Here is a 97,322-nt window from a genome sequence, read left to right as displayed (position 1 = left end):
ATGGACTTGAACCCGTATTTCCAAGGCACAACGAGCCGTAGGGGCGCGCCGTTCTGGTTGGGGATCGGTTTGCCGTAAATTCCCGTCGCCATAATAGTGAGCGGGTGCATGGCCTCGTCCAAACGCAGACCTTCGCGGTAGGGCCACGGGATAAAGCGGCGCTTCTGGCCCCACATCTCTTCAGGGCGAAGCAGCGTTTCAAACGACACGTATTTTGCGCCATCCTGAACACCTGCCATATTCAACAAGTCGGCCAGTTCGAAACCATTCCACGGGATGACCATCGACCACGCTTCGACACAGCGGAATCTGTAAATCCGTTCTTCGACGGTCATCGCGGCCATGATGTCTTTGAAGGAGTACTTGCCCGGCTTTTCAACCAGGCCGTCAATTTCAACCTCCCACGGATCAGTCGTCAGTGCCCCTGCATATTCGGCAGGGTCGGACTTGTCGGTGCCGAACTCGTAGAAGTTATTATACTGTGTAATCTCTTCCCACGCGTTGGGATCTTCGTTTGTCGAATACTGGGACGCCAGTGATGGGCCCGCGATACCCATTGCCGCCAACGCGGAGGCGCCGGTCATAAAAGAGCGCCGGTTCAGGAATACGTTTTCAGGAGTGACGTCATTCCAAGTCAGATCTGATTTGAACCGGTTTGCCATAGTAGGAGTGTCCTCGCCTTTGCATGTGCTCCTTATGACCTAGCTCATCCCTCCTTCAAAACCAAATGAGGCTTCCTCACGAAACTGTTGGAATGATTTCAATGCACGCGCCCTGCTGCGCTCACCCAAACAGTTCTGCGTATACCGACATCGGCGTCGGCCAAGGCGGGTCCAGCGTCGCCTCGACTTCTCCAATGTCAAAGTCCAGAACAGCGTCGTGCTTCTTGGCCAAACTTTGCATACGCATGTTCTCCCGCAGGCATTGCATGTGCACTTTCTTAATTCCCCGGTTCTGCGCAGCCGAGATGAGGCGATTGAGCAAGGCGTCACCGATGCCTTCATCTTGCCAGGACGGCTCGACCAATAGGGCGACTTCAGCGCTCCAAGGCCACACCTTAAGAAGGAAGCGAAGTTCGGCAACACCACGCAATTTGCCATCAGGGAAAGCCCCAAAGGCAACGGCATCGAGTGACAAGACGTGTTCGGCATAATCTTTTACGAACGCGTCGCTCACCAAACCTCCGAAGCGAAGGCGCCTTGAGGCCGTATCAAGCCTCTGGAAGTGATCGACCAGACTGGGCTGGTCAGCTTGCCACAAGCGTCGAATGTGCGGCTGCAGTGTAAAAGTGCCGGAATTCACAGGACCGAGCCTTTTTTGGTGCCCCAGTTAAAACTGGGCGCTGTGATCCCCTCTTGACCTAAACCTAATGCTGCATCGCAGCGTTTTCCAGTACTGTGGCTCAGGGTTCGCAGAAAATTGATCTCAGACGGCCACGGAGCCACACCCTTTACGGCCCGCGATATGCGCCTAAACGCGATCCTTTAGGGGATAAAGCACATCCATACCGACTGACTTGCCCGTGTCCTGTACGATACGAACATGCTCGCGCCGCATTTGGCGCGGCTCTGATACACCGACGGAGTGGGCAATCAGTTCCACCTCTTTCACGATGCCTTTGGCGTAGTGCGCGACCTTCTTATATTTGTCCTCTGGCACAAGCCCCTTCTGGAACCTCGGGTCGTGGGTTGTGATGCCGGTCGGGCAAGTGTTCTTGTTGCACTTCAGTGCTTGAATGCAGCCAAGGCTGAACATGAAGCCCCTCGCGGAGGTTACGAAATCCGCCCCCGCTGCCAGCGCCCAAGCCACATCACCCGGCACCATCAGCTTGCCGGATGCGATCAGACGGATACGATCTTTCAAACCATATTCTCGCAGCAGGTTCGCCACTTCCGGCAAAGCCTCTTTAATAGGAACGCCGACAAGATCCATAAGTGGCAGAGGTGCAGCACCAGTTCCGCCCTCCCCGCCGCCCAATGTGATGAAGTCAGGAGCCTCGTCTCGTTGCAACACAAGATCAAACAGCTCGCGGAATGGCTGGTCCGAGCCGAATACTGTTTTAATACCGGTCGGCTTGCCGGTGATTTCGCGCACATGGGCGATCATGTCCAACAGCTCGGCGAAATTCGACACTTCGACATGACGATTGGGCGAGATGCTGTCTTGGCCCTCGTCGATCCCTCGAATTGCCGCGATCTCGGCGGTTACTTTGGCGCCGGGCAGGATGCCGCCTTTGCCGGGCTTGGCGCCTTGGGCCAGTTTGATCTCGAACATCTTAACTTCTGGATGTGACGCGACCTCGCGCAGCTTTTCGTCATTTAAGGACCCATCCTTATGCCGAACCCCGTATTTGGCGGTCCCGATCTGAAACACGATGTCTGCGCCACCTTCTAAGTGATAGGGGCTTAGCCCGCCTTCGCCCGTGTTCATCCAGATGCCCGCTTCTTTCGCGCCGCGCGAGAGCGCGGTGACCGCGGGCCTAGAGATGGCACCGTAGGACATACCTGACAGGTTGAAGAAGGATTTCGCCTCGTAGGGGTGGCGCGCAGCGGGTCCAATTACCAACGGTTCCGATGACGAGAACTGGTTATCCAAAGGCGGGAACGCCGCGTTTACAAATAGCGGCGTTCCGACCACCGACAAATTGCGTGTGGAGCCGAACGCAACTGTGTTCCCCTCACCCGTTGTCGCACGGTTCACCCAGTCGCGCTGCGCCCTATTAAAGGGAAGTTCTTCGCGATCCATCGCAAAGAAGTACTGGCGAAAGAACTCGCCTAGCTCTGTAAAGATGTGGCGGAAGCGCCCGATGACGGGGTAATTGCGCCGGATGGCATCGCTGGTTTGGGCGCGGTCGATAACGAACATGATCAGGGCCAAAAGAACCAACAGCCCAATCACCCCCACGAAGGCCAGTGCCATCACTTCGATCACCCAGCCAGCCCAGTCAAACATCCACATTTCTGCCCCTCTCAAATCTGTCCCGCTACTGTCGGATGCGTTTGGAATACAAGCAAGTGAAAGGTCGGCGCAGCCCTTGGCGATCACAGTCGATAACAAGAATGTCACTGGAAACCGGAATTCCGCGCGGCTTAGTCCGCCAGCCCTTCTGATCAAGCCAAAATAACCTCCAACCGGCGGCATCCTGCCAAGGGTTTCGTGCGTATCGGTTCCGATGCTCAATCACGGGCGTCTTTTGTAATACTACGGGAGACTACGAAATGATCCGCAGAACTTTTATCGCTTTGACCGCCGCCGCTGCCCTGACCGCGCCAGCTTTCGCTGACGGCCACTCCAAAGATATCGTCGACACTGCAGTAGGCGCTGGCAGCTTCGGCACACTGGTGGCCGCTGTTCAAGCCGCAGGTCTGGTTGACACACTGAAAGGCGAAGGCCCGTTCACGGTATTTGCACCAACGGACGAAGCATTCGCGGCCCTGCCAGATGGTACGGTCGAGAGCCTGCTGCTGCCAGAGAACAAGGACCAACTCACCGCGATCCTGACTTACCATGTGGTAGCCGGCAAAGTCATGTCGGGCGATCTGTCTGACGGCATGACCGCTCCGACTGTGCAAGGTGGCGAGATCACTATCAAGACCGAAGGCGGCGTTATGGTGAATGATGCCAATGTTACCGCGGCTGATATCGAAGCCTCGAACGGCGTGATCCATGTCATCGACAAAGTCATCATGCCGGCAAGCTAAAATGCTTGGGCTGAATTAAGAAAGGGCGCCGAAACCGGCGCCCTTTTTCGTTTAGTGAACCACTGCGTCTTCCGGCTTGGGCCTGTTGGACGCACTCACGCGACCCCCAACTAGAAGACCTTCGGGACCGACGCTTACCTCGACCGTAGAGCCATCGAGAACTTCGCCAGCCAAGATCATCTCGGCCAATGGATCCTGCAACGAACGCTGGATTGCGCGCTTCAAAGGACGTGCACCGAAGACGGGATCGTAGCCTTCGTCGGCCAGCCATTGCTTGGCGTCTTCGTCCAGTGCCAGCACGATCTTTCGGCCAGCAAGCCGTTTTTCCAAACGGGCCATCTGGATGTCCACGATCGCGTTCATGTCCTCGCGGGCAAGGCGATCGAAGATGATCGTCTCATCCAGTCGGTTCAGAAACTCGGGGCGGAAGTGGGCCCGCACCGCATCCATGACGTCGCGTTTGGCCCCGGCCGCATCCGCACCATCAGGCAGTTGGCTCAGTGCCTGCGCCCCGAGGTTGGAGGTCAGGATGATCAGTGTTTGCTTGAAGTCCACAGTCCGGCCTTGGCCGTCCGTCAGAACACCGTCATCGAGCACTTGCAACAACACGTTGAACACATCGGGGTGGGCTTTCTCGACCTCGTCGAATAGCACAACCTGATAGGGTCTGCGCCGCACGGCCTCGGTCAGAACACCGCCCTCGTCATACCCGACATAGCCCGGAGGGGCACCGATCAGACGAGACACGGCATGCTTCTCCATGAACTCGGACATGTCGATCCGCACCATTGCGCTATCATCGTCGAACAGGTATTCGGCGACCGCTTTGGTCAGCTCTGTTTTACCGACGCCGGTTGGTCCAAGGAACAGGAACGAGCCCAGAGGCCGGTTCTCGTCATTCAGCCCAGCCCGCGCACGGCGCACCGCGTTCGAGACCGCCTGCACAGCACTGCGTTGCCCGATCACACGACGACCAAGCTCTTCTTCCATACGAAGCAGTTTGTCGCGTTCGCCCTCCAGCATTTTGGAGGTCGGGATACCGGTCCACCGCTCCACCACACTGGCAATCTGTTCGGGCCGCACGGCCTCTTCGACCATCTGAGTTTCTTCGCGGCTCTCCGCTTCTACTAGCGCTTTTTCCAGCTCTGGAATCACACCATAGGAAAGCTCACCCGCTTTGGCGAGATTGCCTTCGCGTTTGGCGATGTCGAGCTCAGCCCGCGCCCTGTCCAGCTTTTCCTTCAGATCACGTGCGCCCTCCAGCTTGTCGCGTTCTGCCTGCCAAGCCGCCGTCATCTCGGACGAGCGCTCTTGCAGCTCCGCCAGCTCTTTTTGAAGCGTCTCGAGACGATCCATGGAAGCCGCATCATCCTCTTTTTCCAAGGCAGCGGCTTCGATTTGCAATTGAAGGATCTGGCGATCCAGTGCGTCCAGTTCTTCCGGTTTGGAATCGACTTCCATCCGCAACCGTGATGCAGCCTCGTCAACAAGGTCGATGGCCTTATCTGGCAAAAAGCGGTCGGTGATATAGCGGTGCGACAGTTCTGCCGCAGCGACCAACGCACTGTCCGAAATCCGGACGCCGTGGTGCAGTTCGTACTTTTCTTTGATACCGCGCAGGATCGAGACAGTGTCTTCAACAGTTGGCTCTTCCACCATCACAGGCTGGAAGCGCCGCGCCAAAGCCGCGTCTTTCTCAACATGTTTGCGATACTCGTCCAAAGTCGTCGCGCCGACGCAGTGCAATTCGCCTCGTGCCAAGGCGGGTTTCAGTAGGTTGGAGGCGTCCATGGACCCTTCGCTTGCGCCAGCACCGACCAGCGTGTGCATCTCGTCGATGAACAAGATGATCTCGCCGGCAGCGGCAGTCACTTCGGACAGGATCGCTTTCAAGCGTTCTTCGAACTCGCCGCGATACTTCGCGCCTGCAATCAACGCGCCCATATCCAAGGACATCAGTCGCTTGTTGCGCAGGGATTCAGGCACGTCGCCATTCACGATTCGCAGTGCAAGACCCTCGGCAATCGCAGTTTTACCCACGCCCGGCTCCCCGATCAAAACAGGGTTGTTCTTGGTGCGGCGCGACAGAACCTGCATCGTCCGGCGAATTTCTTCGTCCCGGCCGATGATCGGGTCAATCTTGCCTTCACGCGCAGCTTCGGTCAGGTCGCGTGCATATTTCTTCAGGGCGTCATAGCCTTCTTCGGCATTGGCGCTATCCGCGGTGCGGCCCTTACGAACATCATTGATGGCAGAGTTCAACTTTTGCGCCGTCACGGCACCCGCGTCCAACGCGTCCTTTGCAGGGCTTTTGACCATCGCCAAGGCGCAAAGCATGCGTTCAACGGGCACAAAGCTGTCGCCAGCCTTCTTCGCCAGTTTCTCCGCCTCGTCCAGCACTTTGCCGGTTTGGCTGTCCATATAGACCTGCCCGCCAGAGCCAGTGACCTTCGGGATTTTACCCATAGCCAGTTCAACGGCTTCTTTCACGCGCGCAGGCGCTCCGCCAGCAGCGGAAATCAGGTTGGAGGCGAGTCCTTGCTCGTCGTCCATGATCGCTTTGAGTAGGTGTTCAGGTGCAAGACGCTGGTGATCCTCACGCATTGCGATTGTTTGCGCGGCCTGGATGAATCCTCGGGCACGCTCGGTGAATTTTTCCAAATCCATTGGGTACGTTCCTTTCATTAAGCCTTTGTCGAATTGTAGCCCGCTAAGCGGCACTGTGCTTTGACAAACCTCAAATCGTAGATGGGGTGCGACTTCCGCACGCTCAAGGGGTGTGATCACAAAATCCCGACATTACAGCGATTCACTGCCTTGTGACCGAGCCTGAGTGGCGACGGAACCTTTCCGTTCCTACGTTGTTATTAAGGAAAAGGAGGTAACTATGAGCAGTTATCAAACAGAAGTGCAAAACCTGAATTACAACGCCGCAACGCGTTGCTTCGAAGCTTTGGTCGTATTCCACGAGGGGCACGAAACCCGCAAGGTTCCAATCTCGGCACCTTTGCCGATAGACACCGATTTCAGTGCAGTCGCTACTGTCTTGGTCAAAAGGGCAAAAGCACACCGTGCGAAGGGGCGGGCGAAATTCATGTCTCGGTCGCCGATCAAGCAAACTGGGCGGTTGGTTCATCTGAACGATATGATCCGCCAGTTTAAAGACACTATGGGCCTGTCGGAAATTTCCACCGCAGCTTGACGGAAAGGCCTCAGACATGCAGCTAAGGGAAAACCCCTAGCTGCAAAGGCCCTCCCCCATGTCTGATGACCGCCTGATCGTCGCGATCGACCTTCCAAACGCCCTTGCTGGGCTTGAATTGACTCAGCGCTTGGGAGACAGCGTTAGTTTCTATAAAATCGGCCTCGGAATGCTGACTGGCGGTGGCCTCGCGCTCGCCAATGAGCTCAAAGACGAGCATGGTAAGCGTATCTTCCTCGACATGAAGCTTTTCGACATCGGCGCTACAGTCGAAGCTGCAGTGCGCGGCCTTGCGCAATTCGACCACGACTTCCTGACTGTACATGGTGATCCGCAAGTGGTTCGTGCAGCAAAAGAGGGAGCGTCGGGCACCAACTTGAAGATCTTGGGCGTTACTATCCTCACCTCCTTGGACCGGTCGGATTTAGACGACGGGTGCATCAAGGCGGGTGACCTTCGCGAAATCACATTGGAACGCGCGGCCAAGGCTTTTGAGGCAGGTGCGGACGGTGTGATTGCATCCCCACAAGAGGCGGCGATGATCCGTGCCCTGCCAGAAGCCGCGGGACGGTTGATTGTGACCCCTGGCGTGCGCCCGTCGGGATCGGCCCTTGGCGATCAAAAGCGTGTTTCGACCCCTGCCAGCGCGATTGGCGACGGCGCGGATCATATCGTCGTCGGCCGACCGGTCTGGCAGGCGTCGAATCCTCGCGATGCGGCGCAGGCCATTTTGGCGGAGCTTCCATAAAAAACGGGCCCCTCGGTTAAGAGGAGCCCGTTTGAGGTCTTGGGAGGAGGAAGACCTTTGGATTAGTTCAGAATGCGCTCGGCGGCGGAGTCGTTGCCCAGTGCGAAGAACGCTTGAACGTTGCGGCTGACGTCGGTGCCAGCAATTTTTGCGTTCATTTCAGCGGCAGACTCGTTTGCGGAGATGCCAACTTTCAGGGCCTGGTTCAGGTTACCGGTCGACGTATCCCCGATGGTCAATTCAGCGGCGGAATCGTTGCCCATTGCGAAGAACGCTTGTGGATTGCTCACTTCTGCAAAAGCAGGTGCGGTTGCGGTCAGGGCGATAACAGTTGCGATGATGGTTTTCATTTTGTGTACTCCAGTTTCGTTTTTCAGGTTCAGCGTTGTTGCTGTTGATGAACCTAATTTGGAGCTTGGAGCGATCACTCTCAATGAACAGTTTGTTGAGAATTGCGCACGACTGGTGCGCGCATGAACAGAGTTTGTGCAAGAAAGAGCAGCGCCTCACAAGACCGTCAGAAATGGACACAATGAATAATTTTATGAAACTATTTTGGTGTTAGAAGCGTGTATCCCCGCGCCAAGACGACACGGGGATACACATTTTCTGAATTGTCAGAAAAAGGAATCAGTTTTCGTTGATGTCTTTGTCCCAGACTTTGACTTGACCGTCGCGCCGTCCAAAATACTGGCGCAAGGCCAACCAGGTCACCAACGACATCCCGCCATAGATTGACAGGGTGACAGGGAGTGAGTCCATCATCGCCTGCGCGGGGCCTATGCCGGACGCGAACACAATTCCCATTGCGGCCGCCGCCAAAGCGAAGCCCAACAAAATGTATCCCGGCAGCAGAATCTCACACACGCCCAGCGCCAAAGCCAAAGCGAACCAGACCCAGTATTGGTTCCAGAGAATGTATTGTTCCATCAGGTCCTCCCTTTCAGAAGTTTGAAGGCATCGCCGAACGCATCCAGCACGCTTGTCGGCATCAGAACGGTTTGCTTGCCTGCACCCTTGCCGACTTCAGTCAGCGCCTCGACTTGCTTCAGCGCCACTTGGTATTGCGCAGCCTCAATTCCGTTCTCTTGAATCGCAGCTGCAACCACGCCGGTCGCATAGGCTTCAGCATCCGCTTGGATGCGGCGCGCTTTGGCAAGTTGCTCAGCCGCATAAAGCTGCGCGTCGGCATTCAGTTCGACCGACCGCTTGGAGCCTTCTGCTTCGGTCACCTGCGCACGACGCGCGCGCTCCGCGTTGAGCTGCTGCAACATGGCTGCGCGAGTGGCCTCATCAAGATTCACATCAAGTATTTCAGCGCGGGTAACTTCAATACCCCAGTCATCCACGATGCGCTCCAGGGCGCCCTGAATGCGTTGGATCAACTGTGCGCGGTTCGACTGAACCTCATCAAGTTCCAGCGTACCAATCTCGGACCGCACGATACCAGCAACAGTCGTCGCAATCGCAGCGTCGATATCGCGGATACGATAAACTGTCTTTTCCGGCTCAATGATGCGGTAGAAGACACTGCTTTCGACTTGGACCAGCACGTTGTCCGAGGTGATGGCATCCTGTCGGTTGGTTGGCAACTGACGCTCAAGAATGGAAATCTTGTGCGCAACGCGGTCGAGAAATGGCACAATAAAGTTGATGCCAGGCCCAAGGACCGAACGGAGACGGCCAAACCGCTCTACTACGTGTTTTTCGCTTTGCGGGACGATCCTAACGCCTGCGAGGACGACAACGACCAGAAAAACGAACAAGAGCAAGAACACAGCATTATTGCCCAGAAATCCCAAAATAATGTCTTCCATCATCAAAGTCCCTTCACTGTTATAATGGATATATGGGGTCCCAAAGGCGCGTTTAGAAGAAAGAAACGGTCTGTTTCGTCCGATATCGGAGGCTAGAGTCTTTCCAGATACAGTCGCAGGCGGGTTTGCAGATGTGGAATCGCATCATCGCGGGCCAGATAGTCAGTAATGGCCATGAGAGCCCAGCGTTGCCCCTCATCCCCGAAGACCACGTTCGATTCAGACCCTTCGGGCAGATGGGCCACGAAGAAATATGCAGTCCCCGCCGGAGCGTTCGTTTGATAAGCCGTTTTCCCGACCAATTGGTTCCGAGTCAATTCAAGCCCAAATTCCTCTTTCAACTCGCGTACGGCACAATCCTCAGGAGTCTCACCCTTTTCGCACCCTCCTCCCGCGAAGTCCCAGCAAGCAGGAAACGGGATATCTTTAAAATCGTCGCGTAGGGAAACCAGCAGGCGATTCCCGATAAATACCGCAACTTTCGAGCCGTGAAATTCCATCTCTCTTATGTAGCATAAGATTGCCGCGCTAATCGCGCTGGCGTATCACGATTATATGCCAGCGCTTTGCCGAACATGTTTCCATCAATACGATCAGGGTGCGCGGTGTCCGGCCTGCGGATCCCCAAGGGTCATGTCTCATCCAGAGCTGTTCGAGCTGTCTATCGCCCATATGGATTGTGACGCCTTCTACGCTTCGGTCGAAAAGCGGGACAATCCAGCGCTGCGCGACAAACCTGTCATAATTGGCGGGGGCAGGCGCGGCGTCGTTTCGACGGCCTGCTACATCGCCCGCATTAAAGGTGTGCGCTCTGCCATGCCGATGTTTCAGGCGCTCAAACTGTGCCCAGAGGCCGAAGTCGTGCGGGGGCGCATGGACGTGTATGTATCGGTTTCCCGTCAGATCCGAGCATTGATGGAGGAATTGACCCCTGCCATTGAACCTCTTTCCTTAGACGAAGCGTTTCTTGACCTTACGGGAACAGAGAAACTTCACCACGCTCCACCCGCGGTGATGCTGGCGCGCCTTGTGAACCGGATGGAAAGCGAAATAGGCATAAGCGGATCAATTGGCCTAAGCCACAACAAGTTCCTCGCCAAGGTCGCATCCGACTTGGACAAGCCACGCGGTTTCTCGGTCATAGGCAAGGCGGAGACTGACGACTTCCTGCGCGATCGTCCGGTTTCGCTGATATGGGGTGTTGGCGCCGTCACGCGCGAAAGCCTAGAGAAAGCGGGCATTCGCACGTTTGCCGACTTGCTTCGGTGGGATCGGCAAGACCTGCATGCGAGGTTTGGGTCGATGGGTGATCGGCTTTGGCACTTGGCACGCGGGCAAGACCGTCGTCGTGTTTCCTCCCAAGAGCCCGTAAAGGGCATCTCGAACGAAACGACGTTCCATGACGACACGGCAGATGCAGATTTGCTGGACGGCCATCTTTGGCGCATGGCCGAAAAGGTGTCGGACCGTGCTAAGGCCAAACAGATTGCGGGTCGCGTCGTCACGTTGAAATTGAAGACTGCAAAGTTCAAAATCGTCACGCGACGGCAGTCTTTACGTGATCCCACGCAATTGGCAGATCGCATCTACCGCATTGCGCGAGACCTCATGTCCAGTGTGAATGAGGGTCCATACCGCCTTTTGGGCGTCGGAATTTCAGATCTGATACCGCAGGACGACGCGGACCGTACACCGGACTTGCTTGATCCAGATGCAGCAAAACGCACCGAGGCCGAGCGTGCGACAGACAAGATTCGAGAAAAGTTCGGGCACGATGCCATCAAAAAAGGCCGATCCTTACGCTGATCTCTATTCCGCCGCGAGAGGTATTTCGTTACGCCCCACGTCAGCGATTTCCGCCACAACGCGCTCCATCAGCTTGCGAAAGCTATCGAAGTTTCCATTCGGGCGGACATATTGCTCGTTCATATAGAGTGCGCGGTCAATTTCGATCTGAATGGCGTGATGCCCGCGCGACGGCCGTCCGTAGGCCTGAGTGATATAAGCCCCCGCGAATGGCGAGTTCCGGCTAACCCGGAGGCCGGACTCCAGAAAAATGGTCTCGATCCGGTCGACAATCGTCCCGTCCGCAGCAGCGCCAAATCGATCCCCCAGGACAACCTCTGGTCGCGCGAAACCGGGCTGAGCAGCGGATTGGACAGCTTCGTGAGGCATAGAGTGGAAATCGACGAGCACCGCACGCCCAAACGTCTTGTTGGTATCATCCATCAATTGGCTGAGCCGGGCGTGATAGGGCCGCCAGTAAGTTTCAATCCGCGCATTTGCTTCCGCCAACGAGATCTTGCCAGAATAAATCGCGCGCCCGTTTGCAACGACCCGAGGGATCACGCCAAGCCCTGACGCAATGCGCGGATTGTGCCCCGGACGTTTGACACCTTCAACTACGGCCGGATCCAGTTCATCGCAGGCACGGTTGAGGTCCAGAAAAGCACGCGGCATCCTTGCTGACAGAAGTGGTGCACCATGGGCCGCCGCGGGCGCGACGAGCCTGTCCATAAACGCGTCTTCTGAGGAGCGGATTTGCAACTCATCCAAAATAGTGCGTCGCAAGAAGTCATGGCTGTAGTCCCGCCCGCTATGGGGGCTGGCGAAGACCATGCAGCTGGTCTGGACCTGTGGTAGGGTCAGTGTATAGGCGTCGTGAGTCATGCCCGCTCCTGTTGCAAAGAGTATAGGGCGAAAAAATGCGCTTTCAAAAGCCCTTGAACAGCTTTCCGACTCCTTCTATAGAGCGCGGACCAACGTGCTTCGGCTGCGTCCCCATACCTGTGGGATCGGTTCGGAAAGTGAAGGTCAGATGGGCGCTTAGCTCAGCGGTAGAGCACTTCGTTGACATCGAAGTGGTCACTGGTTCGATCCCAGTAGTGCCCACCATCTGAACGGATTTTAATTGAAGGCGCCCCACCGCGCTGGACGAATAGGAGAAGAGACATGAAGGTTAAGAACTCACTTCGCTCCCTGAAGTCGCGCCACCGGGATTGCCGGGTCGTGCGCCGCAAGGGCCGCGTATATGTGATCAACAAAACCCAGCCTCGCTTTAAAGCCCGCCAGGGTTAAGCCCTCAGGACAGGCTTGAGCGCGAATGCGTTTTGCTTAGAAATCAAAAGGCCGCTCCTTCTGGGGCGGCCTTTTTCGTTGGATCGAAATCAGGGATTATTTGGCCTGGAAAAGCGGAATCGTCGAAATTGCCATCTTCGCGGAGCCTTCGGTCAACTCGTTGGCATGCGCCAGATAGATCAGGACCTGATTTTCCTCGTCAAAGATGCGCGTCAGGCGCAACGACTTGAACACGATTGACCGGCCTTCCCTAAAGACCGTTTCGCCATCATCGGACCGATCAATATCTCCAATCACGATCGGGCCCGTTTGGCGGCAATCGATCGAAGCGTTGGACGGGTCTTCAAACCAATTCCCATTAGACAAACGGTCGATCAAGCTACGATCAAAATACGCGATATGGCAGGTCACACCCTCAACATCAGGGTCGGGGATCGCTTCGATAATGATGTCGTTTCCAACCCAGTCGACACCCACACGCCCGACCTCTTCGGCTGCAAGGGCAAATGGCAGGCAGGCAAGTAGCGTAGCCAGCAACAACTTCATGAGATTACTCCTGAGAATGAGAAAGGCGTCTCCAGCATAGATAGGGGTTTGGGCCTACGTTCTCCAGTCAAAGAAGTTTTTAGGTGCGCGGGCAGTCAGGCGGTCCGCAACCGCCCGACCCATCTCGGCAGCATCCTCGATAGTCGAAGTCTCTGCGTCACTCAGCGCCTCGGATCCGTCTGGCCGCAGAATTTCGGCGCGGAACTGCACGGTGCCGCCATCCAGCTCGGCCAGCCCCGCAATGGGTGTTTCGCAAGACCCGTCAAGCTGCGCCAGATAGGCCCGCTCACACGCCAAGCGTTGTCCCGTCGGGATGTCATGGATCGCCTCAAGCATCTTTGCGACACGCGCATCGTCGCCGCGACGTTCGATCCCGATAGCCCCCTGCGCCACGGCTGGAAGCATGTCGTCTGTGGAAATTCCGTTCGCAGGCACTGCGTCCAAGCCGAGGCGGTTCAAACCTGCCATCGCAAGGAAAGTGCAAGTGGCGACACCAGCATTCAATTTCTTCAAGCGTGTTTGCACGTTGCCGCGAAACTCCACCACGTTCAGGTCTGGCCGCCGGTTCAACAACTGCGCGCGGCGGCGCAACGAGGATGTCCCCACGGTTTCACCTTCGGATAGCTCGGCAATGCTCTTCGCGGTCAGCGACACGAATGCGTCCCGAACGTCTTCTCTGGGCAAATAGGTGTCGAGCAACAAGCCGACAGGCTGTTCAACCGGCATGTCTTTCATCGAATGGACCGCGATATCAATCGCACCCGACAGCAGGTCGTCTTCGATCTCTCGGGTAAACAGCCCCTTGCCGCCAATCTCTTTCAACGGGCGGTCAAGGATGGCGTCACCTGTGGTTTTGATCACGACAATCTCGAACGCCAACTCAGGCAAATCAAACGCCGCCATAAGGCGCGCACGGGTCTCGTAAGCCTGCGCCAAAGCTAGGGGTGATCCGCGGGTGCCAATCCGCAGGGGTGAGGTCGGGGTTGGTAGGTTCAATGCCATGAGAGACTGCTTAAATGGGTCACTTTAGGCTGACAAGCTGTCGCCTTGACATTCGGACCTCTCAGCGCGGACAAGAGGTCGCAACAAAAGGGAGTCTGGCAATGGCCGAGCAGAAAAAGATCATGCGTGCTTTGGCAGGCGAAACACTGGATACGCCGCCGATCTGGATGATGCGACAAGCGGGCCGCTACTTGCCGGAATACAAGGCCACGCGCGCGCAGGCCGGTGATTTCTTGTCCCTTTGCTACAACCCTGAACTGGCGACGGAAGTGACCCTTCAACCAATTCGCCGCTACGGGTTCGATGCCGCCATCTTGTTTGCTGATATTTTGCTCCTGCCGCAAGCCTTAGGTGCAGACCTTTGGTTCGTCACAGGCGAAGGGCCGCGCTTGTCCACAGTGACCCAGCAAAGCGACTTCGCAAAGCTCAAAGGCCCGACAGATGTGCACGAGCATCTGGCACCCGTTTACCAAACAGTGCGTAATCTAGCAGCCGCCTTGCCCAATGAGACCACATTGATCGGCTTCGCAGGCGCACCATGGACCGTGGCCACATACATGATCGCGGGCCAAGGCACGCCGGATCAGGCACCCGCTCACAAACTACGCGTAGAAAACCCCGCGACATTTGACGCGTTGATGGACCTGATAACCGCTTCGACCATCGAATATCTGGCGATGCAAATCGAGGCTGGCGCAGAAGTCGTAAAGCTGTTCGACAGTTGGGCCGGATCGCTGAAGGGTGACGCGTTCCAGAAATATTCGCTTGAGCCTGCGAAGAAGATCATCACCGCTCTCAAGGCGCGTCATCCGAACACTCCGATCATCGCGTTCCCGCGAGAAGCGGGCGACAACTATATCGGATTCGCCAAGGCGACTGGTGCTGACTGCGTCGCAATAGATAACTCGGTTTCTGCTGAATGGGCCGCCGCCAACGTGCAGGTCGACGGCTGCGTTCAGGGCAACCTCGCCTCTCGCCATATGGTCACCGGTGGACAAGACCTGATCGACGAGACTCGCACAATCGTCAAAGCGTTTTCTAAGGGTCCACACATCTTCAACCTTGGTCACGGCATCACGCCTGACGCAGATCCCAAAAATGTGCAGTTGATGATCGACACGGTGCGCAAAACAACCACCGATTGATTTCACCCACTTTTCACTGGAACGCAGGCCGCGCGCCCCGCTAGAGTTGCGGCCATGATGAACCGTATTCTTTTCGCGCTTTGCGCAGTGTTCGCCCTTTCCCTTCCTGCGATGGCCCAAGACGCCACCGGAACACAGGAGGATGTGACTGCGCCTGCGCAAGCGGTTTCGGTAGAGCCTGTGGCTCGTGATGACGCCATCGCCAAACGTGTTGTAGAGATCATGCGCTCTACCGGATGGTACAAGTTTTCTCGGGTCGAGGTGAAAGACGGCATTGTCTTCTTGGATGGCCGAACCGATAGCCTCGATCACAAGGTCTGGGCACGTGAGCTTGCATCGAAGACGCAAGACGTAGTGGCAGTCGTCAACCGCATTCAAGTCGTGCAAGAGGCGAACTGGTCTTTCGCCCCAGCGCTTTCCGAGATCAAAGGCGTCGGCAATCGCATCATCACGTCACTACCGTTGATTCTGCTAACCCTGATTATTCTACCCCTCACCTGGTGGTTATCCTCACTGGCTGCCAAGGGTTTGCGCCGTTGGTTGCTTGGCGGAATTGCGTCCCCATTTTTGCGCGATATCGTGGCGCGGTTTATCGCCTTGCCGATTTTCCTGCTGGGTCTGTTCGTGGTCTTGCAGGTGGCCGGGTTGACCCAAATCGCGGTGTCAGTGGTCGGTGGTGCGGGCGTTCTGGGGATCGTGGTCGGCTTTGCATTCCGCGACATTGCAGAGAACTTTCTTGCCTCGTTGCTTCTGTCAATCCGGCGCCCGTTCCGCGCAGGGGAGTATATCGAGGTCACTGGTATGGGCGGCACGGTTTTGTCGATGAACACACGCTCCACCGTTTTGCTCAGCCCTGAAGGCAATCACATTCAGATTCCCAACGCAGCCATCTTCAAGAACACGATCGTCAACTATTCTGCGTCTGCCAATCGTCGTGATACGTTGGAGGTGGGCGTGGGATATGACGTCTCTGTCGCGCGTGCGCAGGATATCATTCTTGGGGTCATCGCTGGTCACGAGGCTGTGCTATCAGAACCGTCCCCAATGATTCTGGTGGATAGCCTCGGCAGCTCCACGGTGAACATCAAAGCATATTTTTGGGTCGATGCGCATGCCTACTCCATGCTCAAGGTGAAATCTGCCTTGCTCCGGTTGGTCAAGAAGGCACTCACCGAAGAAGGTATCTCCATGCCTGACGATGCACGCGAAGTTATCTTCCCGCAGGGTGTTCCCGTGCTTCAACTCGGCGGCAAGGCAGAAGCACGCGCACAGGCGATCGCAAATCAAGAACTTGCCGACAGCGCAAAGCAGGCTGCGAAAGTTGGCGAGCCGGACGCAGCCTCCTCCGCAGCTGAGGGTGACTTAGGCAACGAGCAGGAAGAGCTGGCAGAAATTGCCGCCGATTCTGTGGTCGAAGAAGCCGAAACGGATCTGCTGTCCGAGAAAGGCTAGGCCACTAGATCCACTTGGCCAAGGGCGGCAGGCTCATCAGAACAGCATTCGCGTCATGCCCGGTCTCTAGGCCGAACTTGGTGCCGCGATCATAGACCAGATTGTACTCGGCATAGAGCCCGCGATGCACCAATTGCGCTTCTTTGTCGGCATCGGTCCAAGGGGCAGCGCGCCACTTTTCGGTAACCCCCATGAAGGCGGGTAGGAAAGCGCGGCCCACGTCTTGCGTAAACGCAAAGTCACGATCCCAATCGCCGGTGTTCAGATCATCGTAGAAGATGCCACCGACCCCACGCGCACGGTTCCGGTGAGGGACATAGAAGTACTCATCCGCCCACTTCTTGAAGCGTGGGTAATACTCGCCGTCATGCTTGTCGCAGTAATTCTTCAGAACACCGTGAAAGAACGCGGTGTCCTCATCGCGCTCAATACAGGGGTTCAGGTCTGACCCGCCGCCAAACCACCACGCACCCGGCGTCCAGAACATCCGGGTGTTCATATGAACCGCTGGCGTTTGCGGGTTCTGCATATGCGCCACGAGGCTGATGCCCGACGCCCAAAACCGCGGGTCTTGATCCATGCCCGGGACTCCACGCGCCGCCATAGCTTTTTGCGCGCGCTCTCCCAATGTGCCGTAAACCGTTGAGACGTTGACGCCCACTTTCTCAAACACACGCCCGCCGCGCATTACGCTCATCAAGCCGCCGCCCGCATCCGACCCGTCGTCAGAGCTGCGCTTCGTTTCCGTGACTTCGAATTTACCGGCTGGTTCGGCGGCAAAAGGCCCTGCGGCTTGGGTTTGCTCCAAACCTTCAAATGCAGCAACAATATCGTCGCGCAGGCTGCGGAACCAAGCAGAGGCTTGGGCTTTTTTGGTGTCGAAATCGGCTGTCACGGGCTTGTCCTATTTGGTTCACGTTGTGCTAACATTTGCAGGGGACAAGTGTCACGTTCCCTTGCCGTCGCAGCTGGAGTAATGTTGGCGCATGAAAAAAGTTCTGATCCTCCCGCTCCTTTTGCTGACAGGTTGCGCCAGCCCCCTTGAGACCTGCAAACAGGATGCGGTCAAGGATTTGCGCATCGTTCAAGCCTTGATTGCCGACACGCAGGCCACCATCGACCGAGGCTACGCCATACAAACAGAAACGCGCACAGTGATTTACACCAACTTCTGCGTCGGCTCAGGTGTAGGGAATGACGGCAGATTCAGTTTCTGTAATTATCCGCAACCCGTGACCACCAAGAAGCCCGTCGCGGTGGATCTGGAAGTCGAAAAGCGCAAATTGCGGTCGCTCAAGGCTAAGGAAACCGAGCTGAAACGCGAAAGTTTATTGAAGCAACAACGTTGCGAATTAGAGCTTACAGCATCCACGTAGCCCTGTTTTTCGGACATTTAGTGGCAGAAACTACTCTCCCCACTAGATGTGGCTGAGGCACTTCAACGACACCCCCAAACCGCCTGAAACTAAACTGTTTTCTGAACCCGAAGTTTGTGCTAGGCCTTTTCCAAAGGTCGGTGATCGGCTGAAAAATATAAATGGGAATGCAACGACATTCCCGAGGCAAAATGGGCAGACGTCGTGGTTTTACGTCTTTTAAGCGCAGTCCGCTTCGGACTGGTTATTCTAGTGGTATCGGCATGGTCTGGGGCGACGAACGCAGCCCCCTACGCGGCCCTTGTGATTGACGCGCGCACCGGTGAGGTGCTTCATGCGCGCAACGCGGACACACGCCTTCATCCGGCTTCGCTGACCAAGATGATGACCCTTTACGTCACCTTTGACGCGATCCGTCGCGGCGAACTGACCTTGGACACCAAGGTCAAGATCTCGCGCAAGGCCGCCGCTGAACAGCCTTCAAAACTAGGCCTCAAAGCGGGCCAGCGCATTGCGATCCGTTACCTGATCCGCGCTGCCGCTGTTAAATCTGCCAACGACGCCGCGACAGCCCTCGGCGAAGCCGTTGCCGGATCCGAGGCCGCCTTTGCGCGCCGGATGACCGCAATGGCCAAAGCGCTGGGCATGACCAACACCACTTTTAAGAACGCGCACGGGCTCACTGAAAACGGTCACCTATCGACAGCGCGAGACATGACAACGCTGGGTCGCCATCTGATTTATGACTACCCACAGTACTATAACCTGTTCTCGCGCCAGACGACTCACGCTGGCGTACGTCAGGTGTCCAACACCAACCGTCGTCTGCTGCAAAACTACAAAGGCGCGGACGGCATCAAGACTGGATACACCCGCGCCGCCGGTTTCAACTTGGTGGCGTCAGCAGAGCGCGGCAATGAGCGTGTGATCGCAACAGTGTTTGGCGGCACTTCCACTGCCGCGCGCAACGCACGCGTCGCAGAGCTTCTGGACATGGGCTTCAAACGCGCGCCATCCCGCGCCAAGCTCAGCAAACCAGAGCGTCCGAACCTTGTCACAACTCCGGTCGAACCCAAGGTTATCAAGGTCGCACCGACGATCACCGCCCGCCGTTCTAGCCCCCGTCCGACACAACGTCCTGACCGCGCACCGTCGGAAGATATGCTGCTGGCCATCGTGGAAAGTGTCGACAACAACGTCAGTCAAGCTCGCGAAGAGGTTGCGACACGCGCTGCGCAAAGCACGCAGCTTGCCAGCGCCGGAGCAACAGTGACACCAGTACGCAGGCCGCGAAATTTGGTGCAAGCCGCTATTGAGACGACCGAGCCACTCCGCAAGCCGGAACCCCGTCGCATTATTACCCGCGCCTCGACATCTGGCGGGCGGCACTGGTCTATCTCGCTGGGCAATTACACCACTCGCAATACCGCCGAGCGCCTCTTGCTGAAAACGGCTTTGCAAGAGATCGGAACGCTGGATGAAGCGCTGCGCAAAGTCGTGAACCGTCCACGCGGCTGGGAAGCGAACTTCGTTGGCTTGTCGCAAGACAAGGCAACACTCGCCTGCCAGCGCCTGAGCGCCCGTGGTCATGACTGTGAAGTGCGCGGCCCCGGGGCGTAAACGCCTCTGACGGGTTACCCTGCCTTCAGGTCTAACGCCGCTGCAAGCAATTGCTGTGTGTAGGGGACCTTCGGGTTCGCAAACAGCTCCTCGCTGTCGCCGGTCTCAACCACGTCGCCTTGCTTCATCACGAGCACTTTGTGCGACATTGCGCGCACGACTTTCAGGTCGTGACTGATAAACAGATATGCCAGCCCGTATTTCTGCTGAAGATCGCGCAGGAGTTCGACGATTTGCACCTGAACTGTCATGTCCAGCGCGCTTGTCGGCTCATCTAGAACCACCAGCTTCGGCCTTAAGATCATCGCGCGGGCAATCGCGATACGCTGCCGCTGCCCGCCTGAAAACTCGTGCGGGTAACGGTGCATCATTTCGGGCTTTAGTCCCACTTCAGTCATGATGTCGGCAACCATTTCGCGGCGATCCCGCCCAGGGTCGGTGCCGTGCACCCCCAGCCCTTCGGCAATGATCTGCTCCACGGTCATGCGTGGCGAAAGGGAGCCATAGGGGTCTTGAAACACGATCTGCATATCGGCGCGCAACGGCCGCAATTCTTTAGATGACAACCCTTGTACGTCACGACCCTCGAACCGGATCGGACCTTGGCTTGATATCAGCCGCATGATCGCCAATGCCAGCGTAGTCTTGCCCGAGCCGGATTCGCCCACGATTCCCAACGTCTCGCCTGCGCGTACGGATACCGTGGCGGCGTTCACCGCTTTGACGTAGCCAGTCGTGCGTTTCAGCAGACCAGTCTGAATGGGGAACCAAATGCGGAGATCCTCCGTCGAAACCATTTCCTTGGCATCGGACGGCACTGGACCAGGAACACCTGTCGATTCCGCTTCGAGCAGTAGCTTGGTGTAGGGGTGTTGGGGGTTATCAAAAATCTGGGCTGTTGGGCCGGTTTCAACGATTTCACCGTGCTGCATGACGCAGACCCTGTCGGCAATCTTTCGAACCACGCCAAGGTCGTGGGTGATAAACAACAACGACATCTTCTCGCGCTCTTTCAACTCGGCCAGAAGGTCTAGAATCTGCGCCTGAATGGTCACATCCAACGCCGTCGTTGGCTCGTCTGCGATGAGAAGTTCTGGCCCGTTAGCCAGCGCCATGGCAATCATCACACGTTGACGTTGTCCACCTGATAGCTGGTGCGGGTAGCTCGACAAGCGGCTCTCTGCGTTCCGAATGCCAACCTTTTCCAACAATTCGATCACTCGCGCCCGCGCCGCGTCACCACGCAATCCTTGGTGCAAGCTCAGGCTTTCGGTGATTTGCTTTTCCAGCGTGTGCAGCGGGTTCAGCGATGTCATAGGCTCCTGAAAAATGAAGCTGATGTCGTTGCCGCGCACCCGACGAAGTTCGCGTTCAGATGCAGCCGTCAGATCGTGCCCATCATAGCTGATTTGTCCCGTCACGGTGGCACTATCGGGCAACAGCTGTACCGTGGATAAGGCCGACACAGATTTGCCAGAACCGCTTTCACCCACCAAGGCCACAGTCTCGCCGCGGTCGACGTGGAAAGAGACACCCTTGACAGCTTCGGTCACTTCACCGTCTTGGCGGAAGCTCACAGTCAGATTTTTGACTTCCAGAAGAAGGCTCATTGGAAGGTCTTTCTGGGGTCGAATGCGTCGCGCACGCCCTCAAATATGAACACCAGCAGCGACAGCATCACTGCGAAAGTGGTGAAGGCGGTAAAGGCCAGCCAAGGGGCTTGCAAGTTCTGCTTGGCTTGCAGTGTCAGCTCACCCAGAGACGGGGCGGAAGATGGCAACCCGAAGCCAAGAAAGTCGAGCGAAGCCAACATCCCAATTGTCCCTGTCACGATGAACGGCAGGAAAGTCAGCGTTGCGACCATCGCGTTAGGCAGCATATGGCGGAACATTATAGTTGTGTTAGAAACGCCCAACGCCCGCGCCGCGCGGACGTATTCGAAGTTGCGCGCCCGCAGGAATTCCGCCCGAACAACGCCCACCAAAGCGGGCCAGCCAAACAGGATCGACAAGAACACCAGCAACCAGAAGCTGCGGCCCAGAATGGCGAACATAATGATGATCACGTAAAGGCTCGGCGTTGCGCCCCAAATCTCCAACACCCGCTGAAAGATCAGGTCCGTGCGCCCACCAAAAAAGCCCTGCACAGCGCCGGCAGCAATCCCGATGATGGACGACACCAGAGTCACCACCAGCGTGAACACGATCGACAGGCGAAACCCATAGATTACCCGAGCGGTCACGTCGCGGGAGGTGTTGTCGGTGCCCAACCAGTTCATCGCGTCAGGGGCCGCTGGAGCTGTCCCGGGACGGTCTACAATTGTGTTATAGCTAAACGGGATGATCGGCTTGATGATCCAGCCCTGCTCCACCGGCTCACCGTTGAAGGTACCAGTTGAGGCTTCCTCCATCACGGCTTCCGGATCATCCCAGCAATCCTCGATGCCGCCCGTTTTGATCAGACATTGAATTTCGATATCGCGGTAAACCGCCTCTGTGCGCAGATCGCCACCAAAAGCGGTCTCGGGGTAAAAGGTCGTGATTGGGGTGAAGTACTCGCCACGATACTTCATCAGGATCGGCTTATCGTTGGCGATCAGCTCTGCGAACAGAGACAGGCCAAACAGGATTGCGAAGATCCACAGCGACCATAGCGCGCGGCGGTTACGCTTGAAGTTGGTCCAACGGCGTTGATTGAGAGGGGATAGCTTCATGTCTCGCGGCTCTCAAAATCGATGCGCGGGTCGACGAAGACATACATCAGGTCAGATAGAATGCCGACGATCAGGCCAATCAAGCCGAAGAAATAGAGCGTGCCGAATACCACAGGATAATCGCGGGCCACTGTCGCCTCGAAGGCTAGCCGACCCAGTCCATCCAGCGAGAATATGGTTTCAATGATCAGCGATCCCGACAGGAAGATACCCAGAAAAAGGCTGGGAAAGCCCGCGATCACGATCAACATCGCGTTGCGGAAGACATGGCCGTATAGGACGCGGCTTTCGGAAAGCCCCTTTGCCTTGGCAGTGACGACATATTGCTTCTTAATTTCGTCCAGAAACGAGTTCTTGGTGAGCAGTGTGAGTGTCGCAAAGGCCGCGATGGTTGAGGCGGTGACTGGCAATGCGATGTGCCAGAAGTAGTCCAGAACTTTCCCCATGGCGCTGAGGTCTTCGAAGTTGTCCGACGTCAGCCCTCTGAGCGGGAACCATTGATAGTAGGACCCGCCCGCGAACAAGACGAGCAACAGAATCGCGAACAGGAATCCCGGAATCGCATAGGCAACGATGATCACTGCGGAGGTCCACGTATCAAAACCGGACCCGTCCCGAATGGCTTTGCGAATTCCCAATGGGATCGAGATCACATAGGCGATCACGGTGGACCAAAGCCCTAACGTGATCGAGACGGGCATCTTTTCCCAAACCAACTCCAACACGCCGACCGAACGGAAGTAGCTCTCTCCAAAATCAAAGCGCAGGTAGTTCCACATCATGTTCAGGAACCGCTCTAGTGGCGGTTTATCGAAGCCGAACTCCTTTTCCAGCTTGGCGATGAACTCCGGTGGCAGCCCTCGCGCACCTTCATATTTGCTGTCGGTGCTCAGGCTTTCCAACTGGCTGTCGTTGCTTCCGCCAGAGAAGCCTTCGAAGACGTCGCCCTGCCCTTCAAGGTTGGCGATGATCTGCTCGATCGGGCCACCCGGTACGAATTGCGTCAGGGCAAAGTTCACTATCATGATCCCGATCAGCGTCGGGATCACCAGCAAAAGCCGTCTGAGGATATATGCGCCCATGTTCGGGTCTTACCGCCTGTTTTTCCGAGCGCCTCTAGAGGGCGCCTTTTGCCTTCAAGGCCGCAGCCTTGTCGGCGTTATACCACCAAAAATCCAGATGTCCCAAGGCCAGTGGCGGCAATTCATCCGGATGCTCGAACATGTCGTAATAAGAAACCCAGAAAGTGTCGTTATACCATGCCGGAATCATGATCCGCGCAGCCCGAAGAATTCGGTCAGTCGCACGCACTGCCGCCTGCATTTCTTCCAGCGTCTCAGCATCCAGCATCTTCTTGATAAGCGCATCCACAGCCGGAGAGCTGTATCCCGATGGGTTGAACAACGAATATTCCGCATCCTCCGACCCGAAGCGCTGCGAGATTCCGTTGCCCTCTTCAAAGCCGTTGATGTAACCGTCGTAAATCATGTCCCAATCAAACGCGCGCTCTCGGTTGGTGTACTGGGCAGGGTCGACACGATTGTAGACTGCCTGAATGCCAAGGCGCTTCAAATTCTCGATATAGGGCTGGATCAAACGGTCGTAAGCAGGGTTGGACGAGAGGAACTCAATCTCCAAAGGCTTGCCGTCTTTCGACAGAACGCCACTGGCGTCAGATTCCCATCCCGCGTCGGATAGAAGTTGCGTCGCTTTGCGCAGGTTTTTGCGATCCAACTGGCGGGCACTGCTTTCGTGCGCCACAACGACAGGCTCGGTCAGAACGGATTTGTCTTCGAGCAGATCTTCAACTGATTTGAGATATTCAAGCTCCAGACCTTCCGCCACGCCTTTGGCTTCCAGATCTGTATTCTCCCAGAAGGAGTTACGCTGAGCAAACAGCCCGAATTGCAGCGTCTCATTGGTCCACGTGAAATTATACATCAGTTGCAACGCTTCGCGCACGCGCGGGTCGTCGAACTTGTCGCGGCGCAGGTTGAACACCATGCCGTAGGACGGGGGCAGGTCGCCATTTGGCAGCTCTGCCTTGACTATGTTGCCCTCCTTGATACCGGGGAAGTCATACGCCGTCGCCCATTTCAAAGAGCTGTTTTCGCGGCGGAAGTTGTAGACCCCGCTTTTGAAGGCCTCCATCGACGCGGTATCATCTGCGAAATATTCGATGCGGATGCGGTCGAAATTCCAGCGCCCTTTGTTGACGGGTAAATCTGCGCCCCAATAGTCGGGGTTGCGCTGATAAACGATCCGGCGAGGTGGATCGACCTCAACCGGCACGTAAGGGCCGGAGCCAATCGCAGCCTCCAGTCGGGGCTCTTTGATGTTGGCGTTGTTGTCGTCGAACCATTTTTTTGAGAACGCAATCGAAGCACCTGCTTGGCTGATCAGTCCCTTGCGTGGAATTCCTTCGTTGAAGGTGAACTTGATTCGATGGTCGTCTAGCGCCTCGTAGCTTTTGTAGAACTTCGACACAGCTTGCGCGAAAGACGGCAACCCGTCGGTCAAAAAGGTTTTAACTGTGAAGACAACGTCTTGCGCAGTAACAGGGCTGCCGTCCGAAAACTTCGCCTCAGGACGCAGGTTGAAGATCACCCAGTCTTGGCTCTCGGGGTATTCAAGGCTTTCGCACAACAGGCAGTAGGCCCCGTATGGGTCGTCATCCACGTTGGTCATCAGGCGCTCATAAGGGGTGCTCGACAAGGCACCGCCGCGCCCTTTCCGGCTGAACGGGTTCATGCTGTCGAATGTGCCTTGCGCGGCCACGGAAATCTCGCCCCCTTTGGGCGCTTCGGGGTTCACATAGTTGAGGCGAGGGAAGCCTTCGGGGTATTTCAGCTCCCCAAAGTCGGAAAACCCGTGCGCCCTGATGATCGTTTCGGACCGCGCTGCTGTAACAGACGCCACCGTTGCTGCGATCAGCATCAAGCCCGCACCCAACCACTTCATCCGGCTTGTTTGCGCTGATCGGTTAAGCACAAGGGCTTGTGGATGGTGGTTTTTCATTTTGATCCTCCTGAGACCTGTCATGAGCGTGACACTAACCAGATAAAACAAAAGAAGTTGGATTTGTTCAACAATCAAGGCCGATTGCGCGATTGTGAGCGAAGCGGATCGACTTGAAACGAAAAAGGCCGCCCAATCGGACGGCCTTTCGGAAATCAAGTCTACGCCGGACTTAGCCGCCAATTGTCTCGAGATATGCAATCAGGTTCGCGCGGTCGTCGATTTTCTTCAGGCCGGCGAAGCTCATCTTCGTGCCCGGGGCATATGCTTTAGGGTTTTCAAGGAACGCTTGCAGCTCTTCTGGGGTCCATGCCCCGCCCTTGCCGGACAGCACGTCGGAATATCCAAAGTCTCCAACAGCAGCGATGTCACGTCCGACGACACCATACAGGTGCGGGCCGGTGCCGTTCGCTCCGTCTTCCAGCTTGTGGCAGGCTTTGCACTTTGAAAAGACTTTGGAGCCTTTCTCGGCATCGGCGTCTGCCATGACAGCCGCGAAATCTACCTCTTCGACCACTTCTTCGGCTTCGGCTTCGCCGCCTTCAACTTCGATAACGTAGGCTTGCTGATGTTCATCACCGTGGCCTCCGCCGCCGTGATAGATCAAGTCGGCTGCCCAGCCACCCAGAAGGAAAACCAGAAGCGATCCGCAGGCCGCGCCCAGAATTTTGGTCATTGTCATCGTGTCAAACATGTCTGTCTCTCACCCGTTTGGCGTTTCGGCGGTATGTATCGTCTTCCCATACTGTTCCGCAAGGGCTAGACACCGCGACTAAACGCCTTTTTGCGGGAAAATACACTATGGCCCAGAAAATTGCATTCCAAGGGGAGCTTGGCGCGTATTCCCATGAAGCCTGCGTGCATGCGCGACCAGACATGGACCCGCTGCCTTGCACCACCTTTGAAGAGGTGATTGAGGCCGTCCGCAACGGCGATGCTGCGCTTGCTATGCTGCCTGTAGAGAATACCACCTATGGACGAGTGGCCGACATTCACCGCTTGCTACCAGAATCAGGTCTACACATTGTTGATGAGGCTTTTGTGAGGGTTCGTATCGCGCTGATGGCGCCCAAAGGCACCTCGCTCGACAGCATTGAGACGGTGCGTGCGCATCTGGTGTTGATCCCGCAATGCCGAGCCTACCTCGCCGCGCATGGCATTCGCGGCGAAGCCGCCGCCGACAGCGCCGGTGCCGCAGCGGAGCTTGCCGCGCATCCAGAGCCAGGCATTGGTGTGTTGGCTTCCGAGATGGCGGCTGAGACACACGGTCTCGAAGTTCTCGCCCGTGACATCGAAGACCACGACACCAACACAACGCGATTCCTGATTATGTCACCCAAGGCCGACATGTCGCGGCGTGGGGATACGCATATGATCACATCCTTCGTGTTCAACGTCCGGAACATCCCTGCCGCGCTCTATAAGGCGATGGGGGGCTTCGCGACGAATGGAGTCAACATGACCAAGCTAGAAAGCTACATGGTCGACGGAGAATTCACTGCAACGCAATTTTATGCCGACATCTCGGGCCACCCAGACGATATCGGCGTTCAGCATGCGATGGAGGAACTGGACTTTTTCACCTCCGATATCAAAGTGCTCGGCACCTATCCCGCCGCGTTCGCGCGCGACTAGCGATGACGCGGCGCCCTACCCTCGGGGCCATTGCAGTGGTCGTGCATGAAGGGCGTACGCTGCTCGTCCAACGTCGCAACCCGCCCAATGCCGGCCTTTGGGGTTTCCCCGGTGGGCACGTTGAATTGGGAGAAACGGCGCTGGATGCAGCGGCAAGGGAATTGTTGGAAGAAACCGGCGTGACCGCAAGGCCGCTAAGTTACCTTACAAATATCGATGTGATCGGGCAGGACGACGACGGCGATATAACGCATCACTATTTGCTGGCAGCGGTGCACTGCGCCTATGTCGCTGGACTGCCCGCTGCCGACGACGACGCTCTGGATGCTGCGTGGGTTCCTGTGGAGGCGGCCTTAGCAGGCGACCGCCCCCTTTCCGAAAACGTAGGATCTGTTCTTCGGATGGTCTTGGACTAAGGACCGTCAGCCCGCTGGTGGCATTTTTTCGAACTTCGGCAAGTCGTCATTGATCAACCAGCTTCGGGGAGGCATATGAAATAGTCGTGTTGCCACTGTAGAGAGATTCCCCGCAGTTGACGCATTTCAGCGTTTGCCGTTCCCGCACTGGAACCTTTTGATACTCGACTAAGTGGAGTGAGCCGCAAGCAGAGCACTTCATCTCTTCGTTTTTGATTTCCCATGTCATATCTCTAAGATAGTCACTCCATCGCGCGAGCGCAAATTATCTAATTTCAAAGTGACCCACTACCCAAGATCTGTCAGGAGAGATGTCCAGAACGAGAAAATTATTGAATGGCGTTGAAGCTCGCCCCTAGGCGCCAGTCGCGCGTAGGCTTTTCTTGTGACGCTCTTCCAGATCGCTGGCGAAATGTGCGATGCGTGTCTTGTAGCGGCGATTCAGCGTGTTGCGAGCAAGTTTCGCGGACTGCATCAGCAACCGTGCTGAAAGCGTCTGGGGTCGCACATCCAACTCGACGCGCATACGAGTACGGGCGCGGGACAGTGCCACCAACTCGACAAGAAAAGTCGCGGCCATGTTCTTGGTTTTTACGTCAAAAAGCATCTGGTTCGGGCGATCGTATTCGATTAGGGACACGTCAAATTCGCGCTTCTTTCCGCGCACGGTCGCGCGGGCTTTCCAGCTCAAGCCGACGCCGATTGTCGACATTTTATCTGTGCGGGAAACGTCAGCGCCACGTCGCAAAATCGCACGTTCAAACCCGTCGAAATCCGACAGCATCTGAAACACTTCGTCGATAGGAATCTCTAGGTCTTCCTTGGTAGAGAACTTCATAACAGTCTGCTCATTCTATTCTTGTCTTCAGTCTAACGTATCCTGAAGCCAGTTAAGCAACAGGAAATGCGCGATGGCGCCTTTGCGCGCGGGTTTCATTTTCGGATTGTTGCCCGCAAACGTCTCCATCATCTCTTCGCGCGTGACCCAAATCGCATCTTCGATTTCGTCGGGGTCGATTGTAATCTTGGTCGTTATAGCATGGCCGCGGCATCCAAACATCAAAGACGCCGGAAACGGCCACGGCTGGCTTGAAAGATACTCGACCTCACCGACCTCGATGCCCGATTCTTCGAACGTCTCGCGACGCACGGCGGCCTCGATGGTCTCTCCTGGCTCTACGAACCCGGCAAGGCAGGAATACATCCCTTCGGGCCAGCCTGGGGAACGGCCCATCAGCACCGAATTCCCATGCGTCACCAGCATGATGACGACGGGATCGGTGCGCGGGAAGTGGTGCCCGCCACATGTATCACAATCGCGCTGCCATCCTGCCATCGAAATCCGGCTCTTCGCACCACATCTTGCACAAAACCCATGGGTCTCGTGCCAGCTTCCGATGGCTTTCGCCGTCGCGATCAATTCAGCATCCCGCACATTCAGATTGGTCATAATCGCCCGAAGCTCGGAGAATCGTTCCGTCTCCGGCAGGCCCGGGAAGCGCTGCTCGGATGGGTCAAGAAACTGGTTCAGTGTCTCAAGATTTTCGTCCGGCTCCCAGTTGGAGATGTCGCGCGCGAACCGCGCTTCGCCATCGTCTAACCCCAAAAAAATAGGGGCTTCGTCAGCAAGGGCAAAAATCGCGTGATCTGCCGTTTGCCATGCGGGTCGATCACGATCTTCTCCCGCAATCAACGGCTTACCGCGCCAAAGCGGTAAAACCCCAGTGCCTGACTTGGCCAAAAGCGTCTCTAAAGCCGCCGCATCACCACGCAAATGTGCAGCGCGGTCCAGTCCAGAGCCACCAAATGTAACTGTTTCCGCAAGTTTCAACGCCGCGCCCCTACTGCATTCGCACTGCTTCTGGCATGCGGGCGCGAAGTTGGCAAACCTTGCGTTAAGAAGAATCTGTGCCTATATCGGCGTTGAGGGGTTGGCGCGGGCAAGTGCCTCGCCAACCTGGTCAGATCCGGAAGGAAGCAGCCACAACGAGCCCCACTTGGGTCGATGTCCAACCTCTCACCTTAGTCGCACATGCCTCGGGCGATCCTGCGCGACGTTGCCGGATCAATGATCGCGGCGTCACCCCCAACTCAGCTATCGGGCAATATGTCCGCTTTTGGGCTCTGATGACAATGGCTGTACCTCGGCTTAACGCACCTGAGCTTGCGCGGGAGTGTCAACGCTACGAATGCCGCCCTGCTAAGCGGCTTTAATTCAGCCCCCAAAAAGCTCATAAGCTCAGGAATATATATCTATCAGCAGCTAGGGGGACTGGGTCAGGCCAATATCGCAGCGCGCATTCGCTGGACCTCGCGCCGTTGGACAACTAACTTCCGAAATGTGTCGAATCCAAGGATCTCAAATGACTGAAACCACCAGCGGCGGCTATCAGGTTCTGGCGCGGAAATACCGCCCAGCCACATTCGCCGATCTGATCGGTCAGGACGCCATGGTGCGCACGCTCAAGAACGCTTTTGACGCGGGCCGTATTGCACAAGCGTTCATCATGACGGGCATTCGAGGCACTGGCAAAACCACCACAGCGCGGATTATCGCTAAAGGAATGAACTGCGTCGGTGCTGATGGTCAAGGTGGCCCGACGACTGACCCCTGTGGGGTTTGCGACAACTGTGTGGCGATCGCAGAAGGCCGCCATGTCGACGTTATGGAAATGGACGCGGCGTCTCGGACCGGTGTGGGTGACATTCGCGAAATTATCGACTCTGTTCACTACCGCGCCGCTTCCGCCCGCTACAAAATTTACATCATCGATGAGGTGCACATGCTGTCCACCTCCGCCTTCAACGCCCTGTTGAAGACGCTGGAGGAGCCGCCCGAACACGTCAAATTCATCTTCGCCACCACGGAAATCCGTAAAGTTCCGGTCACCGTCCTGTCCCGCTGCCAACGTTTCGATCTGCGCCGGATCGAGCCGGAGGTGATGATCGCCCACCTGCAATCCATCGCTGCAAAAGAAACAGCTGAAATCGCCGAGGACGCGCTAGCGCTGATCACCCGCGCCGCAGAAGGCTCTGTGCGTGATGCGATGAGCCTCATGGATCAGGCCATTTCCCACGGCGCAGGCGAAACAACGGCACCCCAAGTCCGTGCCATGCTCGGCCTTGCTGATCGCGGCCGCGTGCTGGACCTGTTCGACCTTGTCATGAAGGGCGACGCCGCAGGCGCATTGCAAGAACTGTCCTCGCAATATGCCGACGGGGCCGATCCTATGGCCGTCCTGCGTGACTTGGCCGAAATCACCCACTGGGTTAGCGTTATCAAAATTACGCCTGAGGCAGCCGATGATCCGACTGTCGGGCCGGACGAGCGCACACGCGGTGCGCAAATGGCCGAAGCGCTTCCGATGCGCGCGATGTCCCGCATGTGGCAACTCCTGCTGAAATCCCTAGAAGAGGTCGCAAGCGCGCCCAACGCCATGATGGCGGCTGAAATGGCGATCATCCGGTTGACCCATATGGCCGACTTGCCTTCGCCAGAAGAGTTGGTGCGCAAGTTGCAAGAAACGCCGCCCCCATCCGCGCCATCCGGCGGATCAACGCCACCACAAGGCGGCGGAATGACGACTGCCCGCGCGCAAACTGAAACAGTCACAATGGGCGGTGGTACGTCTGCTGCTCTGGACGTTTCGCCAGAACATGCGCTCGCCCGCTACGCGACATTCAATCAGGTCGTGGAGCTCATCCGCACCAACAGAGACATGAAGCTGCTGGTCGAGGTCGAAGGCTACATCCAGTTGGCCCACTACGCCCCTGGGCGTATTGAGTTTGTTCCCACAAACGACGCGCCACGCGATCTCGCAGCGCGTCTTGGCGCTCGCCTGCAGCAGTGGACGGGTCAGCGGTGGGCAGTCACTCTTGTTAACGAAGGTGGCGCACCGACCCTAGCCGCTGAACGTGACAGAGAGGCGAACGCGCTGAAGGCCGAAGCCACTGGACACCCGCTGATGCAAGCCACTCTTCAGGCCTTCCCCGGTGCGAAAATCATCGAGATCCGCACCGCCGCGGATTTGGTCCAGGAGGCCGCTGTCGAGGCGCTTCCTGAAGTCGAAGATGAATGGGACCCGTTCGAGGACGACTGACCCATTTCGCAACGCCATTTCAGCTTAGAACTATGAAATTCGCGCCATCTTCCTGCCCTACAAGGCGGTGTGCGCTTGTGCCTGTCCTGTTGGCTCTGCCATAAACACCTTCAACACGAATTCTCAATGGAGACCTCCAGATGCTCAAAGGACTAGGCAGCCTCGGCGACATGGCCGGAATGATGAAAAAAGCCAAAGAGATGCAGGATAAGATGACCCAGATGCAGGAAGACCTGCAGAACATCGAAGTCCAAGGCGAAAGCGGTGCAGGTTTGGTGAAGGCCACCGCAACTGCTAAAGGTATCCTGACCGGCCTGGATATCGACCCTTCGATCTTTCATCCAGAGGAGAAAGAAGTCGTCGAAGATCTGATCCTTGCTGCCATCAAAGACGCCCAGTCGAAAGCTGCGGACAAGGCCGCCTCCGAGATGAGCAAGCTCACCGAGGAAATGGGAATTCCGGCAGGCATGAAACTGCCCTTCTGAGGGCGGTTGGTTCAAGGGCGTGTCAAACTCAACCAAAGATTTGGATCATCTCATCGAGATGATGGCAAAGCTGCCGGGACTTGGCCCCCGTTCGGCGCGGCGTGCAGTGTTGCACATGATCAAGAAGCGCGCGCTCCTTATGGTACCACTCGCCGACAGTTTGCAGCACGTCGCCGCCACCGCGCGGGAGTGCCTGAACTGCGGGAACATCGGCACCTCAGACGTTTGCGACATCTGCACCACTGAAAAGCGCGCAAACGGAGAAATCTGTGTCGTCGAAGACGTCGCCGACTTGTGGGCGATGGAGCGTTCCGGCGTCTTCAAGGGCCGTTACCATGTATTGGGTGGCACCTTGTCCGCGCTGGACGCCATTGGGCCAGAAGAGCTACGCATCCCAAAGCTGATGGACCGTGTGGTCGGCGAGCAGATTAGCGAAGTCATTTTGGCGCTTAACGCCACAATCGACGGTCAAACAACCGCGCACTATATCGCAGGCGAACTAGACAGGCGTGGCGTTACCGTAACGTCGTTGGCGCAAGGCGTCCCAATCGGTGGGGAGTTGGACTACCTCGACGACGGGACCATTTCTGCGGCGTTGAAAGCGCGCAAAGCAATCTAGCGCAGCACCGAATCCGCGAGCAAGCGAACCAGTGTCTGCTGGCTCAGGAAACCGGTGCGCGGCAAATTTCGCGCCTCTTGATAGCGTCGGATCGCGCGGCGTGTGTCATCGTCAAATGTCCCGTCCACTGCGCCGGGCTTTAGGCCTAGCGACCGCAGCCGATCTTCGACCAAACGCTTGGTGCCACCATTCAGACCCAAACGTTCCTCATTGCGTTCGGCCGCACGCAAGGCGTCTGCGTTCTTTGCCTCAAACTCCAATTCAGCAATCTGCGCGCGCGCCTGCTCAACAAATGCGCCCTCGGGATTTGCCTGAATGTAACCTTGGTATGCAGCCAGCGACCCTACCGATACCGCGGCATCCCAGTCCGCGCGATCCTGCTCGGCAGCGGCTGCGCGGCGGGCGTCTTCAAAAGGTTCAAGACGCGCTGTCGCGAGTTCGGCAAACACCCCGTCGGGGTAGCGCTCCAGATAGGCGCGTAACCCTGTTTCGTCGCCACCTTGGCCCGTAGCTCGCCAATATGCGCGGTCCTTGCGTTCCAGCTCGACCTTACGAATTCGCGCCTCTTCTTCCAGTTCCTGCGATCGGCGATCGGCTTGCGCCTTGATCCGCTCGATCTGGGCAAGCGTCAGGAACCCCGTCGCGTCCTCCCCGTTCACATTCTGCCATTTCTGGATGGCAGCTCGCGACCCGCGACCAAAAATACCGTCAATTCCGTTCGGATCGTAATCTAACAAAGACAAGGAGCGTTGAATCTCGCGGCGTCTGTCTCGGCTCAAATTGAGTGCCGCTTCACTTTGTTCCGCTAAAAGTTGCGGCTGCGCTATGATCTTTTCAATTTCAGCGCGCGCTTGATCGGTGAACAGCCCTTTCGGGTGGCGCTTCAAATAGGCCTCGTAGGCGTCTAGCGTCCCGATATCCTGCGTTACTTTCCACAGCGCCTTCTGATCGGCATCCGGATCGACTTTCACCACGGCAGGTGGGGCTTCTCCGTCGCTTGGAAGGAACGGAACAAGCGGGGCCATAAAGCCCATGCCTTGCAAACTCGGCCAGGCGTTCAGCGCGTTTGCGATGGATTGCCCTTTCACGGGAAGCGCGTCTTTGGCGAAATCAGCAACATCGCCTGACGGACCGATAATGACGCTTACCCCTTGCGGGATGTCGAAGCTTCCTAAGCCGGTGCGCATTCCGCTGCCGAACTTAAACTCTGCCTCCTCCACACCCAACGCCACGACAGCACCGCCAGGGGAGCGGCCAGCGATTTCCAGAAGTGTCGAGATTGAAACGGCCTGGGCGTTGACCGACACCAAATCAGGCCCGTCCGCATCAGATCCAATGAACCAGTTCCCGCTAGTGCTCTGGCCGAAATGCCCTGACAAAGCGACGACCACGCGCCCCGATCCGTCGGTTTTGGAGTTCAAGTTCGACACCAAGTCCAAGAGCGCAGCGGCGCTCAGGTCCGCGCCGCTCAGAACTTCGAACCCAGCGTCCTGCAACGGCGTAACCGCGTCCAACATCTCGTCCGCGGATCCCAGATCTCGCCCGTTGGCATAGTCTTCGTTGCCGACAACTAGGGCCATGTCCCCCGCCCAGGCAGGCACCGACATTAACAACAGGGCGGCTAGGCTGGCGTGGGGTTTCATGGCAAAATCCTCTCTAATCGTAGCTACGTTGATCCTCGATCACGAGCCCATCATTGGGCAGGCTACCTACGGGGACAACGTCTACAGCGCCTTTTAGTTTCAACACATCAACAATAGAGCTGGCGAAAACCTCCGCGCTTCCACCGTCAGCCTCAATCAAAACACGCATTGTGTCCATTTCTCCATCGCGGGAGGCCACGACCCTCGCCCGTACGATCTCGGCATGCTTCGCAACGAGATCAGCCACCTGTTCGGGACGTACGAACATGCCTTTGATCTTGGTTGTCTGGTCCGCCCGTCCCATCCAGCCTTTGATGCGCATGTTGGTTCGCCCGCATGGCGATGTTCCTGTCATAATGGCGCTCATGTCGCCCGTACCAAAGCGGATCAGCGGGTAATCGGGGTTCAACGATGTGACAACAATCTCGCCAACTTGGCCCTCGGCCACGGGCGTCCCGGTCCCGGGCGTCACAATCTCGACGATAACGCCTTCGTCGATGATCATACCTTCCATTGCGTCAGACTCGTAGGCAATATGCCCAAGATCGGCCGTTGCATAGCATTGGAGACACGAGATACCACGATCCGCATAGCTCTGCCGCAACGACGGGAATAACGCACCGCCCGACACCGCCGCCTTAGTGAAGCCCAAGGCCTCCCCCATTTCATCGGCCTTCTCCAATATAACATTCAAATAGTCTGGCGTGCCTGCATAGGCCGTCGCGCCGACGTCTTTGGCTGCGCGAACCTGTAATTCGGTTTGGCCCGTGCCCGCTGGCAGGACCCGCGCGCCCACGGCGCGTGCGCCATTTTCAAACATCATCCCTGCGGGGGTCAGATGATAGCCGAAACAGTTTTGCACGACATCGTTGCGGCCGATCCCGCAGGCGTTCAAAAACCGACCGAAGCGCCACCAGTCGTGGGACACGCCACCAGGCTCGTAAATCGGCCCCGGCGATTGAAAAACATGCGCGACGTTGTCGACATGCATGCCTCCAAATGGCGGCTTTTCTTTCTGCTTCGCCGAAAGGTCTGACTTTCGCAGCACAGGCCTGCCTGACAGCTCCGCCAAACTCTTTAGTTCGACGCCAAGCTTTCGCAATGCTGCCACTTGAGCGGCTTCGCGTGCGTCCGCACTGCGGGTCTCCAAGTCATCATAGAATCCCACGCTACGTCTCCATTTGGTTAAAAGTACTAAAAAACTACGACAGCCAACGTTTGCGACGCCGATAACTGCGTACATCGCGGAACGACTTTCGTCCCTCATCCGACATACCAAGGTAAAACTCTTTCACGTCGGGGTTCTCGCGCAGTTCTGCGGCAGGTCCGTCCATTACAACGCGACCGCTTTCAAGGATATACCCGTAATGTGCAAATCGTAGTGCCACGTTGGTGTTCTGTTCCGCCAGCAGAAAGGACACGCCCTCCTGTTCATTCAAAGACTTCACAATTCCGAAAATCTCTTCCACCAGCTGCGGCGCAAGTCCCATCGACGGCTCGTCCAACAAGATCGTTTCGGGCTTGGCCATCATCGCGCGGCCAATCGCAACCATCTGCTGCTCTCCGCCAGAGGTGTAGCCCGCCTGTGACGTGCGCCGTTCTCGCAAGCGCGGGAAATAGGCGTAGACCTTTTCCAGATCAGCCGCCACAGCGCCGCGCCCATCGGATCGGGTATACGCGCCGGTCATCAGATTTTCTTCGACTGTCAGGTGTTCAAAGCAATGGCGCCCCTCCATCACCTGAATAACCCCACGCTTCACCATATCCGCAGGATCCAGCCCGGCAATATGGTCGCCGCGATAGATGATCGACCCCTTGGTCACCTCACCCCGCTCCGAATGCAGCAAGTTCGACACCGCTTTCAGAGTCGTCGACTTGCCCGCCCCGTTGCCGCCCAGAAGCGCCGTAATCCCGCCTTGCGCCACCTTCAGGGACACGCCCTTCAGCACCAGAATGACGTGATTATAAATCACCTCAATGTTGTTGACCTCCAAGAGGGTCTCAGTTTTGGAACCATCCAGCATTTCAACATCCTGCTAAAGTTGGTGGAGTCCCGGCCAGCATACGCCAGCCGGGAACATTAGTCTTACTTGCAGCCCGCTTCGATGCCGGCTTCGGCTGCGAATGCTGCGCTGTCTTCGTCGATCAACGGCTGGATCACGTCTTGATCAGAGCCTTCATAGCCCGTGATCAGCGACCATTTTTTCGCCGCTGCATCCCACTGCGCTACAGCTCCAAGGCCGTTGCCGCCGTGGTTCTGGCAAGACACTTTGAACTCAGGACCAAAGCCTGGCAGTCCGATCTCGGCCATTTTGGCTTCGGTCATTTCCAGTGCTTCCATGCCGTCGCGCATCATGGCAGGTGTCAGGTTCTTCTCGCCCGACAGCTCTTGCGCTGTTTTGGCAGCTTCGGAGGCCAACATTGCAGCATACATGCCACGGTTATACAGCGCCGTGCCAAGTTGGTCGCCAGCACCTGCAGCTTTGCCCGCATCGACCACGTATTTGCGCAAGTCGTCATAGAGCGGGTAGTCGTCGCCGAGGTTATGGAACGTCAGAGCCTTGTAGCCATTCGCACGGTCGCCTGCTGGCAGCACGTCATTTTCCGAGCCGGACCACCAGATACCAATGAAGTTTTCCATCGGATAACGGATGTTGGCCGCTTCCTGAATGGCGACTTGGTTCATAACGCCCCAGCCGTACATGATGACGTTGTCAGGGCGCTGTTGGCGGATTTGCAGCCATTGCGATTTTTGCTCTTGGCCGGGGTGGTCGACTGGAACCAACATCAACTCAAAACCGTGCTTCTTGGAAAGCTCCTCCAAGGTGCGGATCGGCTCCTTGCCATAAGCAGAGTTGTGATAGACCAGCGCGATTTTCTTACCAGAGATGTCGCCAAGCGACATGATGTGGTTGATCGCGTGCGATGCCCCATCCCAATAGTTGGCCGGATAGTTGAACACGTTGGAGAACGTCTCGCCGTTCTTCGCAGATGTCCGGCCATAGCCCATGGTGTGCATCGGGATGCCGTCAGCGGTCACTTTCGGGATCAGCTGGTAGGTGATGCCGGTCGACAGCGGCTGGTACACCAACGCGCCTTCCCCCTTGGTGGCCTCGTAGCATTCCACACCCTTCTCGGTGTTGTAGCCGGTTTCGCATTCGATCACTTTGATCGGCACGCCGCCAATGCCGCCGTCGCGCTCGTTCAGCAGGGTGAAATAATCTTCGTATCCATCCGCGAATGGAATACCGTTGGCGGCATATGGGCCAGTGCGATAGGACAGCGACGGGAACACAAGGTCTGCCATCACTGGGCTGGCTGCCATCATGGCCGCCACTGCTAAGGTCGTCAGTTTCATCTAGTTTTTCCTCCCTAGAATGTTTTGAAGCGTAGGGCGGGGTTCACCCCGCCTCGATTTTGATTAATGCGGGAACGGCCACAGCCGAAGTTTCTCTTTCGCCAAGCGCCAGAGTTGCGCCAGGCCGTGCGGCTCCAGAATCAAGAACACGATGATCAGGCCACCAGACACGATGAATTGCAAATGCGCCGCCAGATCCGTGGGCCAGCCCAGCATTCCGACAAAGACGTTCTTCAGGAACACAGGCAGCAGCACCATAAAGGCAGCACCGGCAAAGGATCCGAAGATCGATCCCAAACCACCGATAATCACCATGAACAGCACCAAGAACGACTTGTCGATCCCGAAGCTTTCCCCCACCTCAGCCGCACCAAGGTAGACGCTAAAGAACAGCGCGCCTGCGACCCCGATAAAGAAGCCCGACACCGCAAAGGCCGTCAGCTTCGCCATCATCGGGTTTACGCCGATGATCTCGGCGGCGATGTCCATGTCGCGGATAGCCATCCATTTACGTCCTACTGAACCGCGTGTCAGGTTCCGCGCGATGATCGCAGCCAGAGTCACGAAGATCAGGCAGATCATGTATTTCGCCCAAGCTTCGGTGTTGGGACCGGTTACAATGATGCCCAGCACGTCACGCTCTGGCGACGAAATCTGGCCGGACGCAGAGTAGTTGTAAAACCATGGCACCTTGTTAAACAACCAGACCAAAAAGAACTGCGCGGCCAGCGTCGCCACCGCCAGATAGAACCCTTTGATCCGCAGCGACGGCAGCCCGAAAACCGTCACAACCCCTGCCGTAATCAAACCTGCCAGCGGTACATGCACCAGCATCGAGATTTCGGGGAAAGCTGTCATCAGCTTGTAGACGGCGTATGCCCCTACAGCCATGAAGGCGCCGGTACCCAGAGAAACCTGCCCACAATAGCCGGTCAGAATATTCAACCCGATCGCTGCAATGGCGTAGATCAGGAACGGCACTGCCACAGCGTTGGCCCAATAGTCGTTGATGATGAACGGGATAACCAGAAAAGCGACCGCCAAAACCACATAGTAGCGGTAGCGGTCGAATTTGATCGGGAAGGTTTGGCTATCCTCGGCATAGGTGGTGCTAAAGTCGCCTGATTCACGATAGAACATTAAGCGGCTCCCCCGTCGGTCTCGCGAACGCTGTCGGGCACGCGGTTGCGTGGCTTGGCATAGCCCGTTGCCTCTGAGTGGCGCACCAGCTGCATGTAGGTGAACAGCCCGACCGCAGCGCCAACTACCGCCAGCAGGCCAGCGATCATGATCTGGGACGTGTTACCGACATCAGCGCTTAGCGCCAGATACCCAAAGGCCCAAAAGCCCGACCACGCAATGACGTTCAAAACGGCAATCAGTTTGCTCATGGTCACACCCTTTCAATAATTTTTTCGCCGAACAGCCCCTGCGGGCGGAAGACGAGGAATAGCAGCGCCAGAACGTAGGCGAACCAGTTTTCAGTCGCGCCACCGACCATTGGGCCAATCAGGAACTCGAACAGCTTCTCACCGACACCGATGATCAATCCACCGACAATGGCACCGGGGATTGAGGTGAAGCCGCCCAGCATCAGCACCGGCAGCGCCTTCAAGGCAATCAGGGACAGCGAGAACTGCACGCCCGATTTGGCGCCCCACATAATTCCCGCGACCAACGCCACGAATCCTGCGATCGACCAGACCAACACCCAGATGAAATTCAACGAAATGCCCACAGACAGAGCAGCTTGGTGGTCATCGGCAACCGCCCTCAAAGCGCGACCCTGCTTGGTGTATTGCGAGAACATAATCAGTACTGCAACTAGGATCGCAGCCACGATGCTGGCGGAAATGTCGAGATTGTCGATAAAGAACCCGTATCCAAACGCCTCGAATGTCGTGACATCAATCCATTCATTGATGCCCTGCGGCAAACCCACATCCAATTTCTTGATGTCGGAACCCCACATCAGATCGCCGACGCCTTCTAGGAAATACGCAAGGCCTATGGTCGCCATGAAAAGGATGATCGGCTCCTGATTGACCAGATGCCGGAAGATGAACTTCTGCACCAGCCAAGCGAAGGCCACCATGACCCCAGCTGTCAGGATGATCGCCAGCAATGCTGGCACATGCCAGCCGAAATGGTGCAAATCCGTCCCGAAGGTCGCGTTGATCAGGTGGCTGAACGGCACCTGTCCGTCCATAATCCCCACCAAGGTCAGCGCCGCAAACAGGGCCATGACGCCTTGCGCATAGTTGAAAATGCCCGACGCTTTGAAGATTAGCACAAACCCCAAGGCCACCAGCGCATACAGCACGCCAGCCATCAACCCGTTCAGGATGACTTCCATCGCAAAGAGAAACTGCTCAGGCATCGGAGCCTCCATTCATTGGTTCACGATTCAAGATCTGTTTCCTCCACGCGCATTATGAGGTTGCTGCCTTTGCCCCGCATCGACAGGGTCACATCAAGCTTTGGCTCGCGCCAAGAAGTGCTTCGTAACAGAAAGCCGGGGGCACGCTTGTCGATCAGCTCATATCGCACATCAGCTTGAGCTGACTCGCTCCAGCTTGAAGATGACTCGGAAAATCTAGTGGCGGCTCTAGGCCCAACATCAATCCAGCACCATTTCGACGCTCCTGCGCGCCCATCCGAGATCGCCAGCTTTGCGCCATCGATTTTGTACGTTGTGTAGGTATCACCATCATTCTTGAAACTCTGATACGGCTCAAGTGTCGTGGGTTGGGCCAACGAGATATTTTCCATGGGAAGCAAACACAGAGATTCGAACTCTTCCCACGCCCCCGCCAGCGCAGCAGATGTGGTCAAAGCCATCGCACACAGAGAACGAGCAAACGGCCCGACACAACGCCGGCGCAATTTTCCAAAGTCTCCGACGAGCGGCCTAATCATGCGCCACCCCCAGATACGCATCAATCACCTCTTGGTTGTTGCGCACCTCATCCGGTGTTCCGTCGCCAATCTTTTTGCCGTAATCCATCACGACAACACGGTCCGACAGGTCCATAACCACACCCATGTCGTGCTCGATCAACGCGATGGTCGTTCCAAATTCATCATTAACATCAAGGATAAAGCGGCTCATGTCCTCTTTTTCTTCGACATTCATCCCCGCCATCGGCTCGTCCAAAAGCAGCAGCTTAGGTTCTGCAGCCAGGGCGCGCGCCAGCTCCACGCGCTTTTTCAAACCGTAAGGCAGACGACCTACGGGTGTCTTCCGGATCGCCTGGATCTCCAGAAAGTCGATTATCTTCTCAACGACCTCGCGGTTTTCAGTCTCTTCTTTCTCGGCTTTCCCTTTCCAGATCATCTGGCTCAGCATTCCGGATTTCATATGGGTCAAGCGACCCGTCATGACGTTGTCCAAAACGCTCATGCCTTCAAACAAGGCGATGTTTTGGAAGGTCCGCGCGATCCCTTGTCGGGCCACCTGATAGGGGCGCATCGGTGCACGTTTCTTGCCATGAAACCACACTTCGCCTTCTTGCGGGTTATAGAAGCCTGAAATGACATTCAGCATCGATGACTTGCCGGCGCCATTCGGTCCGATGATGGCGCGAATTTCGCCTTCGTTGATATCGAAAGAGATGTCCTTGATAGCCACCACACCGCCAAAGCGAAGAGTGATGTTTTTCATTTCCATCATGGTGCCACCGATCTTGCGGCCATCCGCAGTCGTGTAGTTTCCACCTGTCAAAGCGTTCATAGTGCTACCTCACGGGATGGCGGGCGGGGCGAAGATGAAATCGAGCGTCGCACCGTCATTCCGCCGCAACTTTCCGGATATCGAAGACACGTGCATCACGCACCTCCAAAGTCGCCTTGATCGACCCTTTGCGGCCGTCTTCATAGGTGACTTCGGTGGTGGTCGAAATGTGCGCCGACCCATCATACAGGGCCTCGATAATGTCAGCGAATTTCTCTTCGATGATCCGACGCCGCACCTTCAATGTTCGCGTCAACTCACCATCATCCGCATCAAGTTGCTTATGCAATACCACGAACCTGTGCACCTGACAGCCTGACAGCATCGGATCCTCGGCGACGCTCGCGTTCACCTCTTCCACATGTGCCTGCAACGTCTCAAGGACCTGCGGATGGCCCGCGAGCTCCTGATAGCTGGAGTAGGCAATATTATTGCGCTCCGCCCAGTTGCCGACAGCGGTCAGATCGATGTTCAGGAACGCGGTGCAATATTCTTTGCCGCTGCCGAAAACGACGGCCTCCAGAACATTCGGGAAAAACTTGAGTTTGTTCTCGACATACTTGGGCGCGAACAACGACCCATCCGCCATTTTGCCGACATCCTTAGCGCGGTCGATGATCCGCAAATGACCGCTGCCCTCTTCGATGAAGCCAGCATCGCCCGTCGCGACCCACCCTTCTGCGTCTTTGGTCGAGGCGGTGCTTTCGTCATTCTTGAAATAGCGAACGAACACGCCGGGGGAACGATAGAACACCTCACCATTGTCCGCGATCTTGATCTCAACCCCCGGGCTAGGGACGCCAACCGTATCGGATCGTACTTCGCCGTCTGGTTGTTGGGTGATGAACACAGACGCTTCGGTCTGGCCGTAAAGCTGCTTCAGGTTGATCCCAAGTGAGCGGTAAAAGTCAAAAATCTCCGGCCCGATCGCTTCGCCTGCCGTGTAACCCACGCGCACCCGCGAAAACCCAAGCGTGTTTTTCAGCGGGCCGTAAACCATCAACTCGCCCAGCTGATATTTCAGCTTGTCTCCGAAGCTTGCAGATTTTCCGTCAAGCAGATCGGGACCAACTTTCTTGGCATGGTCCATAAAATAGCGGAACAGCCACTTCTTGAAGCGCCCTGCGTCTTCCATACGGATCATCACGTCGGTCAGTTGCGTTTCGAAAACACGCGGTGGCGCGAAATAATAGGTCGGACCAATTTCTCGCAGATCGCTGTGCATGGTTGCAGGGCTTTCGGGGCAATTTACGCAGAAACCCGTCCAGTAGGCCTGCCCAATCGAGAAGATAAAATCGCCGACCCAAGCCATCGGGAGGTAGGCCAAAATCTCGTCTCCAGGACGTAGGCTGTCAAACTCGGATGATGCCTTAGAAGTCTCGATGATATTTCGGTTCGACAGCACGACGCCCTTGGGCTTGCCGGTGGTGCCCGAAGTATAAAGCATCACGCAAGTGTCGTCGTAGGTCTGCTGGTCTTTGCGGCGCTCCAGCTCGACACGATCGCCATCAGCGCGACCCTTTTCCTGCAAGACCTGGTATTTCGTCAGCGCGGTATGGTCGTATTTACGCAAACCGCGAGGATCGAGATAGATCATATGCTCAATGCCGGGCAGGCGGTCATGCACTTCGAAGACCTTGTCAATTTGTTCCTGATCCTGAGCGATCACAAATCGTGCACCGCAATGATCAAGAACGTAGGCAATCTCGTCGGCAACCGAATCTTGATAAAGTGGCACAGGAACTGCACCCACCATCTCTGCTGCCACCATGCTCCAGTAGAGGTAGGGTCGGTTTCGACCAATGATCGCAATATGGTCGCCTTGGTTCACGCCGAGGGTCAACAACCCCAACGCAAGCGCTTCGATCTCTTCGGCGGCTTCGGACCAAGTCCAGCTTTGCCAAATACCGAATTCCTTTTCGCGATAGGCTGGCTTGTCTCCGAACTCAGCGGCGTTGCGCGCCAGAATTCGGGGTAACGTGTCCAGACCAGCCGAAGCAGTTGTTGCGTGAACCAAAATTTCCTCCCAGAGCCGGAATGACCGACAGAGGGGCTTTTCACCCCTTCTTGGAGGAATACTGAGCGGCGAGCGGGGCGAGGTCAAATGTTTTTTTTGAACAGTTGTTCAGATAGCGCTATCACCCGCCGCTGCGCGCGCCAAAACTCTTAGTCCAGCGATCAAATCCGCCTCGGCGGTGTCCTCTGTGAAGTCATGGCTGATGCCGCCGATCGACGGCACAAACAGCATCGCCACGGGCAGCGTTCTCGCGACATTGGTGGCATCATGCAAAGCGCCTGACGGCATGTCGCGCCACTGATCCGGCGTCTCGATTGAAGCAGCAGCCGCCAACCTGCCACGCAGAATCGAATCCATTGCTACAGGGTCAAGCCCCAACATGGGTCCGAACTCCACCGTCAAACCGAGATCACTGGCAGTGGTTTCAATCGCTTGCCGGATCACCCGCTCCATCCGATCCAATCGCGGTAAATCTCCATCGCGCCATTGCATGGAGAACGTGACCCGCCCCGGAACAATCGACGCCGCGTTCGGATGTACGGACACATGACCGATTGTCCAAACCGAAAGCGGGGTGACCACGTTACGCAGATCTTCTGCGACCCGATGGCTGATCCGCATCAATCCCTGAACCGCGTCCTTGCGCATATGCATGGGCGTCGTACCGGCATGATTCTGCTGACCTTTCAGGATCACGCGCATGTCCCGAATGCCAACGATACCACTGACGACCCCGATGCTTTCGCCGGACTGGTCCAACACCGGACCCTGCTCGATATGCGCCTCGATAAAGCCGGTGAACTTTGAAGCAGGAACCATCGGGCCGGTTACAAGATGCGCCATTTCAGATCGTGCCTTGGCAAAGGTAATCCGGTCATTGTCCATGAGCTTGTCGGCGTCGGCTAATGATAGCCCGCCAGACCAGACCGAGCTGCCAGTGGTCACACCAAAGCGGCCCTCTTCATCCTGAAATGAGACGACCGAAATAGCTGGCCCGCCTTGCTCAATACTGGTGCGTGCAACCTCCAAAGCAGAAATCACACCATAAGCGCCGTCGAGCCAGCCACCTTCAGGCTGACTATCGGAATGGGACCCTAACAACAGGCTCGGTTCCTCGGCCAAGCCGAACAAATTGCCGACCTCATCAAAGTGAGGAGTCAATCCCGCTGCGGCCATCTTGCCTGCCAACCATTCCCGCGCAGCAATGTCTGCGTCAGAATACGCGGGGCGCACGACGCCTTTGCCTGTCGCCCCGAAACGTCTTAGTTCGTGAAGATCAGTTAGGAAGCGGTCGGCGTTGGGTTTCATTGCTACGAATTACTCCGCCGCAACGGGTCGCTTCACCGCCTCGACCCTCACGGCGGCAAACTTGAACTCCGGAATTTTTCCGAAAGGGTCTACCGCAGGATTGGTCAGAATGTTGGCTGCCGCCTCCACATAAGCGAACGGTAGAAACACCATGTCGGGGGCCACCGCGCGGTCGGACCGCGCCATGACATCAATCGTGCCGCGCCGCGTCGTCAGGCGTAGCATCCCACCGGGCTCGACCCCAAGCTTGCGCAAGGTGGACGGGTGAAGTGAGCAGTTCGCTTCCGGCTCCATCGCATCCAGAACCGAGGCGCGACGCGTCATCGAACCCGTATGCCAATGCTCCAGCTGGCGGCCTGTGGTCAGGATCATCGGATACTCGGCGTCAGGGCTTTCATCCGGCGCAATTACATTGGCGGGGGTAAACTTTGCCCGCCCGTCCGCTCGGGGGAAACCGTCGCCGAAGACGATGGATTGGCCGGGATCGGTTGGGGAAAGCGACGGGTAGGTCACAACGTTTTCACCCATCAAGCGATCCCACGTGATGTTGTTCAGCGAACCCATATTTAGCTTCATCTCGGCAAAGACATCCGCCGGGCTCTCATAGTCCCAACCCAAGCCCAGGCGCTTGGCCAGCTCGACTTCGATCCACCAATCCTCTTTCGCATCGCCCGGAGGTGAGACAGCGGGACGGCCCATTTGCACTTGGCGGTTGGTGTTGGTGACCGTGCCGGATTTTTCGGCGAACGCAGATGCTGGAAGGACCACGTCGGCGAAATTCGCGGTTTCAGTAAGGAAGATGTCTTGCACAACCAAGTGGTCTAACTTCGCCAACGCGTCGCGGGCGTGCTCTACATCCGGGTCAGACATGGCTGGGTTTTCACCGAGGATATACATTGATTTGATATCGCCTGCGTGAACCGCGTCCAAGATTTCGGTCACGGTTAGGCCCTTCTCGTTCGAGAAGTCGCCCGATCCCCATACATCAGTAAAGGCAGAGCGCACGCCGTCGTCCATGACGCTTTGGTAATCCGGCAAGAACATTGGAACCAGACCAGCGTCCGACGCGCCCTGAACGTTGTTTTGCCCACGCAACGGGTGCAAGCCTGCCCCCGGACGACCGACCTGTCCGGTCATCAGGGCGAGGCTAATCAGGCATCGGGAGTTATCTGTGCCGTGGATATGCTGGGAGACACCCATACCCCAAAAAATCATTGCAGACTTGGCACCCGCAAACGTCCGCGCCACATCGCGCAGCATCTCCGGCGCGATGCCGCAGATTTCGCTCATTTTCTCAGGAGAGAACCCCGCAAGGTGGGCTTTCTCCGCCTCCCAGTTTTCGGTGTAGGCGTCGATATATTGTTGGTCGTACAGGCCTTCTTCAACGATCGTATGCATGATCGCGTTCAGCATCGACACATCCGCCCCAGGACGAAATTGCAGCATGTGCGAAGAGTATCGCTTCAACGCCTGACCGCGTGGGTCCATGACAATCAGCTTGCCGCCGCGTTTGGCGAATTGCTTGAAATAGGTCGCCGCAACGGGGTGGTTCTCGGTCGGGTTGGCGCCGATGACGATAGCCACGTCCGCGTTCTCGATTTCATTGAATGTCGCTGTGACCGCGCCGGAGCCGACATTCTCAATCAATGCCGCAACAGAGGATGCATGGCAAAGCCGCGTACAGTGGTCGACATTATTGTGCCCAAACCCTTGGCGAATGATCTTTTGGAACAGATAGGCTTCCTCATTGGTACACTTCGCGGATCCGAAACCCGCGACTTCGCGCCCCCGTCCCTTCATGCCGTCCGCCGCCGCATCTAGCGCTTCTTCCCAAGTGGCTTCGCGGAAGACGTCTTGCCAGTTGCCAGGATCGACATTCATCCCCTTCGCAGGTGCGTCGTTGCGGCGGATAAGCGGCTTGGTCAGGCGGTGGTCGTGGTGGATATAGTCAAACCCGAACCGGCCTTTGACACATAGACGACCTTCATTCGCGGGGCCGTTGATGCCATCGACATATTTGACCTTGCCGTCCTTTACCTTCAGCGAAATCTGGCATCCCACGCCGCAGAACGGGCAGATGCTCTCCACCTCTGAATCGAAGTCCTTGCTGTCACCGACTTGGTTCTCATCGGTCACAGTAGCAGGCATCAACGCGCCCGTGGGGCAAGCCTGAACGCATTCGCCACACGCCACACAGGTGCTGTCACCCATCGGATCCGCGAAGTCGAACGTGGGGTATGAATCGTGCCCGCGACCAGACATACCGATCACGTCGTTCACCTGAACTTCGCGGCAAGCGCGTACGCAAAGGCCGCACTGAATACATGCGTCCAGGTTCACAGACATTGCGACATGGCTATCGTCCAGCAACGGAATGCGACCCTCTTCCAGCTTGGGGAATCGACTTCTCGACACGCCTTGCATCGCCGCCATATCCCAGAGGTGGGAAGATTTGTCGTGGGCGACCTCGGGCTCCGGCTGATCAGCGACCAGCATTTCAACGACCATCTTGCGTGCCGTTTCTGCGCGGTTGGAGTTGGTTGTAACGACCATGCCGTCGCTTGGCTCACGAATGCAGGAGGCAGCAAGAACCCGTTCGCCCTCAATCTCGACCATACACGCGCGGCAGTTGCCATCAGGGCGATAACCGGGCGCGGGCTTATGGCACAGATGCGGGATCACAAGGCCGCGGCCATTGGCCACTTCCCAGATCGTCTCACCTGCTTGGGCCTCAACCTGCGCACCATCGAGTATGAATTTGATCGTATCGGTCATTGGGCTGTCTCCTTGCCTGCGCCAAGTTAAACCATCGGGCAGACAATTTCAGAGTTTCATGCGCGACCTCCGACACCGTATTTGCGTCAGCTTGTTTCCCATCAGCGCGGGGGTGGCGCGTATTGGCGGCGTCGCGTAAGCCTTGATGTAACATGCGAAAGGAAGCTGCCATGACACATCTTTGGGTCCGCTCGGAAAGCCGCAACCACGAGCAAAGGGTGGGTGTCACCCCCGATGGCGTCAAAGCATTGATCGATGCGGGCATTGAAGTGACGGTCGAGGAAAGCTCTACACGGGCGATTCCAATCGATGGGTATGTCGCTGCAGGGTGTAACATAGCAGCCGAAGGCAGCTGGCCCGACGCCCCGAAAGACGCGATTATCTTTGGCCTGAAGGAGCTGCCGGACGACGGAACGTCGCTGCCGCATCGCCATATCATGTTCGGCCACGCCTTTAAGGGGCAGCCATCTGGCCGAGTGCTGCTCGACCGCTTCAAAGCAGGCGGCGGAACACTTTACGATCTCGAATACCTCGTCGGAGAGGACGGGCGTCGCGTCGCGGCATTCGGGTATTGGGCCGGGTACGCCGGTGCTGCGGTCAGCCTTCTGTGTTGGATCGCACAACAGAAAGGCGAGATTTCTGAACCTGTCGGGGTCTACGCGTCATCTGAGGCGATGCAAAGTGACCTGCGCGCGCGCCTTGCACCGCTTGGCGATGCGCGACCCTCCGCTCTGATCATCGGTGCGTTGGGGCGTGTGGGCACAGGCGCTGCCGACCTTTGCACGTCGATGGGGGTTCCAGCGACCAAATGGGATATGTCCGAAACTGCTGGCGGCGGCCCATTTCCCGAGGTGATGAGCCACGAGATTTTTCTGAATTGCATCCTAGCGCGACCCGGAACACCTGTGTTTGTCCCCGCGTCCGCCAAAACGGACCCACGAAAACTGTCGGTAATTGGGGATATCGCTTGCGATCCCGACAGCGATTTCTCGCCAATCAAGGTCTACGATCGTGTGACGACTTGGGATGTACCGGCTCTGAGAGTCCATGGCGACCCGGTGTTGGATGTCACCGCGATCGACAACTTGCCGTCGATGCTTCCCGTGGAATCTTCAGAGGATTTCGCCGCCCAGCTTTTGCCAAGCCTTCTCACATTAGACAGGCTCAGTTCAGGGGTTTGGTCCCGCGCAAAAGCGACGTTTGACGCGCATCTCTAAAGAATATCGTCCTCGGCCTCTGACAGATCGAAGCCCATCATCTCGGCACCGTTTTCAAGGTGATCGGCCAAGTGCGGAATCCCCAAAAGGTAGTCCTCTGTGGGCGTCACTTTTTCTTGGCGAGCGGTTGTCAGCGCTTCATCCCATTCAGCTGCGTCAAAGCTGCCTCGGCCGATCCAAGTCAGCGCAACCAACTCGGCCTGCTCATCCTCGTTCAGCCCGTCGATGAACGCACGCAGCTCTGCTTCGGCTCGGTCAATTTCGTGGGCGAACAGGACGACCTGCGCAACCTTGTGCAAGGAAATGTCCATCTGCAGTGCTCCTCATTTGTGTTGATCCACCGTAGGAGGCCCGTGACGGGCGTCCCATGATTTGGATCAAATCCAAGCTTAGGAGAAGATGCGGTAGTAAATCCAATCTGGCAAGAACTGGCTACCTCTGAAGACAAGACTAAACAGCCGCGGGAAACTGCGTTTGAACCCGCCGCTCGACATATGATCGAACACGATCTGGGCCGCGTCCTCCGGCTCCATGATAAACGGCATATTGAAGTCGTTTTTGTCTGTCAGCTGGGTCTTGATGAAGCCCGGGTTGACCACTTGAACATCAACTCCAGTTTTGCGCAGATCCGCATACATACATTCAGCCAAACTCATTGTCGCAGCCTTGCTTGCCGTGTAGCCGATCGACCCCGGAAGCCCGCGAAATCCAGTCAGGCTAGAGGTAATGACAATATGCCCATGGTCGCGCTTCACCATGTTCGGCACGACTTGCCCCAAAACGCGCGCCGTGCCGGTGAAATTGATGTCACACATAGCGTTCACTTGGTCGGCGTCCCATTCCTTGGCCCCGAGCGGCCAATACACACCTGCCAAATGAACATAGCCGTCGATCTCGCCGACCTCTTCTGCCGCGCGGATCACATCGTCATTGTCGGCCACATCGAGCGTCACATAACTCGCCTTCGGCCCAATCTCCGCCACTGCTTGCTTCAGCTCGTCTTCACCACGCGCTGACAAGACAACGTCCGCACCAGCTGCCACCAGCTTGTCTGCCAAGGCACGCCCCAAACCTGCCGACGCACCAACCAGCCAGTATCGCTTTCCATCAAAAGATCTCACGCCGCTTCCTTCTTGCGCATCGTAGCCACGAGTTCAGCGACCTTGATTCCATATTTGCGGAACTGGCTTCGGTTCATGATCGTGCCGTTCTCGACAAGATACATCCAGTCGACCGTGTCCAATTCATGACCGCCGGAGCTCTCCGGCAGCTTGATCCTGTAGTTAAGTTGCACCGCAGGGCCCTTTTGCATTCCAGTCCCGACACCGATCACATCAGGTGCCTCAGCCTTGATGGAGCCGTCATTGCCAACGGTAAGCGTCCATTCACGCTGCTGGCGGTCGCCGCTGTCATACACGAATTCCTCCCGCATGACGCCGACATTACCTGTCCACTGAACATCCATATCCGCGACGAACCGAGATGTTACCTTCCCAGTCGGGCCATAAATCATCCCTTCGCAAAGAATCGGGCCACTCAAATGGGTGCGCAAATCGAAAGCTGGACCCTTCCCCTCGAAATCTTCGGGACGTTGCCCAAGAAATGAAAACTTCCTCGACCAGACACCAAACAATGTCGTCGCCAATAGCATACCAAAAATCGTGAACCCAAGCATTTCCATGGATGTCATTCCTTTAAGGGGGTTGTTAGCAAGATCCCAATTGCGACCAATTTCAGCGCACAAGGCACCAAGGCATAGAGGAGCGTTAGAGTGATCAAGGCTGCCTCGGGGTTGTTGCCTGTCCCCGTAACGAATCCTTGTGCCTCCAATGCCGGAAGCAAGATTGCCGCGGCAAAGGCCAGTGTAAATTTGTTGACCAGTGACCAAAGGCCAAACCCCTGGCCGCCGCTCGGCGATATAACCGACATGCGGCGCGCGAATAGCGCAGGGAGCAGAGTTAGGTCTGCACCGATGGTCGCGCCGGTCACGATGCAGATAACCGCAAACACCACGACATCGCCCTCACCCAGAGTCAGAACGCATCCGAAGGCGGTAATCGCAATGCACATCGCCAAAAGCAGGACGACCTTTTCGCCCCAAGTAGAAGCAAGTCGCGCCCAGACCGGCGCCGACATAGCCGCGGCAAGAAAGAACAGGACTAGCAGCGCTCCCTCCCAGCCAGGTGCGCCAAGTCGGCTTTCGACGTAGAACAGAAACAAGGTGGAAGACACGGCCAAAGGCGTCGCGTTGACCAGAGCCAGCAAAAGCAATCGTCTTGCCGTCCTGTCGGCCAAGATCGCGCGCATACGCGTCGGCTCATGGTCTACTGTTCCTGACCATTCGGGTGCCATGAGGGCCGCGGCAATAATCGTCACGCCAGCAAACCCCGCGGCAAACGCTGCAAACGGTGCTGGGACCACACCCTGCAAAAGCGTTGGCGTAACAGCGGCCACACAAACGCCAAGTAAGGCACCTGTTTCCCGCCAAGCTGCGACCGTGGTGTGGCCTCCGGATACGGTCTCTGCCTTAGCAATGCCCTGCGCGTAAAAGTTGATCGTGAGAAAACTAAAGGCCGTGAACAGGCCCGTAATTGTCAATCCAAACCACCAGATCGGGGCGATGGGTGGCGCAACCCCAAACAGCCCAAGCATAGAAAGCGCCAGAACCGCTGCTCCTGCAGCAACCGCCGCCTTGCGCCACACTCCCAATCTTTCGCTGATCCAGCCAAGAACGGGGTCCTGCACAACGTCGAACAATCGCAACCCAAACAGAACAGCCGCAAGCGCTGCGAGGCTAACACCGTAAGTGTCTGCATAGTACTTTGGGGCGTAGATATAGATAGGAAGTCCCGCGCCGGACAAAACGGCAGCGAACAGGGAATAGGCCGCCAGCCTGTCACCGACCCGTGGAAGGACCGAGGACATCACCGCGACACTTTTTCTGCGGGCGGCGTTGGGTGTGACCGGAACTTAGCCCCTTTCCACCATAGCTTTAGCGCCTGCCAGTGGATCAATCCCAAGACACGCCGCGACCCGAAAGGCCTGCGAAGGCACGCCCGCAGGATCGAAGAGTTGGTGAGCGCTGTTCGCTTGCCGGTCAGTGTCGCCAGCAGTCCGTTTTCGCCAGAGGTGTAGTCGATCCAGACCCCGACCTTGTCGCCGGTAAAGTCAAACCGGAAGGTATAACTGCCTTCTACGGGTTGAAACGGCGAGACGTAGAAAATTTTGCGAGCGGTGAGCGTGTCGGTGGGACGAATAACCCTTTGATCGTCGTGAAAGCACAAATAGCAGTGACGGTCGCCATAGGTGTTTGACACCTCTGGTATGACCACGCGCAGACCGCCATCGGCATCAAAACCAAGCCAGAAGCTAACGGGGTTGAAAACGTGCCCCAACACACGAGGCTGCGCAAGGAGCTCAACCCGGTCGACGATATCCATCAATCCTTGCGATTTCAGCACCTCATGCGCCCACGGAAGCCCCGCGCCCTGCTTCGGGTCTCCCCCATGATCACTGTCGTGCAAGGACACCACATTGGCCCCGTTTCGCGAAAACAACAGAGGCAGCTTCAGGTCTTCTGACGGGTCGAACAGAACGTAGTCCACGCCATATCTGAAGGCGTTCTGAATGCCTCCTTTGCGCCCGTGAAAGGTCACCCCCTCGATATGACTAATTCCGCTCACGCAGCCGCTGCCGCGTCAAATTTCGTGGTGAGCGACGTTGCCACATCTACCGCACTTGAAAGCCCGTCTTCGTGAAATCCGTTTTTCATCCACGCCCCGCAGAACCATGTCCGGTTGGTGCCGTTCATCGCCTTGATGGTGTCTTGCGCCTTCAAGGCGGCGACATCGTAGACCGGGTGATAGAAGGTCTTTGTATCATAAATCAGGTCTTCACGTATCGCGCGGGTCGAATTGAGCGTCACAAACAACGGATCGTCCTCGGGAATCGCCTGAAGGGAGTTCATCCAGTAGGTCAGATCAATCTTGTCAGACGACTTGTCTTTGTCCTCGCAATAGACCCAGCTGGCCCAAACCTTTCGGCGTTTGGGCATCATGCCGACATCTGCGTGCAGAACGGCCTCGTTGGGTTGGTAGCGAACAGCGCCCAGCGCAGCACGTTCAGTGACCGACGCATCAGAAAGCATCGCAAGACTTTGATCGGAATGCGCGGCGAAAACAACTTCGTCAAACCGTTCAAGCGTGCCTTTTACAGGTGTCACTTCAACATGGGAGTGGGCCCGCACCACAGACTTGACGGGTGTGCCGAGCCTTATATCCACACCTTGGCTTTCAAGACGCGCCGCTAGCTTCTCGACATACTGCGTGGACCCGCCTTTAACCGTGCGCCATTGATGTTGGCCCGAATACCCCAGCAACGCGTGGTTTTGCATGAAACGGATCATCGCCTGAGCCGGAAACGCCTCCATCCGCTCAATCGGGGTGGACCAGATCGCTCCGGTAAACGGCAAAAGGTACTTGTCGCGAAACCACGACCCGGTGCCAAGCTGCCCGAGCAACTCGGATATGGAAAGGTTAGGGTCCTTAGCGGCCTCCACGGCCTTGGCGTTGAAACGCACGATGTCGCGGATCATCCGCAAGAAACGAGGATCGACCGCATTCCGACGCTGCGCGAAAATCGCGTCGATACTGTGCAATCCATACTCAAGCTTACCTCCGCCAATAGAGGCGCCGAAGCTCATGTTGCTGTTGACGGTTTCTACACCAAGCTCAGCAAACAACTTCACAAGATGCGGATAATTCGTCTCGTTATAAACGATGAAGCCCGTGTCGACCGGCTGGTCGCCCCGCTTACCCGCAATGATGGTGCGGGCATGGCCACCCAATCTGCTCTCGGCTTCGAACAATGTGACGTGGTGGGATTTCGACAGCATGTGCGCCGCCCCCATGCCAGAGATTCCCGCCCCGATCACTGCGATACGCTTTGGGGCTATGTTCATGGGTTCAAACGGCATTCCGGTCTCCAGCACACTTGTTTTTCTTGTTGTGTAAGTGTTACGCGCTGCGGCCCTGAATGGATCAATGACCGTGAAGTGATCCAGATTAATTTCTGGCGCGTAGAAGGTTCATGTTGACGGCAGACATAACTATTGATGACCTTGATGTTGCGCCAATTGGCGGTTGCAAACCGGCACGCCAAAAGGTCGAGGCCAAGAGGGGTCGAGAAAAAGAAGTGTCTGCCAAAGAACAAGAAGATTTGCGCATGGTCGAATGCGTTCTGCTGATCCGAGACGCCCAAGACAAGGCGGCCTTTGCAGAGCTTTTCCGACACTTCGCGCCGCGTGTGAAGGCGTTCCTGATAAAATCAGGGTCGGACGCCTCATTGGCCGAAGAGTGCGCGCAAGACGTCATGGCAACGCTGTGGCGGAAGTCTCACTTGTTCGATCCAACACGGGCCAGCGTGAGCACTTGGGTGTTCACAATCGCCCGAAACCGCCGGATCGACATGCTGCGCAAGCAGCGTCGTCCCGAGCCGGACGAGTTAACATGGGGTCCAGAATCAGAGCCGGATGCGGCGGAGGTTCTGGAGTTCCAACAAGAAAGTACGCGATTGGTTCAGGCTTTGTCTGAGCTGCCCGAAAAGCAAAGGGTTCTGATCCAGAAGGCCTATTTTGGTGATCTGTCGCATAGCGAGATTGCCGATCAGACTGGCCTTCCGCTGGGGACGATCAAGTCGAGAATTAGACTGGCGCTGGAAAAGCTGCGCCACACAATGAAGTGAAACTGGACATGACGAACATTAAACATCATCTGAACGATGCGCTGCTGATCAGCTATGCGGCAGGCAACCTGCCTGAAGCCTTCGGCCTTGTTGTGGCGACACATGTCAGCATGTGCGACGATTGCCGAGTTCGCCTTGAAGCCTTCGAGGCCGTCGGTGGCGCGATGTTATCTGGCACATCTGGCGACTCAGCGACATCCGAGATGGAGGTCGATCTGGACGCTACACTAGCGCTCATTGCACAAGATCCCGTAGACCGGAAAGCGCCGATCCGCATCAAGCCTGGCCTGTTCCCGACCGCGCTGCAAGACTACGTTGGTGGTGATTTGGACGCCGTTAAATGGCGCCCCGTCGGCATGGGTGTGCGTCAGGCAATTTTGCCCACCTCCAAAGATGCGAGCGTGCGTCTGCTGCACATCCCTGCGGGCTGTGCGGTGCCTGATCATGGCCACCGGGGCACAGAATTGACCTTGGTTTTGCAAGGCGCATTCCGTGATGAATTTGATCGGTTCGGACCAGGTGATCTGGAAATTGCGACAGAAGAAGACGAGCACACGCCCGTAGCGGAAGCCGGGGTGGACTGTATCTGCCTTGCAGCGACCGACGCCCCTCTGAAATTCCGGGGCATTATTCAACGGATTGCGCAGCCCTTCTTGCGGATTTAGTCTTCCAGCTTGCTCAGCGGCACTACATTCGTGGCTTCCGGGGCCAGCTCTTCGAAATCAAAATTGTCCAGCCGGTCTGCCCGCTTGCCCGCGCGGGTGGCGGCTGTAAGCACGCCTGCAACGTCGTCACCGGCTTGCCGCAGATGCGTTTCCAACTTGCCCGCTTTCTCGCCGATGATCTCGACGTCCCGATGAAGCTGACGCAGCGCTTTGCGGATTTCGCCCGTTTGTTCCCGCATTCTCGAATCCTTCAGGATTGATCGCATCGTGTTCAGCGTGGCCATGCAGGTCGTGGGCGACACGATCCAGACGCGCGCCGCAAACCCTTCGCGCACGATATGTGGCAGGCGGGAATGGAGTTCAGCGTAGACTGCTTCGGACGGCAAGAACATCAACGCCCCGTCCGCGGTTTCGCCTTCGATCAAGTAGCTGTCCGAGATTTTTTTGATGTGAACCCGCACGGCCTGTCCCAAAGCGGTCAGTGCTCGCGCCTGCTGGTCCTTGGTTTCAGCGGAAACGAGCGCCTCATACGCCTCCAACGGGAACTTCGCATCAATCACAATCGGTCCGGGCGGGTTGGGCAGTTTGATCAGACAATCCGCACGCCGCCCGTTCGATAGGGTGCATTGGAAAGTGTAGCTATCCGCAGGCAGCGCCTTGGATACGATGTCATTCAGCTGAATCTCCCCGAACGCCCCGCGTGTTTGTTTGTTGGACAGGATATCTTGCAGCGACAGTACATCGCCCGACAACTTCTCGATATTGGTCTGGGCCTTATCGATGGTCGCGAGCCGTTCTTGAAGTTGTGTCAGAGACTTCGTTGTTTTCTCGGAGGAGCCGTGGAGCGTGTCATTCATACGCTCCTGCAAGTCGGACAACGAACGCGCAGACTTCATTGCATTTTCGTGCAGCCGTTCCGCCATTTTTTGTTGAACTTCGGCCAGTCGGACTTCCATCGTTTGGATCGTCATGGTCTGGCTCTTGGACAGGCTTTCCATGCCCCCCGTAAGCTGGGCCTGGCCGTTCCCCAAATTTTGAACAGTTTGATTGAGCAGGCCCATTTGCATCATCATAGGCTCTGTCATGCTCGCCGCCCGTCCAGCGGATCGGACAACGATGATCAGCAGAACAACCATCAGAACAAGCACAGCAGCCCCGACGAGGCCCGCAATAACCAGTGGGTCATCCCACCTTAAAACAATGTCACCGATCTGGATCATGTGCGTCCGAACAACCGTTCAATGTCAGTCAGTTTCAATTCAACATAGGTGGGGCGGCCATGGTTGCACTGGCCTGAATGAGGCGTCGCCTCCATCTCACGGAGCAGCGCGTTCATCTCGTCCGCGCGCATCCATCGGCCCGACCGGATAGAGCCGTGGCAGGCGACGCGGCTGAGTACGGCCTCTATCTTGTCGGCGACAAGCTGAGTGTCGCCAAGATCGTCAAGTTCGTCCAGAATATCGCGCACCATAGCCTCTGCGTTCACTTCACCCAAAATAGCCGGCGTTTCGCGCACAGCAATGGCGCCTGCTCCAAATGGCTCCAAGGTCAGGCCAAGCTTTGACAGCGCATCTGCATGGGCAAGCAAGATCGCAGCATCGCCTTCTGACATTTCCACGATCTCTGGTATCAATAAGGCCTGCGCGGCGACGCCGTTCTCCGCCATTTGTTTTTTAAGTTTCTCATAGACCAGCCGTTCGTGCGCCGCATGCTGGTCGACGATCACCATGCCGTCTTTGGTTTGGGCGATGATGTAATTCTCGTGCACCTGCCCGCGCGCGGCCCCCAAAGGTTGGTCTTGCGATGCCATCGGGTCCGGCTCGACCACATCCACGCGGCTGTAAACGGCTTGCGTCTCGCTAAACCCCCGCGGCTCATACTCTGGTGTTTGTGTTTGATAAGCGCCCCGCAAAGCGGATTGGGACGGGCGGTCCATCTGATAGATCGGCCTGTCGACACGCTCGGGGCGAAACGCGCCCAATGTGGCGCCAGCTACCGTGGTCGACGCACGGTGCCCTGCCTCGGCTAACGCGTGCTTGAGCGCCGAGACGATCAGCCCCCGCGCCAGCCCCGGATCGCGGAACCGCACCTCTGCCTTGGCAGGGTGCACGTTGACGTCAACTTTGGTCGGGTCCAATTCCAAAAACAGCGCCACCGCAGGATGCCGGTCGCGGCTTAGGAAGTCAGAATACGCGCCGCGCAGAGCTCCGATCAAAAGCTTGTCGCGCACAGGGCGGCCATTCACGAACAGAAACTGGGCGACGCTCGTGCCGCGCGAATAGGTTGGCAGTGCCGCGTAGCCTGTAAGGGTAATCCCGTCGCGTTCTGCATCAATGGGCAATGCGTTATCCGCAAACTCCGCCCCTAGGATTGACCGCAATCGCCCACTCAGCGCGTCAAACATGTCGCCCGATTGCGCGTCGGCGCGGAAGGTCACGCGGCCTTTGTCATCGCGCGACAGGTCACGGATGGTAAAGCCGACATAGGGCTCCGCCATCGCCAGCTTCTTGATCACATCCAGTATCGCCGATGTTTCTGCACGGTCGGAGCGCAGGAATTTCAGTCGCGCAGGCGTGGCATAAAACAGGTTACGCAGCTCGACTACGGTGCCTTTGGTCAATGCCGCGGGCATTACGGGCTGCATCACGCCCCCGTCCACCGTGATCTGAGCGGCATCTTCCCCAGAAACGCGAGAGGTGATGGTCATGCGCCCAACCGATGCCATGGACGGCAAAGCCTCGCCGCGAAACCCGAAGGTGTGGATATTCAGAAGGTCAGAACCGTCGATTTTAGAGGTCGCATGTCGCGCGAGCGCCAGTGGCAAATCTTGCGCTGGTATGCCGTGCCCGTCATCAGTAACGCGGATTAGGGTTTTTCCGCCGTCCTTCAGGCAAAGTTCAATGCGGGTCGCGCCAGCGTCAAGCGCGTTCTCCACGAGTTCCTTCACAGCGGATGCAGGGCGTTCAACAACCTCACCAGCCGCAATGCGGTTCACTGCGACCTCATCCAACTGCTTGATCTGAGGCCGTTTTGCCGGCTGGCTATCGCCTATGTTGGGGGTCAGAACATTCATACCGCAATTTGTAGCACGCTCGATCCCGATTCGGCCATGCGGCTTGGTTAGTTTGACGCCCCCAGACCAACGGGTTTCCCGACCACGACGAAGTGCAGGTTCTCCGGCTTCAACAGCCGTTTGGCCACGCGTTGAATGTCGTCCAGCGTGACAGCCTCGACCTTGGAATTTCGGGTATCGATGTAGTCCACGGGCAAGTCGTCAAATTGCATGGCAGCCAAAATATTGGCGATGCGCGCATTGCCGTCAAAGCGCAACGGATAGGCGCCCGTTAGATAGGTTTTGGCTGTCGCTAATTCTTCCTCTGTCAATCCGTTCTCGGCCATCTTCGCCCATTCGGCGCGTATCACCTCTATCGCCTCCGCAACGCTTTCGTTGGAAGACGACACCTGCCCCATCACTAGGTTCACGTGCTCACGCAGGACCAGATAGGAATAGACACCATATGTCAGCCCGCGCTTCTCCCGCACCTCATCCATCAGGCGCGATCCAAAGCCACCGGAGCCCAGCACTTGGTTCATCACAAATGCTGCGAAGAAATCTGGGTCAGTGCGTTCAATGCCGGAATGGCCGAAGATGGCGACCGATTGAGGCGTGTCATACGGCACGATCGTCTCGCCACCTGCCAACAGGAATGGCGCAGGGCCGGGCATCTCTGGCCCGTTTTGCGGTAGCGCCCCAAGCAGCTTATCCAAAACCAGACCCAGCTCCGCCGGTGTGATGTCACCAACAGCGCCGACGTAAACACGGTCACGGGTTAGCAGGTCCGCATGGGAAGCAATCAAATCTTCACGCGTCAGGGCCGACACTGTGTCAGCAGTGCCTTCCAGTTTGCTGGCGTAGGGGTGATCGCCATATGCCAACTCTGCAAAGGTCTTGCCTGCGATGTCATTGGTGTCTTCGGCATCTGACGCGATCATCGACAGGACCTGACCGCGAACGCGGTCGACGGCGTCTTGATCGAAGCGCGGTTCGTTCAGGGCTTTCCGAAGCAGTTCCAGCGATTCCTCGCGGTTCTCCGTAAGAAACTGCGCCGACACGGAAAAGCTGTCCGCTGACGCATCAAAATCATATTGCAATGCAAGCCCTTCGGCGGCGGCGGCGAATTCGGTCGAGGTCATCTCGCCCGCACCTTCATCCAACAGGCCAGACATCAAATAGGCTGCCCCACGCTTGCCCTCACGGTCCAAGGATGCGCCACCTTTGAAGCGGATCTCCAATGCGGTGAAGGGGATCGACGGCTCTTCAACCAGCCATGCCTTTATCCCGCCGGGTGATGTGACCTCTTTGATATCAATCGCAGCCGCGGGCAGTGCTATAAGGGCGAAACAGGCAGTAAGAACGACGCGGATCATTGGGAAACCTCCAGCTCGATTGGCTTGCGGAACCATCCGGTCACCGCCTTTTTGCGGTCGAACACCAGTCTCGCAGCGTCCATGATGTCGTTCTCGGTAACGGCCTCCAGAATAGCAGGCCATTGCTGCACGTCCTCGACGGTCAAGCCAGACGTAAGAGCCGCCCCGTATTGGCGACCAAGCGAGGCGACGGCATCCTGTTCGTAGATCAAGGATGCACGAATTTGCGACTTCACCCGCGCCAGTTGTTCGGCGTCTACACCGTCCTTCATGAACTGCGCGATCACCGCATCCATCTCATCTTCGGCTTGTTGTAAACTCAGACCAGGGGCAGGAACCACGAAGACTCCGAAGGTCGTGTCATCGTAGTTCACGCCAGAATAAAACGCAGAGCTATAGACCGCCTTGTTGCTGTTCACTTGGAGCGCTTGGCCCAGAACAGATGTTCGGCCACTTCCGCCAAGAATTTCAGCCAGCATAGTGAGAGCTGCTGCGGTTTCTTGATCGCCTGCATCACGCTCTGGCGCGGTGTACGAGCGAATGACATAAGGCTGCGCAACCCGCGTGTCTTCAAAAACGATGCGTCGCTCCGCCAACTGAGGCGGCTCCGCGGGGCGTACACGCTCTGTCAGCCCTTCGGTCGGTTTCAGCGGGCCATAGTGCTTTTGAGCCAAGGCTTCGACTTCGGCGGGGTCAACGTCACCTGCAACGATCAGGATCGCCGCATTGGGCGCATAGTATTTTTGGTAATACGCCAGCGCGTCCTCTCGGCTTAGCTCAGACGCCTCATGACGCCAGCCAATGATGGGGCGTCCATAGGGGTGGTTTAGATACTGGGCGGCGTTGCGCTGCTCACCGAACAATGCCCCCGGATCACTGTCGGTGCGCTGCGCACGCTCTTCCAGGATCACTTTGCGCTCTGTCTCCACATCTTCTTCTGTCAGGCGGATGTTGCGCATGCGATCCGCTTCCATCTGCATCATCAGATCAAGACGGTCAGCAGCAATCCGTTGGTGGTAGGCCGTGTAATCCCAAGAGGTGAATGCATTGTCCGATCCACCATTCGCTTCGACAACTGCAGAAAACTCGCCAGCCTCCATCTTCTCTGTCGCTTTGAACAGCAAATGCTCCAGAAAGTGGGCCACGCCGGAAACGCCAGGCTCTTCGTCAGCTGCACCCGCCTTGTACCACAGCATATGCACGACAACGGGCGCGCGGTGGTCCTCAAGAACGACGGCCTCAAGGCCATTGTCCAAAGTGAATGTGGTGATCTTTTCGGCCGCGCCCGCGGGAAGGGCCAAAAGGGCCGGAGCAAGCAGGCAAGCAATCAGACGGCGCATGAGCATCCCTTTAGCAGTTCAATTCTATAAAACATGGCATAGCTGGCGGCGAATTCAACATAGGCCACGCTATTGTGAGCGTTGTCGCTATTCAGCGCCTTCAGGCGGCGCGGAATTGGTCCGCACGCCAAGACGACGCAGCCGCTCAAGCTCAGCATACTGATCCAGAGACTGCTTGCGGTAGGCTTTGAAGTAAACGTTCACATTGAACACCCGCTCCAGAAGGCGGCCATCGTTCTTGCGGCGGAACTCAAGATCTTCGGTCGCCAGCGCACCACGGATATTTGGCGAAACGCCATAACGCGAAGCGTAGTTGACCAGTCCGCCGTCACTGATCCCGGCGTTCGGGTTGCCGCCAAGGGCCACGACGGCATCTTCCAAAGGCGTCACGTCGGTGCGGTTGACGCCGCCACGCGTGGGTTCGGGCAGTTCGGCATATGTATCAGGCAGCGTAAGGGGCTTGTTGGGCAGAACAGCAAACTCGTCTGGCCCACCCTCTTGGTTGGATTTTACGTTCAGCAGTTGCGGCTGCTTGTTGCGGTCGCACGCCGACAACGCCAATGCGGCGCAGACCATCCCACCGAGGATCATCGCTTTGCGTTGCATGAAAGGCCACTCCTGCTCATCTTTTGATGCCGTTTTAGCGCAATCCGTCGCGGGCGTCACGAGGGTTCTTTACGCTGACTTTTGCTCACCCTTTGTGTCATCGAACGCAATCAGCGCAAACGCCCCTGCAAAGATGCCTATATCAGCGATATTGAACGTGTAAGGGTTGTTGATACCACAACACGACATATTCAGGAAATCTGCCACGGCCCCGTAAATCACGCGGTCTACCGCATTGGCCAAGGCGCCGCCAATGATTGCGCCCGCCCCGATCTGGGTGACCAGACGGCCAAGATTGCGATTACCCCACCACAAAATCCATGTCGACACGACCAGCGCCAGCGCCACCAAAACGTAGCGCATTATCTCATGGCTGTCGCCGAACAGGCCGAAATTGATGCCGGTGTTCCACCCCATGCGGAAATTCAGCACAGGGGGAAGCACATCAATTGACAGCACGTTCTTGAGGTCCAGCCAATGGACCACAGCCCATTTGGAAAGCTGATCGACCCCGAAAACGGCCAGCGCGGAAAGAAGCATCACCCGCATGATCAGTGCCGGAAATGACGCATGCCGGTGAAGACCATCGCCAGCCCCAGCTCATCCGCCGCTGCGATCACTTCATCATCCCGCATGGAACCGCCCGGTTGGATCAACGCCGTTGCGCCTGCCTCAGCGGCGGTTTGCAGACCGTCAGCGAATGGGAAGAACGCATCTGATGCCACGGCGGACCCGACTGTACGCGGCTCTGGCAGCCCCAGAAGCTCCGCCACATCCAGTGCCTTGCGCGCGGCGATGCGAGAGCTGTCCACTCGGCTCATCTGCCCAGCACCGATGCCAACTGTCGCGCCATCTTTGACGTAAACAATCGCATTGGACTTCACATGTTTGGCCACGCGCCATGCGAAAAGCATGTCGGCAAGTTCCTGCTCAGTCGGTGCACGTTTGGTCACCACCTTCAGATCGCCTGCCATCACGCGCCCATTGTCTTTGTCTTGCACCAGCAAACCGCCGGACACTTGGCGAACCGTCAATGCAGCTGCTACCGGATCAGGCAGTCCGGCAGTTGTCAGCAGGCGCAGGTTCTTTTTCTTTGCGAAGATTGCGCGTGCGTCGTCATCTGCTCCGGGGGCAATGACCACCTCGGTGAAGATTCCGCTGATCGCTTCGGCAGTCGCCCCGTCAAGCGGCTGGTTCACCGCGATGATGCCCCCGAATGCCGATGTCTGGTCGCATTCGAACGCTTTGTTGTAGGCCTCGGCCACGGTCGCGCCGCGTGCCACGCCGCAAGGGTTTGCATGCTTGATTATGGCAACCGCTGGGCCGTCTTTCGGGTCAAACTCAGCGACCAATTCAAAGGCGGCGTCGGTGTCGTTGATATTGTTGTAGGACAGCTCTTTGCCCTGATGCTGTTGGGCCGTAGCCACACCAGGACGGGCGGAGCCATCGGTGTAGAACGCCGCCTGCTGGTGAGGGTTTTCGCCATAGCGCAGGGTTTGCGCGAGTGTGCCGGCGAACGATTTGCGGCGCGGTGTCTCACCCAAAGCACCAGCCATCCAGCCCGATACCGCAGTGTCATAGGCTGCGGTGCGAGAATATGCGGTCAGTGCCAAACGTTGGCGGAAGGCATAAGAGGTCGCGCCATTCTGCGCACCCATTTCAGTTAGCACCGCGTCGTAGTCCTGAACATCAGTCACCACGTTTACGAACTTATGGTTTTTCGCAGCAGACCGCAGCATCGCGGGGCCGCCAATGTCGATATTCTCAATGCAGGTCGCGTAATCTGCGCCTTTGGCCACGGTTTCTTCAAACGGATAGAGGTTCACCACCAGCAGATCGATCGCCCCAATTCCGTGCTCGGTCATGGAACCCACATGGCCCTCGTCGTCGCGCAATGCCAGAAGTCCACCGTGCACGATCGGATGCAACGTTTTTACGCGACCATCCATCATCTCTGGGAAGCCAGTTACCTCGGACACGTCCTTCACATCCAGCCCGGCGTCACGGATCGCCGCTGCAGTGCCGCCTGTCGATAGAAGCTCAACGCCGTGGCCCGCCAAGGCGCGGGCGAACTCAATCAGGCCGGATTTGTCGGAAACGGAAAGCAGCGCGCGGTGCACGGGAACGAGATCGGTCATAGTGGTCCTTAAAGCTCAAGCAGCGGAGGTCATTTCAGCGCCAGCTCTAGGTCCTCATCCACGTCACGCAAGTAAGACGGAGTGTCTTGCGCTTTCGCCAGAGACCAGCTGACCTGGCTCGCATACTCCATCACGCGCGAGGATAAAACGATCTGTTTGGACGCACGGGGCTTTAATCGCCCTTTTTCCAGATAAACGCTCGGCTCAATCGACATTTTTGCTGCCAAAGAGGGTCGGAAGACCCAAACTTCACCACTTTTCAAAGCCAGCGACACCGCGGTTCCCCCCATATCCAAGGACGCATCTACTTCTGGGTGCAGATGGAACCGTATGGAATACGGAACGCCCTGTAGGGAGATTTTGTCCATATGAGCTTCAAACTGAACGCGGCCCGGGTCAGACAATGCGGCCAGCGTATCCTCCCCCGTGACGCGGCTGCCGTCGAAACTGACCTCCATCTTGCGCACATGGGTGAGGCCGTATTCCCTACAATAGCTGTCGTGGCTTGCTACGATTTGGGATCCATCATCATTTGTGGTGCGATGCTCCGTGACTTTCTGCGGGCCTGAGGTCAGGAATTCCCCGTGTGGTTGGGCCGTAAGCTTGGCCGAGGAAACACCGTCAATGCACAAGGTGGAATGCGATGGGGTCGCCCGCCCTGCCCTGCGCCATTCAGCGCCGAACGGAGCACCCGACCCACAGTTTACGATCAAAGCACGGCGACCAGAGGTCAACTCGAACGCAAGTGTACTGGCATGTGCCGCGCGTGAAGAATTGAGCGCGGGCGGCGCGCTGACATCGGCGACAACAGTGGTGCGCCCGCCAGATAAACGCGCGAAGCCCATAGCCAACCCGTCGAGATGGGACGCCTTGACGCCGGAATAGGCCAGCGCGTGATCCAAACGGCCCTCTAGCCCGCGCCCACCCCCGTGAAATCGAGCCAGCCCGCCATCCGAGTGGCGCAAGGCCCGCAGAGTGGGGGCAATCCGCTCAATCGCCTCCAAATGTGCAGGCAATGGAGTGCGGCCAGCCTCGTTCAAGGCCGCAGCGGCCCAGGTCAGGAGGGTAAACACCTCCAGCAATTCCTCTGGATTGCGCGTCGGAATACCGCCCTCAGCATCAATCTGATCGGCACATTCGCGCGCCAACGCTTTGGTGGACGGGTCTGCGTATCGCTCCATGCCACCAAGGCTTAGCGACGCATAGAGCAACCCGGTCAACGCCTCGAACCGCGGCAACCCGCGTGAGGCAACAGCCCAGCGCCGCCCCAGATAGGCCGTCTGGTGAGCAAGTGACTTGTAGTAGATGTCATTGGCTTCAGGTGTCTGGCCGTTCATCAGGAACAGCGCATGGTTGATCCAGCGGATTAGGCGGCGCCCGGTCAGGTCAGGGGACCAACCAAGACCACGCCCGCTGCCAAATCGCTCAATCCATTCGTGAACCCAAGCCTGAGCCATCAGCCGCGAGGCTCTATCTCCGACAGAGGCAAGATCATCCAGCCATGTGAAGCCGTTCAACTCGGCCTCATACATTGTATCTGGCGGAGTAATCTCCCAAAGCGAGCGCCCTTCGGCCTGAACCAAATGACCGCCGAACTGGAAATTGCCCGCCGCAAGTTGCTTGCCTTTGGCGAACGACCCTATGGTGCGCGGCTCTGGTTGTGACACAAAGCCTGTTGCCTGCGCACGCATGGCGCTCAGCCGGGCATGCACCTTGTCCATAAACGTAAGATTGCGCTCCACCCCAAAGGATGGTGCGACTTTAGCCCCAATGCTCATATCACCGACTTTTCGTCTGCTTCTTTTGCCTGCGATTCTACGCGGGCATCGCAGAGCTGTCACCGATTATTCAGGCTTGCGTAGCGCAATCATGAAAAAACCGTCCATTCCGCCACGGTCCGACCAATAGCTTGGCGACAACCGCAAGCCGCCAACGCGGCTACGCCATTCAGGTTCAAGTCCTTTCATGTCCGGCTCGATCTCGGTCAATCCATGCCGCTCCATCGCGGTTTTGGCCTGACGTTCCCCTTCGTCGAACAGCAGCGAACAGGTGCAGAAGACCATACGTCCGCCGGGTTTCAGCAGGCTGACAGCCGTGTCGATCATATCGGATTGCAACGCAAACAACTCGTCCAGCTGCTTGCCGTCCTTGACATACGGCAGGTCAGGGTGACGCCGGATCGTGCCCGTAGCGGAACACGGGGCGTCCAACAGGATCGCGTCGTAGAGCACATCGTCCGGCACATTCAGCGCGTCCTCCACCATTAGTTTCGCGGTCAGGCCGGTGCGTTGCAAATTCTCTTCGACCCACGCCATTCGCTCAGCCGAGATGTCCAGCGCAGTGACGTCGGCTCCGGTCGCCGCCAATTGCATCGTTTTGCCGCCAGGGGCCGCGCACATATCAAGCACGGCCTCGCCCTTTTGGGCATTCAGCATACGGGCCGCGATGGCGGCCGAGGCGTCTTGAATCCACCACGCGCCTTCCGCAAATCCAGGAAGTTCAGTGACTTGCATGGAGCCGGTTCCCCGCAGGGAACCCGTCGGCAGCACTTCGGCGCCCAGTTGCTCAGCCCAATACTCTGCTTTTGTCTCGTCCCGAAGGGTGATGTCCAACGGGGCGCCTGCCAGATGCGCGGCTTCGATTGCTTGCACTGTTTCTTCGTCGAACAGATGCACGACGCGCGGGCGCAGCCATTTGGGCATCGGGGACGCAGGGATATCCGCCCACATCTGCGGGCCTTCGGTGGCAACCTTCCGCAACACTGCGTTCGCCAGTCCCGCCATGCGCGGCGAGCGGCCGGAGCGCTTCATCAGGTTCACCGCGCTATCAACCACGCCATGCGGCGCTTCGCCTTCGACGCACAATTCAACAACAGCGAGGCGCAAAATGTTCAGCGCCACCTCGGGCGGCATTTTTTCGACGAACTGCGAGATCACCACGTCGGCCCGACCCAGCTCGCGCAGCGTGGTCGTCGCCAACCGTTGCGCCCTTGCGCGGTCCGCAGGCTCCAACCGGTCCAGCACGCCGCTGCCCAGCAGAACCGAAAGCTGTTCCTTCTCCTCAAGCACACCGCGCAGCAGTTGAACTGCCGCACGTCTTGCGTGAAGGCCGGAAGGGGTTGTGGTCTCGTGTCGCGCCATACTTGTCTCCTTGCCCATGGGCCGTATATCAAGCGGAGGACCGGAACAAGGACGCGGGACATGACAGACAAGCAAGACCTGCCCCCAGAGGCCATTCGCGCGTTGGAAGAAGCCGCCGCGCGCAAGAAGGCCGAGAAAGATCTGAAACTGCCAAGCGAGCTTGGCGGCCGCGACGGGCCGGAACCCGTGCGCTACGGCGATTGGGAACGAAAAGGGATCGCGGTCGATTTCTAGGCCCGCGCCTTAACGCATCGTCAGGTCTGCAAAGCGACCCGTGCCTTTGTCGGATTGAAAGCGGATCACGTCCCCGTTCACGCGGACTTCTTGGCAATTCGGGCCAAGGTCCATGTCACCCCAGAACAAATCCCGGCAGAAATAGCCATCACGCCAGCTCCATTGGCCCTCTACCTTGCGCCCGTACGCCTTGCCTCCGATGCCTCCATCCGGCTGCACGGTGACGGATATTCCAAAGATCGTCAGGTCTTTTCCGCTGACAGTTCTCACGAATTCCGACTTGGTCGATATGCGGTCAAACGCAGCGGCCGGCAGCGCCATGCACGCCAGAAAGGCGGCAGCGTAGGGCGAAAGTCTAAGTGCAGTCATGGCGTCATTCTCCCAGTGGCTTTGGGAAAGATACGGCCCGTTGCGGGATTTGGATCAGTCGGGGGGAGAAGGCGGGGTTTGACCCGTAACGAAGACAAAGAGCCTTTTCGATTTGGCGATTGGGAAGGTATGGGAATTGCGGTCGATTTTTAGGCGAAGGGCCGCTTTGAGCCCAAACGGTCAACTTCGGCAGTATTCTCGAATGCCCGCTTAGTAGAACGAGTTGAAGCCACTCACTTTTGACTACCTGCGGCCAGAAGGCTTGCTTTTCGCATCAGCACCGTGCTTTTTTACTAAGAGCGGAAGAATTGCGATGAAGAAACGCCAATCAGACAACGCATACATACAAGCAAACCTCAGCGCTTGGGACGAGGTTGCCCCAATACATGCACGCCATAATCAATCCGAGTTACTGGAGCGCGTTTGCAGGCCGAGATTTTCGGTTCTGGATGACACAGCAACCGCACACTTGAAGCGCTTGGGAGTGAACGGGAAAAGCGTCGCTCAAGTGTGCTGCAACAACGGTGTCGAGTTACTGTCTTGCAAAACACTTGGGGCTGCTCGATGTGTTGGGTTTGATGGTGCACAAGGATTTGTCGATCAAGGTAACGATTTGGCCAAAGCCGCCGGAAAGGATGTGGAATTCGTATGTTGTGAAGCGCACGAAATACCAAGAGAATATCACTCCAGTTTTGACATTGTAATGATAACCATTGGTGTCTTGAGCTGGATGCCTGACATAGACAGGTTCTTCTCAAAGATAGAAAAGCTTCTCGCGCCAGATGGGGTAATCTTCATTTACGAGCATCACTCGATCTTAATGATGTTTGAACCGGGACATGCCGATGATCCAATCAATTGGGAGTTATCGTATTTTCGGAAAGAGGCCTACATCGACGATAGTGGCCTAGATTACTATGGCGGTGAGAGCTATCAAGCCACTCCAAACGCTTCTTTCAGTCACAAAATGTCAGACATAGTGATGGGAGGCATCAATTCAGGCCTAACTTTGGAATACTTTGAGGAACTGCCGAAACATATCTCGAATGCATGGTGGAACGTCGAACACTCTGGCATCGGCTTGCCGATGAGCTTTGTCATGGTGTTTAGAATAACCAACGAAGTTTAAGAGTAGCGGCTACTCGTAAACGTAAACCCAAAGACCGCTTCGTCCCGCATACCCGCTTCTCTAAAGCCCCAGCACATCCAGCATATCGTATTCGCCCGGACCTTTGCCCTGCCCCCACAGTGCGGCCTTCAGCGCCCCTCGGGCAAAGACCGCGCGGTCGGTTGCGAGGTGGCGCAGCACGATGCGCTCGCCATCGGCGGCGAAGATTACGTCGTGCTCTCCCACGATATCGCCACCACGAATGGCAGAGAAACCGATATCGCCGCGTTTGCGTGCGCCGGTGATGCCGTCGCGGCCGCTGTCTTTGACGTCATTCAGCGCCACGCCACGACCTTCTGCGGCAGCCTCGCCCAACATGAGCGCAGTCCCAGAGGGCGCGTCGACTTTGTGGCGGTGGTGCGCTTCGACAACCTCGATATCGTAGTCTTCATCCAAGGCAGCGGCGACTTTCTTGGTCAGCTGCACCAACAGGTTCACCCCAAGGCTCATGTTGCCAGCGCGCACAATCGGCGCGTGGCGGGCGGCGGCTTTGATTTTGGCCAGATCATCGTCGCTGAGACCCGTCGTGCCGATCACATGCACCGCGCGGGCCTGTGCTGCCAGTTCAGCCATGGCCACAGTCGCAGCGGGGGCGGTGAAATCAATGATCGCTTGCGCGTCTTTAACAACCTCGATGGCGTCGGACACCACAGGCACACCCATCTCGGTCTGGCCCATTGCGAGCCCTAGGTCCTGCCCGACCCACGGGTGGCCCTCACGCTCCGTCACACCGACCAAATGCGCGTGATCGGAGGCCTGAACGGTCTCGATCAACATCTGCCCCATGCGGCCCGATGCACCCGTAATAACGATGCCTGTCATTGCGAAACCCTCATATGTTATAGCCCGAAGGGTGTAGGACCTGTTGCAAGGGACTGGCAAGGGGCTTAAGTGCGAGACCATGGCAAAGAATTCAAAATTCGCGGGCGCTGGCCCATCGCAACGACAACTTCGCGTAGGCGAACTGATCCGGCGCACCCTGTCGGAAACACTGAGCCGTGGGGAGATTCACGACCCGGACCTGAACCGCATGTCGATCACAGTGAGCGAGGTGCGCGTCACGCCAGACCTGCGTATCGCTACGGCTTTTGTGCTGCCTTTGGGCGGCAAAGACAAAGAAGAGGCCTTGGCGGCGCTGGCGCGCAACAAGGGAGAGATCCGCCACCTGATTACCAAGCAGATGTCAGTGAAGCATTCGCCAGACATCCGCTTCATGCTCGACGATACATTCGACCGCATGGACGAGACCAACCGGCTTTTCGCCAGTGAGGCTGTGCGCCGAGATCTGGCCAAGGACGATGATGCGGGCGCGGATTAAAGCCGCAGCCCTAGCGCTCCTGTTCACCAGCCCAGCGCTGGCGGAGGGCTGCCGTGATCTGTCCCACCTTGGCGACAGCTACACAGTTTGCACAGTCGAGAACCCCTCCACGCTGAATCTGTGGCTCAGAGACAATGACGATCAGGTCGTCGGCGAGTTCTTCTCGCTTCGGGAAATGCTGGCTGAAGAGGGCAAGACCCTGACCTTTGCGATGAATGGCGGGATGTATCACGAGGATCGTCGCGCTGTCGGGCTGTTCATTTCCAGCTTTCAGGAACAGGCCCGACTTGTGACCCGCGAAGGTCCGGGCAATTTCGGGCTGCTTCCAAACGGCGTGTATTGCGTGGAAGACGGGACCGCACGTGTCATCGAAAGCCGAAAGTTTGCAGCCAAACCACCAGCGTGCCGCATTGCAACGCAATCAGGGCCGATGCTGGTCATCGACGGTGCGCTCCACCCGAGATTTACGCCCCAAAGCACCTCTCGCAAACGGCGCAACGGCGTCGGCGTAGACGGCAAGGGTAGGTCGCATTTTGTGATTTCGAACGGGATTGTACGCTTCCACGATATGGCGACACTGTTCCGCGACGTGCTCGACAGCCCGAACGCACTGTTTCTTGACGGCACCGTCTCGCGACTGTTTTCCAAACAGCTTGGCCGATCCGATGTTGGGCCCCGCATGGGGCCGATTATCGGGCAGGCTCTCCCGTCGCAATAAGCGGGGGATTGACGCGCGACCCCACGCGCAATAGCACCCGATCTTCGCAAGCAGGAGCACAGAATGGGACGCCGCAAAAAAGGTCGCGATATTTCCGGTTGGGTCGTCATCGACAAACCTGCCGGGATCACGTCCACCTCGGTCGTGAACAAAGTCCGCTGGGCTTTTGACGCCAAGAAGGCGGGCCATGCTGGCACTTTGGACCCCGACGCGACTGGCGTTTTGGCTGTGGCCCTTGGTGAGGCAACGAAAACCGTTCCTTTTGTCACCGACGCAATGAAAGCTTACCGCTTTACCGTGCGATTGGGCCAATCGACCAATACCGATGACGCAGAAGGCGAGGTTCTTGCGGAAAGCACCGACCGCCCATCTGACGATGATATCGTCGCGGCACTGCCAGCTTTGACGGGCGACATCATGCAGGTGCCACCACAATTCTCAGCGGTGAAGATCGACGGCCAGCGCGCCTACAAATTGGCCCGCGATGGGGAAGAGGTCGAGATCGCAGCGCGCCCACTGTTTGTTGAAAGCCTGATCCTTGTAGAACGCCCCGACGCAGATCACGTCACCTTAGAAATGGTGTGTGGCAAGGGCGGTTACGTGCGCTCCATCGCGCGCGATCTAGGGGAGATGTTGGGTTGCTACGGTCACGTCCGCGAGTTGCGGCGTGTTTGGTCCGGACCCTTCGACGTCGAGGATGGTGTAACGCTTGAAGAACTTGACGCAGTCGCCAAGACCGACGCCATCATGGAGTTCCTAGGGCCATTGGAAATCGGGCTTGTTGACCTTCCCGAGTTGCCAACAACCGAAAGCGGCGCGGTCAAGCTGCGCAACGGGAACCCCGGCTTGGTTATTGGATCTGGTGTTGAATACGGGGACGAAGCATGGGCGTCGCTGAATGGTAAAGCCGTCGCAGTTGGTCGCTACAAAGCGGGAGAATTGCACCCTTCGCGAGTGTTCAACACGCCCGACCTGTAACAATTCGGGCCGAGGCGCGCGCGATCTCACGCAGATGTGGGGCATTGTTTCACAGAAACACAGCTGAATGTTACAGTTAAGGTGCGTCAATCGAGCAAATCACGCGTTTGCGTGAGGCACCTGTTCATAAGTGCATCCAGGCTGCACAAAGAGTGCAACACATCAATTCTGGAGCACTTCATGCAGCGTCAAATTTGGACCATTCTTCTTGCCGGAGCCCTCGGCACTGTCGCTTTCGACCTTTTCGGCCAAGGGCTATCCCCAGCCTTCGGTTTCGCCAAGCTCGCCCCTGTCGGCCTTGCGACCGCCACGTTAAAAACGATTTTCGGTGCCGTCCCGAAGGGTGCAGGTGACATCATGCACGTCCTGACTGGCATGTTCGTTTATACCCTTGGGTACCTGCTGGTGGCCCGCCCAATCCAACGCAAGATCCTCCCGAACCTGCATTGGATGATTACTGCGACCGCATATGGCATCGGGCTTTGGGTCTTCGCCCTGTACTTCGTCGCCCATCTGATCGCTGGCAACGCGCCCTTCCTTGGGTTCACAGGGATCACTTGGGTCGCGTTCTGGGGGCACATTTTCTACGCACTGGTCGCCGTCTATGTGATCGAGCGCGGCCCGTTTTCGCAAAAGACCGAGGCTTGAACCAAACGTCACGGGCTGGCACAAACCAGCCCATGATCACCCGCACACATCTCAAAGGTGACGCTGCCTCGACAGCCGTTTATTCCGATTGCGAACGCTATCGCTATGCCCTGACACGGATTTGGGATGAAGGCGGCCAGAAAGTCTCGTTCGTGATGCTGAACCCGTCGACAGCAACAGAAGTGCAAAATGATCCGACGGTCGAGCGCTGTGAGCGTCGCGCCCGCGCGCTAGGGTACGGGTCATTCAGGGTTTGTAATATCTTTGCATGGCGCGACACCGACCCGTTCAAGATGCGCAAAGCCGCCGAACCTGTTGGTTCTGCCAATGACACAGCAATCACTGAAGCCTGCAATTGGGCGGACACGGTGATTGCAGCGTGGGGGACCCACGGAGCCCATCTGGACCGTGGGCCACAGGTCGAAGACCTGATGCGCGACACTGGTATGCCGCTTTACCACTTGGGCCTCAGCAAAGCCGGCCACCCCAAGCATCCGCTCTATATCGCCTACGCACAGCAGCCAGAGCTTTGGCTTTCGCCGGGCCCGCTCGCCTAGAAACGGATTAGCACAATGACCTCAGATAACTCCGCACTTCCAGGCTTCGCCCGACATGACGTCGTGACTGACGGCATCCGGCTTTCTGTCCATGTCGGTGGCAGCGGCCCGGCTTTGGTCCTGCTTCACGGGTATCCGCAAAACCACATGTGCTGGCTGAACATTGCACCGGTTCTGGCCGAGCATTTCACCTGCATCGTGCCGGACTTGCGCGGATATGGCGACAGTGACGCACCGTTCGACGACTGCCCTGACCACACGACTTATTCCAAGCGCCAGATGGCCTTGGATCTTGTGGGCATCCTTGACCATTTCGGCCACGAAAAGGCGCATGTGTTGGGCCATGATCGCGGGGGGCGTGTGGCATACCGATTTGCTTTGGACCATCCCGACAGGCTCAACCGACTGGGCATTATAGAAATTGTTCCCACAGGCGATTTTTGGAATGCCTGGTGCGCTGATCTGGCTCTGAAAGGGTATCACTGGACGTTCCTCGCCCAACCACACCCGCTGCCAGAGCATATGATCAACGCCGACCCAACAGCTTATATCGACCACACTTTGCGCAGCTGGACCAACGCGAAGTCACTGGACATCCTCCCCGCAGCCGCGCTGGAAAGTTACCGCGCGCAATCCCGTATACCCGAGCGCATCCATGCAATGTGTGCGGATTATCGCTCGGGGGCGACCTTTGACCGGAAGCTGGACGAAGCCGACCGCATTGCGGGCAAGAAAATTGCAGCGCCGCTTCGGTTTCTGTGGGCAGAGGGTGGGTTTCCAGGCCAAACAGGTGACCCCGCGCTGATCTGGCGCAACTGGGCCCTGGACGTCAGCGACAGCTCTTGCGTGAGTGGTCACTTTGTAATGGAAGAAAACCCCGAAGCAGTGCTTGACTGCTTCGGGGCCTTTTTCAGGTCAGATTAGACTTGCCGCAGGCTTAAGCTACTGCAGCCACCTCTGTTGGCTCGTTCGCAACAACCGGAGTTGCTTCAACAGATTCTTCAGCAGCCGCCACTGCAGCTGCCGCAGGAGCGTCAACAAAAAGCGAGTCGTCCAGAACAATGTCTTCAACCGCCAGATCGCCCGGCGTTTTGATGATCAAGACGACATTGCCGTCCATCGCAATGCTGGCCGAGCCGTCGGCGTTCGTCACCAGCGTCACTTCAGGCGCGTCGCCCAGTGTGCCGTCATAATGCAACTCGATCGTGTCTTCGGCAGGATCAAAGTCAGTCACAATGCCAGCTTCGCCCGGACGAACGATCGTGCCGGAAGCGAACGTATCCGCGCCCTCGCCGCCAGTGGCTGTATCGCCAGAGCCGATATAGATCACGTCGTCGCCTTCTGCACCAAACAGCATGTCCGCACCGTCAGCATCCAAAGGACCGAACTCGCCATCCGGATCGTAAGCGCCAAGCAGCAAATCATTGCCTTGACCGCCATTGATCAGGTCTTCACCTGCACCACCGGCAAGAATGTCATCGCCTAGGCCGCCACGAACGTCATCGTCACCGTCGTCGCCATTGACGAAGTCATTGCCTGCACCGCCAGCCAGAATGTCATTCCCCAAGCCGCCGTCGAGAGTATCGTCGCCGCCGTCACCTTCCAAAAGGTCGTCGCCATCACCGCCCAGAAGCACGTCAGCACCGCTGCCACCGTTCAACTGGTCATTGCCCTCACCGCCGTTCATCAGGTCGGCATCGCCGCCGCCACCAAGAATATCGTCCCCAGCACCGCCTAGCAGGATGTCGAGACCCGCACCGCCGATGAGCGTGTCGTTGCCTTCGCCGCCATCAAGGTTGTCATCTCCGGCGCCGCCGTTGATGAGATCATTACCGGCATCGCCCAGTATAGTGTCATTGCCGAAGCTGCCCCGCAGATCGTCATTGCCGTCGCCACCATTCACGGTGTCGTCGCCGCGACCCGCTGCGATAACGTCGTCGCCCTCAAGGCCCGAGATCACATCATCGCCCGCATGGCCTTCCATGATGTCGACGTCAATCGTGCCAGTCAGGATGTCGTCGTCATTGGTCCCAACAAGCCCTGTTGGCTCTGGTGGCTCAACCACAGTTTCACCGTCGTCAGAGTCGGAATCAAAGATTGCACTCAGCAAACCGACAAGAGCCAAAAGGCCTACAATTCCAATCATGATTTCACTCCCCAGGAACAATCAAAAACTTACTTTGTTAACACTATGTTAAGGTTTCGGTGGGCCGCCAGAGAAATCGCCATATTCTTGCCAAACTTCGGCCACAGTTAGGTCATTGTTTCCAAACCGCGAACAACGCTTCAATGGGTGCTCATTTGTGCCTCGATTCAGGGTTAAAAGCCGCTCTCTTCGGGCCGTGATGGCAGGGATTCCGTACCTTTCAGCAAGCGAAGATTCGGGCTTCCCTTTTTCAGCCAAACGACCTATACGCGCCCATCCGCCATTGAACTGGCCGGACACTCCATGGGCCTTGCTGGACGACATCCCGGCCTGCGCCATTCACACTAACCTTTAAAAGGAGACCCCGATGTCGATCACAGCTGAAGAAAAAGCACGCCTGATGAAGGAATTTGCAACCAAAGAGGGCGACACTGGTTCGCCTGAAGTTCAGGTTGCCATTCTGACCTCGCGCATCACCACCCTGACTGAGCACTTCAAAACCCACAAGAAAGACAACCACGGTCGTCGTGGTCTTTTGAAGATGGTTGCTCTGCGTCGTAAGCTTCTGGATTACACCAAAGGCAAAGACGAGGCACGTTACCAAGACCTCATCAAACGCCTCGGCATCCGTCGATAAGCGACGGTACGCGGAACCAGCGCTCCCTCGGGAGAGCATTTCCGCAGCCGACCAAGAGTTTCGTGAACGCCCGCCTTTTGGTGGGCGTTTTGCGTTTCCGGTTCCACCACCCGACACGAGAACCCAATCACAGATGGCTTCCGCAATCAGTCCGCGCCCAGCGTCTTGAACGCGAAGGTGCGCCGCAGCAAAACGCAACGTAATCATTGACCCAAGCCGCCGCGCCTTCTTGAATGGTTGCAGTCTATCGGGGAGATGCCGCCATGCTCGAAACCTTCCGCGTCCTCATAAACATGGGCACGTTGCACCGATTGTTACCGCTCTGGTTGGTGGGCATGGCTGTTTTCATCTTTGCATTTTCGCCGTGGTTTCTAGTGGCGCTCGCTTACGGAATGGTGCTGCAGTTCCTCACCGAATACGTGATGCATCGCTTCATCTACCATCGCGAACCGCCGACGGAGCAATCCACATTCAACGCGCTTTACCGCGCCCATATCTCCCATCACGAATTCCCGACTGACGCAGAGTTCTTTACGGGCGACGACCATTGGTATGCCGTTCGATTTGCCCTGATCTCGTTCGCCATCCACACTGCCGTCCTGTGGCCGTTTGTTGGCCTTACGGCGGCGGCGGCGCTTACGGCGGTCGCCTTGTTTGTCGGGTCTATATCGGCGTTCACTTTCTACGAGTACTGCCACACGCTGGCGCATCTAAAGGTCAAGAAGGGCTGGTTCGGGCAAAAGATCACGCAGAGCCACCTCATCCACCATTTTCAAGATCACGATGCTACGTTCCATGTCAGCTTTGGCATGGGCTGGATCGACTCGATTTTTGGCACGCGGTATGATCAAGAGACCGCCAAAGCTCGGTATGATCGGGAGACCATCCTCAGCCTCGGAATGGACCCCGAGGACCTTCGCTTGGTCACGGCGCGCAAGGCGTTCGGCATCTCAAAGCTTCCCCGCGGTCGACAGGCTTAGAGCTGCACAGAACACTTTGGTCGATCGGCAAGTGATGCAGCGACGAATGTTGACGCGTGAGACAACGCGCGACCTCTTCCCAAATGCTTAAAACCCCTATATAGCCCGCACATCTGAGACTGTGCGCCCTGACCCCGGCGCTCATGCGAAGGATTGGGGTCGGCGGCAATGGGGCCGCCATTCAAACGGGAGACCCGGAAGGCCGGGAGTGCTCCCTGATAGGAAACGATACATGTTTAACGTGACTAAAAAATCCATCGAGTGGGGCGAAGAAACGCTGACTCTCGAAACCGGCAAGATTGCCCGTCAGGCTGACGGCTGCGTGATTGCCACCTACGGCGAGACCTCTGTTATGGCCGCCGTAACTTTTGCCAAAGAGCAAAAACCAGGTCAGGACTTTTTCCCGCTGACCGTACACTACAACGAGAAATACTACGCCGCCGGTAAAATCCCTGGTGGTTTCTTCAAGCGCGAAGCACGTCCAACTGAAAAAGAGACGCTGACATCCCGCCTGATCGACCGTCCGATCCGCCCGCTGTTTGTTCCTGGCTTCAAAAACGAAGTTCTCGTGATCTGCACCGTGCTGTCCCACGATCTGGTGAATGACCCAGATATGGTTGCAATGATCGCGGCCTCCGCTGCGCTAACCATCTCTGGCGCGCCTTTCATGGGCCCAATCGCTGCTTGCCGCGTAGGCTATGAGGATGGCGAATATATTCTGAACCCTGAACTCGATGACATGCACAACCTGCGCTACAATCCAGAGCAGCGTTTGGACCTTGTTGTCGCCGGCACCAAAGACGCCGTGATGATGGTGGAATCGGAAGCTTACGAGCTGACCGAGGAAGAAATGCTGGGCGCGGTAGAATTCGCCCACGCACAAATCCAGCCAGCAATCGACCTGATCATCGACTTCGCAGAAGATTGCGCGAAAGAGCCGTTCAACTTCTCCGCTCCTGATTACTCTGACCTCTTTGAGGCCGTTAAGAAATCAGGCGAAGACGCAATGCGCGCAGCTTACGCAATCACCGACAAGCAAGAGCGTACCGCCGCTGTTGCTGCAGCCAAAGCGACCGCTAAAGAGGGCCTTTCCGAAGAGCAGCTTAACGACGAAAACCTTGGCGCGGCACTGAAGAAGCTCGAATCCACCGTCCTGCGTGGCGATGTGGTGAAGAACAAGAAGCGCATCGACGGCCGCGATCTGGACACCATCCGTCCAATCGTTTCCGAAGTAGGCTTGCTGCCACGGACCCATGGTTCTGCCTTGTTTACACGTGGCGAAACTCAAGGTCTGGTTGTGACCACGCTGGGTACCGGCGATGACGAGCAGATGATCGACAGCCTGCAAGGCATGTATAAGTCGAACTTCCTGCTGCACTATAACTTCCCTCCCTATTCGGTTGGTGAAGTTGGTCGCTTTGGCCCTCCCGGCCGTCGTGAAATCGGTCACGGCAAACTTGCATGGCGCGCTCTTCAGGCCGTTCTGCCAGCACCCACCGACTTCCCGTACACAATCCGTCTGGTCTCCGAGATCACCGAATCCAACGGCTCGTCCTCTATGGCGTCCGTTTGTGGTGGCTCTTTGTCCATGATGGACGCTGGTGTGCCTTTGAAAGCACCGGTTGCTGGTGTGGCAATGGGTCTGATCCTCGAAGAAGACGGCTCCTACGCGGTTCTGTCTGACATCTTGGGCGACGAAGATCACCTTGGCGACATGGACTTCAAAGTGGCTGGTACCGAGAACGGCATCACCTCGCTGCAAATGGACATCAAGGTTGCAGGCATCACGCCGGAAATCATGAAAACCGCTCTGGCTCAGGCCAAAGCTGGCCGTCTGCACATCCTTGGCGAGATGAACAAAGCCCTGTCCTCTGCTGGCGAATTCTCGGTGCACGCACCGCGTATCGAAACCATGCAAATTCCAACGGACAAGATCCGCGAAGTGATCGGGTCCGGCGGTAAAGTGATCCGCGAGATTGTGGAAGTCTCTGGTGCCAAAGTGGACATCAATGACGAAGGCGTCATCAAGATTGCAAGCCCGAACGGCGACGCGATCAAGAAAGCCTACGACATGATCCACTCGATCGTTGCAGAGCCAGAAGAAGGTGCGGTTTACACCGGTACCGTCGTGAAGATCGTCGACTTCGGCGCCTTCGTGAACTTCTTTGGCAAGCGCGACGGTCTAGTCCACGTGTCCCAAATCGAGAACCGCCGTTTGAACCACCCTTCCGACGTCCTCAAAGAGGGCCAAGAAGTGAAGGTCAAACTGCTGGGCTTTGACGATCGCGGCAAGGTGCGCCTGTCGATGAAAGTCGTCGATCAGGAAACTGGCGAAGAAGTCAAAAAAGAAGAAGCCGCAGAGGAGTAATCCTCGCGCAGCTCTGAACCCAGAAAACCCCGGTGGAAACACCGGGGTTTTTTTGTGTTCCCAGCAACGATTGCCGAACGCTGCGTTGGCGCTATGGTTTGAGGTTCAGATTCATCTCAAGGAGCGACTTCAATGCAACGCAAGAAAGCCTCTGACTTTGATCCCCGCCTACTGGAACTCTATGATGGCTATGTCCATGGCAAGATGACCAAGCGCGCGTTTTTGACCAACGCAACAAAATATGTAGCGGCAGGCGTGACCGCTGCTGCCGTGCTTGAAAGCTTGCAGCCGAACTACGCACTGGCGCAACAGGTCGCCCCGGACGATCCCGAAATCGAAACCATGACGGTCGAGTATGAAAGTCCCGACGGTCACGGCACTATCAAAGGCCTGATGGCCAAACCTGCAGGCGCGACGGGCAAACTGCCGGCTGTATTGGTCATCCATGAAAATCGTGGGCTCAATCCATATATCGAAGACGTCGTCCGACGCGCAGCAAAGGCCGGCTACCTAGCGTTCGGACCGGACGGTCTGACGCCACTTGGCGGCTACCCTGGCAATGACGATGAAGGTCGTTCAATGCAAAAAGAACTCGATGGCGCGAAGCTGATGGAAGACTTCTTCGCCGCATTCGAGTTCTTGGTGAACCACGAAGGCTCCACTGGAAAAGTCGGCGCTGTCGGATTCTGCTATGGCGGTGGCGTGTGCAATGCACTGGCCGTCGCCTATCCGAACATGGCGGCCTCTGTGCCCTTCTACGGGCGCCAGCCGCAGGCGTCTGACGTGGCCGACATTCAAGCCCCTCTGCTGATCCACTACGGCGGGCTGGATGAACGTATCAACGCCGGATGGCCAGCTTACGAGGCGGCGCTCAAAGAGAACGGCAAAACCTACGAAGCGCACATCTACGAGGGTGCGAACCACGGCTTCCACAACGACACGACCCCGCGCTACGACGAAGCGGCGGCGCAGTTGGCTTGGGACCGCACCTTGGCGCATTTCGCCAAGAACCTTTCCTAGAGAGAGCGACACCAGAAACACGACCGGATGACCACCTTAGCGGTGGTCACCCTTCTTTTTTGGCCCTGAACGGCAATGATCACACGGGTGTTATTGCCCCTTGCAGCATTTCTTCGCTAAACTGCGTGAACAATGCCGCCTCTCGGACGTTTTGGGAGGACAGGAAGGGATAAAGAATGATCAACCGTCGCACACTTCTGACAACATCTATCGCCGCTGCTGCAGTCGGCACACCCGCGCTTGCGCAGCGCAAGCCTTGGGTTATGCCAGAGGAATACAAACCACGCATCGTGACGCTGCAAGGCGATTTGCCAGCGGGCCAGATCCACGTCGATCCACGGGCCTTTGCTCTTTATTGGACGCTGCCTGAAGGCAAAGCGATCCGCTACACTTGCGGGATTGGCCGTGCGGGTCTTTACGAGTCTGGCAGCTTTACCGTGGGAGCCAAGAAAGAGTGGCCTGCCTGGACGCCGACGCAGGAAATGATCGAGCGCGATCCAGCTTCCTACAAAAAATGGGAAGACGGGCAGCCCGGCGGGCCAAGCAACCCGCTAGGATCCCGGGCGCTGTATCTGTTCGCACCGGGCAAGGGCGACACGTTCTTGCGCATTCACGGCACGTCCGCGCCATGGACCATTGCGTCAGCCATCTCCAACGGCTGCGTGAGACTGACAAATGCCCATATCGCGCACCTCTACCAGCAGGTGCCAATGGGCACGAAGGTTGTGCTGCACTAACCCGACATTCCCTTTGAAACATGAAGGCCGACCCGATTGGGTCGGCCTTCATGTTTGTCAGCGTGGTCGCGCTTAGACGGGGGCTTTGACCGTCCGCAGGTAAGGCAGCACTTCTGTGACTTCGCCGAACTTCGCGACTGCGTCTTCTGCGCTGACCGACGTTGGCACGATCACATCCTGACCAAGCTGCCAGTTGGCTGGCGTTGCAACTCCTTTGGCTGCCATTTGCAGGCCATCCAGCGCGCGCAGGATTTCCGCAAAATTACGACCAACAGTCATTGGGTAGGTCATGGACAGCTTCAGTTGCTTGTCCGGCCCCACGATGAACACGGACCGTACAGTGGCACTGTCTGCGGGAGTGCGGCCGTCGGGCAGGTAGGCCTCGGCTGGAAGCATGTCGAAGGCTTTGGCCATTTTCAGGTCTTCATCTGCGACAATTGCAAACTCGGCTTTGGCTTTGGCGACTTGCTCGATGTCGCGCTTCCATTTGACGTGATCCTCGACCCCGTCCACGGATACACCCAGAACTTTGGTGCCGCGTTTGGCCCATTCGTCTGCGAGTTGTGCAACGGCGCCAAATTCGGTTGTGCAAACCGGAGTGAAGTCTTTCGGGTGCGAAAAAATAACAGCCCAGTTGTCGCCTACGAAATCGTGCAGGCTGATATCGCCTTGATCGGTCGTTACGGTGATGTTCGGAATAGTGTCGTTAATGCGCAGGCCCATGGCGGTCCCCTTCCATTTGTGGTTTCTGTCACCGATATAATGATCGCCAGAGCCTTACACACCCCCGAACGGAGCTTCCCATGTCCAATCTCAAGAAATTCTACATAAACGGTCAATGGGTCGCACCCGTTGCTGCGAACGACTTTGACGTGATTAACCCCTCGAACGAGGAAGTATGCGCCACGATTTCGCTTGGCTCCGAGGCCGACACCAACGCCGCTGTCGCCGCCGCCCGCGCCGCGTTTGAAGATTGGGCTTTCACACCGAAAGCCGAAAAAATGGCGCTGCTGAAGAAGCTTCTGGGGGTTTACAACAAACGGTCAGAAGACATGGCGCAGGCCATGTCGACCGAGATGGGCGCGCCGATCAAGATGTCCCGAGCACAGCAAGTGGGCGCGGGCTCATGGCACCTTGAGGGGTTCATCAAAGCCTTTGAAAAGTTCGAGTTCGATACACCGTACACTGACTCCGAAATGACGTTGCGCGAACCCATTGGCGTCTGTGCACTCATCACGCCATGGAATTGGCCGATGAACCAGATTGTGCTGAAAGTTGTGCCCGCGCTTGCCGCAGGCTGCACCGTGGTTCTGAAACCGTCCGAGATTGCTCCACTGTCCGGCATCCTGTTCTCTGAGTTCATGGACGAGGCGGGCTTCCCTGCTGGCGTCTATAACATGGTGAATGGCGACGGACCGGGCGTAGGATCGCAACTGTCAGCGCATCCAGATGTGGACATGGTGTCTTTCACTGGCTCGTCCCGCGCAGGCAAGCTGATCACCAAGGCTGCAGCGGACACGCTCAAGCGCGTATCGCTAGAATTGGGCGGCAAGGGCGCGAACATCATCTTTGCGGATGCGCGTGACAACGCAGTGACCGATGGTGCCGCTCGATGCTTCCGCAACACTGGTCAAAGCTGCAACGCTCCAACGCGGATGTTCGTTGAACGCTCCCGCTATCAGGAAGCTGTCGCCCAAGCGAAGGCGACTGCCGAGAACACCAAAGTTGCCCCGGCCTCTGAAGACGGCGGCCATATTGGGCCACTGGTTTCTGAAATGCAGTTCAACAAAGTGCAGGACCTGATCCAGAAAGGCATCGACGAAGGGGCAACGCTTTTGGCAGGCGGCACTGGGCGCCCGGACGGACTGAACCGCGGGTTCTATGCCCGCCCCACGGTGTTCACTGACGTGACCCCAGACATGACGATCTATAAAGAAGAGATCTTCGGCCCGGTCATGTGCCTCATGCCCTTCGATAGCGAAGCTGAGGTCATCGAAATGGCGAATGACACGCCCTATGGCCTGACCAACTACATCCAGTCCGAAGACACAGAAAAGCGCCGCCGCGTCGCGCGCCGTCTACGGTCCGGCATGGTCGAAACGAACGGCTCCGGCTTTGCACAAGGCTCGCCCTTCGGCGGCTACAAGCAGTCCGGCAATGGTCGTGAAGGCGGTGCATTCGGGATCGAGGAGTTCCTTGAAGTGAAGGCAGTCAGCGGCTGGAAATAGCCTCAGCGCCAAAGCCGCGAGGGAAATCTGATCCACGGAGGGAGCGCATAACGCGCTCCCTTTTCGCATTCAAAGGACCCTCTCCGGATCCCTTGCCCGATGGACTAAACTCGCTACGATCAATGCTGTCCACTTCTGGAGGCTCCAATCATGCGCAAGATCCAAGCTCAAGGCATCCATCACATCACGTTGATGGGGGCCGACAGACAGACTTCGATCGACTTTTGGGAGGGGCTTCTTGGTATGCCCTTCGTCTTCGAACAACCCAACCTTGACGACCCCGCAGAGGGCCATCTCTATTTCGATCCGGGAGACGGGCGCCTCATTACTATTTTCACAAATGAAAACCGCTCACGCGCGCATCGCCGCACGCCGACGGATGCCGGATGCGTCCACCACTTGGCCATCAATGTGAGTCTCGCGACCTTCCGTCAAATTGAGGCTCGCCTAGGTGAGCGTGGCATCGCGCATTCCGGTCACAAAGATCGAGGCTTTATGGACAGTATCTATTTCAAGGATCCCCTTGGGTTCCTGATAGAATGCGCTTGTTACAAGTTCGAGCCACCAAACGGATGCACTCATGCCGACGTCATGATCGAAGCACATAAGCTGCGTGTTGAAGCAGGGGATGCCAGTATTGCGGAAATCCATCTTGCCGACGCGATAGAGCTGTTGGTTAAACGAACCCAAACGTCCCTGTCGTCAGACCGCGCGCCCCAGAACCCTTACTAGAACGGAGCCTTCGCTTTGAACTCGATGGCCTTTCCACCTTCTGGGTGGCGCAATTTCAGGCTTTCCGCGTGAAGCATCATGCGCGGGTATTGGTCAGCGTTGTCTGAGTAAAACGGATCGCCAAGAATGGGATGACCCAAGGCCTGCATATGGACCCGAAGCTGATGGGATCGGCCTGTCAGAGGTGACAGCCTCATGCGCGTAACGCCGTCGGTGACGGCGCCGCGCCGCCACTGGGTTATAGCCTGTTTCCCGTGGACGAAGTTCACGTGTTGCAGCGGCCTATTGGGCCAATCCACAACCATCGGCAAATGAATTTCGCCACTCTTCCCGTCAACCGCGCCATGCACCAGCGCAACATAGACTTTCTTGGTGTGGCGTCGTTCAAACTGCAGGCCCAGATGCCTTTGCGCAGATTTTGTCAGAGCAAAAACCATCACCCCCGAGGTGTCACGATCAAGCCTGTGCACCAACAGCGCACTTGGGAAAGCGACCTGAACGCGCGAAATCAAGCAATCTTCCAAATGCTCCCCTTTGCCAGGCACTGAGAGCAGCCCCGCCGGCTTGTTGACCAGCAAAAGCTCCGCATCCTCGTGGATCACGTCCAGCGGGTCGGTCGGTGGGTTGTAATCGCTACTGCTCACGGTTTCGCACCATGGAATAGGTATAAAGGATCAGCGCCGCCCAGATCATCGGGAAGGCAATCCCACGTGCAGTGCCGAATGGCTCCCCAAAGACGAACACCGCCACAAGAAAGATCATCGTCGGCGCGATATACTGGAGGATCGCAATCGTTGTCAGCCGAAGACGTTTTGCACCATTGGCATATAGCATTAATGGCACCGACGTGACGACGCCACAGCCCAGAAGCAACCACATATCTGTATCGAAATGGCTGTTTCCCGTGCTGCCGAGATAGCCCCAATAGGCCAGTGCCGGAACGGAGAGGATCAACACCTCCAGCAAGAAACCCTGGTTGGGCCCAATCGGGAGCGACTTTTTGAAGAAGGCGTAAAACCCCCAAGACACGGTCAGTCCAATCGCTGCCAATGGCAAGCGACCGGCGTCAATCGTCAGCACCACGACGGCCGCAAAGGCCAATGCAATTGCCGCCCATTGAAGGCGGCTCAGGCGTTCTTTCAGCAAGGCGAACCCCATGAACACAGAGAATAGCGGATTGATATAATACCCAAGTGCCGCATCCAACGCATGTCCCGAATTGATAGCCCAAACATAGATGCCCCAATTCACCGAGATAAGCGCCGCCGTGACGCAGCCCATTGCAAGCATTTTAGGCGTTGTTAGAGCCTCTTTTATGTCCTGAGTTCGTCCCAGCAGGATCAGCACCAACCCTGCAATCGGGATCGACCAGATGACCCGATGAACCACCACTTCCGCTGCTGGAACATGCGACAGCATCTTCATATAAAGTGGCAGGAACCCCCACAGAAAATAGGACGAGATCGCGAAGGCCAACCCCGCAGGGCTGTCTTCGGATTTCGGAGAGATGTCATTGAAACGGGTCATGAACTCATTCACCATCATGGCCCGTCAGTTGCAAGAGTTAGACTTTTACGCGCTCCGACTTTGGGTCGTAGAACGGCTTGGACGACACTTCCGCTTTGACCCGAGTTCCCGCGATATCGATCTCGTAGCTGGAGGCCAGCACATCCGCTAACGCTTCGCCCTTGCAAGGGATGTACCCCATCCCCATGGCAGCGCCCAAGTGATGCCCATAAGCGCCGGAGGTCAGATAGCTGACAATCTCGCCGTCTCTCAAAATCGGCTCTGCGTGATATAGAAGCGGCTCTGAATCTGTCAGCTTGAACTGCAAAAGACGCATATTCAGACCCTGTTCAGCCTTTGCCAGCACAGCCTCTCGTCCGATAAAATCGGGCTTGTCTTTCTTGACTGCAAAGCCCAGCCCCGCCTCCATAACATGGTCTTCAGACGTGATGTCGTGACCAAAGTGACGGAAGCCTTTTTCCATACGACAGCTATCCATCATGTGCATGCCACACAGCTTCATATCCATCGGATGCCCGGCCTCAAGGAGTGTCTCAAACACATGCGCGGCCTGGTCTGCACCGACATAGACCTCCCAGCCCAATTCGCCGACATAGGTGACCCTATGGACGCGCGCGAGCCCCATGCCGATTTCGATGTCTTGGGCTGTGCCAAAGGGATTTGCTTCGTTCGAGAAATCCGCAGGCGACACCGCCTCAAGCAGTTTGCGAGCGTTCGGCCCCATTACTGCAAGAACTCCCTCCGCTGCGGTCATATCCGTGATCACCACATTGTAGTCGCTGGCATTGCGGCGCATCCACGTCTCGTCCGCGAGTCGCGTCGCCGCGGGAGTCACCACCAAATACGCGGTTTCCGACAGTCGGGTGACAGTTACGTCGGCTTCAATCCCGCCACGCGTATTGAGGAATTGAGTGTAGACGATCTTCCCGACTGGTACGGAATAATCGCCACCTCCTACATAGTTCATGAACGCCTCGGCATCGCGTCCTTCGACTCTGATCTTGCCGAAAGACGACATGTCGTACATTCCGACGTTACTGCGGACGGCACGGTGCTCCTGCGCTACGTTGTCAAAGAAATTCTGACGCTTCCAAGAGTATTTATATTCAGGTTCTTGGCCCTGATCTGCAAACCAGTTGGCGCGTTCCCAACCAGCAAGTTCCCCCATGACTGCTCCGTTGTTTAGAAGATGTTGGTGGAAGGGTGTACGGCGGACGCCGCGCGCGGTTTTCTTTTGAAGGTAGGGAAAGTGATCCGCGTAAAGCAGGCCCAGAGTCTCTTTCGATCGTTCGAACAAATAGGTTTTGTTACCCTGAAATGGCTGCATTCGGCTGATGTCCACATCACCCAGATCGAACGGTTTTTCACCCGCGTCCATCCATTGCGCCAATGCGGATCCCGCCCCGCCAGCCGACTGGATGCCGATCGAGTTGAACCCGGCTGCGACCCAGAAATTGTCCAGCTCGGGTGCAAGGCCCAAGTGATACGCGTCATCCGGGGTAAAAGATTCAGGCCCGTTAAAGAAGGTGTGAATACCCGCTTCAGCAAGCACAGGCATACGCTCGACGGCGGCCTCTAGAATGGGTTCGAAATGATCGAAATCTTCAGGTAGTTGATCGAACTCGAAATCCTTTGGAATGTCCAAAGTCCAAGGTTTTGCGACAGGCTCGAAGGCCCCTAGCAAAACCTTGCCGGCATCCTCTTTGTAGTAGGCACACTCATCGGGCACCCTAAGAACCGGCATTTGCTGCAATCCGGGAATGCTTTCCGTAACGATATAGAAGTGCTCACACGAATGAAGCGGGACATTCACACCGGCCATCCGGCCAATCTGATGACCCCACATCCCACCGCAATTTACCACGTGTTCTGCCTGAATAGAGCCTGAAATTCCGTTCTTATCTTCCCATGCTACACCAGTTACACGGCGCCCCTCCCTGTGGATGTCAGTGACAAGATAACCCTCTTTGACGAGCGCCCCATTTTGCCGAGCCCCCTTTGCCAAGGCGTGGGCAATGTTCGCGGGATCCCCTTGTCCATCGAGCGGCAGGTAAACCCCTCCGGTCACACCCTCAATATTGAGAAGCTCGTAGCGCTTCTTGACCTCTTCGGGCGAAATGGGCTCTGCAATGACTCCAAACGATCGCGCCATCGCGGCTTGCCGATTGATCTCCTCAAGCCGCTCTTCAGTGAGCGCTACAGTGATGGATCCGCATCGCTTGAAGCCAGTCGCAACGCCAGTTTCCGCTTCCAAGTCGCCGTAAAGCTCCTGCGAGTACTTCGCCAGCTTGGTCATGTTCTTTGTTGCACGAAGTTGCGCGATCAGACCCGCCGCATGCCATGTGGTGCCGGACGTCAGCTGTTTACGTTCCAGCAGGACGACGTCTTTCCAACCGAGTTTGGCAAGATGATAGGCAACTGAGCAGCCGATGACGCCGCCGCCGATGATGACGACACGTGCTTGATTGGGAAGTGTCATGCTGGAGCCCCTTTGAGGCGTCGAGACAGTTCTCGGATATGTGCAGGGCCGACTTCGCAACAGCCCCCGATTAGGGTTGCCCCTGCGGCCACCCATTTGTCTGCGAAATCTGCGTATGTTTCCGGAGACAGATCAGTCCTAGCCGATAACATATCAACCGTTGCCCCCACCTTGGAAAAATCCTTGTGAATGCCGGTGAAGCCGTTCGCATAGGCTCCTAGTGCCAAGCCGCAGTCTGCCAGCAATGGTACCGCTTTCGTGACCGCCTCTGGCACTGAACAATTCACTAGCACCGCGGCAGGTCTGTATTCCTGCAGAAGCGGTAAAATGTCAGTCACGTCCTCACCGGACCTCAGTTTGGTTCCAACTTGATCGTCAACAGAGACCGCGACCCAAACCGGTTTGCCCGTCACGCTCCCCCCCATCAGCGCACCTTTAAGCTGATCCACAGACGACATCGTCTCGAAGATGTGGGCATCGACGAACGGCGCGTGAATCCTGACGATCTTTGCATAGACCTCCGCCGCGTCTTCAGCGAGCGGAGCCTTATCTGGCTGGTAGGAAAACCCCTGCGGCCCGAGCGAGCCAAGCACCAGACCCGATCCGTGGGCATCACGCGACTGGCAAGCCAGCGTGCAGGCCTTAATCGCAAGCGTTCCAAGGTGGTCCAGAATGCCATGCGGCTCTAGCCGATCGGGCAGAACCGAATAGCTGTTGGTGGTTGCAACTTCGGCGCCAGCTGCAAAATAGTCATCATGCACCGCGCGAACCAAATCGGGCGCGTCAATCAACGCTTGCGCGGACCAAAGCGATGTCGCGCGGCCTGCGCGAGCGATCAACTCCTGCCCCATACCACCATCAAGAAGCGTTACTGTCATCAAAGATACTTTCTTACATTCATCGCCATTGCTGGCGCAGATTTAGTTTTCCGCCATTTTAGGGTCGTTCCGCAGGCGCTGGAGCCGCTGAGTTAAGCCCGGATGCGGTCATTTTCTGGATCCCAAAGTGGTTGATCTTCTTGAACGACCGCCTTGCGGCGTTGTCCATAAACCTCGATCTCCAGCGCAGTGCCTGCGGCGGCCAATTCTGGCCTCACCATTCCCAAAGCAATGCACTTCCCTGTGCGGTATCCCATCCCGCAGGAGGTGGTCTCACCCACAACTTCATCGCCCTTCCAGATGGTCGACATGTAGGGGGCATCCGACTCTCCGGCTTCGATAACCATCATAACGAAGGCCTTCGCTCTCCCTCTTTGCTTTTCGGCCAATAGGGCGGCTTTGCCGGGGAAGTCCTGCGGCTTATCAAAGCGGATAAACCGCTCCAGCCCGCCTTCGAGCAATGTGTAATCCGTGCTGAGGTCACCTTTCCACGCGCGGTAACCTTTTTCCAACCGCATAGAGTTAAGCGCGAACATCCCAAATGGTGTGGCACCAGCTTCCAACACAGCGTCATAGATTGCTGGCATATTCTCGTTGGAAGCGTGGATTTCCCAACCCAGTTCACCTGCAAAGGAAACGCGCGCCAAAGCGCAATTGATTCCTGCGACTGTTGCGGGCTGGATCGACAACCACGACGACGACATGTCAGCCTTCGCGTCCAATTCTGTGAAAAGCTCTCGCGACTTCGGCCCCGTCACGATCAGTGTCGAGTATTCGGTGGTGTGATCGGTCAGCGAAATTCCGGATGGAAGATCGTTGTTTAAAACATCCCTGTCATGCCATTGCGCTGAGGCTGCTGTTATTAGTGTAAAATGGTCTTCCCCATGCCGCATGATCGACATTTCGGTCAGAATCCGGCCACGGCTATCGGCAAAGTAAGCCAAATTCATGCGGCCCGCTTTCGGCAGGCCACCAGCAATTCTGCCGCGAAGATACTCTGCTGCGCCTTCGCCGGACAGATTAAAACGAGAGAAGCCCGGCAAATCCAGCACGCCCACGCTGTCCCGCACCGCTTCGACTTCTTCTTTGACGCGCTGTTCCCAAGGTCCGTCACGATCCCAAGTTTGTGTGCTGTCTTCGGATGTGTCGTCCCCAGATTTGGCATACCAATTGGCCCGCTCCCAACCGTTATATGTCCCCATTACGCCGCCGAGCGCCCTCACCTTTGCATCAACCGGCGATAGCTTTTTGTCGCGCCCTGCGGGCCAGGTGTGGTGTGGGAAATGCATGGCGTATTCGTGGCCATAGGTTTCGACGGCCTTCGCGTGGCAGTAATCCTGATCGGTATAGTCAGTGTAGCGACGCGGATCGACGGCCCACATATCCCATTCCGTTTCGCCGTGAATGATCCACTCGGCCGCAACCTTGCCAGCACCGCCACCCTGAGTGATCCCGAATGTGAACACGCAGGCTTCATATGCGTTCTTTACACCCGGCATTGGCCCGATCAACGGCAACCCATCTGGCGCGTAAGGGATGGGTCCGTTTATGACCCTATTCACGCCTTGAGTGCCCAAAATCGGAACCCTTGCCATAGCGTCTTCGATATACCATTCCAGCCGCTCCAGATCGTCTGGGTAAAGTTGGAAGCTGAAATCTTCTGGCATCGGGTCTTCGGGCGTCACCCAATGCGCCTTGCAATTGCGCTCGTAAGGTCCGAGATTCAGCCCGTTTTTGTCTTGTCGCAGGTAGTAGGAACTGTCGACATCGCGTAGCAACGGCACCTTCCGGCCATTGGCCTTTGACCATTCTACAAGCTCAGGGATTTCCTCAGTCAGGAAATACTGATGAGACATCGTCACCATCGGAACTGTGCGCCCGCCATACGGCTTGAACCACTCGCCAACACGCTGAGCGTAGTATCCAGCGGCGTTCACGACCTTTTCGCAGCGAATGTCGCCTTTGTCCGTATGAACGATCCACTCGTCGCCATCTTTGGAAACACCCGTTGCAGGACAGAACCGTTCAATCCGCGCGCCCATGGCGCGGGCACCTTTTGCCAGCGCTTGTGTCAGCTGCGCCGGGTCGATATCCCCGTCATCCGGATCCCATAGACCGCCAGCGAGATCATGCGTCTCGATGAACGGATAGCGATCCTTGATATCGTTCAGGCTCATCATTTCCAACGATAGACCCTGATAGCGCCCCATCCCGCGCGCGCGCTCGAACTCCTGCATACGCTCTCGGGTGTGGCCAAGGCGGACAGACCCGGTCACGTGATAGTTCATAGGGTAGTCAACCTCTTCGGCCAGCCCCTTGTAGAGTGATAGCGAATACCGCTGCATATTCATGATCGCCCAAGAGGTGCTGAAAGACGGGCAATTGCCGGCGGCGTGCCACGTGGAGCCTGCGGTCAGCTCGTTCTTTTCGAGCAACACACAGTCAGTCCACCCTTCTTTAGCCAGATGATAGAGCGTTGAGGTGCCGACGACACCGCCGCCAATAATCACCACACGGGCAGTTGTTGGAAAATCACTCATCTTCTTGCTCCTCTTGCCGGACTTGATCCGCAATTTCGTAGTAATCGCCTTTGTCGGCGGTAAATATGTGTCGTTGTAGAGTTAGCCCCGTCGGCACATTCATCGACCCAAGCGAAACACCTGTGTCTGTGTCAGCATCCGATTTCCAGAACAGGAACGAGCCGCAGTTCGGGCAGAAGCCGCGTTTAGCGGTCGGGCTGGACTGAAACCATTTGACCTGCCCCTCGATACGTAGCTTGTCATCATCTATCTGCACTGCGGCCCAGTAATGACCAGATTGCTTGCGGCATTGGGTGCAGTGACACGCCGCTGGGTCGCGGGCGACGCCGGCGGCCGTGAACCTAACCTCTCCACACAAGCAGTTTCCTGTCAGCATCAGAGCCTCCCCGGATTGGATGCGGTCCCCAAAAGAACACCATATATTATGAAACAGATGGCCATGATGCGACGCACCCACACGTTAAGCACAGCTCCAATGGCAGAGCGACCAAGACCCGCCCCGATAGCCGTGAAACTGACATAGCTCAACGTGGTAATAGCCAGTGCTGTCGGCATGATGACCCACATTTGCGACCAGACGGGGATATCGGGCTGAACGAATTGAGTGAAGGCCGCGAAGTAGCCCGCCACTGATTTCACGTTGATCGTCGCGATAAGGAAGGCCCGCCCGTAGATCGAATGCGCCGCGACATGGCGAGGTGCGACTGGTTTTCCCGCGTTTAGGAAGCCGCGCACGCCAAGGAAGACGAGGAATGCCGCGCCGACCAGCTTTCCCCAAAAGAATGCCTCCGGTGCGCTGGCAAGCAAAGCTGTGACGCCCGCTGCCGAGAGGATCAGGAACAGAGTGGCTTGCGTCAGTATACCCAACACCCCCCACAGGGACCGTTTGAAGCCATGGGTCATTCCATTCTGAATGCAGTTCACTGCGTTCGGGCCAGGTGTCGTTACAAATACGACCCAAAACACCGCGAATATGATCCAACCTTCCAGCGTCATGTTAATACACCGGCGGGGCGATGACCCAGATCACAACTGCGGGTGCTGCGTAAGGATTCATCCAGCGAAACGGCTCACCACGGATGCGAAAGCTGTCGCCTGACTTTAATGTAAACGTCTGCCCGGAGATCCACAGATCAAGCTTGCCTGACACGACATACCCGACTTCTTGGGTGGGACGGCTGACGGGCGCTTCAATCTCGCTGAATGGCTCGAAAGTGGAATGCACTACCTCGAAGTCATCCGTTAGATCGGGCGATAGCAGTTCCTCGACTAGACCCGCCTCACGCGAACCGATGGGGCGGCGTGTGTCGGCCCTGACGATGAACCCTTGTTCGTTGGCAACGGATGCAGCTTGCCGGAATAGGCTCGAAACCGACACATCCAGCGCCTTTGCCATGTGGCGAAGATCGGTGATGGAGGGTTGAGACAAATCACGTTCGACTTGGCTAAGCCACCCGACAGATCGGCCCAACGTCTCCGCAAGCTCCGACAGGTTCAAACCCCGCGCCTTGCGCAAAGCTCGAAGGTCAGCGCCCAGCGTGTCTGTCTTGTTCGGGTGCGTGTGTTTCACTTTCGGTCCGTGAAATAAATGGCCTGTTTTTCATCAGAACGCATAATTCACGAGTCGTGCAAGACAAATTTGAGCCTTTAGCCTTAAACTCGACCGAAAACATCTTTCAGGATTTGAGCCATTCCTTCGGCATCATCTGGTGTAAAGGCATCTGGCAGGTCGCTATCAATGTCAAAAACCGCGATCAATTTACCTGATTTGTCCCAGACGGGCAGGACCAACTCTGAACGTGTGGAAGACGCGCAGGCTATATGGCCGGGGAAGGCATCGACATCTGGCACTAGTTGGGTCTCTTCCAGCCGCGCCGCCGCTCCGCATACGCCGCGCGAAAAAGGGATCACCAAACACCCATGACCACCCTGGTACGGGCCGATCTTCAGCACCTCAGACGCAACGACGCGGTAGAACCCCGTCCAGTCAAAGCGCTCGTCAGCGTGATGCACTTCGCATGCAACCGTCGCCATCAACGACACCAGATCATCTTCGCCGTCAGTCAGGGACACGACGGTTTTGGCAAGCTCGGAGTAGTCCAACACTAAATCCGCTCTATCGCGATGGCAGTGCCCTCGCCCCCGCCAATACAAATCGCCGCGACGCCCCGTTTCAGCCCGCGCGCCTCAAGTGCGTTCAACAAAGTGACGATGATCCGCGCGCCCGATGCCCCGATCGGGTGCCCGAGCGCGCAAGCGCCACCGTTCACATTCACGATGTCACGCTCCAAACCCATTTCATGCATGAAAGCCATGGGAACAACGGCAAACGCCTCATTCACTTCCCAAAGGTCCACATCAGCGATGCTCCAACCAATACGTTCAAGCAGTTTACGTGCTGCGGGGACAGGCGCGGTTGTGAATAGGCCGGGAGCCTGGGCATGGCTCGCGTGGCCGACAACGCGCGCTCTTGGGGTAAGACCGTATTGCTTCACGCCCGCCTCAGAAACCATAACCAGCGCCGCCGCCCCATCGGAAATCGAGGAAGAATTCGCCGCCGTCACTGTGCCGCCGTCACGGAATGCTGGCTTAAGTTGCGGGATTTTTTCGGGACGCGCTTTTCCTGGCTGTTCGTCCTCAGCCACAACAATGGGCGTGCGGCCTTGCACCGTAACGGGCGCAATCTCTGCTGCCAATTCGCCTCGCTCTTGGGCTGCTAACGCGTTGGACAGGGATCGCAGCGCAAATTCATCTTGTGCTTCCCTGGTGAATTGAAAGGCCTCAGCACAGTCTTCGGCGAAAGTGCCCATAAGGCGCCCTTTGTCATAGGCGTCTTCCAACCCGTCAAGGAACATCGAATCCTGAACTGCTTGGTGACCGATACGCGCGCCACTCCGCATTTTAGGCAGCAGATACGGCGCATTCGTCATGCTCTCCATCCCGCCCGCAACCATCGTCTGTGTGTGTCCCAACGATAGTTGGTCGAACGCGGTCATCGCAGCCCGCATCCCAGAGCCGCACATCTTGTTAAGAGTTGTGGCGGGAACCTCTTCTCCAAGTCCCGCTGCAAAGCCAGCCTGACGCGCAGGTGCCTGCCCTTGCCCCGCGGGCAGAACACAACCCATCAGCAATTCATCAGCACTGGAAAGACCGGACTGGTCCAACGCGGCCTTAATCGCAATCCCGCCAAGTTGAGGTGCGTCCATCGCAGCCAAAGCGCCCTGAAAGCCGCCCATCGGGGTCCGGCTCGCACCAGTAATATATACGGACATATTGAAGTACCTTTGCTGCTAGCGACACACGCATGCATACCGAATGGTAACCTTTGACGTCTAGTCCAAGTGCCTGAAAAGATCAGGAGAGCGGACAATGATGCAAACCCACCAAACCTCAAGCGGCGTTCTCGTCCTAACGTTAACAGCGACCCGCATCGACGCGGCCTGCGCCGTTCATTTCAAAGATGATTTCAGGGAAGCCGTCGCTGCCCATTCCGGCAGGGTTGTGATGAATCTCGCAGGCGTTACGTTTATGGACAGCAGTGGTCTTGGCGCGATGGTTGCCGCTTTGAAAGCGCTCGGCGGTCGAAAACTGGAACTCTGCAATCTGACAGCTGCGGTCGACAAGGTATTCCGACTTACCCGCATGGATAAGGTTTTCGTAATGCATGAGGATCTAGATCAAGCATTGGCATCCGGCGGCTCCAAAGGTGCCGATGCCGCGTGACAAATTTGGCTAGTGTGCCTCGAGCTTTTGGTGCGCCTCGTCTTCACTACGAAGATACGATCAACGCAGATCCAATTTCTGTAAGAGATACAATTCTTGAGATTATGAGACGGCTTCAAAATGAGTTTCCGTCGCAATCCGAAGGCATAATTGGCACCGAAATCGTTCTTGCTGAAGTTCTTAACAACATCGCAGAGCACAGTTATCAGTGCTCTGGATTGGGCGACGTCATCATTTCGGTGTTGTGCACTGACGATATGATATCTGTCGAGACACGGGACTACGGGGTGCCGATGCCCGGCCTAAATCCCCCAAAGACAGAACTAGAAGAGATTCCACTGGCCGTTGAGGACTTGCCCGAAGGGGGTTTTGGCTGGTTTTTCATCCGCAGTTTGTCGTCCCACATGGAGTATCGTCGGATTGGGCAGCAGAATATTTTCTGTGTGCAGATCCCAACTTCAGTCGCAGAACCGGCTCCGAAGATCTCCTAGACCCTCATTGTTCACGATCTGGAAACGTGCCGCAAAGACGCCATACTAAACACTCACAATGAACAATAATTGCTCGTGGCTGCGCCGCATTCACACACCACGATGTAAGGGTAGCTGCATAGCTTCACTCGGCGTCGCGTTTATCAGCCCCCACCCAGATGCGCGGCGCCGAGGACAGCTTTGTGCGATCTGTAGTCCTTGCGGATCGCCCATAGACAATCTCAGCCCAAATCCTATCATCCCGCTTGAACAATTTTGAGGTCAAGCGCGCATGAGAGATTTTCATCAACCGGGTCGGTCTACAGTTTTCGCGTCCAACGGCATGTGCGCGACCTCTCATCCGCTGGCAGCAAAAGTTGCAGTACAGATGCTCGAAGCTGGCGGGAACGCTGTAGATGCGGCGATTGCAGGGGCAGTTCTGCTGGGCCTGTGCGAACCACAGATGACCGGGATCGGTGGCGACTGCTTTGTTCTGCTTCACGAACCAGGATCCAAAGATGTAGTTGCGTTGAATGGGTCTGGACGCGCGCCTGCGGGGCTTTCCGCAATGGAGATGCGTGGCAAAAAAATGACCGCTGTGCCTGTCGACACGCCCGAGGCGGTAACAATACCGGGCGCAATAGACGCGTTTTGCCAGTTGAGCAAAGACTACGGGAAACTCGGGCTTAAAGTGGCTTTGGCGCCTTCAATCTACTATGCCAATGCGGGAGTTCCTGTCAGCCCACGCACCAGTTTCGATTGGGAGCTTGCGGCAACAGCGCCCAAAGGGGCCGCATCCCGTTTCTACCTTTTGGACGGCAAAGCCCCACAGCCTGGGCAGGTTTTCAGAGCGCCTGAGCAAGCTGAAGTGCTTCGCCGTATCGCCGAGCAGGGGCGCAACGGTTTCTACGAAGGTGAAGTTGCCGAAGATATGGTGGCCTCGCTCCAAGCAGCAGGCGGATGCCACACCCTAGACGATTTTGCCGCAACCAAGTGCGACTACACCAAGCCTGTATCGGGCGATTACAAAGGAACAGAACTGGTCGAGCACCCGCCAAATGGGCAGGGCGCCACGGCAATATTGATGAACAATATTCTCAGCGCCTTTGATTTGCCCTCCATGGATCCTTTCGGTTCCGAACGCGCCCACATCGAGGCGGAAGCCGCCAAGCTGGCTTATGATGCACGCAATCGTTTCATTGCTGACGCCGATCATACGGCGCGCCTTGATCATATGCTTTCTGCGGAAACGGCAAAGCGTCTCGCCCGGCTCATCGACCCTAAGAAGGCAATCGACAACGCCCATCGCCTGACAGAGCAAGTCCACAAGGACACAATCTATATCACTGTCGTCGATAAAGATTTGATGTCGGTCTCCCTGATCTATTCGATTTTCCACAGCTTCGGGTCTGGCATAGCCTCCGACAAGTTTGGCGTCTTGTTCCAGAACCGCGGAGCGGGTTTCACTTTGGAAGAAGGTCATCCGAATGAAGCTGGCGGCGGGAAGCGTCCGATGCACACAATCATTCCAGGCATGCTGCGCCAAGCTGGTGAGGTGGTCATGCCATTCGGGGTCATGGGCGGCGCTTATCAGCCTAACGGTCATGCCCGCTTTGTTACCAATTTGGTGGACTTCGACATGCACCCACAGGCTGCAATAGACGCACCCCGTTGTTTCAGTGACGCTGGCGAAATGAAGGTGGAGCGCGGCTACTCAGACGCTGTTCGTCAGGAGTTAAGCGATCTGGGCCACAACGTATCTATTCCCGAGGGTCCTATTGGTGGCGCACAGGCGATCTTCATCGACCGCAAAAACGGAGTGCTGCATGGCGCGTCAGATCCGCGAAAAGACGGGTGTGCGTTGGGTTACTAGTTGAAGTCGAACTGAAGCGGATACTTACCGCGCCCGTCATAGTCTCCAAACATTGCACTTAGGTCAGGGTGGTCAATCGGTTCGCCAGTCATGTCCGCAGCAAGATTTTGTTCGGAAACGTAGGCGACATAGTAACTGTCGTCGTTCTCTGCCAGCAGATGGTAGAAAGGCTGATCGCGATGAGGACGACTTTCCATAGGAATGTTGTCAT

At 56.9% G+C, this 97,322-nt stretch carries 96 protein-coding genes, 1 tRNA gene and 1 other RNA gene (2 of these 98 running past the window's edge); 37 read left to right on the top strand and 61 right to left on the bottom strand.

The window, feature by feature from the left end; genetic code table 11:
* The 3 genes from msrP to BM352_RS04385 all read right to left on the bottom strand — a co-directional run.
* Nucleotides 1–662 carry the 5' portion of a protein-methionine-sulfoxide reductase catalytic subunit MsrP gene (msrP, locus tag BM352_RS04395; RefSeq protein ID WP_090213012.1) on the bottom strand. Its footprint begins 250 nt before the window's first position, so the window shows 662 of its 912 coding nt (coding positions 1–662); the start codon lies at nucleotides 660–662; its stop codon lies beyond the left edge, outside the window.
* 121 nt (nucleotides 663–783) lie between these two features.
* The gene (locus BM352_RS04390) at nucleotides 784–1,176 is read right to left on the bottom strand and encodes a GNAT family N-acetyltransferase (RefSeq protein WP_175500618.1); all 393 of its coding nucleotides are present in this window, start codon (nucleotides 1,174–1,176) and stop codon (nucleotides 784–786) included.
* 294 nt (nucleotides 1,177–1,470) lie between these two features.
* Nucleotides 1,471–2,958 (bottom strand): FMN-binding glutamate synthase family protein, encoded by a 1,488-nt coding sequence (locus BM352_RS04385; protein ID WP_090213007.1) that lies wholly within the window; start codon nucleotides 2,956–2,958, stop codon nucleotides 1,471–1,473.
* Nucleotides 2,959–3,218: 260 nt separating this feature from the next.
* On the opposite strand from BM352_RS04385, the gene BM352_RS04380 reads away from it, so the two are divergent.
* On the top strand, nucleotides 3,219–3,701 hold the full coding sequence (locus BM352_RS04380; RefSeq protein ID WP_090213005.1) for a fasciclin domain-containing protein: 483 nt from the start codon (nucleotides 3,219–3,221) through the stop codon (nucleotides 3,699–3,701).
* A 51-nt stretch (nucleotides 3,702–3,752) separates the two neighbouring features.
* Here the strand turns inward: BM352_RS04380 and clpB are convergent, their stop codons facing one another.
* The gene (gene clpB, locus BM352_RS04375) at nucleotides 3,753–6,368 is read right to left on the bottom strand and encodes an ATP-dependent chaperone ClpB (protein ID WP_090213003.1); all 2,616 of its coding nucleotides are present in this window, start codon (nucleotides 6,366–6,368) and stop codon (nucleotides 3,753–3,755) included.
* 220 nt (nucleotides 6,369–6,588) lie between these two features.
* Between clpB and BM352_RS04370 the strand changes: the two genes are divergently transcribed.
* Together BM352_RS04370 and pyrF are read left to right on the top strand one after the other, a co-directional pair.
* The gene (locus tag BM352_RS04370) at nucleotides 6,589–6,903 is read left to right on the top strand and encodes a hypothetical protein (RefSeq protein WP_090213001.1); all 315 of its coding nucleotides are present in this window, start codon (nucleotides 6,589–6,591) and stop codon (nucleotides 6,901–6,903) included.
* A gap of 58 nt (nucleotides 6,904–6,961) precedes the next feature.
* Nucleotides 6,962–7,651, top strand: coding sequence for an orotidine-5'-phosphate decarboxylase (gene pyrF / locus BM352_RS04365; protein WP_090212999.1), 690 nt, complete (start codon nucleotides 6,962–6,964; stop codon nucleotides 7,649–7,651).
* Between the two features lie 62 nt (nucleotides 7,652–7,713).
* On the opposite strand, the gene BM352_RS04360 is transcribed toward pyrF, so the two are convergent.
* The 4 genes from BM352_RS04360 to BM352_RS04345 form a co-directional block, all read right to left on the bottom strand.
* Entirely contained in the window at nucleotides 7,714–8,001 is a 288-nt protein-coding gene (locus BM352_RS04360) for a hypothetical protein (protein ID WP_090212996.1), read from the bottom strand.
* A 280-nt stretch (nucleotides 8,002–8,281) separates the two neighbouring features.
* Nucleotides 8,282–8,581: a hypothetical protein gene (locus BM352_RS04355; RefSeq protein ID WP_090212994.1), complete on the bottom strand. Its 300-nt coding sequence runs from the start codon at nucleotides 8,579–8,581 to the stop codon at nucleotides 8,282–8,284.
* Nucleotides 8,581–9,471 (bottom strand): SPFH domain-containing protein, encoded by an 891-nt coding sequence (locus BM352_RS04350; protein ID WP_090212991.1) that lies wholly within the window; start codon nucleotides 9,469–9,471, stop codon nucleotides 8,581–8,583. Before BM352_RS04350 ends, BM352_RS04355 begins: the two co-directional genes overlap by 1 nt.
* 89 nt (nucleotides 9,472–9,560) lie before the next feature.
* Complete coding sequence (locus BM352_RS04345) at nucleotides 9,561–9,968, bottom strand: NUDIX hydrolase (protein WP_090212988.1); 408 nt, start codon at nucleotides 9,966–9,968, stop codon at nucleotides 9,561–9,563.
* 55 nt (nucleotides 9,969–10,023) lie between these two features.
* Here BM352_RS04345 and BM352_RS04340 point away from each other — a divergent pair, with 55 nt between their 5' ends.
* Entirely contained in the window at nucleotides 10,024–11,274 is a 1,251-nt protein-coding gene (locus BM352_RS04340) for a DNA polymerase IV (protein WP_090212986.1), read from the top strand.
* 3 nt (nucleotides 11,275–11,277) lie between these two features.
* On the opposite strand, the gene BM352_RS04335 is transcribed toward BM352_RS04340, so the two are convergent.
* Entirely contained in the window at nucleotides 11,278–12,138 is an 861-nt protein-coding gene (locus BM352_RS04335) for an N-formylglutamate amidohydrolase (protein ID WP_090212984.1), read from the bottom strand.
* A 150-nt stretch (nucleotides 12,139–12,288) separates the two neighbouring features.
* Here BM352_RS04335 and BM352_RS04330 point away from each other — a divergent pair.
* Together BM352_RS04330 and ykgO are read left to right on the top strand one after the other, a co-directional pair.
* A tRNA-Val gene (locus BM352_RS04330) sits at nucleotides 12,289–12,363 on the top strand.
* 57 nt (nucleotides 12,364–12,420) lie between these two features.
* Nucleotides 12,421–12,546 (top strand): type B 50S ribosomal protein L36, encoded by a 126-nt coding sequence (ykgO, locus tag BM352_RS04325; RefSeq protein ID WP_048864290.1) that lies wholly within the window; start codon nucleotides 12,421–12,423, stop codon nucleotides 12,544–12,546.
* 96 nt (nucleotides 12,547–12,642) lie between these two features.
* On the opposite strand, the gene BM352_RS04320 is transcribed toward ykgO, so the two are convergent.
* The gene (locus tag BM352_RS04320) at nucleotides 12,643–13,092 is read right to left on the bottom strand and encodes a CreA family protein (protein WP_090212981.1); all 450 of its coding nucleotides are present in this window, start codon (nucleotides 13,090–13,092) and stop codon (nucleotides 12,643–12,645) included.
* A 54-nt stretch (nucleotides 13,093–13,146) separates the two neighbouring features.
* Nucleotides 13,147–14,094, bottom strand: coding sequence for a hydroxymethylbilane synthase (gene hemC / locus BM352_RS04315; protein ID WP_090212978.1), 948 nt, complete (start codon nucleotides 14,092–14,094; stop codon nucleotides 13,147–13,149).
* A 101-nt stretch (nucleotides 14,095–14,195) separates the two neighbouring features.
* On the opposite strand from hemC, the gene hemE reads away from it, so the two are divergent.
* Together hemE and BM352_RS04305 are read left to right on the top strand one after the other, a co-directional pair.
* Nucleotides 14,196–15,239, top strand: coding sequence for a uroporphyrinogen decarboxylase (gene hemE / locus BM352_RS04310; RefSeq protein ID WP_090212975.1), 1,044 nt, complete (start codon nucleotides 14,196–14,198; stop codon nucleotides 15,237–15,239).
* A gap of 54 nt (nucleotides 15,240–15,293) precedes the next feature.
* Nucleotides 15,294–16,691 (top strand): mechanosensitive ion channel family protein, encoded by a 1,398-nt coding sequence (locus BM352_RS04305; protein WP_245780910.1) that lies wholly within the window; start codon nucleotides 15,294–15,296, stop codon nucleotides 16,689–16,691.
* A gap of 4 nt (nucleotides 16,692–16,695) precedes the next feature.
* Here the strand turns inward: BM352_RS04305 and hemF are convergent, their stop codons facing one another.
* Entirely contained in the window at nucleotides 16,696–17,586 is an 891-nt protein-coding gene (gene hemF / locus BM352_RS04300; protein WP_090212973.1) for an oxygen-dependent coproporphyrinogen oxidase, read from the bottom strand.
* Between the two features lie 91 nt (nucleotides 17,587–17,677).
* Here hemF and BM352_RS04295 point away from each other — a divergent pair, with 91 nt between their 5' ends.
* Together BM352_RS04295 and BM352_RS04290 are read left to right on the top strand one after the other, a co-directional pair.
* The gene (locus BM352_RS04295; protein ID WP_090212970.1) at nucleotides 17,678–18,067 is read left to right on the top strand and encodes a hypothetical protein; all 390 of its coding nucleotides are present in this window, start codon (nucleotides 17,678–17,680) and stop codon (nucleotides 18,065–18,067) included.
* A 204-nt stretch (nucleotides 18,068–18,271) separates the two neighbouring features.
* A complete protein-coding gene (locus tag BM352_RS04290; RefSeq protein ID WP_175500616.1) occupies nucleotides 18,272–19,687 on the top strand; it encodes a D-alanyl-D-alanine carboxypeptidase family protein in 1,416 nt (471 codons plus the stop codon).
* A gap of 14 nt (nucleotides 19,688–19,701) precedes the next feature.
* Here BM352_RS04290 and BM352_RS04285 read toward each other — a convergent pair whose 3' ends face one another.
* The 5 genes from BM352_RS04285 to BM352_RS04265 all read right to left on the bottom strand — a co-directional run bounded on the left by BM352_RS04285 (nucleotide 19,702) and on the right by BM352_RS04265 (nucleotide 26,112).
* The gene (locus BM352_RS04285; RefSeq protein WP_090212965.1) at nucleotides 19,702–21,297 is read right to left on the bottom strand and encodes an ABC transporter ATP-binding protein; all 1,596 of its coding nucleotides are present in this window, start codon (nucleotides 21,295–21,297) and stop codon (nucleotides 19,702–19,704) included.
* On the bottom strand, nucleotides 21,294–22,400 hold the full coding sequence (locus BM352_RS04280) for an ABC transporter permease (protein ID WP_090212962.1): 1,107 nt from the start codon (nucleotides 22,398–22,400) through the stop codon (nucleotides 21,294–21,296). Before BM352_RS04280 ends, BM352_RS04285 begins: the two co-directional genes overlap by 4 nt.
* Entirely contained in the window at nucleotides 22,397–23,482 is a 1,086-nt protein-coding gene (locus tag BM352_RS04275) for a microcin C ABC transporter permease YejB (protein WP_090212959.1), read from the bottom strand. Before BM352_RS04275 ends, BM352_RS04280 begins: the two co-directional genes overlap by 4 nt.
* A 34-nt stretch (nucleotides 23,483–23,516) precedes the next feature.
* A complete protein-coding gene (locus tag BM352_RS04270) occupies nucleotides 23,517–25,418 on the bottom strand; it encodes an extracellular solute-binding protein (RefSeq protein WP_245780909.1) in 1,902 nt (633 codons plus the stop codon).
* A gap of 172 nt (nucleotides 25,419–25,590) precedes the next feature.
* A complete protein-coding gene (locus BM352_RS04265) occupies nucleotides 25,591–26,112 on the bottom strand; it encodes a c-type cytochrome (RefSeq protein WP_090212957.1) in 522 nt (173 codons plus the stop codon).
* A 107-nt stretch (nucleotides 26,113–26,219) separates the two neighbouring features.
* On the opposite strand from BM352_RS04265, the gene BM352_RS04260 reads away from it, so the two are divergent.
* Together BM352_RS04260 and BM352_RS04255 are read left to right on the top strand one after the other, a co-directional pair.
* The gene (locus tag BM352_RS04260; RefSeq protein WP_090212954.1) at nucleotides 26,220–27,053 is read left to right on the top strand and encodes a prephenate dehydratase; all 834 of its coding nucleotides are present in this window, start codon (nucleotides 26,220–26,222) and stop codon (nucleotides 27,051–27,053) included.
* Between the two features lie 2 nt (nucleotides 27,054–27,055).
* Nucleotides 27,056–27,469 carry an NUDIX hydrolase gene (locus BM352_RS04255; RefSeq protein ID WP_090212951.1) on the top strand — a complete coding sequence of 138 codons (414 nt, stop codon included), beginning with the start codon at nucleotides 27,056–27,058 and terminating at the stop codon, nucleotides 27,467–27,469.
* Nucleotides 27,470–27,824: 355 nt separating this feature from the next.
* Here BM352_RS04255 and BM352_RS04250 read toward each other — a convergent pair whose 3' ends face one another.
* Both BM352_RS04250 and nudC read right to left on the bottom strand, forming a co-directional pair.
* Nucleotides 27,825–28,307 carry an SRPBCC family protein gene (locus tag BM352_RS04250; RefSeq protein WP_090212949.1) on the bottom strand — a complete coding sequence of 161 codons (483 nt, stop codon included), beginning with the start codon at nucleotides 28,305–28,307 and terminating at the stop codon, nucleotides 27,825–27,827.
* A gap of 27 nt (nucleotides 28,308–28,334) precedes the next feature.
* Nucleotides 28,335–29,300, bottom strand: coding sequence for an NAD(+) diphosphatase (nudC, locus tag BM352_RS04245; protein WP_090212947.1), 966 nt, complete (start codon nucleotides 29,298–29,300; stop codon nucleotides 28,335–28,337).
* A gap of 93 nt (nucleotides 29,301–29,393) precedes the next feature.
* Between nudC and ffs the strand changes: the two genes are divergently transcribed.
* The 4 genes from ffs to recR all read left to right on the top strand — a co-directional run bounded on the left by ffs (nucleotide 29,394) and on the right by recR (nucleotide 32,673).
* An RNA gene (gene ffs, locus BM352_RS04240) (signal recognition particle sRNA small type) lies at nucleotides 29,394–29,492 on the top strand.
* Nucleotides 29,493–29,832: 340 nt separating this feature from the next.
* Entirely contained in the window at nucleotides 29,833–31,569 is a 1,737-nt protein-coding gene (locus BM352_RS04235) for a DNA polymerase III subunit gamma/tau (RefSeq protein WP_090212945.1), read from the top strand.
* A gap of 140 nt (nucleotides 31,570–31,709) precedes the next feature.
* On the top strand, nucleotides 31,710–32,054 hold the full coding sequence (locus BM352_RS04230) for a YbaB/EbfC family nucleoid-associated protein (RefSeq protein WP_090212943.1): 345 nt from the start codon (nucleotides 31,710–31,712) through the stop codon (nucleotides 32,052–32,054).
* A gap of 19 nt (nucleotides 32,055–32,073) precedes the next feature.
* A complete protein-coding gene (gene recR / locus BM352_RS04225) occupies nucleotides 32,074–32,673 on the top strand; it encodes a recombination mediator RecR (protein WP_090212940.1) in 600 nt (199 codons plus the stop codon).
* Here the strand turns inward: recR and BM352_RS04220 are convergent.
* From BM352_RS04220 to fdhF, 12 genes are all read right to left on the bottom strand, one after another.
* Nucleotides 32,670–34,316: a peptidoglycan-binding domain-containing protein gene (locus BM352_RS04220; RefSeq protein WP_090212937.1), complete on the bottom strand. Its 1,647-nt coding sequence runs from the start codon at nucleotides 34,314–34,316 to the stop codon at nucleotides 32,670–32,672. The two genes, recR and BM352_RS04220, sit on opposite strands and share 4 nt — an antisense overlap.
* A 13-nt stretch (nucleotides 34,317–34,329) precedes the next feature.
* Nucleotides 34,330–35,484, bottom strand: a complete 1,155-nt coding sequence (locus tag BM352_RS04215; protein WP_090212934.1) for a phenylacetate--CoA ligase family protein — start codon at nucleotides 35,482–35,484, stop codon at nucleotides 34,330–34,332.
* A 34-nt stretch (nucleotides 35,485–35,518) separates the two neighbouring features.
* Nucleotides 35,519–36,340: an ABC transporter ATP-binding protein gene (locus BM352_RS04210; RefSeq protein ID WP_090212931.1), complete on the bottom strand. Its 822-nt coding sequence runs from the start codon at nucleotides 36,338–36,340 to the stop codon at nucleotides 35,519–35,521.
* 62 nt (nucleotides 36,341–36,402) lie between these two features.
* Nucleotides 36,403–37,674 carry an ABC transporter substrate-binding protein gene (locus BM352_RS04205; RefSeq protein WP_090212928.1) on the bottom strand — a complete coding sequence of 424 codons (1,272 nt, stop codon included), beginning with the start codon at nucleotides 37,672–37,674 and terminating at the stop codon, nucleotides 36,403–36,405.
* 63 nt (nucleotides 37,675–37,737) lie between these two features.
* Entirely contained in the window at nucleotides 37,738–38,814 is a 1,077-nt protein-coding gene (locus BM352_RS04200; protein ID WP_090212926.1) for a branched-chain amino acid ABC transporter permease, read from the bottom strand.
* A complete protein-coding gene (locus BM352_RS04195) occupies nucleotides 38,814–39,065 on the bottom strand; it encodes a hypothetical protein (protein WP_090212923.1) in 252 nt (83 codons plus the stop codon). The genes BM352_RS04200 and BM352_RS04195 overlap by 1 nt, the downstream gene beginning before the upstream one ends.
* Before the next feature lie 2 nt (nucleotides 39,066–39,067).
* Nucleotides 39,068–40,054 carry a branched-chain amino acid ABC transporter permease gene (locus BM352_RS04190; RefSeq protein WP_090212921.1) on the bottom strand — a complete coding sequence of 329 codons (987 nt, stop codon included), beginning with the start codon at nucleotides 40,052–40,054 and terminating at the stop codon, nucleotides 39,068–39,070.
* A 20-nt stretch (nucleotides 40,055–40,074) separates the two neighbouring features.
* Nucleotides 40,075–40,515, bottom strand: a complete 441-nt coding sequence (locus BM352_RS04185) for a hypothetical protein (protein WP_090212919.1) — start codon at nucleotides 40,513–40,515, stop codon at nucleotides 40,075–40,077.
* A gap of 70 nt (nucleotides 40,516–40,585) precedes the next feature.
* A complete protein-coding gene (locus BM352_RS04180) occupies nucleotides 40,586–41,407 on the bottom strand; it encodes an ABC transporter ATP-binding protein (protein WP_090212917.1) in 822 nt (273 codons plus the stop codon).
* Nucleotides 41,408–41,462: 55 nt separating this feature from the next.
* On the bottom strand, nucleotides 41,463–43,424 hold the full coding sequence (locus BM352_RS04175; RefSeq protein ID WP_245780908.1) for an AMP-binding protein: 1,962 nt from the start codon (nucleotides 43,422–43,424) through the stop codon (nucleotides 41,463–41,465).
* A gap of 108 nt (nucleotides 43,425–43,532) precedes the next feature.
* Complete coding sequence (locus tag BM352_RS04170; RefSeq protein ID WP_090212914.1) at nucleotides 43,533–44,732, bottom strand: hydantoinase/carbamoylase family amidase; 1,200 nt, start codon at nucleotides 44,730–44,732, stop codon at nucleotides 43,533–43,535.
* 9 nt (nucleotides 44,733–44,741) lie between these two features.
* Complete coding sequence (gene fdhF / locus BM352_RS04165) at nucleotides 44,742–47,507, bottom strand: formate dehydrogenase subunit alpha (RefSeq protein ID WP_090212912.1); 2,766 nt, start codon at nucleotides 47,505–47,507, stop codon at nucleotides 44,742–44,744.
* Between the two features lie 170 nt (nucleotides 47,508–47,677).
* Between fdhF and BM352_RS04160 the strand changes: the two genes are divergently transcribed.
* Entirely contained in the window at nucleotides 47,678–48,724 is a 1,047-nt protein-coding gene (locus tag BM352_RS04160; RefSeq protein WP_090212909.1) for a saccharopine dehydrogenase, read from the top strand.
* On the opposite strand, the gene BM352_RS04155 is transcribed toward BM352_RS04160, so the two are convergent.
* The 6 genes from BM352_RS04155 to BM352_RS04130 all read right to left on the bottom strand — a co-directional run bounded on the left by BM352_RS04155 (nucleotide 48,721) and on the right by BM352_RS04130 (nucleotide 53,699).
* Nucleotides 48,721–49,035 carry a DUF3775 domain-containing protein gene (locus tag BM352_RS04155; protein ID WP_090212906.1) on the bottom strand — a complete coding sequence of 105 codons (315 nt, stop codon included), beginning with the start codon at nucleotides 49,033–49,035 and terminating at the stop codon, nucleotides 48,721–48,723. The two genes, BM352_RS04160 and BM352_RS04155, sit on opposite strands and share 4 nt — an antisense overlap.
* A 78-nt stretch (nucleotides 49,036–49,113) precedes the next feature.
* Nucleotides 49,114–49,845 (bottom strand): SDR family NAD(P)-dependent oxidoreductase, encoded by a 732-nt coding sequence (locus tag BM352_RS04150; protein WP_090212903.1) that lies wholly within the window; start codon nucleotides 49,843–49,845, stop codon nucleotides 49,114–49,116.
* Nucleotides 49,842–50,405 (bottom strand): DUF3833 domain-containing protein, encoded by a 564-nt coding sequence (locus BM352_RS04145; RefSeq protein ID WP_090212900.1) that lies wholly within the window; start codon nucleotides 50,403–50,405, stop codon nucleotides 49,842–49,844. Before BM352_RS04145 ends, BM352_RS04150 begins: the two co-directional genes overlap by 4 nt.
* 5 nt (nucleotides 50,406–50,410) lie before the next feature.
* Nucleotides 50,411–51,649, bottom strand: coding sequence for an MFS transporter (locus BM352_RS04140; RefSeq protein ID WP_090212897.1), 1,239 nt, complete (start codon nucleotides 51,647–51,649; stop codon nucleotides 50,411–50,413).
* The gene (locus BM352_RS04135) at nucleotides 51,649–52,407 is read right to left on the bottom strand and encodes a DUF1365 domain-containing protein (protein WP_090212892.1); all 759 of its coding nucleotides are present in this window, start codon (nucleotides 52,405–52,407) and stop codon (nucleotides 51,649–51,651) included. The genes BM352_RS04140 and BM352_RS04135 overlap by 1 nt, the downstream gene beginning before the upstream one ends.
* Complete coding sequence (locus BM352_RS04130; protein WP_090212890.1) at nucleotides 52,404–53,699, bottom strand: NAD(P)/FAD-dependent oxidoreductase; 1,296 nt, start codon at nucleotides 53,697–53,699, stop codon at nucleotides 52,404–52,406. Before BM352_RS04130 ends, BM352_RS04135 begins: the two co-directional genes overlap by 4 nt.
* Nucleotides 53,700–53,947: 248 nt before the next feature.
* Between BM352_RS04130 and BM352_RS04125 the strand changes: the two genes are divergently transcribed.
* Nucleotides 53,948–54,466: a sigma-70 family RNA polymerase sigma factor gene (locus BM352_RS04125; protein WP_245781026.1), complete on the top strand. Its 519-nt coding sequence runs from the start codon at nucleotides 53,948–53,950 to the stop codon at nucleotides 54,464–54,466.
* An 8-nt stretch (nucleotides 54,467–54,474) separates the two neighbouring features.
* Entirely contained in the window at nucleotides 54,475–55,131 is a 657-nt protein-coding gene (locus BM352_RS04120) for a ChrR family anti-sigma-E factor (protein ID WP_090212884.1), read from the top strand.
* Here the strand turns inward: BM352_RS04120 and BM352_RS04115 are convergent.
* From BM352_RS04115 to BM352_RS04075, 9 genes are all read right to left on the bottom strand, one after another.
* Complete coding sequence (locus tag BM352_RS04115; protein ID WP_090212882.1) at nucleotides 55,128–56,351, bottom strand: DNA recombination protein RmuC; 1,224 nt, start codon at nucleotides 56,349–56,351, stop codon at nucleotides 55,128–55,130. The two genes, BM352_RS04120 and BM352_RS04115, sit on opposite strands and share 4 nt — an antisense overlap.
* Nucleotides 56,348–58,204, bottom strand: a complete 1,857-nt coding sequence (mutL, locus tag BM352_RS04110) for a DNA mismatch repair endonuclease MutL (RefSeq protein WP_090212879.1) — start codon at nucleotides 58,202–58,204, stop codon at nucleotides 56,348–56,350. Before mutL ends, BM352_RS04115 begins: the two co-directional genes overlap by 4 nt.
* A gap of 47 nt (nucleotides 58,205–58,251) precedes the next feature.
* Nucleotides 58,252–59,559 (bottom strand): M16 family metallopeptidase, encoded by a 1,308-nt coding sequence (locus BM352_RS04105; RefSeq protein WP_090212876.1) that lies wholly within the window; start codon nucleotides 59,557–59,559, stop codon nucleotides 58,252–58,254.
* The gene (locus BM352_RS04100; protein WP_090212873.1) at nucleotides 59,556–60,905 is read right to left on the bottom strand and encodes a M16 family metallopeptidase; all 1,350 of its coding nucleotides are present in this window, start codon (nucleotides 60,903–60,905) and stop codon (nucleotides 59,556–59,558) included. Before BM352_RS04100 ends, BM352_RS04105 begins: the two co-directional genes overlap by 4 nt.
* Before the next feature lie 81 nt (nucleotides 60,906–60,986).
* Nucleotides 60,987–61,505 carry a DUF3035 domain-containing protein gene (locus tag BM352_RS04095; protein WP_090212870.1) on the bottom strand — a complete coding sequence of 173 codons (519 nt, stop codon included), beginning with the start codon at nucleotides 61,503–61,505 and terminating at the stop codon, nucleotides 60,987–60,989.
* A gap of 69 nt (nucleotides 61,506–61,574) precedes the next feature.
* On the bottom strand, nucleotides 61,575–62,054 hold the full coding sequence (lspA, locus tag BM352_RS04090) for a signal peptidase II (protein WP_090212868.1): 480 nt from the start codon (nucleotides 62,052–62,054) through the stop codon (nucleotides 61,575–61,577).
* Nucleotides 62,055–62,056: 2 nt separating this feature from the next.
* Nucleotides 62,057–63,643 (bottom strand): bifunctional phosphoribosylaminoimidazolecarboxamide formyltransferase/IMP cyclohydrolase, encoded by a 1,587-nt coding sequence (purH, locus tag BM352_RS04085; RefSeq protein ID WP_090212865.1) that lies wholly within the window; start codon nucleotides 63,641–63,643, stop codon nucleotides 62,057–62,059.
* A gap of 29 nt (nucleotides 63,644–63,672) precedes the next feature.
* On the bottom strand, nucleotides 63,673–65,421 hold the full coding sequence (locus BM352_RS04080; protein ID WP_245780907.1) for a heparinase II/III family protein: 1,749 nt from the start codon (nucleotides 65,419–65,421) through the stop codon (nucleotides 63,673–63,675).
* 66 nt (nucleotides 65,422–65,487) lie between these two features.
* On the bottom strand, nucleotides 65,488–66,783 hold the full coding sequence (locus tag BM352_RS04075; RefSeq protein ID WP_090212862.1) for an RsmB/NOP family class I SAM-dependent RNA methyltransferase: 1,296 nt from the start codon (nucleotides 66,781–66,783) through the stop codon (nucleotides 65,488–65,490).
* A 60-nt stretch (nucleotides 66,784–66,843) separates the two neighbouring features.
* Here BM352_RS04075 and BM352_RS04070 point away from each other — a divergent pair, with 60 nt between their 5' ends.
* Nucleotides 66,844–67,017, top strand: coding sequence for a DUF1674 domain-containing protein (locus BM352_RS04070; RefSeq protein ID WP_090212860.1), 174 nt, complete (start codon nucleotides 66,844–66,846; stop codon nucleotides 67,015–67,017).
* A gap of 9 nt (nucleotides 67,018–67,026) precedes the next feature.
* Here the strand turns inward: BM352_RS04070 and BM352_RS04065 are convergent, their stop codons facing one another.
* Nucleotides 67,027–67,386 (bottom strand): dihydrodipicolinate reductase, encoded by a 360-nt coding sequence (locus tag BM352_RS04065; RefSeq protein ID WP_245780906.1) that lies wholly within the window; start codon nucleotides 67,384–67,386, stop codon nucleotides 67,027–67,029.
* A 313-nt stretch (nucleotides 67,387–67,699) separates the two neighbouring features.
* Between BM352_RS04065 and BM352_RS04060 the strand changes: the two genes are divergently transcribed.
* The gene (locus tag BM352_RS04060) at nucleotides 67,700–68,515 is read left to right on the top strand and encodes a class I SAM-dependent methyltransferase (protein WP_090212858.1); all 816 of its coding nucleotides are present in this window, start codon (nucleotides 67,700–67,702) and stop codon (nucleotides 68,513–68,515) included.
* Nucleotides 68,516–68,575: 60 nt separating this feature from the next.
* On the opposite strand, the gene dapB is transcribed toward BM352_RS04060, so the two are convergent.
* Nucleotides 68,576–69,376, bottom strand: coding sequence for a 4-hydroxy-tetrahydrodipicolinate reductase (dapB, locus tag BM352_RS04055; RefSeq protein ID WP_090212855.1), 801 nt, complete (start codon nucleotides 69,374–69,376; stop codon nucleotides 68,576–68,578).
* A gap of 79 nt (nucleotides 69,377–69,455) precedes the next feature.
* Between dapB and rbfA the strand changes: the two genes are divergently transcribed.
* From rbfA to BM352_RS04025, 6 genes are all read left to right on the top strand, one after another.
* On the top strand, nucleotides 69,456–69,872 hold the full coding sequence (rbfA, locus tag BM352_RS04050; protein WP_090212852.1) for a 30S ribosome-binding factor RbfA: 417 nt from the start codon (nucleotides 69,456–69,458) through the stop codon (nucleotides 69,870–69,872).
* On the top strand, nucleotides 69,856–70,590 hold the full coding sequence (locus BM352_RS04045; RefSeq protein ID WP_342713540.1) for a phosphodiester glycosidase family protein: 735 nt from the start codon (nucleotides 69,856–69,858) through the stop codon (nucleotides 70,588–70,590). The genes rbfA and BM352_RS04045 overlap by 17 nt, the downstream gene beginning before the upstream one ends.
* 63 nt (nucleotides 70,591–70,653) lie before the next feature.
* Nucleotides 70,654–71,568: a tRNA pseudouridine(55) synthase TruB gene (gene truB / locus BM352_RS04040; RefSeq protein ID WP_090212847.1), complete on the top strand. Its 915-nt coding sequence runs from the start codon at nucleotides 70,654–70,656 to the stop codon at nucleotides 71,566–71,568.
* Between the two features lie 180 nt (nucleotides 71,569–71,748).
* Entirely contained in the window at nucleotides 71,749–72,216 is a 468-nt protein-coding gene (locus BM352_RS04035) for a hypothetical protein (RefSeq protein ID WP_090212845.1), read from the top strand.
* Between the two features lie 32 nt (nucleotides 72,217–72,248).
* The gene (locus tag BM352_RS04030) at nucleotides 72,249–72,773 is read left to right on the top strand and encodes a DUF1643 domain-containing protein (RefSeq protein ID WP_090219837.1); all 525 of its coding nucleotides are present in this window, start codon (nucleotides 72,249–72,251) and stop codon (nucleotides 72,771–72,773) included.
* Between the two features lie 15 nt (nucleotides 72,774–72,788).
* Nucleotides 72,789–73,697 carry an alpha/beta hydrolase gene (locus tag BM352_RS04025; protein ID WP_090212842.1) on the top strand — a complete coding sequence of 303 codons (909 nt, stop codon included), beginning with the start codon at nucleotides 72,789–72,791 and terminating at the stop codon, nucleotides 73,695–73,697.
* 13 nt (nucleotides 73,698–73,710) lie between these two features.
* Here the strand turns inward: BM352_RS04025 and BM352_RS04020 are convergent, their stop codons facing one another.
* Nucleotides 73,711–74,919 (bottom strand): calcium-binding protein, encoded by a 1,209-nt coding sequence (locus BM352_RS04020; protein ID WP_090212839.1) that lies wholly within the window; start codon nucleotides 74,917–74,919, stop codon nucleotides 73,711–73,713.
* Between the two features lie 367 nt (nucleotides 74,920–75,286).
* Here BM352_RS04020 and rpsO point away from each other — a divergent pair, with 367 nt between their 5' ends.
* From rpsO to BM352_RS03990, 5 genes are all read left to right on the top strand, one after another.
* A complete protein-coding gene (rpsO, locus tag BM352_RS04010) occupies nucleotides 75,287–75,556 on the top strand; it encodes a 30S ribosomal protein S15 (protein WP_073145673.1) in 270 nt (89 codons plus the stop codon).
* A gap of 263 nt (nucleotides 75,557–75,819) precedes the next feature.
* On the top strand, nucleotides 75,820–76,536 hold the full coding sequence (locus BM352_RS04005) for a sterol desaturase family protein (protein WP_090212833.1): 717 nt from the start codon (nucleotides 75,820–75,822) through the stop codon (nucleotides 76,534–76,536).
* Between the two features lie 232 nt (nucleotides 76,537–76,768).
* Nucleotides 76,769–78,904 (top strand): polyribonucleotide nucleotidyltransferase, encoded by a 2,136-nt coding sequence (gene pnp / locus BM352_RS04000; protein WP_090212830.1) that lies wholly within the window; start codon nucleotides 76,769–76,771, stop codon nucleotides 78,902–78,904.
* 132 nt (nucleotides 78,905–79,036) lie between these two features.
* On the top strand, nucleotides 79,037–79,924 hold the full coding sequence (yghX, locus tag BM352_RS03995; RefSeq protein WP_090212827.1) for a YghX family hydrolase: 888 nt from the start codon (nucleotides 79,037–79,039) through the stop codon (nucleotides 79,922–79,924).
* A gap of 176 nt (nucleotides 79,925–80,100) precedes the next feature.
* Complete coding sequence (locus BM352_RS03990; protein ID WP_090212825.1) at nucleotides 80,101–80,661, top strand: L,D-transpeptidase; 561 nt, start codon at nucleotides 80,101–80,103, stop codon at nucleotides 80,659–80,661.
* A gap of 72 nt (nucleotides 80,662–80,733) precedes the next feature.
* Here BM352_RS03990 and BM352_RS03985 read toward each other — a convergent pair whose 3' ends face one another.
* Complete coding sequence (locus BM352_RS03985) at nucleotides 80,734–81,384, bottom strand: peroxiredoxin (protein WP_090212823.1); 651 nt, start codon at nucleotides 81,382–81,384, stop codon at nucleotides 80,734–80,736.
* An 80-nt stretch (nucleotides 81,385–81,464) separates the two neighbouring features.
* Between BM352_RS03985 and BM352_RS03980 the strand changes: the two genes are divergently transcribed.
* On the top strand, nucleotides 81,465–82,889 hold the full coding sequence (locus BM352_RS03980) for an aldehyde dehydrogenase family protein (protein WP_090212820.1): 1,425 nt from the start codon (nucleotides 81,465–81,467) through the stop codon (nucleotides 82,887–82,889).
* A 150-nt stretch (nucleotides 82,890–83,039) separates the two neighbouring features.
* Nucleotides 83,040–83,621: a VOC family protein gene (locus tag BM352_RS03975; RefSeq protein WP_090212818.1), complete on the top strand. Its 582-nt coding sequence runs from the start codon at nucleotides 83,040–83,042 to the stop codon at nucleotides 83,619–83,621.
* Here BM352_RS03975 and BM352_RS03970 read toward each other — a convergent pair.
* From BM352_RS03970 to BM352_RS03925, 10 genes are all read right to left on the bottom strand, one after another.
* Nucleotides 83,618–84,265, bottom strand: coding sequence for an RluA family pseudouridine synthase (locus BM352_RS03970; RefSeq protein WP_090212816.1), 648 nt, complete (start codon nucleotides 84,263–84,265; stop codon nucleotides 83,618–83,620). The genes BM352_RS03975 and BM352_RS03970 overlap by 4 nt on opposite strands.
* A complete protein-coding gene (rarD, locus tag BM352_RS03965) occupies nucleotides 84,255–85,148 on the bottom strand; it encodes an EamA family transporter RarD (RefSeq protein WP_090219835.1) in 894 nt (297 codons plus the stop codon). The genes BM352_RS03970 and rarD overlap by 11 nt, the downstream gene beginning before the upstream one ends.
* 37 nt (nucleotides 85,149–85,185) lie before the next feature.
* On the bottom strand, nucleotides 85,186–87,627 hold the full coding sequence (locus BM352_RS03960; protein WP_090212813.1) for a GcvT family protein: 2,442 nt from the start codon (nucleotides 87,625–87,627) through the stop codon (nucleotides 85,186–85,188).
* Nucleotides 87,624–88,505, bottom strand: coding sequence for a homocysteine S-methyltransferase family protein (locus tag BM352_RS03955; RefSeq protein WP_090212810.1), 882 nt, complete (start codon nucleotides 88,503–88,505; stop codon nucleotides 87,624–87,626). The genes BM352_RS03960 and BM352_RS03955 overlap by 4 nt, the downstream gene beginning before the upstream one ends.
* Before the next feature lie 92 nt (nucleotides 88,506–88,597).
* Nucleotides 88,598–91,045 (bottom strand): GcvT family protein, encoded by a 2,448-nt coding sequence (locus tag BM352_RS03950; RefSeq protein ID WP_090212807.1) that lies wholly within the window; start codon nucleotides 91,043–91,045, stop codon nucleotides 88,598–88,600.
* A complete protein-coding gene (locus BM352_RS03945) occupies nucleotides 91,038–91,421 on the bottom strand; it encodes a GFA family protein (protein WP_090212805.1) in 384 nt (127 codons plus the stop codon). Before BM352_RS03945 ends, BM352_RS03950 begins: the two co-directional genes overlap by 8 nt.
* The gene (locus BM352_RS03940; protein ID WP_090212800.1) at nucleotides 91,421–92,041 is read right to left on the bottom strand and encodes a LysE family translocator; all 621 of its coding nucleotides are present in this window, start codon (nucleotides 92,039–92,041) and stop codon (nucleotides 91,421–91,423) included. The genes BM352_RS03945 and BM352_RS03940 overlap by 1 nt, the downstream gene beginning before the upstream one ends.
* Before the next feature lies 1 nt (nucleotide 92,042).
* A complete protein-coding gene (locus BM352_RS03935; RefSeq protein ID WP_090212798.1) occupies nucleotides 92,043–92,615 on the bottom strand; it encodes a helix-turn-helix domain-containing protein in 573 nt (190 codons plus the stop codon).
* A gap of 83 nt (nucleotides 92,616–92,698) precedes the next feature.
* Nucleotides 92,699–93,151, bottom strand: coding sequence for a GAF domain-containing protein (locus tag BM352_RS03930; RefSeq protein ID WP_245780905.1), 453 nt, complete (start codon nucleotides 93,149–93,151; stop codon nucleotides 92,699–92,701).
* Nucleotides 93,151–94,317, bottom strand: coding sequence for an acetyl-CoA C-acyltransferase (locus BM352_RS03925; RefSeq protein WP_090212795.1), 1,167 nt, complete (start codon nucleotides 94,315–94,317; stop codon nucleotides 93,151–93,153). Before BM352_RS03925 ends, BM352_RS03930 begins: the two co-directional genes overlap by 1 nt.
* A gap of 97 nt (nucleotides 94,318–94,414) precedes the next feature.
* Here BM352_RS03925 and BM352_RS03920 point away from each other — a divergent pair, with 97 nt between their 5' ends.
* The 3 genes from BM352_RS03920 (at nucleotide 94,415) to BM352_RS03910 (ending at nucleotide 97,111) form a co-directional block, all read left to right on the top strand.
* The gene (locus tag BM352_RS03920; protein WP_090212792.1) at nucleotides 94,415–94,768 is read left to right on the top strand and encodes an STAS domain-containing protein; all 354 of its coding nucleotides are present in this window, start codon (nucleotides 94,415–94,417) and stop codon (nucleotides 94,766–94,768) included.
* Complete coding sequence (locus tag BM352_RS03915; RefSeq protein WP_175500614.1) at nucleotides 94,765–95,259, top strand: ATP-binding protein; 495 nt, start codon at nucleotides 94,765–94,767, stop codon at nucleotides 95,257–95,259. The genes BM352_RS03920 and BM352_RS03915 overlap by 4 nt, the downstream gene beginning before the upstream one ends.
* Nucleotides 95,260–95,530: 271 nt before the next feature.
* Nucleotides 95,531–97,111 (top strand): gamma-glutamyltransferase family protein, encoded by a 1,581-nt coding sequence (locus tag BM352_RS03910; RefSeq protein ID WP_090212786.1) that lies wholly within the window; start codon nucleotides 95,531–95,533, stop codon nucleotides 97,109–97,111.
* Here BM352_RS03910 and hspQ read toward each other — a convergent pair.
* A protein-coding gene (gene hspQ, locus BM352_RS03905) for a heat shock protein HspQ (RefSeq protein WP_090212783.1) crosses the window boundary here: on the bottom strand, nucleotides 97,108–97,322 show its 3' portion. 115 nt of this gene lie beyond the right edge of the window; 215 of the gene's 330 nt are visible here — the last part of the coding sequence; the start codon falls outside the window, past its right edge; its stop codon occupies nucleotides 97,108–97,110. The genes BM352_RS03910 and hspQ overlap by 4 nt on opposite strands.

Source organism: Litoreibacter janthinus, assembly GCF_900111945.1.
GTDB classification, from domain to species: Bacteria; Pseudomonadota; Alphaproteobacteria; order Rhodobacterales; family Rhodobacteraceae; genus Litoreibacter; species Litoreibacter janthinus.
The sequence above is the reverse complement of the archived record's forward strand: the minus strand, read 5'-3'. Positions and strand labels throughout refer to the sequence as shown.

What these genes read in the sequence shown, in the direction of transcription:
- BM352_RS04385 (WP_090213007.1), bottom strand. Translation starts at nt 2,958, where the DNA reads ATGTGGATGTTTGACTGGGCTGGCTGGGTGATCGAAGTGATGGCACTG.
- BM352_RS04380 (WP_090213005.1), top strand. Translation starts at nt 3,219, where the DNA reads ATGATCCGCAGAACTTTTATCGCTTTGACCGCCGCCGCTGCCCTGACC.
- clpB (WP_090213003.1), bottom strand. Translation starts at nt 6,368, where the DNA reads ATGGATTTGGAAAAATTCACCGAGCGTGCCCGAGGATTCATCCAGGCC.
- BM352_RS04370 (WP_090213001.1), top strand. Translation starts at nt 6,589, where the DNA reads ATGAGCAGTTATCAAACAGAAGTGCAAAACCTGAATTACAACGCCGCA.
- pyrF (WP_090212999.1), top strand. Translation starts at nt 6,962, where the DNA reads ATGTCTGATGACCGCCTGATCGTCGCGATCGACCTTCCAAACGCCCTT.
- BM352_RS04360 (WP_090212996.1), bottom strand. Translation starts at nt 8,001, where the DNA reads ATGAAAACCATCATCGCAACTGTTATCGCCCTGACCGCAACCGCACCT.
- BM352_RS04355 (WP_090212994.1), bottom strand. Translation starts at nt 8,581, where the DNA reads ATGGAACAATACATTCTCTGGAACCAATACTGGGTCTGGTTCGCTTTG.
- BM352_RS04350 (WP_090212991.1), bottom strand. Translation starts at nt 9,471, where the DNA reads ATGATGGAAGACATTATTTTGGGATTTCTGGGCAATAATGCTGTGTTC.
- BM352_RS04345 (WP_090212988.1), bottom strand. Translation starts at nt 9,968, where the DNA reads ATGGAATTTCACGGCTCGAAAGTTGCGGTATTTATCGGGAATCGCCTG.
- BM352_RS04340 (WP_090212986.1), top strand. Translation starts at nt 10,024, where the DNA reads ATGCCAGCGCTTTGCCGAACATGTTTCCATCAATACGATCAGGGTGCG.
- BM352_RS04335 (WP_090212984.1), bottom strand. Translation starts at nt 12,138, where the DNA reads ATGACTCACGACGCCTATACACTGACCCTACCACAGGTCCAGACCAGC.
- ykgO (WP_048864290.1), top strand. Translation starts at nt 12,421, where the DNA reads ATGAAGGTTAAGAACTCACTTCGCTCCCTGAAGTCGCGCCACCGGGAT.
- BM352_RS04320 (WP_090212981.1), bottom strand. Translation starts at nt 13,092, where the DNA reads ATGAAGTTGTTGCTGGCTACGCTACTTGCCTGCCTGCCATTTGCCCTT.
- hemC (WP_090212978.1), bottom strand. Translation starts at nt 14,094, where the DNA reads ATGGCATTGAACCTACCAACCCCGACCTCACCCCTGCGGATTGGCACC.
- hemE (WP_090212975.1), top strand. Translation starts at nt 14,196, where the DNA reads ATGGCCGAGCAGAAAAAGATCATGCGTGCTTTGGCAGGCGAAACACTG.
- BM352_RS04305 (WP_245780910.1), top strand. Translation starts at nt 15,294, where the DNA reads ATGATGAACCGTATTCTTTTCGCGCTTTGCGCAGTGTTCGCCCTTTCC.
- BM352_RS04295 (WP_090212970.1), top strand. Translation starts at nt 17,678, where the DNA reads ATGAAAAAAGTTCTGATCCTCCCGCTCCTTTTGCTGACAGGTTGCGCC.
- BM352_RS04285 (WP_090212965.1), bottom strand. Translation starts at nt 21,297, where the DNA reads ATGAGCCTTCTTCTGGAAGTCAAAAATCTGACTGTGAGCTTCCGCCAA.
- BM352_RS04280 (WP_090212962.1), bottom strand. Translation starts at nt 22,400, where the DNA reads ATGAAGCTATCCCCTCTCAATCAACGCCGTTGGACCAACTTCAAGCGT.
- BM352_RS04275 (WP_090212959.1), bottom strand. Translation starts at nt 23,482, where the DNA reads ATGGGCGCATATATCCTCAGACGGCTTTTGCTGGTGATCCCGACGCTG.
- BM352_RS04270 (WP_245780909.1), bottom strand. Translation starts at nt 25,418, where the DNA reads ATGAAAAACCACCATCCACAAGCCCTTGTGCTTAACCGATCAGCGCAA.
- BM352_RS04265 (WP_090212957.1), bottom strand. Translation starts at nt 26,112, where the DNA reads ATGTTTGACACGATGACAATGACCAAAATTCTGGGCGCGGCCTGCGGA.
- BM352_RS04260 (WP_090212954.1), top strand. Translation starts at nt 26,220, where the DNA reads ATGGCCCAGAAAATTGCATTCCAAGGGGAGCTTGGCGCGTATTCCCAT.
- BM352_RS04255 (WP_090212951.1), top strand. Translation starts at nt 27,056, where the DNA reads ATGACGCGGCGCCCTACCCTCGGGGCCATTGCAGTGGTCGTGCATGAA.
- BM352_RS04250 (WP_090212949.1), bottom strand. Translation starts at nt 28,307, where the DNA reads ATGAAGTTCTCTACCAAGGAAGACCTAGAGATTCCTATCGACGAAGTG.
- BM352_RS04235 (WP_090212945.1), top strand. Translation starts at nt 29,833, where the DNA reads ATGACTGAAACCACCAGCGGCGGCTATCAGGTTCTGGCGCGGAAATAC.
- BM352_RS04230 (WP_090212943.1), top strand. Translation starts at nt 31,710, where the DNA reads ATGCTCAAAGGACTAGGCAGCCTCGGCGACATGGCCGGAATGATGAAA.
- BM352_RS04220 (WP_090212937.1), bottom strand. Translation starts at nt 34,316, where the DNA reads ATGAAACCCCACGCCAGCCTAGCCGCCCTGTTGTTAATGTCGGTGCCT.
- BM352_RS04210 (WP_090212931.1), bottom strand. Translation starts at nt 36,340, where the DNA reads ATGCTGGATGGTTCCAAAACTGAGACCCTCTTGGAGGTCAACAACATT.
- BM352_RS04205 (WP_090212928.1), bottom strand. Translation starts at nt 37,674, where the DNA reads ATGAAACTGACGACCTTAGCAGTGGCGGCCATGATGGCAGCCAGCCCA.
- BM352_RS04200 (WP_090212926.1), bottom strand. Translation starts at nt 38,814, where the DNA reads ATGTTCTATCGTGAATCAGGCGACTTTAGCACCACCTATGCCGAGGAT.
- BM352_RS04195 (WP_090212923.1), bottom strand. Translation starts at nt 39,065, where the DNA reads ATGAGCAAACTGATTGCCGTTTTGAACGTCATTGCGTGGTCGGGCTTT.
- BM352_RS04190 (WP_090212921.1), bottom strand. Translation starts at nt 40,054, where the DNA reads ATGCCTGAGCAGTTTCTCTTTGCGATGGAAGTCATCCTGAACGGGTTG.
- BM352_RS04185 (WP_090212919.1), bottom strand. Translation starts at nt 40,515, where the DNA reads ATGGCTTTGACCACATCTGCTGCGCTGGCGGGGGCGTGGGAAGAGTTC.
- BM352_RS04180 (WP_090212917.1), bottom strand. Translation starts at nt 41,407, where the DNA reads ATGAACGCTTTGACAGGTGGAAACTACACGACTGCGGATGGCCGCAAG.
- BM352_RS04170 (WP_090212914.1), bottom strand. Translation starts at nt 44,732, where the DNA reads ATGAAACCCAACGCCGACCGCTTCCTAACTGATCTTCACGAACTAAGA.
- fdhF (WP_090212912.1), bottom strand. Translation starts at nt 47,507, where the DNA reads ATGACCGATACGATCAAATTCATACTCGATGGTGCGCAGGTTGAGGCC.
- BM352_RS04160 (WP_090212909.1), top strand. Translation starts at nt 47,678, where the DNA reads ATGACACATCTTTGGGTCCGCTCGGAAAGCCGCAACCACGAGCAAAGG.
- BM352_RS04155 (WP_090212906.1), bottom strand. Translation starts at nt 49,035, where the DNA reads ATGGACATTTCCTTGCACAAGGTTGCGCAGGTCGTCCTGTTCGCCCAC.
- BM352_RS04145 (WP_090212900.1), bottom strand. Translation starts at nt 50,405, where the DNA reads ATGGAAATGCTTGGGTTCACGATTTTTGGTATGCTATTGGCGACGACA.
- BM352_RS04140 (WP_090212897.1), bottom strand. Translation starts at nt 51,649, where the DNA reads ATGTCCTCGGTCCTTCCACGGGTCGGTGACAGGCTGGCGGCCTATTCC.
- BM352_RS04130 (WP_090212890.1), bottom strand. Translation starts at nt 53,699, where the DNA reads ATGCCGTTTGAACCCATGAACATAGCCCCAAAGCGTATCGCAGTGATC.
- BM352_RS04125 (WP_245781026.1), top strand. Translation starts at nt 53,948, where the DNA reads ATGGTCGAATGCGTTCTGCTGATCCGAGACGCCCAAGACAAGGCGGCC.
- BM352_RS04120 (WP_090212884.1), top strand. Translation starts at nt 54,475, where the DNA reads ATGACGAACATTAAACATCATCTGAACGATGCGCTGCTGATCAGCTAT.
- BM352_RS04115 (WP_090212882.1), bottom strand. Translation starts at nt 56,351, where the DNA reads ATGATCCAGATCGGTGACATTGTTTTAAGGTGGGATGACCCACTGGTT.
- mutL (WP_090212879.1), bottom strand. Translation starts at nt 58,204, where the DNA reads ATGAATGTTCTGACCCCCAACATAGGCGATAGCCAGCCGGCAAAACGG.
- BM352_RS04105 (WP_090212876.1), bottom strand. Translation starts at nt 59,559, where the DNA reads ATGATCCGCGTCGTTCTTACTGCCTGTTTCGCCCTTATAGCACTGCCC.
- BM352_RS04100 (WP_090212873.1), bottom strand. Translation starts at nt 60,905, where the DNA reads ATGCTCATGCGCCGTCTGATTGCTTGCCTGCTTGCTCCGGCCCTTTTG.
- BM352_RS04095 (WP_090212870.1), bottom strand. Translation starts at nt 61,505, where the DNA reads ATGCAACGCAAAGCGATGATCCTCGGTGGGATGGTCTGCGCCGCATTG.
- lspA (WP_090212868.1), bottom strand. Translation starts at nt 62,054, where the DNA reads ATGCGGGTGATGCTTCTTTCCGCGCTGGCCGTTTTCGGGGTCGATCAG.
- purH (WP_090212865.1), bottom strand. Translation starts at nt 63,643, where the DNA reads ATGACCGATCTCGTTCCCGTGCACCGCGCGCTGCTTTCCGTTTCCGAC.
- BM352_RS04080 (WP_245780907.1), bottom strand. Translation starts at nt 65,421, where the DNA reads ATGAGCATTGGGGCTAAAGTCGCACCATCCTTTGGGGTGGAGCGCAAT.
- BM352_RS04075 (WP_090212862.1), bottom strand. Translation starts at nt 66,783, where the DNA reads ATGGCGCGACACGAGACCACAACCCCTTCCGGCCTTCACGCAAGACGT.
- BM352_RS04070 (WP_090212860.1), top strand. Translation starts at nt 66,844, where the DNA reads ATGACAGACAAGCAAGACCTGCCCCCAGAGGCCATTCGCGCGTTGGAA.
- BM352_RS04065 (WP_245780906.1), bottom strand. Translation starts at nt 67,386, where the DNA reads ATGACTGCACTTAGACTTTCGCCCTACGCTGCCGCCTTTCTGGCGTGC.
- BM352_RS04060 (WP_090212858.1), top strand. Translation starts at nt 67,700, where the DNA reads ATGAAGAAACGCCAATCAGACAACGCATACATACAAGCAAACCTCAGC.
- dapB (WP_090212855.1), bottom strand. Translation starts at nt 69,376, where the DNA reads ATGACAGGCATCGTTATTACGGGTGCATCGGGCCGCATGGGGCAGATG.
- rbfA (WP_090212852.1), top strand. Translation starts at nt 69,456, where the DNA reads ATGGCAAAGAATTCAAAATTCGCGGGCGCTGGCCCATCGCAACGACAA.
- BM352_RS04045 (WP_342713540.1), top strand. Translation starts at nt 69,856, where the DNA reads ATGCGGGCGCGGATTAAAGCCGCAGCCCTAGCGCTCCTGTTCACCAGC.
- truB (WP_090212847.1), top strand. Translation starts at nt 70,654, where the DNA reads ATGGGACGCCGCAAAAAAGGTCGCGATATTTCCGGTTGGGTCGTCATC.
- BM352_RS04035 (WP_090212845.1), top strand. Translation starts at nt 71,749, where the DNA reads ATGCAGCGTCAAATTTGGACCATTCTTCTTGCCGGAGCCCTCGGCACT.
- BM352_RS04030 (WP_090219837.1), top strand. Translation starts at nt 72,249, where the DNA reads ATGATCACCCGCACACATCTCAAAGGTGACGCTGCCTCGACAGCCGTT.
- BM352_RS04025 (WP_090212842.1), top strand. Translation starts at nt 72,789, where the DNA reads ATGACCTCAGATAACTCCGCACTTCCAGGCTTCGCCCGACATGACGTC.
- BM352_RS04020 (WP_090212839.1), bottom strand. Translation starts at nt 74,919, where the DNA reads ATGATTGGAATTGTAGGCCTTTTGGCTCTTGTCGGTTTGCTGAGTGCA.
- rpsO (WP_073145673.1), top strand. Translation starts at nt 75,287, where the DNA reads ATGTCGATCACAGCTGAAGAAAAAGCACGCCTGATGAAGGAATTTGCA.
- BM352_RS04005 (WP_090212833.1), top strand. Translation starts at nt 75,820, where the DNA reads ATGCTCGAAACCTTCCGCGTCCTCATAAACATGGGCACGTTGCACCGA.
- pnp (WP_090212830.1), top strand. Translation starts at nt 76,769, where the DNA reads ATGTTTAACGTGACTAAAAAATCCATCGAGTGGGGCGAAGAAACGCTG.
- yghX (WP_090212827.1), top strand. Translation starts at nt 79,037, where the DNA reads ATGCAACGCAAGAAAGCCTCTGACTTTGATCCCCGCCTACTGGAACTC.
- BM352_RS03990 (WP_090212825.1), top strand. Translation starts at nt 80,101, where the DNA reads ATGATCAACCGTCGCACACTTCTGACAACATCTATCGCCGCTGCTGCA.
- BM352_RS03985 (WP_090212823.1), bottom strand. Translation starts at nt 81,384, where the DNA reads ATGGGCCTGCGCATTAACGACACTATTCCGAACATCACCGTAACGACC.
- BM352_RS03980 (WP_090212820.1), top strand. Translation starts at nt 81,465, where the DNA reads ATGTCCAATCTCAAGAAATTCTACATAAACGGTCAATGGGTCGCACCC.
- BM352_RS03975 (WP_090212818.1), top strand. Translation starts at nt 83,040, where the DNA reads ATGCGCAAGATCCAAGCTCAAGGCATCCATCACATCACGTTGATGGGG.
- rarD (WP_090219835.1), bottom strand. Translation starts at nt 85,148, where the DNA reads ATGACCCGTTTCAATGACATCTCTCCGAAATCCGAAGACAGCCCTGCG.
- BM352_RS03960 (WP_090212813.1), bottom strand. Translation starts at nt 87,627, where the DNA reads ATGACACTTCCCAATCAAGCACGTGTCGTCATCATCGGCGGCGGCGTC.
- BM352_RS03955 (WP_090212810.1), bottom strand. Translation starts at nt 88,505, where the DNA reads ATGACAGTAACGCTTCTTGATGGTGGTATGGGGCAGGAGTTGATCGCT.
- BM352_RS03950 (WP_090212807.1), bottom strand. Translation starts at nt 91,045, where the DNA reads ATGAGTGATTTTCCAACAACTGCCCGTGTGGTGATTATTGGCGGCGGT.
- BM352_RS03945 (WP_090212805.1), bottom strand. Translation starts at nt 91,421, where the DNA reads ATGCTGACAGGAAACTGCTTGTGTGGAGAGGTTAGGTTCACGGCCGCC.
- BM352_RS03940 (WP_090212800.1), bottom strand. Translation starts at nt 92,041, where the DNA reads ATGACGCTGGAAGGTTGGATCATATTCGCGGTGTTTTGGGTCGTATTT.
- BM352_RS03925 (WP_090212795.1), bottom strand. Translation starts at nt 94,317, where the DNA reads ATGTCCGTATATATTACTGGTGCGAGCCGGACCCCGATGGGCGGCTTT.
- BM352_RS03920 (WP_090212792.1), top strand. Translation starts at nt 94,415, where the DNA reads ATGATGCAAACCCACCAAACCTCAAGCGGCGTTCTCGTCCTAACGTTA.
- BM352_RS03910 (WP_090212786.1), top strand. Translation starts at nt 95,531, where the DNA reads ATGAGAGATTTTCATCAACCGGGTCGGTCTACAGTTTTCGCGTCCAAC.